Origin of the sequence: uncultured Oceanisphaera sp., assembly GCF_947495715.1 — a bacterium.
GTDB lineage: Bacteria > Pseudomonadota > Gammaproteobacteria > Enterobacterales > Aeromonadaceae > Oceanimonas > Oceanimonas sediminis.
In genome coordinates, this window is record NZ_CANLZU010000009.1 from 56,371 (window position 1) to 137,673 (window position 81,303).

Sequence of the window (81,303 nt, forward strand, 5' to 3'; positions counted from 1 at the left end):
TTAAAACATGCTTACTTTTTTACTGAAACGGCTGTTCCAGGTACTGATCGTGATGTTCGTCATCAGTCTGGTGGCGTTTTCGATTCAGGACAATCTGGGCGATCCGCTGCGTGAGCTGGTCGGCCAGTCGGTATCGGAAGAGGTGCGTCAGCAGATGCGTACCGAGATGGGGCTGAACGATCCCTTTCTGGTCAAATACGGGCGTTTTATCGGTCATGCCCTGCAGGGAGATTTTGGCACCTCCTACTTTTACAAGCAGCCGACTCTGGAGGTGATTTTCGAGAAATTGCCGGCCACGCTGGAGCTGGTGTTCTGTGCCAGCGTGCTCATTATTGCGCTCAGCATTCCGTTGGGGGTCTATTCTGCCATCAAACCCCGTGCGTTTTTGTCCCGGGCGGTGATGGGTATCAGTATTATCGGGATTTCGGTGCCGGTGTTCCTCACCGCCATTTTGCTGATGTATGTGTTTTCCATCGAGCTGGGCTGGCTGCCCGCCTATGGCCGGGGCGAGTTGACCAGTCCGTTGGGCTGGGAGTCGGGCCTGTTCAACTGGCAGGGCTTTCGCAACCTGATACTGCCGAGCATTGCACTATCGTCGATCATGCTGCCGCTGTTCATTCGGCTGGTACGTTCCGAGATGCTGGAGCAGTTGAGCGCGGAATACGTCAAGTTTGCCTGGGCCAAGGGCCTGGACAAATACCGTATCTGGTTTATCCATGCGCTGAAAAATACCCTGCTGCCGCTGATCACCGTGGGCGGGGTGCAAATCGGCACCATGGTGGCCTACACCATACTGACCGAAACCGTGTTTCAGTGGCCGGGTATCGGGCTGCTGTTTCTCGATGCCATCAACCGGGTGGATACGCCCCTGATCACCACCTACGTGATTTTTGTCGGCTTTATCTTTGTGGTGACCAACACCATCGTCGATTTGATCTACGGTCTGATCAATCCGACCGTTAACCTGGCCGCTAAGGGGTAAGCATGATGACGACAGACGTTAATCCGAGCCGCTGGGCCCGCTTCAGGCAGTCGGACTTTTTGTATCACTTTCGGCGTGACAGAGTGGCCATGTTCAGCTTTGCGGTGTTTGTGGCCCTGCTGGCTGCCGCCTTGCTGTCGCCGATTATCGCGCCGCACAATCCTTACGATCTGGCGACCATCGACATTCTGGACTCGGAGCTGCCGCCGAGCTGGCTGGACATGGGCGACGAGCGTTTTCTGCTCGGTACCGATGTGCAGGGGCGGGATATTCTGAGCACCATGCTCTATGGCTCGCGGGTGTCCTTGATCATCGGCCTGGGCGCGGTGGCGCTGCAGCTGGTGATTGGCATAGTAGTAGGCCTGTCGGCCGGTTACTTCGGAGGCCGTATCGACAATTTCCTGATGCGGATAGCCGATGTGCAGCTGTCGTTCTCGACCATGATGGTAGCCATTATCGTATCGGCGGTGTTTCAGGCCACTCTGGGCGCGGACTTTTATGCCGAGTATGCGGTGCTGATGCTGGTGGTGATTATCGGCCTGGCCGAATGGCCCCAGTATGCGCGCACCATTCGTGCCACCGTACTGGCGGAAAAGAAAAAGGAATACGTGGAGGCGGCGCAGGTGATGGGCTTCAAGTCGATGCGCATCATGTTTCGCCACATACTGCCCAACTGCCTGTCGCCGATACTGGTGATATCCACGGTGCAGGTGGCCAACGCCATCATGAGTGAGGCGGCGCTGTCGTTTCTGGGCCTGGGCATGCCGGTAGACAAACCCTCGTTGGGCTCCTTGATCAGCATGGGCTTCAGCTACATTTTCTCCGGCTCCTGGTGGATTACCGCCTTTCCCGGTATCTATCTGGTGATACTGGTGCTGGTGATCAACCTGCTCGGCGACTGGCTGCGGGATGTGTTCAACCCCAAGATTTACAAAGGGTAATACCAATTTGAATAAAGATCTGATCATTTTTAAACCCGAGCTCAGAGGCAACACAGCCGCCTCCCACGACACGCCATAAACTCATCCCTGAGGGCTCGGGAAATGCCGTCCATGGCATTTCACGGTCGTGGCAGTCGATCTCTGTTGCCTCTTCTCGAGCACCGAGTTGTCTGCAGGCGGCGCCAACAGGCAACTCCTTGGCATCAGGGAGGATAAAGGGATCTGCTCCGCCGACCCTCTGCGCCAAGGATGGCGCGGCGGAGCCTACATGGAGGTATTCACGGCGTGTCGGCGGAGCGGGCCATTTGTCCGACCTTTGCAGAGCAACCAAATAGATCAATTATTTAATCCCTTTGGTATAACTGGCAAGCGACGAGCCGACAAGACGCCATGGTGTGAACCATGGAGTTTTTGTTGACGGCTATAGGCATCCGCAGGGTGGGGGCGATATGATCGATACCTTGTCCTCATTCCAAGACGGAGCCCCCCCTTGCTCGCCACCCTGTATTCGCTTTTACCTCTGGATTCGCGCCGTCGGCTGGCGGGAATACTGATCATGACGTCAATGGCACTGGTGGCGGTGGGCCTGCTGGGCGTGCCGGTATCACCCCTCTGGGCCGGGGCTGGCTACTGGTGTGCCGCGGCGATGTTGTGGCCGGGGCTGGCACGGCGCAATCGTATTCAGGCGTTGTTGCTGCTGCTGGTGGGGGCCGGCTGTCTGGTGTTGAGTCGGCGGCTGGGCGCCGAAGTGGATATCGAGCGCATCGTGGCCGGCAACAGCGGTCTGCTGTCCATGCTGGTGGCGGTGAGCTTTCTCGGGCTGGTGAGCCGACCGGGTGGTGAAGACGAGACGGGCTGGCCCCGAGGGCGGCGGGCGGTGGCCTCGACCCTGGGCGCGGTGCATCTGTTTGGCTCCGTGATTAACCTGTCGTCGGTGTTTATCATCGGCGACCGGCTGTCGCGGTCAGGCAGTGTCAGCCGGGAGCAGGCCATAGTGCTGATTCGCGGTTTTACCGCCGCCGCCTTCTGGTCACCCTTTTTTGCCGCCATGGCGGTGGCATTGAGCGTGGCGCCCCAGGCGAAGCTGGCCTCGCTCTGGCTGGTCAGCATGCCGCTGGCATTGTCGGGGCTGGCACTGACCTGGTGGCAGTTGAGTCGTCAGCATGGCGGGGAAGAGGGTGGGGAAGAGGCGGCGGCGAGCGAGTTTACCGGCTATCCCCTGCATCTGTCCGGTTTGGTGTTGCCGGGGCTGCTGGCGGTTGCGGTGCTGCTGTTGCACCAGCTGTGGCCGGCGCTGTCTATTCTGGCGGTGATTACCCTGCTGGCACCCTTGCTCAGCCTGCTGATCCTGATGGCGGCAAGACGCTCGCCGCTGGCGGGACTGGGGCAACTGGTGAATGGCCACCTGCCGCAAATGGGCAACGAGCTGGCGCTGTTTCTCGCGGCCGGAGTGCTGGCTTACGGACTGGACAGCCTGCTGTCGAGTTGGGGCGGGCGCCTGCCGCTGAGTGGCTTTGGTGCTGCCGAGGCCAGCCTGACCTATCTGGCGATTGTGTTGTTGTCCTTGCTTGGTATTCATCCCATCATCTGTATCGCGCTGGCGGGCTCGGTGCTGGCACCGCTTGCGCCTGATCATACCCTGCTGGCGCTGGTGTTTTTGTCGTCCTGGGCGGTGGGTACCTCCACCGGCCCCTTGTCCGGCATCAACCTGGCCTTTCAGGGGCGCTACGGAATCGACTCCTTTCGTATCATGCGCTGGAACCTGAGTTATCTGGGCATGATGTCGGTGCTGGTGGTGCTGGCCATCTGGGTGCTGGCCGCCTCGCTCGGCGTGAATCAATAATGGCTCTGGTGTAACATTCAGGCATTGGAATCGATGGCGCCATCTGCCGGTGCCTGTTGCAGGAGAAACCCGTGAAATTCATCTGGCTCAAGGTGTTACTGACCGCATTGATCTTTGCCGGCCTGTTTGGCTGGGTCTACTACAAGGTCGCCAGTGGAAGCATGTAATATACATTGCATGCGACGCTGTCGCTTCAAGGGGAGCTGTGTGCACCAAGTGGCCGTAACTGCCGAGTATCGGATTAGAGGTGATACGTGTTGTCAATGAAGATTCGATTTGTGCAAAAAGTGTTCTGCTTTATTGCCGCGGCCATTTGCGCCCGACAAGGTTCTACTGCATAATACGCGCCTAAAAAACCTGATGTGCGGTGTGTCGGTACTCTTCACATGCTCCGTCTACTTCTTTAATCAACCATAAAAGTTGCATCATGTCCGAATTATCCAAATACAGAAACATCGGTATCTTCGCTCACGTTGACGCGGGCAAAACCACGACCACCGAGCGTATCCTCAAGCTGACCGGTAAAATCCACAAGTCGGGCGAGACTCACGATGGTGAATCTACTACCGACTTCATGGAGCAGGAAGCCGAGCGCGGTATTACCATCCAGTCTGCAGCCGTAAGCTGTTTCTGGAAAGACCACCGCTTCAACGTTATCGACACCCCTGGACACGTTGACTTCACCGTTGAAGTTTACCGTTCCCTGAAAGTGCTGGATGGCGGTATCGGTGTATTCTGTGGTTCAGGCGGTGTTGAGCCCCAGTCAGAAACCAACTGGCGCTATGCGAACGATTCCGAAGTTGCGCGTATCATCTTCGTTAACAAGCTGGACCGTATCGGTGCCGACTTCCTGCGCGTTGTTCAGCAGACCCGTGACGTACTGGCGGCCAACCCCATCGTGATGGTGCTGCCGATCGGTCGTGAAGACGAGTTCAAGGGCGTTGTTGACCTGCTGACCCGTAAAGCATACGTCTGGGACGAGTCTGGCCTGCCAGAAAACTTTACCGTCGAAGACGTGCCGGCCGACATGGTTGATCAGGTAGAAGAATACCGCGAAATGCTGGTAGAAAGCGCCGTTGAGCAAGACGACGACCTGATGGAATCCTACATGGAAGGTGTTGAACCTTCTATCGAAGACATCAAGCGTTGTATCCGTACTGGTACTCGTAACCTGGCCCTGTTCCCGACCTACTGTGGTTCTGCCTTCAAGAACAAGGGCATGCAGCTGGTACTGGACGCCGTTGTTGACTACCTGCCGAACCCGGTTGAAGTTGAGCCCCAGCCGCTGACCGACGAAGAAGGTAACGAAACCGGCGAGCACGCCATCGTTGATGCCGATCTGCCGCTGAAAGCACTGGCATTCAAGATCATGGATGACCGTTTCGGTGCCCTGACCTTCGTTCGTATCTATGCGGGCCGTCTGAAGAAGGGTGACACCATCCTCAACAGCGCTACCGGCAAAACCGAACGTGTTGGCCGCATGGTTGAAATGCACGCCGACGAACGTAACGAGCTGGAATCGGCACAAGCCGGTGACATCATCGCCATCATCGGCATGAAGAACGTACAGACCGGCCACACCCTGTGTGACGTCAAGCACCCCTGTACTCTGGAAGCCATGGTGTTCCCCGAGCCGGTTATCTCTATCGCCGTTGCGCCGAAAGACAAGAACGGTTCCGAGAAGATGGGCGTGGCTATCGGCAAGATGATCGCCGAAGATCCGTCTTTCCGCGTAGAAACCGATGAAGATTCCGGTGAAACCATCCTGAAAGGCATGGGCGAACTGCACCTGGACATCAAGGTCGACATTCTGAAGCGTACCTACGGTGTTGAACTGATCGTGGGTGAGCCGCAGGTTGCTTACCGCGAAACCATCACCGCCGAAGTGGAAGACAGCTACACCCACAAGAAGCAGTCTGGTGGTTCCGGTCAGTACGGTAAGATCGACTACATCATCCGTCCGGGTGAAGCCAACACCGGCTTCGTGTTCAAATCATCCGTTGTGGGTGGTAACGTACCGAAAGAATTCTGGCCTGCAGTTCAGAAAGGTTTCGGCAGCATGATGGACACCGGTACCATTGCCGGCTTCCCGGTACTGGACGTTGAATTCGAACTGATCGACGGTGCTTTCCACGCCGTTGACTCCTCGGCCATCGCGTTTGAAATCGCTGCTAAAGGCGCTTTCCGTCAGTCCATTGCCAAAGCCAAGCCGCAGCTGCTTGAGCCGATCATGAAGGTTGACGTGTTCAGCCCGGAAGACAACGTAGGTGATGTTATCGGTGACCTTAACCGTCGTCGTGGCATGATCAAGGATCAGATGGCTGGCGTTACCGGTGTTCGTATCAAGGCCGACGTACCCCTGTCCGAAATGTTCGGTTACATCGGTTCACTGCGTACCATGTCTTCCGGTCGTGGTCAGTTCTCCATGGAGTTCTCCCACTACGCGGCTTGTCCGGCCAACGTATCCGAAAAAGTTATTGCTCAGGTTAAAGAACGTAAAGCTGCTGAAGCCAAGAAGTAATTCTGCTTTAAAGACGCTGGTTCTTTGACAAAAACCGCTGCCTCGGCAGCGGTTTTTTTATGCCTGAAATAAACGGTGAGGATGGAAAGAGTATGAAACAGTTTGTTTTGGGGGGAGCACGCTCGGGCAAGAGCAGCCTGGCAGAAATACTCTGCGCCGATTGTGGTGACAAGGTGGCCTATATCGCGACCGCCAACAAAGCCTGGAATGATGCCGAAATGGAGGCGCGTATTACCCGGCATCGGCAACAAAGGTCCGGACACTGGCACACCATTGAAGCCCCGGTTGCACTGGCCGAGGCGCTGGCTGAACTGCAGGATTATGATGCGGTGATGATCGACTGCCTCACCCTATGGCTGAGCAACTGCCTGCATCAGGACTGCTGGCCACAACAGCGGCAGGATTTTTTAAACGCGCTGGAAAATTTCAACGGCGAACTGGTGATAGTAAGCAATGAAGTCGGTATGGGCATAGTACCGCTGGGGGAGCTGTCACGCCGCTTTGTTGATGAAAGCGGTTTCCTGCATCAGGCGGTAGCCGCCCGCTGCCAGCGAGTTATTTTTACCGCAGCAGGCTTGCCACTGGTCATGAAAGGCCCCGGTTTATAAACCCGGTCTATAAACAAGGCATGAAGCCCTTGCTCGTCGCTCCCGCGAAGGCGGGAGTCCATGCAGCACAAACAACACCGGTTTTGTAGTGGCAGGGTGCGGCGGCCTGTAATGATTATTCCAGATCACACCCAGCCTACCTATGGCATTCATTAGCGTAGCGTTATGGGCCAATACAATACCCTCCACTCATGTGACCTAAAGGACCCCAACTCAATGTCCACCTTCCTCTCCGGCTTTGCCCTCAGCTTTTCTCTGATCCTGGCCATTGGCTCTCAGAATGCCTTTGTGCTGAAACAGGGTATTAAACGTCACCATGTGTTTGTGGTGTGCGCGGTCTGTGCGCTGTCCGATGCGTTACTGATCTCCCTTGGGGTGGCAGGCTTTGGTGCCATTATCAAGCAGTTTCCGGCCATTGAGACCCTTGCCCGTTACGGCGGTGCTGCCTTTCTGGCAGTGTATGCCTTGCTCAGCTTTAAATCTGCGTTCGGGACCACTCATGCCATGACTGCAGCGGGGGACTCGCAGCAATCCATTCTTAAAACCGTGGCCATGTGTCTGGCCTTTACCTGGCTTAACCCCCATGTCTATCTGGATACGGTGGTACTGTTGGGCTCCATTTCCACCCAGTATCAGCCGGCGCAGGCTGTGTTTGCTCTTGGGGCCATCTGTGCCTCGCTGGTGTTTTTCTTTAGTCTGGGGTACGGCGCCCGGCTGTTGGCACCGGTGTTTCAGCGGCCTCAGGCCTGGAAGGTGCTGGAATTTGTGGTTGGGGTGATGATGGTGTCGATAGCGGTGACGTTGGTGATGAGGGCGTAATACCAATCCCAGTAATGATCTGGTCATATTAAGGTCTCAGATCAGAGGCAACACAGCCGCCTCCCTCGACACGCTATAAACCCATCCATGGGGGCTCGGAAATGCCATCTGACCGCCAGGGAGGGCGGGAATGCCGGAACGGCAGGAGCATTTTCCGGCCATGGCATTTCACGGTCGTGGGAGCCGTTCTCTGTTGCCTCTTCTGGAACACCGAGTTTCCTGTAAACGGCGCCAACAGGCGACTCAGCGGCATCAAGGAGGGCAAAGGGATCTGCTCCAGCGACCATCACATGACAAGGATGTCATGTGCTGAGCGTCACATGGATGTGCTTGCAGCGGGTCGGTGGGACAGACCCTTTGTCCGACGTTTATACAGAAATGAAATAGATCATTTCTTTAATGTAATTGGTATAAAAAAAGCGAAGTCGGCTGGCTTCGCTTTTTGGTCTGGAGTGGTATGTAACAATATTCCGGCTCAAGGCCGGAATGACGCTTAATTGAAGATTAGCGCTGCTGATATTCCCGAACGGACTTCACCATGCCGTCGGCATCCAGGCCCAGTTTGGCCAGGATCTGCTGCTGGTTGCCTTGCTCGACAAAGACATCGGGCAGGCCCAGATTCAGTACCGGTACCGGTTTCTTGTGGCGCATCAGGCACTCAACCACTGCCGAGCCGGCGCCGCCCATGATGGCGTTTTCTTCCACCGTTACCAGCATGTCGTGCTCGGCCAGCAAGGACAGCAGCAGGGCTTCGTCCAGCGGTTTCACAAAGCGCATGTCCACCAGGGTGGCATCCAGCTGCTCGGCGGCGGCTTCGGCTTCCACCAGCAGGGTACCGAAGTTCAGCAGGGCAATGCGCTTGCCTTTACGGATACGGCGGCCCTTGCCTATTTCCAGGGCGGTCATGGTGTCATCAACCTCGGCACCGCTGCCGTTGCCGCGGGGGTAACGCACCGCCGCCGGCCCCTGATGTTGGTAACCGGTGTAGAGCATCTGTCGGCATTCGTTTTCGTCCGCTGGCGTCATGATCACCATGTTTGGCACGGTGCGCATAAAGCTCAGGTCAAAGGCGCCCTGATGGGTGGGACCGTCGGCGCCGACGATGCCGGCCCGGTCGATGGCGAACAACACGTCCAGTTCCTGCAATGCCACATCGTGGATCAGCTGATCGTAGGCTCGCTGCAGAAAGGTGGAGTAGATGGCGACCACCGGTTTCTTGCCCTCGATGGCCATGCCTGCCGCCAGGGTCACCGCATGCTGCTCGGCGATGGCCACATCGAAATAGCGTTTGGGGAATTCCCGTGAAAAACGCACCAGACCGGAGCCTTCGCGCATGGCCGGGGTAATGGCCATCAACTGCGGGCAGGTTCTGGCCATGTCGCACAGCCAGTTACCGAAAATGGTGGAATAGCTGGGCCCGGAGGAGGGTGCCTTCGGCAGCACGCTGTCGCTGGGATCGAACTTGGGTACGCCGTGGTAGCCGATGGGATCCTGCTCGGCCGGCAGGTAGCCCTTGCCCTTGCGGGTCATGATATGCAGAAACTGCGGCCCCTTGAGCTTGCGCATGTTGCGCAGGGTCTCGACCAGGGTATGGATGTCGTGGCCGTCGATGGGGCCGACATAATTGAAGCCGAATTCTTCAAACAAGGTACCGGGAATCACCATGCCCTTGAGGTGTTCTTCGGTACGACGGGCCAGCTCCTTCAGCGGTGGCAGTATTTCCAGCGCCTTCTTGCCGCCTTCGCGCAGGCTGCTGTACAGCGAGCCGGACATGATCCGCGCCAGATGGTTGTTGAGCGCGCCGACGTTTTCCGAAATCGACATTTCGTTGTCGTTGAGGATCACCAGCATGTCTTTGTGAATATCGCCCGCATGGTTCAGCGCTTCAAACGCCATGCCCGCGGTAATGGCGCCGTCACCGATAATGGCGGCGACCTTGCGGCCCTGCTGCTCGTCGGCGGCCGCAATGGCCATGCCCAGCGCCGCCCCTATGCTGGTACTGGAGTGCCCGACACACAGGGTGTCGTACTCGCTCTCGTCCCGCCAGGGAAAAGGATGCAGCCCCTGATATTGACGAATGCTGTTCATGCGCTCACGCCGGCCGGTCAATATCTTGTGCGGGTATGCCTGATGGCCCACGTCCCATACCAGACGGTCGAAGGGGGTGTTATAGACGTAATGCAGCGCCACGGTCAGCTCTACCACCCCCAGGCCGGAGGCCAGGTGGCCGCTGCTGCGGCTGACCGAGTGCAGCAGGTAGGATCTCAGCTCGTCGCACAGGGCGGGCAGTCGCTCCTGGGGCAGACTGCGCAGCTCATCGGGCAGGTTGGCCAGCGCCAGGGTCGGGTAATCGGCAATATTCAGACTCATAAGCTTCTTATTGTCCTCGCCCTAGTAATCGCGTTTCACGATGTAATGAGCGAATGCTTCCAGTATTTGAGTAGGATGGGGGATATCGGCCAGCGCCGACAACGCCTGCTGCTGTAGCTCGTTCGCCAGACTGCGGGCGCCGTCGAGGCCGAGCAGGGCCGGATAGGTGCTTTTCTGCTGCACCAGATCCTTGCCCTGGGTTTTACCCAGGGTCTGGGTGTCGGCGGTGATATCCAGAATATCGTCCTGCACCTGAAACGCCAGGCCAATGGCCTCGGCATAACGGCTGAGTGCCGTCAGGTGCGCTTCGTCCATGTTCTCGGCGCACAGCGCGCCCAGGCGAACGGCGGCACGGATAAGCGCCCCGGTCTTGTGGCGGTGCAGGCTTTCCAGGGTGGCGCTGTCTATGGTTTGGCCTTCGCACTGAATATCCAGTGCCTGGCCACCACACATGCCGTTATAGCCGCTGGCCCGGGCCAGCTCCTGCACCATGCGCAACTGACGCTCGGCACCCAGGCCGCTGTGGTGTCGGCTGAGCAGCTCGAAAGCCAGTGCCTGCAGGGCGTCACCGGCCAGAATGGCGGTGGCCTCATCGAAGGCCTTGTGCACGGTAGGCTTGCCCCGGCGCAGGTCGTCGTTATCCATGGCCGGCAGATCGTCGTGGATCAAGGAATAGGCGTGAATGCATTCTACCGCCGCCGCCGCCGCATCCAGCGCCGCGGCGTTGGCCTGACCCAGCAGCTCGCCACTGGCATACACCAGCATGGGACGAACCCGTTTGCCGCCCTGCAACAGGCCATATTCCATGGCGGCTCTCAGCCCGGGGGCGAGATGATCCTGGTCGGCAATAACATCGCTCAATACCCGCGTGATGCGTTCGTGGTAGTGCTGCTGCATCTGGATAAATCCCACCTTAGCGCTCCTCCTGACCCGGAGTGAAGGCCACCAGTTGCTCTTCATCCTGCTGCAGCAGTATTTGTACCTGCTGTTCGGCCTGGGTCAGTCGCGACTGACCGGCGCGCACCAGTTGAATGCCCCGCTCGAAGGACTTGAGCGACTGCTCCAGGCTCAGATCACCCTCTTCCAGCTGATTGACCAGATTTTCCAGTTCGGCGAGGGCGCTTTCAAAATCCATATTTTCCGGTTTTTTGGTAGCCACGGGCATCCTCTGTGATTAGGCGGCAAAATGGGGGGCAATAGTAACATTGCCGTTACGCTTTTGGCGAAACATATAGACCCGTTCGACGGCCGCCTTGCTGTTGCCGGTTCAGAAAATATTGAGACGGCCGATAACACCGGCAGCGACAAGTCAGGCGGTAACGAGGTAATATTGGCCTCGTTTATGACCGCAACAGTATGCAATAACCCATGCAATAACCAATGAGGACCTTGCTTTGGATCTGGCAACGATTATCGGATTGATCGGTGGAATGGCCTTTATCGGCATGGCCATGATACTGGGGGGCAGCCTCGGTCTTTATGTGGATGTACCGTCGTTTTTCATCGTGTTTGTCGGCTCGCTCTTCGTGGTGATGATGAAGTTCAACCTGGGTCAGTTTCTGGGGGCGGCCAAGGTGGCGGCCAAGGCCTTCATGTTCAAGCTGGAAAAACCGGAAGAGCTGATCGAGCGGGTAGTGGTGCTGGCGGATTCGGCCCGCAAAGGCGGTTTTCTGGCGCTGGAAGAGGCCGACATTACCAATCCTTTCCTGCAAAAGGCGGTGGACATGCTGGTGGATGGTCACGAGCAGGGAGTGGTAAAGGCGGCGCTGGAAAAAGACATCGATCTTACCGCCGAGCGGCAAGAGCAGGGGGCAAAAATCTTTCGGGCGCTGGGCGACGTGGCGCCGGCCATGGGCATGATTGGTACCCTGATCGGCCTGGTGGCCATGCTGGCCAACATGGATGACCCCAAGGCGATAGGCCCGGCCATGGCCATCGCGTTGCTGACCACCCTCTACGGTGCCATGCTGGCCAACATGGTAGCCCTGCCCATTGCCGACAAGCTGGAGTTGCGCTCAGAAGAGGAGCGGCTTAACCGCACCCTGATCCTGGATGCGGTGCTGGGTATTCAGGATGGACAAAACCCGCGGGTGCTGCAGGGCTTGCTGGAAAATTACCTGGCCGATACCAAACGGTCGAAGGAGGAGTAGTGGCCAAGAAGTGCAAAGCCGCGCCGGCGGGCGCCCCGGCCTGGATGGCGACCTTTGCCGATCTGGCGACCATACTGATGAGTTTTTTCGTCTTGCTGCTGGCCTTTGCCGAAATGGATGTACTCAAGTTCAAGCAGGTCGCCGGCAGCATGAAATATGCCTTCGGGGTACAGAACCTGATTGAAGCCGATGGCATTCCCAAGGGAACCTCGGTCATTGCGCTGGAGTTTCGGCCTGGTCAGCCGCAACCAACGCCGATTGATGTGATCATGCAGCACACCACCGACTCGACCCAGGCCGAGCTGGACGTTGATCCGGGTGAGCAGGATCTGTCGGGCGGAGAAAGCCGTGAGAACGGTACTTTAAGCGGGGGAGAGCAGTCCGACGTGCCGCCCACCGATCCGCAAACCATGACCCTGGCACGGGAGCTGGCCGAGGCGTTGAGTGAGTCAATCGAGCAGGATGCGATCGAGGTCGAGGCGCTGGGGCAGCAGGTGATTATCCGCATCAAGGAGAATGCCTCCTTCTCGGCGGGCTCTGCCTTTTTGCAACCCCAGTTCTGGCCGGTGGTGCGCCAGGTTGGCAACTTGCTCAAGGATATTCCCGGCGAGATTCTGGTGGCCGGTCATACCGACGATATTCAGACCAGCAACGAGCTGTTTCGCTCCAACTGGGAGCTATCGTCGCAGCGGGCGCTGTCGGTGGCGGATCAGCTGATGCAGGTAGAGGGCTTTGAAGAGAAGCGCATGGTGGTGCTGGGCATGGCCGGAACCCGACCGCTGGAGCCCAACGACACCTCCGAAAACCGGAGCCGTAACCGGCGGGTGGAGATCACCATTTCTCAGGGCAAGCCCCGATTTACCCCGCCGTTGGAGCTGTTTGCGCCGCAGTAACACGCCTCACAGGTTAGCGACTGTTATTATTTGAGCAAAGGCCCGGCATTGTTGTGTATAATGCCGGGCTTTATTTTTTGTTGTTCTATTTTTTGTTGTCCTAGGCGTACCGAATTTATGAAATTTATTATCAAGTTGCATCCAGAAATTACCATCAAGAGCAAGTCGGTGCGCCAGCGCATGAGCAAGATTCTGCAGAGCAATATTCGTAATGTGCTCAAGCCTCTGGATGAAAATATCAAGATCCGGTCCGACTGGGACAAGCTGATCGTCCGCACCAATATTCTGACCGACGCTCATCGTCAGAACATGATCGAGGTGCTGTCCTGTGTTCCGGGCATTCAGTCGTTTCTGGAAGTGATAGAGCACAAGGTCGAATCGCTGGACGAGATCCTGACTCTGACCCAGGAGATGTTTGGTGACAAGCTGGCCGGCAAGACCTTCTGCGTGCGCGCCAAGCGCCGTGGTCAGCAGTCGTTCAGCTCGCTGGATGTGGAACGTTATGTGGGCGGCGGCTTGAACCAGCGCTGCGATACCGCCGGTGTGAAGCTGAAGAATCCGGACGTGCAGGTTAACCTGGAACTGGACGGCGAACGCCTCTATCTGATCAGCCAGCAGCATGCGGGCCTGGGCGGCTATCCCATCGCCACCCAGGAAAGCGTGCTCAGCCTGATGTCCGGTGGCTACGACTCCGGCGTGTCTTCCTATCAGTTCATCAAACGCGGCAGCCGGGTACACTACTGTTTCTTCAATCTCGGTGGTGCCGAGCACGAAGCGGGCGTACGCGAAGTGGTGTACTACCTGTGGAAGAAGTTCGGCTCCTCGCACCGGGTCAAGTTTATCTCGGTGCCTTTCGAAGAGGTCGTCGGCGAAATTCTGGCCAAGGTGGATAACGGCCACATGGGCGTGGTGCTGAAGCGAATGATGATGCGGGCCGGCGCCGCCGTGGCCGAAAAACTGGCAATCAACGCCCTGGTCACCGGTGAGTCCATGGGCCAGGTATCCAGCCAGACGGTCACCAACCTCAACGTGATCGACAGAGTGACCGATACCCTGATACTGCGACCGCTGATCGCCAGCGACAAACAGGACATCATCGATGTCGCCCGCCAGATCGGTACCGCCGCCTATGCCGAGAAAATGCCGGAATATTGCGGTGTTATTTCCCAGAGCCCGACCATCAAGGCCAAGCTGGGCAAGGTGGAGCACGAAGAAAGCAACTTCGACTTTGCCGTGCTCGACACCGCCATTCAGGCCGCCTTTGTGGAAGATGTGCGCAAGCTGGAGCAAAAGTGGGAGCTGCCGGAAGTGGAATTCAGCCAGGGAGAAAATATGGCCGAGGTGATCCTCGATATTCGCGCGCCGGAAGAAGAAGAAGAGGCGCCGCTGACCGTGCCCGGTCATAACGTCATTACCATGCCGTTTTTCAAGTTGTCGAGCCAGTTCTCCGAGCTGGATCCGGACACGACCTATTTGTTGTATTGCGCCCGTGGTGTCATGAGCCGTTTGCAGGCCATTCACCTCAAGGAGCAGGGCTTCGATAACGTCAAGGTGTACAAGCCTTAACTCAGAAACGCCGAGCGTAAGGGGTGAGGGGTAAGGAGTGAGGTGAACTCTCCCGCCTCACCACTTACCCCTCACCCCTCACATTCTCTTGTTTCATCCGCCTCTGCGTTTTATTTCCCGATAAAGCTGACTGCTGACCGGCACCGGCTGGGCACCCGCATGGGCCAGAATATAACCGCTAATGTAGTCGTTCTCGGTGCTGCGACCGTGGGCCAGATCCTGGTGCATGGACGAGTAGTTGACGGCGGTGAGTTCAATCACCTGCTGCAGACGGCGGCGAAAGGCATCCCGGCTTTCGGTTTCGCCAAGGTTTACCATTACCTGAAACACTTCTTCACTCAGTTGCTCCAGCACATCGGCAAAGCGAGGCTCCAGCAACTGGCCGTTACGGATGTTGTGGCAGGCGGTCAGCGGGTTGATCACCGCATTGAGAGCCAGTTTGCGATGCTGGTGCAGCTTGATGTTCTCGCTCCATTCGGCATGCCCCAGTGCCGCCGCCAGCGGCTTGACCAGGTGGGCCCAGTCGTTGGCAGCCTGATTCATCGGCCCCAGCCAGGTATCGCCCTTGCCGGTATGGCGCACCAGCCAGTCGCCTTCTTTCATGGCCCCGTGGCTGCTGACGCCGGCAATCAGCGGGTTGTGGGGAAACAGCTCCTGCACCTGCTCTGCCACGCCCAGGCCATTATGAAACAGAATGATGGGCGTGCTGGTCGGCAGCTCTTGCAGTCCTTTCAAGGCATCAAGCACCTGATAGGCCTTGGTGAATACCAGCAGACATTCCACCTGGCGGGCCTGCTCGGGAAAACGGGGCCGGCTCTGAATCAGTTCATGGCGACCACCGAGGGTGATCAGATCCAGGCTGGGGTGAAAATGGCCGCGGTGGCGTGCCGACAACATGAAGCCGACCCGCTCGCCTCGCTGGCGCAGCAGGCCTGCCATTACACAACCCAGGGCGCCCGCCCCGAGAATGGTCCATTCCGTCATCACTCTATCCCCTGAATTTTGTTATTATCTCTCTTTGTTTGAGCCTATCAACAAACCCTAATACGTTAGCCGCGAAGCGTCGTCGTTGCCAGTGTGTTTTTTTGTCGCTGCCGGTTAACAAAACCGTTTAAAGGAGTCGGTATGCCGTCTTTTGATATTGTGTCTGAAGTTGAGATGAATGAAGTGCGTAACGCGGTAGAAAACGCCAACCGGGAACTGGATACCCGGTTCGATTTTCGCGGGGTCGAAGCCAGCTTCGAGCTGAAAGACGAGAAGGTGAAGCTGGGTGCCGATGCGGAGTTTCAGCTGCAGCAGATGCGGGATATTCTGCGGGGCGCCTTGATCAAGCGGGGCATCGATACCAAGGTGCTGGATCCGGGTAGCATAGTGCGCTCGGGCAAGCGTCATATTCAGGAGCTGGGTTTCATGCAGGGAATCGACAGCGCCCTCGCCAAGAAGCTGGTCAAGCAGATCAAGGACAGCAAGATCAAGGTACAGGCGTCCATTCAGGGTGAGCAGTTGCGGGTCACCGGCAAGAAGCGTGACGATCTGCAGCAGGTGATGGCGCTGTTGCGCCAGGGCGAGCAGGAGCAACCGCTGCAGTTCAATAACTTCCGCGATTGATGGATAAATCGTGAGGGGAGAAGAGTGAGGAGTGAGGGGTAAAACCGCCTTACTCCTCACCTCTTACTCCTCACACCTTACTTGATTTACCCACTTGTCTAATCAGCCACAGCACCGGCAGGCCGATGGCGGCGGAGCCGATAAAGAAGGGCGCGTAGCCGTAGGCGTCTACCGCCAGCCCCGAAAAGCCGGCCAGAAACTTGGGCAGCAACATCATCACCGAGCTGAACAGCGCATACTGGGTGGCGGAAAACGCCACATTGGTCAGGCTGGACAGATAGGTGATAAAGGCGGCGGTGGCGATACCGGCACTGAGGTTGTCCAGCGAGATGATCAGCGTCAGCAAGCGTACATCCGGGCCCAGCTGACTCATCAGTGCAAACATCAGGTTGGTGCCTGCCGCCAGTACCGCCCCCAGCATCAGGATGCGCAGGGTGCCGTAACGACTGACCATGATGCCGCCCACCGCCGCGCCCACCAGGGTCATGATGACCCCGTACACCTTGGTGACGGTGGCGATCTGCGACTTGCTGAAGCCCATGTCTACGTAGAAGGGGTTGGCCATGACCCCCATCACCACATCCGACACCCGATAACAGGCGATCAACGCCAGAATGATCAGTGCCTGCCGGCCGAAACGGTGAAAGAACTCGGCAAAGGGCGCCACCACGGCACTGGCGAAAAACGCCACCAGACCGGCCAGCCAGCGGGGATACCCCCTGTCTATCAGTTGTTGGCGATGGTCGGCCTGCTCTTGTTGCTGCTGGTGCAAGTCGACCTCGGGCTCGTGCAGCAGCAGGCAGGTGATCACCCCCACCAGCATAAAAGCCATCATGCACAAATAGGCGGCTCGCCAGCCCGCGGGATCGTATCCCAGATCGGAGCCGGCCCAGGCGGCAATGGCCAGGGCGCCGGCACCGGCCATGATCATCGCCAGCCTATAGCCGGTCATGTAGGCGGCGGCCAGGGCCCCCTGTAGTCGTTCCGGTGCGGATTCGATGCGATAGGCGTCGATCACGATATCCTGGGTGGCGGAGGCGAAGGCCACCGCCAGGGCAAACAGCGCCAGGCTGACCATCTGGGTGGTCGGGTCGGAATAGGCCATGCCGGCCAGCGCCGCCATGATGATCAGCTGAGACAACAGCATCCAGCTGCGCCGCCGTCCCATCACGCGGGACAGCCAGGGCAGGGGCAGGCGATCGACCAGCGGCGACCACAGCCACTTCACCCCGTAAGCCAATGCCACCCAGCTGAAAAAACCGATGCTGGTGCGGCTGACACCGGCTTCGCGCAGCCAGAACGACAGGGTGCCGAACACCAGCAGCAGCGGCAGGCCGGAAGAAAAGCCCAGCGCAAACAGGGTCAGCACCCGGCGCTCGGCATAAAGCGCCAGCTGCCGGGTCCATCTTGCCTTGCTCAAGACGTTAATGCGCCGCTCCGCCGTCATCCAGTCGACGAACCTGTTGCAGTATGATGTCCTGCTCCGGTACGTCTCTCGCGCGTAGCTTGAGGTTCATGCCGGTAGGAACCTGCGCCATCTGCTGCAGCACCTGCTCGCCGCCGGTCACCTTGCCAAACACGGTGTAACCGGCTTTGCGGCCGCCATCGAGTGAATGGTTGTCGCTGAGGTTGATATAAAACTGGCGGGTGGCGCTGTCGGGATCCTGGGTGCGGGCCATAGCGATGGTGCCGGTCTGGTTCGACAGGCCATTGCCGGACTCGTTTATCACGGGGGCATACGTCGGCAAGGGCTCATGGTCGGTGCCAAAGCCACCACCCTGCACCACAAAGCCGGGGATCAGCCGGTGAAAAATACTGTTGTTATAGCTGCCGTCATCCACGTAGCGCAGAAAGTTGGCCACCGAGGCGGGGGCGGCTTGCTCATTCAGCTCGACCTGCAGCGACCCCAGGTTGGTCACCAGTTCGACTCTGGGGCCGGCCAGGGCGGAGCTGGCGGCCAGCAGTCCGGCGGCCAGCAACAAAAAACGCGTCATATCAGTTACCCCCGATAAATTGCTGTACGTCGCGGTCGGCCAGCATGTCCTGCAGCAGCAGTGACAGCTGTTGGTTCAAGGCTTCCTTTACCTTGTCCAGCTCCGGGTGCAGGCGACCGGGAAACTCGGCCTGGGCGCTGCGGCGATACTGCTTGGTGACGGTGCGGCCGTCGCGCTTCAGGGTCAGCTGTATGCGCAGCTGCTGCACCACGTCGTAGCTGATATGACCGCGGATCACCCGCGCCAGTACTTCCTGCAGCTCCAGCTCTACCTGGGTGGGGGCGCCGTTCTCGATAAAGGCGCCCTGAGTGCTCAGGCCCTGAGCCAGCGCCTGTTCCAGTTGCACCTTGAGGTTGTTGCTGGCGCCCACCACCACCGGGGCCTTGTTTTTCTGTTCTATCTGAATGATGTAGTCGTTGTTGCGGCCGTCCTTGCTGCCGAGTGCAACCGGCTGGCCCCGGTAAACACCGGCACTGGTTTGTACTGTGGGGTTGACGTCAACCGCGATGGGGTAGTAACTGGCGCAGGCCGTCAGGCTCAGTGCCAGGATGCCGGTCATTAACCATTTGATTAATTTCATGAAAAATTCCTTAAGAGAGTTTGGTGGCTCTGAGAATAACGAATTTGCGGTTGGATGCCACCAGCCGTTGATTGCCGAACAGACGCTTCAGTTTCTGATGGTAATCAAGATGACGATTGGCTACCAGCAGCAAGTGGCCGCCGTGGCGAAGTACCCGTTTGGCATCGACAAACATTTGCCAGGCAATATGGTCGGTTATGGCCTGTTGCTGGTGAAACGGGGGATTGCACAGTATCAGATCGGCACTGTCGGCGGCGACGCCATCGAGACAGTTATTGACCATGAAGCGGGCGCGGGACTCGGCCTCGGGCAGATTTTCGCTCACGTTGAGGCGGGCACTGGCCATGGCCATGTAAGACTCGTCCACGAAGGTCACCCGTGCCTGCGGGTTCTGCGCCAGGGCCATCAGTCCCAGCACCCCGTTACCGCAGCCCAGATCGATGATTCGTCCTGGCTCGTCGGCGGGCAGGTGCTCCAGCATGAAGCGGGCGCCGATATCGAGGCTGGCGCGAGAAAACACGTTGGCGTGGTTGTGAATGGTGAAGTCGGTGCCTTCCAGCGGCCATGCCAGGGGGGCAGGCAGTGGCGCCGGACGCTTGTTCGGCTCCGGCCGGCAGAAGATCAGCCGGGCCTTTTTCCTGGCCAGGCTGGTGTGGGTGGGGCCGATATAGTGTTCGAACAGTTTCAGGGTCGAGCTGTGAATGTCCCGGGCCTTGGCCCCGGCGACCAGCAGGGTGTCGGGTCCCATCACCCGGCTGAGGGCGGCCAGCTGATATTCCAGCATGGCGTTGGTCTTGGGCAGCTTCATCACCACCAGCCCGGGCGCCGGTTCGTCGGCAACTAGCCCCTCTGCCAGGCTGTTCAGCGGCTGCCAGCCCGGCTCGAGATCGTTGTCCCGGGCATTGGCGGCCAGCGCCAGCTCGGCGATGCGCGAGTCGGTAAAACTGCAGGGGCTGTGGTGATACAACGCCAGGGTGAGGGCGCCGAAACCGTCGTTGAGGATCAGCAGGGGCGCGCTCTGGTCCCACTCCTGAGTCATCAGCTCGGATATGATATATTCATCGGCCGCATCCCAGGCTTGCAGGCTGTGCTGGGCAGAGCGAGGGTAGCGTTGCAGATACAGCTCGCCCCCCTGAGGCAGGGGAAAGTGGTGATTCATGATGCGATGGCCCGACAGAAAAAAGAGCCATTTTAGCAGTTAATGGGAGAAAGCAGTATGGAGCTGTGGACCGATTCACCCGAATGGATATCCCTGCCTCAGGGGCGATTGCTGTGGTGGCCGGATGCCTTTCTGCCCGAGGCTGACATCTGGCTCGAGCAACTGCAGGCGGAGATCCCCTGGCAGCAGCACCGGCTGCACTTGTTCGGGCGCGAACACGACGAACCCAGGTTGTCGTGCTGGATGGGGGAGCTGGCCTACCGTTACTCCGGCAAGCGTCGGGAACCCGTGCCCTGGCACCCGCTGGTGAACGAAATCCGTCAGCGGCTGCAAACCATCTGCGCGCAGCCCTTCAACGGCGTCCTGCTCAACCTGTATCGTCATGGTCGGGACAGCATGGGCTGGCATGCAGACAACGAGCCGGAGCTGGGGTCAAATCCGGTCATCGCCTCGGTCAGCCTCGGGGCGACGCGCCGCTTTCTGTTGCGCCATAAAGGCGGCGAGCGCCGCCAGTTGCTGCTGAATCACGGCAGCCTGTTGGTGATGGCGGGCGAAATGCAGCATTACTGGCAACATGCCTTGCCCAGAACCGCGGCCGTCGATTCGGCCCGCATCAACCTGACCTTTCGTTATCTGGTGTAACGCCGTAACCGGGGCGCAGGTCGTGCGATTCATTCCATTACTGAAAGCAAGCCGGGTATGATTCGGTCTTGGTTCAGTGTCATTTACTCAGGAGTTCTCCTTATGTCGGTACAGAGTGTTATCGAAAGCAAGGTGCAGGCGGCACTGACGCCCGCGCATCTGGAAGTGATCAACGAAAGCTATATGCACCGGGTGGCGCCGGGCTCGGAAACCCACTTCAAGCTGGTGGTGGTGAGCGAGCAGTTTAACGGTCAGCGGTTGCTGGCCCGGCATAGGGCCCTGAATACGCTGCTGGCCGACGAACTGGCCGGCGGCGTGCATGCACTGGCGCTGCATACCCTGACCCCTGCCGAATGGCAGGCGCGCGAAGGCGTGCTCGACAGTCCCGCCTGTCGTGGTCGGGCGGGTACCTCGGCCTGAGCCGAATGTTATTCGCGATTGATATTTTTGTTATGCCGCGATGTTGGCTCAATACCTGCAATTGGCTGGCGCCTATGCGACCAAGGGATAATAAGTAGCCATATATCATGGCCTTATTCTTGCTTGTTTAAACTTTGAGCAAGTTGAATTTGCTGAAAGAGGCGGTAATTTTTGGTAATTGCCGTGGCAGCCGCCGCGCTAAAAGTGCTAGTATTATGCGCCTTTTATATCGGGCTGGATGTTACCGGACTGTAGTCATGCTGTTTCAACACGATAGAGGCAGACCGGTAGCGACTCATCAGCATGTTGTCATGTCTGACATGGCAAGTACCTGTCTTCCCCTAACAAGTAGTGCAAGTGAGTATGATTACAATTAAAAAAGGACTGGACCTCCCGATTTCCGGGACCCCAGAGCAAGTAATCTACGATGGTCCTGCCATCAAGCGCGTTGCCACGCTGGGCGAGGAGTTTGTGGGCATGCGCCCTACCATGCACGTCAAGGTAGAGGATCGTGTCAAAAAAGGTCAGGTGATCTTCGAAGACAAGAAGAATCCGGGCGTCAAGTTCACAGCTCCTGCCAGCGGTACCGTGGTTGAAATCAACCGTGGTGCCAAACGCGTACTGCAATCTGTGGTGATTGCGGTCGATGACAGCGAAGATCAGATTACTTTTTCTAAATACGCTTCTGCTGAACTTTCCAAACTGGAACCTGAAACCGTTCGCGATCAGCTGGTTGAATCCGGCCTGTGGACGGCGCTGCGCACCCGCCCTTTCAGCAAGGTGCCGGCCATCGGTTCTACTCCTCGCTCCATCTTCGTCACCGCCATGGATACCAATCCATTGAGCGCGAACGCCGAGCTGATCATCAAGGAAAATGCGCAAGCCTTTACCGATGGTCTGCAGGTGCTGAGCCGGTTGACCGAAGGTAAGGTGCATGTCTGTAAGGGCGAAGGCAGCCTGCCTCAGGCTCAGGCCGGCAACATCACCGAACAAGTGTTCAGTGGCGTGCACCCGGCCGGTCTGCCTGGTACCCACATTCACTTTATCGACCCTGTCGTGGCCGGTAAGGTGGTCTGGTATATCAATTACCAGGATGTGATTGCCTTCGGCAAACTGTTCACCACCGGTGAGCTGTTTACCGACCGCGTGGTTGCCCTGGGTGGCCCCGTGGTACAGAAGCCTCGTCTGCTGCGTACCCGCATCGGTGCCTGTGTCAACGAGCTGACCGCCGGTGAACTGCAGGACGGTGAGAACCGTGTTATTTCCGGCTCCGTGTTGTACGGCACCATTGCCAATGGTCCGCATGCCTATCTGGGTCGTTATCACCTGCAGATATCGGTCCTGGCCGAAGGTCGCGAAAAAGAACTGTTTGGCTGGCTTGCGCCGGGTGCCAATAAATTTTCGGTGACCCGCGCCTACCTGAGTCATTTGACCAAGGGTAAGCTGTTCGACCTGACCACCACCACCAACGGCTCTGCCCGTGCCATGGTACCCATCGGTAACTATGAACGTATCATGCCGCTGGATATCCTGCCGACCCTGCTGCTGCGCGATTTGTTGTCCAACGATACCGAAAGCGCCCAGACCCTGGGTTGCATGGAGCTGGATGAAGAAGATCTGGCACTGTGTACCTATGTGTGTCCGGGTAAATACGATTATGGCCAGGCTCTGCGCAAGTGTCTGACCACAATTGAGCTAGAGGGCTAAGTAATGAGCTTGAAACACACTCTGGAAAAGCTCGAACACCATTTCGAGCCGGGCGGTAAATACGAGAAGTTTTACGCCCTGTATGAAGCGGTTGCCACCGTGCTCTATACCCCGGGCATGGTTACCCGCAACGCCTCTCATGTGCGCGACAGTATCGATCTGAAGCGCATCATGATCATGGTGTGGATGGCGACCTTTCCGGCCATGTTCTTCGGTATGTACAACTCTGGCGGGCAGACCATCAATGCCCTGATGAACATGTACAGCCCGGCCGAACTGGCCTCGGTTATCGACGGCAACTGGCGTTATGGTCTGGCACAAAGCCTGGGAGCAACCCTGGGTGACGGCGCCGGCTGGGGCAGCAAGATGCTGCTGGGCGCGACCTACTTCCTGCCTATCTACCTGACGGTGTTCATCGTCGGTGGTTTCTGGGAAGTACTGTTTGCCACCGTACGCAAGCACGAAGTGAACGAAGGTTTCTTCGTCACCTCGGTACTGTTCGCGCTGATCGTGCCCGCGACCCTGCCTCTGTGGCAGGCGGCGCTGGGTATCACCTTCGGCGTGGTCATGGCCAAGGAAATCTTCGGCGGCACCGGCAAGAACTTCCTCAACCCGGCGCTGGCCGGTCGTGCCTTCCTGTTCTTCGCCTACCCGGCCGAGATTTCAGGTGACACCGTCTGGACCGCCGTTGACGGCTTCTCCGGCGCTACCGCCCTGGGCCAGTGGGCCGCAGGTGGTCAGGCGGCGTTGATGGATGCCAACACCGGTTCCATGATCGGCTGGATGGATGCCTTCATCGGTAACATTCAGGGCTCGATTGGTGAAGTCTCCACCCTGGCGATTTTGCTGGGCGGCCTGTTCATCATCTACATGGGTATTGCCTCCTGGCGTATCGTGGCAGGCGTGATGATCGGCATGATTGCCACCGCAACCCTGTTCAATATGCTCGGCTCCGACACCAACGCCATGTTCAGCATGCCCTGGTACTGGCACCTGGTATTGGGCGGCTTCGCTTTCGGCATGATGTTTATGGCAACCGACCCGGTATCCGCTTCCTTTACCAACAAGGGTAAATGGTGGTACGGCGCCCTGATCGGCATCATGGTGGTCCTGATCCGAGTGGTCAACCCGGCCTTCCCCGAAGGCATGATGCTGGCCATTCTGTTCGCCAACCTGTTCGCTCCCTTGTTCGACCACTTCGTGGTGCAGGCTAACATCAAACGGAGACTGGCTCGTGGCTAAGAAAGAATCTATCGGCAGAACCTTTGCCGTCATCGGCGTCCTGTGTCTGGTGTGTTCTGTGGTGGTATCCGGCGCAGCAGTCTTGCTGAAGCCGACCCAGCAGCGCAACCAGGCCCTGGACGTGCAGACCAATATCGTTGAAGTAGCGGGTCTGGGCCGCGACAATGTGGCTGAAACCTATGAGCGCTTCATCGAAGCGCGTCTGCTGGATCTGACCACCGACACGTTTTCGGACCAAGCGGTGCAAGGCTATAACCAGCGCAATGCCGCCAAGGAACCTTCGACCAGCATCAAGCTGAGTCCGAAAGAGGATCCGGCCGGTATTCGCCGCCGCGCCAACATGGTGCCGGTATATATGGCCAAAGATGAAGACGGCAACCTGGACAGCATCATACTGCCCATTCATGGTCAGGGCCTCTGGTCTACCATGTACGCCTTCGTCGCCGTGGCACCCGATGGCAACACCATCAAGGGGATTACCTACTACGAGCAGGGTGAAACGCCCGGCCTCGGCGGTGAGGTAGAAAACCCCAACTGGCGTGCCCAGTTTGTTGGCAAAGAGCTGTTTGACGACAACGGCAAGCCGGCCCTGAAAGTGGTGAAAGGTGGTGCGCCTGAAGGTGCTCCTTCCAGTGTAGATGGCCTGTCCGGCGCTACCCTGACCTCCAACGGTGTGCAAAAAACCTTTGAATTCTGGTTGGGCGAGCAGGGCTTCGGTCCGTTCCTGGCCAAGGTTCGTAAAGGAGAGCTGAACAATGGCTGATAAAGCTGAAATGAAAAAGGTTCTGTTCGGACCTATCATCGGCAATAACCCCATTGCGTTGCAGGTGCTGGGCATCTGTTCCGCACTGGCGGTTACCTCACAGATGCAGACCGCATTCGTGATGTCACTGGCGGTAATAGCGGTAACGGCCTTCTCTAACCTGTTTATCTCGCTGGTGCGTAATCAGATCCCCAACTCGGTACGAATTATCGCCCAGATGGCGATTATCGCCTCTCTGGTTATCGTGGTGGATCAGATCCTCAAGGCCTATGCCTACGACATCTCCAAGCAGCTGTCGGTATTCGTTGGCTTGATCATCACCAACTGTATCGTAATGGGCCGCGCCGAGGCGTATGCCATGAAGAGCCCGCCCATGATGTCTTTCCTGGACGGTATCGGTAACGGCATGGGTTATGGTCTTATCCTGCTGATCGTTGCCACTATCCGTGAGCTGTTGGGCTCCGGTACCTGGTTCGGCATTGAAATACTGCCGCTGATCAAGAACGGTGGCTGGTATCAGGCCAACGGCCTGCTGCTGTTGCCGCCAAGTGCCTTCTTCATCATCGGTGGCATTATCTGGGTACTGCGTACCATGCGTCCGGAACAGGTGGAGGCGAAGGAGTAATAGATGGAACATTATCTGAGTTTGTTTGTTCGTGCCGTCTTTATCGAAAACCTGGCGTTGGCCTTCTTCCTGGGGATGTGTACCTTCCTGGCGGTATCCAAGAAGGTCAAAACCTCATTCGGTCTGGGTGTCGCGGTGGTGGTGGTACTGACCATTTCGGTACCGGTTAACAACCTGATCTACAACTTCATCCTGAAAGACGGCGCCCTGGCCGAAGGAGTGGACCTGAGCTTTTTGAACTTCATTACCTTTATCGGGGTAATTGCGGCTCTGGTTCAGATCCTGGAGATGACGCTGGACAAGTTTTTCCCTGCGCTGTACAACGCGCTGGGTATCTTCTTGCCGCTGATCACCGTTAACTGCGCCATCTTCGGTGGTGTGTCGTTCATGGTACAGCGGGATTACAACTTCTCCGAGTCCATCGTGTACGGCTTTGGCTCCGGCATTGGCTGGATGCTGGCTATCGTTTTGCTGGCCGGTTTGCGTGAGAAGATGAAGTATTCGGATGTGCCCGATGGTCTGCGCGGTCTGGGGATTACCTTCGTCTCCGCCGGTCTGATGGCACTTGGCTTCATGTCTTTCTCTGGCATATCCCTGTAACCCGGTGATAGAAAAGGAATAATCGATGGAAATCATTCTAGGCGTGGTCATGTTCACCGTGATCGTGCTGGTCCTGGTAAGCATTATCCTGTTTGCCAAGTCCAAGCTGGTCGCGGAAGGGGATGTGACTATCAGCATCAACGACGATCCCGACAAGGCGATCACCACCGGTGCCAGCGGCAAGCTGCTGGGCGCCCTGGCGGCCAACGGCATCTTCGTCTCTTCTGCCTGTGGTGGCGGTGGTACCTGTGGACAGTGCCGAGTGCGCATTCTGGAAGGGGGCGGTGAAATCCTGCCCACCGAACAGGATCACATCTCCAAGCGCGAAGCGCGTGAGGGCGAGCGTCTGTCCTGTCAGGTCAACGTCAAGCAGGACATGAAGATCGAGCTGCCGGAAGAAGTATTCGGCATCAAGAAGTGGGATTGCGAAGTTATCTCCAACGACAGCAAGGCCACCTTCATCAAGGAACTGAAACTGCAGATTCCCAACGGCGAAAGCGTGCCTTTCCGTGCCGGTGGTTATATTCAGATTGAAGCTCCGCCTCACCACATCCAGTACAAAGACTTCGATGTGCCCGAGGAATACCGTGAAGACTGGGACAAGTTCAAGATCTTCGATCTGGAGTCCAAGGTAGACGAGGAAACCATCCGCGCCTACTCCATGGCCAACTATCCGGAAGAAGAAGGCATTATCATGCTCAACGTGCGCATCGCGACTCCGCCGCCACGTAACTGGAGCGCGCCTCCGGGCAAGATGTCTTCCTATATCTGGTCGTTGAAGCCGGGTGACAAGGCCACCATTTCCGGTCCCTTCGGTGAATTCTTCGCCAAGGACACCGACGCCGAGATGGTGTTTATCGGTGGTGGTGCCGGCATGGCGCCGATGCGTTCGCACATCTTCGACCAGCTCAAGCGCCTGAACTCCAAGCGCAAGATCAGCTTCTGGTACGGTGCCCGTTCCAAGCGCGAAATGTTCTATGTGGAAGATTTCGACGGTCTGCAGGAGCAGTGCGATAACTTCCAGTGGCATGTGGCACTGAGTGACGCGCTGCCGGAAGATAACTGGACCGGCCATACCGGCTTTATCCATAACGTGCTGTATGAAAACTATCTGCGGGATCACGACGCGCCCGAAGACTGTGAATACTACATGTGTGGTCCGCCGGTGATGAACGCCGCCGTCATCAACATGCTCAAGGATCTGGGCGTGGAAGAAGACAACATCATGCTGGATGACTTTGGTGGTTAAACACTGATGATATCTCATGTAACTAAATGGCTGGCCCCTCTGGGGCTGGCCTTTTTATTGGTCGCCTGTAAACCGGCGGCGGTCGAACATCCGCAGCGGCACCTGACCGGCAATACCATGGGCACCTACTACTCGGTCAAGGTAGTGGATGTCGATGAGACCCGGGCTCAGGCGCTGCAGGCGGAAATCGATCGCCGTCTGGAGCGGCTCAACGATCAGATGTCGACCTATCGGGAAGACTCGGAGTTGAGCCGTTTTAACCGGCATCAGGGGGCGGATCCTTTCCCGGTGTCGTCCGATACCGCCCGGGTGGTGACGGCGGCGCTGCAGTTGGGGCGCATGACCGAAGGGGCGCTGGACGTCACCGTCGGCCCGCTGGTCAACCTGTGGGGCTTTGGACCCGATGCCAGACCGAGCCGGATACCCGGTGAACCACTGCTGGCCGACACCCGGGCGCGTACCGGGCTCGAGCACCTGCGGGTGGGCATCGACAGTGAGTCGGAGTATCTGTACAAACAGTTGCCCGAGCTGTACGTGGACCTGTCGTCCATCGCCAAGGGCTTTGGGGTGGACATGGTGTCCGAGTACCTGAGTGAAGAGGGGATAACCGATCACCTGGTGGAAATCGGTGGCGAGGTGCGGCTCAGTGGTCTTAATCGTCACCGCCAGCCCTGGACCATAGCGGTGGAAAAACCGGGTTCGGGAACCGGTTCGGTACAACAGGTAGTCGCGGTCGGCAACAACAGCGTGGCCACCTCCGGCGACTATCGCAACTACTATGAACTGGACGGCGAGCGGCTGTCGCACACCATAGATCCGGCCACGGGTCACCCCATTACCCATCAGCTGGCATCGGTGACAGTGATCCATCCATCCTGTATGATCGCAGACGGTTTGGCGACCGCGCTAACGGTCATGGGGCCCGAGCGGGCACTGGCGTTTGCCGAGCAACACCGGCTGGCGGTGTACCTGCTGACCAAGACGGACGATGGCTTCAGAGTGGACATGACCAGCGCCTTCAAGAAGTATTCAAGAGGTTGATATGCTGTATTTTTTGATTACCTTTGCAGTCTTTGCCCTGGTGGTTTTCGCCATGGCCATCGGCTATATCGTGCAGCGCAAGACTATTGCCGGCTCTTGTGGCGGTCTGGGTGGTGTAGGCATAGAAAAAGCCTGTGACTGTCCGGATCCTTGCGCCAGCCGCAAGAAAAAAATGGCCAAGGAAGAAGCTCGCCGGCAGATGCTGGGAGAAAACCGCATTATCTGACGAAAGCCTTAAGCCGCAAACCATCAGCTGATCGAGAGATAGAAAGCTGCGGTTTGCGGCTTTTTCGATCCTGGCGCGCGGTGATAACTCGTTATAGCAATCGGATTAATCATGTGCTCAGGCCGTCATCCTGACGAAAGTCAGGATCTCTCTGCAGAAAGATACCGGGTCAAGCCCGGTATGACAGTGCTTAAAACACGGCATTGTTATCGGGAATTGATCACATCTTTAGTGGGATTGGTATTACCTGAACGGCCTGCATTAACCAGATGGAAGCAGGTGCAGGAGACAAGTTCTGCGTACGGTGAGCCATGGCGGAAAACGCCGAGAAAAATATTAGCTATTTCCAATATAACCTTGTGCTTGAAAAGGTCTTTCCCCCCTTCATGACTGTGCTAGTCTGTAGCTTCATTTAGACTCAATTGAATTGAAAAGGTATCGCCCTCATGACCCTCGGTAATCTTTCTGTACGTGCGAAGCTCTGGCTCATGATTCTGATTGCCGGCCTGATGCTGACAGTTCAGGCTTCTTTGTCTCTGTTAGATATGCGCGACTCTCTGCAACAGGAACGCCGCCATCAGTTGCATGCTCTGCTGGACAGTGCCGAGGGCTTGCTGACAGCGCAGCAGGCACGGGTTGATGCGGGTGAAGTAAGCCTGCAGCAGGCACAGGGCACGGCACGTCAACTGCTGGAAAGCATGCGTTATGATGGCGATGAATACTTCTTTGTGCTGGATGCCGAAACGCGCATGCTGGCCCATGGTGCCAATCCCGGCCTGAATGGCCGCATCATGCGTGGGGAACGAAGCCAGGATGGTCAAGCGGTGTTTGTGGAAATGGCGGCGCTGCTTGGTACCAAGACCGATATTGGCGAGTTCAGCTACCTCTGGCCACAGCCGGGTAATAGCGAGCCCCAGCCCAAGATCACTTTGGCCAAGCCGTTTACTCCCTGGGGGTGGGTGGTGGCAACCGGTGTCTATGTTGATGATCTGGATGACGCCTTTCGTCACGACCTGATGCACATGGGCGGACTGCTGTTGGGTGCCTTGCTGCTGCTGGTGGCGTTGGCGATTCCTATCAGCCGCACCATTACCCGCCCGCTGGATCGTATCAGCGAGGTGATGCAAGAGGCGGCCGCCGGTAATCTGCGGGTACGTACGCAACTGGACAGCAGAGACGAGCTGGGCAAGGTCGGGCGGCGTATCGACGAAACACTGGGTGTATTTCAGGATCTTATCCATCAGATCGCGGCATCTGCGGCGCAGGTTTCCTCCAGCGCCGAAAGCCTGGCCCGTCATGCGGAAGAAACCAGCACCGCGCTGGATATTCAGGCACAGGAAGCAGAGCTACTGTCGACGTCAATGAACGAGATGGCAGCCAGTGTGCACGAAGTAGCACGCAGTGCCGGTGAAACCGCCAATGCAATCGAAAGTGCGGATCATGAAGCCGAGGAAGGGAATCATGATGTTGATGATACCGTGCACCAGATTCAGGCATTGGCACAGGAGGTGGATCAAGCCGCCGACGTGATTCAGACGCTGGAGGCCGATACGGTACAGATTGGGCAGGTTCTCGAAGAGATCCAGGCCATTTCCGAACAGACCAACCTGCTGGCACTGAATGCGGCGATCGAAGCGGCGCGAGCTGGCGAGTCCGGACGCGGTTTTGCGGTGGTGGCTGACGAGGTTCGCCAGCTGGCGCAGCGGACTCAGGGGTCGACCGAAGAGATTCGCAGCATGAATGACCGTCTGCGCACCGTCGCACGCAAGGCGGTGGAAGTGATGGGACGCTCTCGCATACAGGCCGATGGCAGCGTGAAGACCGCGATGCATGCGGGCAAGGAGCTGGAGCGTATTGTCGAGCAGATGGCCCGTATCCGTGACATGGGCGTGCAGGTCGCGACCGCCGCCGAGCAGCAAAGCCAGGTGTCGGAAGAGATGAACAGCAATCTGCTGCGCATCACCCAGGCGTCGGAAAGCACTGTGGTTACCGCCAGTGCGGTTGCCGGTAGCGGCGAAGAGCTGCAGCAACTGGCATATAATCTGCGCGATCAGATTAACAAGTTCAGTACCTGATAACTAAGGGGCTACACTATGGCCCCACGTTTCAGTTTTTACGTTTTTCAATGCGCAAGATTATTCATGTCGACATGGACTGCTTCTTTGCCGCGGTAGAGATGCGCAAGCATCCCGAATGGCGGGATATTCCGCTGGCCATCGGTGGCAGCGCCAGTCGACGTGGCGTTATTTCTACCTGTAACTATCCGGCCCGCCGTTTTGGTATTCGCTCGGCCATGGCCAGCCATCAGGCGCTGCAACGGTGCCCGCAGTTGTTATTGATCCCGGGTAACATGGCCGAGTACAAGGCGGTGTCCCTGCAGATCCGGGAGATCTTTCATCGCTATACCGATCTGGTCGAGCCGTTGTCGCTGGACGAAGCCTATCTGGATGTGAGCGACAGTCCGCTGTTTGGCGGCAGTGCTACGTTGATCGCCGCAGACATTCGTCGGGCCATCAATGACGAGTTGCAGCTGACCGCTTCTGCCGGGGTGGCCCCCAGCAAGTTTCTGGCCAAAATCGCCTCGGAAGAAAACAAGCCGGACGGCCTCTTCGTGCTGCCACCGGCGGCGGTGGCCGATTATGTGCGCCGGTTGCCGTTGGTCAAGTTGCCCGGAGTGGGGCGAAAGACGGCAGAAAAGCTGGCGGCCCTGGGGCTGGAGTACTGTGGTCAGCTGAATGAGGTGGGCGAAGCGGAGCTTATTCGTCGTTTCGGCAAGTTCGGCCGGCTGTTGTGGCAGCGTGGCCAGGGTATCGATGAGCGGGAGGTACAGACCGAACGGATACGCAAGTCGGTCGGTGTCGAGACTACCCTGGTCACCGATATTCATACTCCTGCGCAGGGGCTGTCGGTATTGCAGGAGTTATGGCCGGAGCTGATACGTCGACTGGACGGGCGGGCGATAAAGGGGCTGTGCATCAAGCTCAAATTCGATGACTTTACCCAGACCACCCTGTCTCGGCGCTGCACCGGGCCGGAGTTGGCGCTGGCCGCGCAACTGTGCACCGAAGCCTGGGAGCGAGCCCGGGGGCGTGGAGTTCGGCTGGTGGGGGTGAGTGTCGAGTTATGTCACGAAGGTAACGAGCAGGCTGCTCAGGCCGAGCAACTGAGTTTTGAATGGTAAGCTTGTTTTAATTCTGATTGGTGCCAGATCAGGCTTCCTGATCGTTGTTTTTCTGCGGGGTAGCCAAGGCTGTCTCGTCCGAAGCCGCGCCAAGATAATCTGCGCTCAGAGCCAGAAACAAGGCAATGTACGATCTCTTCATATTGGGTCCTCATATAAGCTTAGATGTCTAAGTATCTTAACATATTGAAATCCAATTTAAAATATGACGGCTCTGCGCCAGGGCAGAAACCGCCGTCAGGTTACTGGTTGCTGCCGTTCAGGTGGTCTTCTTCCACGAAGGTCCAGCCCTGGTTGGCAGCGGGAGAAACCGGTTGCATACCGGTGGAAGACGGCGCCACTATCACGGTGCTCTCGCTGTCTGCAGAACCCTCCAGCGCCGGGCGATCCCGACCGTCGTTCGGTGCCGTTGCGGCAACCGGGGCGGGCGCTTCATTGCGTTTGTCGTTCTGAATGCCGGGTGCCAGCTTGCGGGTTTCGTCCAGTACCTCACGGCCAAACTCGATGATGCCACTGAAGATGTTATCGGCCATTGCCGGCGCGGCCAGCAAGGTCAGCAACAGGTAGAAAGGGGCGCTTTTCATGACATATACCTCTGTTGGGATCTGCCCGAAAGCATAAGCCAAATTATTGCCCTTGAATACCGCATAGACTGCGTGTAGGCCGGTTGCTGACGCTTTGAATTGTGAGGGGAGAGGCGTAAAGGGTGAGGGGAATACTATCACCCCTCACTCCTCACAATTCACTCCTCACTTCTTACGCTTCAGGAATCTGCTTCAGTACTCGCACCAGTAACTGCCAGAAGCGGGACACCGCTTCTATGTGTACTCGTTCGTCCGGTGAGTGGGCGCCCTGAATGGTCGGCCCGAAAGAGACCATGTCCCACTCTGGGTAGGCCGCCTTGAACAGGCCGCACTCCAGCCCGGCGTGGATCACCTTGACCTCGGGCAGCACACCAAACAGTTCCTGGTGGGTATTCAGCACCAGCTGCATCACCGCCGAGTCCGGATTTGGCTGCCAGCCGGGGTAGGCGCCGTCAAAGTCGCAGCGGGCGCCGGCCAGGCGAAACACCGCGGCGGTCATCTCGGCGATCCGGTTGCGGCCTTCATCGTTGAGTGAACGGATCAGACATTGCACATGAATATGCTCGTCCTCGGTGCCGATGACGCCCAGATTGGTGGAGCTTTGCACCACAGCCTCCATGCTGCGGCTCATTTCCATCACTCCGTGCGGGCAGGCGAGCAGGGCGGCTCCCAGTCGCTGCTGCAGGGCTGTGGTCATGACTCGCTCGGGTAGCTCGGTGGGCGCCAGTTCCAGTTGGATGAAGTCGTCGACGCCGTTAAATTCATGGCGGTATTGCTGCCGGCGCCTGTCGACCAGGTTTGCCAGCGTGTCGAGCAGGTCTGCGGGCAGGGTCAGCAGGGCCGAGGCTTCCCGGGCGATGGCATTGCGCAGGGTGCCGCCGTTCAGCTCGCTCAGGCGGATCGCGGTATGCTGATTGATATCGGTCAGCAGCTCGGCCAGCAGCTTGTTGGCGCTGGCCCGGCCCTGATGAATGTTGATGCCGGAATGACCGCCACGCAGCCCGGTGATGATCAGGCGGCGAGCCTGATGGCCGGCCGGTACCGGCTCCGGCTCATAGGGCAGGGTGATATTGGCATCCACGCCGCCGGCACAGCCCATGTACACATCACCGTCCTGCTCCGAGTCGGTATTGAGCAGTATCTCGCCCTGCAACAGCCCGGGCGTCAGGCCAAAGGCGCCGGTCATGCCGCTTTCTTCGTCGATGGTCAGCAGCACTTCCAGCGGGCCGTGCTGTACCTTGTCATCGGCCAGCACCGCCAGACAGGCGGCCAGGCCGATGCCGTTATCCGCGCCCAGGGTAGTGCCACGGGCCCGCACCCAGTCGCCGTCTATATAGGGCTGAATCGGGTCCGTGGTGAAGTCGTGATGGGTGTCGGCGTTGGCCTGGGGCACCATGTCCATGTGGGCCTGCAGTATGACGCCCTTGCGTTTTTCCATACCGGCGGTAGCCGCCTTGCGAATGATCAGGTTACCGATGGCGTCCTGCATCACCGCCAGGTTTTTCTCGGCCGCCCAGTCGGTTATCCACTGGCGCAGGGCCGCTTCGTGACCGGACGGGTGAGGAATGCTGCACTGGGTGTCGAAGAACTGCCACAACAGGCGAGGAGAAAGCTGACGAATGGAAGACATGGCATACCTTGTTCAAAGAGCGGCGAAGGAAAGCGATAGCTTAACGCGCTTCTCCTCTGCTTATCCATTCATTAAGCATCGGCAAGCAATAATCCCGGCTGCCATCACAGCCGGGCAGGCGTCAGGCCCTGAACACGTTAACTTCTTCCGCCAGACGACGGCCGAGGCCGGACAGCGTTTCACCGGCGCTGTCGGTCTCCTGGGTCTTGAGCCGTACTTCTTCCGCCAGCTCGCTCAGGCGGGTCAGGTTATGATTCATTTCTTCGGTGGTTTGCCGCTGCTGGGCCGCGGCGGTGGCAATATGGCTGTTCATGTCGTTGATCAGCGCCATGCTCTGGTTGATGGCTTCCAGTGTTTCGCCGGCCTGATCGGCGGTGCCCTGAGTATCTTTTGCCCGTTGCATCAGGCCGCTCATGCGGTTGACGGTTTCGTCCGCCTCCTGTTGCAGACCCTGAATGATCTCCTGAATTTCATCGGTCGAGCTCTGGGTTCGCGTGGCCAGATTACGCACTTCATCGGCCACCACCGCAAAGCCGCGGCCCTGCTCTCCGGCCCGGGCCGCCTCGATGGCGGCATTGAGCGCCAGCAGATTGGTCTGCTCGGCGATGGCCCGAATCACTTCCAGTACCTTGCCGATTTCCTGGCTTCGCTCGGCGAGCGAGCCGAGGCGGTGTTGGGTTTCGGCCAGCTCGGATACCAGGCTGGCGGCCACCTCCCGGGTATGGGTGACTTTGTTGTTGCCCTCTTGTGCGGCTTTGGCCGACTCGTGGCTGGCCTGAGCCGCCTGCTCGGCGGCATGGGCGACTTCCTGGCTGGAAGCCAGCATCTCGTTCATGGCGGTGGCCACCTGTTCGGTTTCCCGGGACTGTTGTTCCGATACGCCGCGATTGTGGTGCACTATACCTGCCAGTCGCTCGGCGGCGGCGTTGACCTCCAGGCTGATGGGGGACAGCTTGCGCACCGTATCGGCCAGGCGCGAACAGAACTGGTTGAAGCTCTTGCTGAGCTGGGTGACTTCATCCCTGCCGTGCTCGTCCAGCCGCTGGCGCAGATCGGCGTCGCCGTGAGAGATATCCCGCATTGCCCGCACGGTATCGCCCATCGGTTGCAGTATGCTGCGGATGAGGGCGATGGCGACCAATACCGCGATGGCCCCCAGACCGAGTACCACCATCAGTATCTTGAGCGCCGTGGCCGTCAGCTGGGTCTGCACATCGTCGATGTAGATGCCGGTACCGATAATCCAGCCCCAGGGCGCAAATGGCTGCACATAGGATATTTTATCCACCGGCTGCTCGAAACCGGGCTTGGGCCAGAGGTAGTGCACAAAACCCTTACCCTGGCTGCGCACCACCGTCGCCATTTCGACAAACAGCGCCTTGCCGTCCGGATCCTTGAAACTAGTCAAATCTTCGCCGTTGAGGTCGGGATTCATGGGGTGCAGGATCATGCGGGGCTGGGCATCATTGACCCAGAAATAATTGTTGTTGCCATAGCGTAATCCGGCAATGGCGTTGAGTGCCTGCCGGCGGGCCTCTTGGTCCGACAGCAGACCCTGCTGCTGTTGTTGATGATAATAATCGGTAAGGCTGATGACCGACTCCACCTGGCGCATGGCCTGAATTCGCTTTTCTTCTATCAGACCCTGATAGAACAGCCACAACATCATGAGGGTGATGACAACGATGCCCGCAGACAGCAGCAGCAGGTTCAGATAGAGTCGTTTGGCGATGGAAAGTGAGCGCAGCACGATAACATCCTTGTTTCTTTGTCGAGAGCATCAGCTCGGTTCATACCGAGATTCATACTAGATGAAAGGGCAATACAGGTCGGTGGGTGTTGTGCAAAAATGCGATCTTCTCGTCTTAGCTTTTAGTCTTATACGCCGGTATATGAACAACGGAGGGGCAATAAAAAGCTGTAACTCTGGTCAAGAATGGGCGGGATCTCTATAATGCGGCCATTGTTTGCTCGTTGTTAGACTGAGGCCGGCTCAATATTTCAATATTGGCGTGGTCTGAAAGATGGCAGTGAGCAGCGGTGACCATCTTGTCTTGAAAGCTAACACCCAAAGGTTCTTTTTATGTCCAACAAATTCGTCGTCACCTGGGACTCCTTTCAGCGCGAAACGCGCAAGCTGGCCGAACGTCAGTTGCCTGCCAGCCAGTGGAAAGGGATTATTGCCGTCAGTCGTGGTGGTCTGGTTCCGGCTGCCATCATGGCGCGGGAACTGGGAATTCGTCATGTAGATACCCTGTGTATCTCCAGCTACGACCACAATCAGCAGCGCTCTGATCTACAAGTGCTCAAACAGGCCGAAGGCGATGGAGAAGGCTTTCTGATCATCGACGATCTGGTGGACACCGGTAATACCGCCAAAGTTATCCGCGAGATGTACCCCAAAGCCAAATTCGTGACCGTGTTTGCCAAACCAAAGGGCGAGCCACTGGTCGATGACTTTGAAGTGCGGGTAGGGCAAGATACCTGGATAGAGCAACCCTGGGATATGGGGGTGGTTTTTGCTCCGCCGCTGTGCGAGCAGGACAAAGCGTAAAAAAAGGCTCCTCGGGAGCCTTTTTTATCGCCTGCTGTCGAGTAATATGTTGCCTTCCTGCGCCGCCGATGGCGTTTTTTAGGGCAAGGGCGGCGGGTGACCTTTACCCCCGGCCAAAAAAGCGTTACATATAGGCTAGTTAACAGGGAGGTATTCATGACCATAGACAAGGTTACTCATCGTAAACTGGTGCGCAAATTCACCGCCATCGGTCCTTATTTACGGGAGCTGAAGTCGAGCGAGTCGCAATATTTCTTCGACTGTTTATCCGTGTGTGTCAGTGCCAAGGCGGAACCGGAGGCGCGTGAGTTCTGGGGCTGGTGGCTGACGCTGAGCACCGAAGACGGCATCAATTTCGAGTTTCATTATCAGCTCGGCTTTTTCAATGCGAGTGGCGAGTGGCAACCGAAAGCCTTGCCCAAAAAGCACGAAGCGGAGGTGGCTCGCACGCTGCGTGATTTTTACGACAAGCTGGGCGTGTGCCTGGATGAACTGTCGCTCAGTGCTCGTCCTTCTCCCGCGTTGGGAAACAATCATCTGTTGAGCGTAGCCTGAGCCGACCATCACTTGCGACAATAGTCGTTACTATCCGTGGCCCGGATGCGCCTCATTTTATTATCTTGCCGGCTTTGCCGGCATTGCTGTTAGTAAGGAGCCGCAGGGCGTTCCATGAAAGGCAAAACCATTGTTGTAAAACTGGGCACCAGCGTGCTTACCGGCGGTACCCGCCATCTGGATCGGGCCCACATGGTAGAGCTGGTGCGTCAGTGTGCCAGCCTGCATCGGGCCGGCCATCAGATTATTGTGGTGACCTCGGCGGCCATTGCCGCCGGGCGTGAGCACCTGGGCTTTCCCGATCTGGCCGGCACCATGGCCAACAAGCAGATGCTGGCCGCCGTGGGCCAGACCCAGCTGATCCAGAGCTGGCAATCCCTGTTCAATCTGTATGGATTGCATGTGGGCCAGATACTGCTGACCCGGGCCGATCTGGAAGACCGCGAACGCTATCTTAATGCCCGCGATACCCTGCGGGCCCTGCTTGATAACCGCATTATTCCGGTAATCAACGAAAACGACGCCGTCGCCACCAACGAGATCAAGGTCGGCGATAACGATAATTTATCGGCCCGGGCCGCCATTCTGGCCGAGGCCGATTTGTTGATCCTGCTGACCGATCAGAAGGGACTCTTTACTGCCGATCCGCGTAACGATCCCAAGGCGCAGCTGATTGAAGAAGTACAAACCATCGACGACACCCTGCGCAAACTGGCCGGTGGCAGCATCGGCGGACTGGGCACCGGTGGCATGGCCACCAAGCTGCAGGCGGCGGATGTGGCCCGCCGCGCCGGTATCGATGTGGTGATCGCCACCGGTCAGGTGCCGGAGGTGATTGGCCGCCTGGCGGAAGGGGAGCGCATCGGCACTCGTTTTCCGGCGCTGGCCACCCCGCTCGAAAGCCGCAAACGCTGGATCCTGGCCGGCCCGCCTCCGCACGGCGAAATTCATATCGATGCCGGGGCGGTGAAGGCGGTGCGGGAAAAAGGCTCCAGCCTGCTGCCCAAGGGCATAGTACGCATAGAAGGCCGTTTTCGCCGGGGGGAGGCGGTACGCATCGTCAATCCCGAAGGGCGGGAGCTGGCGCGAGGCATCTGTCGTTACGATGCACTCGACCTGACTCGAATCAAAGGACAACACTCTGAGCAGATTGAATCGGTGCTCGGCTATGGCTACGGCAACGTGGCCATTCACCGTGACGATCTGGTGCTCTTGTAGGAGATAGTATGAATCTGGAACAGATGGGGCAGGCCGCACGCGCTGCCGCCTATACCCTGGCTGAAACCTCGACCCGGGCCAAGAATCAGGCCCTGCTGGTGATGGCCGATGCCCTCGAGGCGGCCGCCGCCGACATTCTGGCCGCCAACGGCAAGGATCTGGACGCGGCCCGAGAAAGCGGTACCGGCGAGTCGATGCTGGATCGACTGATGCTGAACCCGGCGCGGATCAAGGCCATTGCCGACGACGTGCGCAACGTGGTGTCACTGCCGGATCCGGTGGGCAGCGAGCTGGACTCGCGGGTGCTGGAAAACGGCATGCGCTTGTCGCGTCGCCGGGTACCGCTCGGCGTGGTGGGGGTGATTTATGAAGCCCGCCCCAATGTCACCATCGACATCGCCGCCCTCTGTCTGAAAACCGGTAACGCCAGCATTCTGCGCGGCGGTCGGGAAACCTTTCATACCAATCAGGAATTGGTCAAGGTGATCCGGCAGGCGCTGGCGGCAAGCCAGCTGCCGCCAGGCTGTGTGCAGTACATCAGCGAGCCGGGCCGGGAATGGGTCAGCGGCCTGCTCAAACTCGACCAGTATGTAGACATGATCATTCCTCGCGGTGGTCCCGGCCTGCACCAGTTGTGTAAAGAGCAGGCCACCATACCGGTGATCATCGGTGGCTTCGGCATCGGTCATGTTTTTGTCGATGACAGCGCCGATCTGGTACGCGCCGTCGAGGTGGTCGATAACGCCAAGACCCACAGACCCAGCGTCTGCAATGCCATCGATACCCTGCTGGTACACGATGCGGCAGCTGCCGAATTCCTGCCGCTACTGAGTGCGCGCATGGCGGAAAAAGGCGTCGAGCTGGTGGCCGAAACCGAAGCATTGAAACTGCTTAACGCAGGACCGGCCAGGGTGCGCGCCGCCGTTGAGGGTGACTTCGACACCGAGTGGCTGGGGCTGACCCTGGGGGTGAAAATCGTGACCGGTGTCGATGAGGCCCTGGCGCATTTGCGCGAGCATAACGCCAGCCATTCCGATGCCATTCTCACCAGCAGCCTGAGCAGTGCCGAGCGCTTTATCAACGGCGCCCCCTCGGCGGCGGTCTATGTCAACGCCTCTACCCGCTTTACCGATGGCGCCCAGTTTGGCCTGGGGGCCGAGGTGGCGGTCTCGACCCAGAAGCTGCATGCCCGTGGCCCCATGGGGCTGGAAGAGCTGACCAGCTACAAGTGGATAGGCCAGGCGGATTATCTGATCCGCGACTAGTGGCAAACGGTTGAATCGATAACCCGGCGGCTCTGGTCGCCGGGGCATGATGAAGAGGGGATATTATGCCATCCAAGCTGTTGGACGCCTTGTTGCTGGCAATGCCGTTATCCCCGACGCTGGAGTCGTGGCGGCTGCATCTCAAGAGCGAACTTCCTTATCCGGTGCAGGGAGCACAAACGCTGTTTATCGGGGATCCCGCCCTGGTGATAGTGGCATTTCAGCACGACAAGGCCGAGGTGCTGCTGCCGGCCATGCAGTGGCGGCATCACGACATTCATACCGTCAAACCCCGCTCCCAGGGCGTGGTAGCGTCGCGCGATGGCAGTCTGGAACAATTGCTGGCGCTGGTGGAAGACACCATAGCACTGCGGTTGAAGTCGTTTCACGAATGCAGCAGTTGCGGCAAACGCTGCGCGCCCGAAGTACTGGGCTCGCTACAGGGCGAACCCGCGTGCCGGGACTGCATCAAGGGACGACGAGTGCTGTTTTAAGGCCGGGATTGGTGAATAGGGATCAGGGAGTGGCCGGTGTTTGCAGGCCCGCTTTTATAACGGTTTATGGTGCTGAATGATGCATGATTTGTCCGAATAAATTCGAGCCCACAGAATACCATTCCCCATTCCCTGGTCCCTGGTCCCTGGTCCCTGGTCCCTAATCCCTAATCCCTAATCCCTAATCCCCATTCCCTAGTCCCCGAGGCGGGCCAGCAACAATCGTAGGTACATGCCCGGCAGTGTGGTAATGCCGGCGGTGGCGAAGCGCAGCTTGCCCTGGCTGGCCACCATCAGGGTGGGCGTGACGCCGACGGCCAGAATTTGCGCCAGCCGGTGATCCTCATCGTTCACCACCGTAAAGTCATATCCCTTTTCACGCACATAGCCGGCAACCCTGGCATTCGGACCCGAGGCGATGGCGATGCTGACTACGCGAGCATGGGGGGCGTCGATCAGGTTCACCATCGGGGACACGATGCGGCACACGCCGCACCAGCTGGCCCACACATACACCAGCACCGGCTGTTGCCGGCTCATGGCATCGAGACTGATGGTCTCGCCGCCTAATGTGGTCATGGCGCCCAGAGCCGCCACCTCGGTGGGCAGATCCCGGCTGCGCCAGAGATCGACGGCCGTGACCACAACTCCGATCAGCAACAGGTAGGCAAGGCCGGAGGTGAATCGCCTGCGCCAGGATCGCTTCATGACTTATTCCTGCTTTCATTCAGGGCCTCGATCACCTTGTCGGTGGTCAGCAATACCTCCAGTGCCTTGCCTTGGGGCAGGCCGGGGCCGAATACCTGATTGAAGGGAATGCCGGCGCGTTGGTTGGCGCGCAGGTAGTCGGTAATGGCCGCGTCGGGGCGAGTCCAGTCGCCGCGCATCAACACCATGTCCTCTTCCTGCAGCGCCGAGTAGACCGGATCCCGTAACACCACGCCTATCTTGTTGGCCTGACAGGTAATGCACCAGTCGGCGGTGATGTCGATAAACACCCGCTTGCCGGCAGCCACTTCGCGCTCGATACGAGCCGGATCCAGCGGCTGCCAGTCAAGCTCGTCGGTGACCGGGCTGACCCAGCGAGACTGGGTCACCAGGGCGCCCACGCCCCCCGCAGCACCAAGCAGCATGATGCCGGCCAGGCCGAAGAGCAGGCCCCGGCTGCCGTAATGGCGCAGCAAAGACCACAGTGGCAGCACTATCAATATGGCGGCCAGCACCAGGGTGGCAGTATTACCTAGGGTCGATTGCAGCAACGACAGCAGCCACAGGCTGGTGGCCAGCAGCATCAGCCCGAACAGCCACTTCACCCGGATCATCCAGGGGCCGGGCCTGGGCAGGGCGCCGATAACACCGGGAAACAATGCCAGCACCAGCCAGGGCAGCGCCATGCCCAGCCCCAGACCGGTGAAGATGGCAATCAGCACCAGCGGTGAAGACGCCAGCGCCACCGCCACGGCGGTGCCGAGGAAGGGCGCCGAGCAGGGCGTGGCGAGCAGGGTAGCGAACATGCCTTGCAGCAGATGGCCGCCGTTGCCGTGGCCGGGGCGGGTGGCCAGCCAGGTGCTCATGGCGGTGGGCAGACGGAGCTCGAACAGGCCGAACAGGTTAAGCGAGAACAGCGCGGTGACCAGCAGCATAAAGCCGATAAAGCCCGGCTGCTGAAACTGGATGCCCCAGCCAAGCTGGGCGCCGGACCAGGTGAGGATCAGCATAAAGCCCGCCAGCGCCCAGAACGACAGCATGATGCCGAGGGCAGACCACAGCAGGGGGCGCCGCACATCGGCCCGGCTGCGGTGACCCAGCAGCAGACTGTTGAGCTTGAGCCCCAGCACCGGCAATACACAGGGCATGATGTTGAGGATCAGGCCGCCGAGCAGGGCATAGAGCAGTACCAGCCCCAAAGGAGGGGCGGTTGCAGCCACCGGGGGCAGGGTGCCACGGGTGATGGCGCCGGCCAGCTCTTCGGCCAGCCCCTCGTCGGTGGCGGTAATCACCACCACCTGCCCGTCCAGATTCAACTCCGGATCCCAGCTGCCGACCTTGAAGCGGGCCTGCAGCCGGGTGTCGTTCACCGTCAGCTGTGGCTGACTGAAGATGCTGCTGTCGAGCTCGTCGACGTATACCGCCGGTTGCTGCCAGCCGCGGGGGTTGGTCAGGCTGATATCGAGTTGTTTGGCGACCGGATCCCAGACCAGCTGCTCGGCCTGTATCAGGCTTGCCGCTCTGGGCACCCGCGACACCGCCTGCTGATACTGATGATTCAGCGTCTCGTCGGTTGCCATCTGCGGATCCAGCGGCAATGTCAGCGAATACTCGGTGAGCACACAGATGGTGGTGCAGCTGGGCAGGGTCAGCAGGCCTTCAAAGGTGGCCGGCTTTCCGGCGTCGGCCGGGGTCAGTTGCAGCGGAAAGTCGACCTCGTGGCGATAGCCCTGGGTTTCGACTCCCAGCAGGGTAAAGCGCTCGGGCAGCGGCCACTGCCAGTTGACCGACAGCGGGTTCTTGGACGACGGCCACTCCAGCCGGGGCGCGATGCCGCCTTCGCCCGGGGAGCGCCAGTAGGTTTTCCAGTCGTCTTGCAGACGAACCTGCAACAGCGCCGGATAATAATTGTTGACCGCATCATAGGGGCCGGTCTGCACCAGTCGCACCTGCACCGGGGGGTGTTCGGGTGCCTGCAGCCAGCCGGTGTCGGCGGCCTGCAGCGGCAAGGTGGTTGCCAGCAACAGGATAAAAAAGCTAAAAATTCTGATCACGAATAGAGTCTCCGATGGATTAACGCAAGCTTACAAGATGGCGGCGTTAATCTCATTCCCGGAATACACACAGCACCAGGTGTCGCCGTCGGCCGGCATAAGGTTGTGGCGAGGGTAACAGGCGGCAGTACCAGCCGACACGAGGTGCCAGCAGCCAGAGAGACAACAATAGCAGCAAGGCGGTGAGCATCGGCTCGAGCTGACTCCAGACCTTGCTCAGCAGTTGCTCCGACAGGCTGCACTGGCCGTTGTTGTCTGCGCTCGATGACTCGGCGGCAGCCCCCTGGTCAGAGAGTATGCCGTGGGCAAACGATGAGATGCTTTCTGGCTGCTGGGCCGAGTAGGCACAGGCGGTCATCACCCCCATTCGTTGGCTCAGGCAGAGACCGATGACGATCAGCACCAGCAGCAACGCCAGCCAGCCAGGCTGGCGTTGCATCAGGCCATGGCCGGCCGCTGTTGTCCGACTGTCAACCACAGTTACCCGACGGCCAGCCACAGGGCTACTCCCAGCATCAGACTGCCGGCGATACGGTTCATCAGTTTGACCTTGCCTTTTTGCTGCAGTACCCGGCTCAGGGTGCGACCGCCGGTGGCGTAGAGCAGCATACAGATGAACTCCAGCGACAGGATGATCGACACCAGCATCAGTAGCTGACCGGTCAGCGGCGCCTTGTTGTCGATAAAGGGAGGCAACAGGGCGATGAAAAAAGCCCAGCCCTTGGGGTTGGCGATGGCGGTAATGAAGCCCTGGCTGATGAGGGTGCGGGCCGGTATATGACGCGGGCCGGCATCCACCGGGCTCAGGGCCAGTTTGCCCCGGGAGCGCCACAGCTGAATGCCGAGCCAGGCCAGGTAGAGGCCGCCGCCGTACTTGAGCACTTGAAACAGTTGCGGATATTGCAGCATGATGGCCGCCACACCGACCACGGCCAGGCAAGCCACCAGGCCCACGCCGACCAGCTCGCCGACCATCATCCACAGGGTGCGACGCACCCCGACCGTCATCCCTAGCGACAGCGCCAGCGTCATGCACATGCCCGGCGTGACCGAGACGAAGAAAAAGGTGGGGATAAACACCATCAAGACTGCAGAGCTAATAGCACACCTACCTGTTTATCTGGCTTGATTTGTAGAGGTTATCCGCCATTGTAGGCCAAATGCCGGACAACAGGCTACGGCTATTTAGGGAGAACCGAGAGGCAGGGCGTGCGTGAGAATAGAACGGAGTGGGGAAGAGCACACCCTTCCATCACTCCGTATCCGGTTAGCTATTATGCCGTCGGTAATCAGTCGCCGAAGCGGGGGCTGAATACCAGGCGGCCGGGGGCGATGTCCATGGCCACCGGCGCCTTGCTCAGCCAGCTGTAGCGGCTGTCGTCGAGCCGGTAGACCGGCTGGTTTTCCAGTACCGAACGCAGCAGTTGCATCATGCCGGCAGAAGCGGCGGTCATGTCACCCTGGTAGCCGAAGGCGTCAACCTTGCTTTGCAGCAGCTTGATATCACGTAAAAAAATCGCATTTTGCCGGCGGTCGTAGACCGGGCGCCCCTCGATGGCCAGATCCAGCTGGGCCGGAAAGCGGGCGATCAGGGCATTGATGGCGGTTTCGCCCTGCAGATTGAGGCGCACCACGTCACGGCTCTCGGGACCTATCTGCAGATCCAGGTTGTCGATGCGGGTTTCTACCAGCCCCTGAGTAAAGCGTGGTGCCTGCTGCTCCAGCAGGGTGTAGAGCGATTTTTCTACTTCGTTTTCTGAGACGCTGTACTGGCTGAGTCCGGCACAGGCGCTCAGCAGCAGGGTACTCAACAGGATAATAACGGACTTGAACATGGTATACCTCGATTTAAAGGACAGGTGAGGAGTGAGGAGTGAGGAGTGAGGAGTGAGGGCTCAGAGCAAAACACAAACGTGTCTTTCCCCCTCACTCCTCACGACTTCCTCCTCACGTTTCACCCATCCCCCCTCACCGTTTCAACGCAGCAGTTGATCCAGCTGATTGGCGAAGGTCTGACGGTCGGCGGGGCTCAGGGTGGGCGGCCCGCCTGTGTGTACGCCGCTGGAACGCAGGGTATCCATAAAGTCGCGCATGGTCAGCTTGGCCCTGATGGTGCCCTTGTCATACCGTTCGCCGCGCGGGCTCAGCACCCGGGCGTCTTTTGCCAGTGCCTCGGCGGCCAGCGGAATATCGGCGGTGATCAGAATTTCTCCGGGCTGGATGCGGGCCACGATTTCATCGTCGGCCACATCGAAGCCCTTTGGTACCTGCAACTGCTTGATCAGGGGGGAGCCCGGCAGTGGCAACGGATGATTGGCGACCATGGTCAGCGGCGTCCGGGTACGCTCGGCGGCGCGAAACAGAATATCGCGGATCACCTTGGGGCAGGCATCCGCATCTACCCAAATGTGCATCAATTATACCGGCTCGGTTTTTTCTTGCGATCGATGGCGTCCTGTACTTCACGGGGTTCGACTACCACACCGGTGGCGTCGGGGGTGGGGAACACCGCCACCATCAGTTCATCATCTTCCATACCGGGTACCCAGCGGCTTTGCCAGACCTTGAGGCTGATGGCCTCTGGCTTGCACTGGCTCCAGTCGTCCACGGCCCATTCCTTGGCATAGTCGGCGTGGGGCCACACCGGAATGCAGTCTTCGTCGTCATCCGAGGTCAGCATCATGCAACCGTGCTCGTCGGTAAGGATCCAGAGCTCGTCGTGCTCGCACACCCGTGATACGAAATGGTTGAAACGTTCGTCATCGCGCATGGTCTGGGCGGCGGCTTTGTCTGCGTCGGTCAGGATATAGCTCATGGTTTTTCTCATACAGGGAATCTGCCTGCATGTTCACATCGCAGGCCCTGTGTTGTCCAGCTTAAGCACCCGTTGCGTTGAATTTGTTCCAGGCTTTTTCATGAAAGAAATAGGCGACGGTATTGACCATGGGCTCGACCAGCGCGATCAATCCGCCGACCAGTAAATCGCCGGACAGCAGGTAAGCGACGCTGAAGGCCACGGTAAAATGCACGAGGGCAAAGGTGACGGTTTTAAGCATGGTGAGCCATCTATTGAGTGTGTCGGGGTTGTAGTTAAATGATAATGGTTTTCATTTTGTTGTCCATGAGTTGTTTGTTGCCATATTAATTGGCACTTCCTATCAAACAAATGCGGCCATGGGGTAATTGAGCGTTTACAGTCGTCGCTGGGCGGGATAGATTGAAAACCAGTCTTTTCCGATAAAAGCGAGCCAGGGGCTCGGTAATGTAAGCAGGGTTGCTCATGCACTTTCAAACCGACGATATCCGCATTAACGAAATCAAAGAACTACTTCCACCGATAGCGGTGCTGGAAAAATATCCGGCCACCGATACCGCCTCGTCGACCGTATTCGAATCACGTCAGGCCATTCACCGACTGCTGGCTGACGAAGATGATCGTCTGCTGGTGGTGATCGGTCCCTGCTCTATTCACGACACCGAGGCGGCCATCGAATATGGCAAGCGGCTCAAGGTGTTGCGCGATCACTATGCGGACAGGCTGGAAATCGTGATGCGGGTCTATTTTGAAAAGCCGCGCACCACCGTCGGCTGGAAGGGGCTGATCAACGACCCTTATCTGGACAACAGTTTTCAGATCAACGATGGCCTGCGCACCGGTCGCAAGCTGCTGCTGGATCTCAACGATCTGGGTCTGCCCACCGCCAGCGAATTTCTCGACATGATCACGCCGCAGTATCTGGCAGATCTGATGAGCTGGGGCGCCATCGGTGCCCGCACCACCGAGTCTCAGGTACACCGTGAGCTGGCGTCCGGTCTGTCCTGCCCGGTCGGGTTCAAGAATGGTACCGACGGCACCATCAAGGTGGCGGCCGATGCCATTGGTGCCGCCAGTGCCTCGCACCACTTTCTGTCGGTAACCAAGCTGGGCCATTCCGCCATTGTCGCCACCGCCGGCAACCCGGACTGCCATATCATTCTGCGCGGCGGCAAGGAGCCGAATTACAGCGCCGATCACGTAGCCACGGTCTGCGCCGGGCTGGAAAAAGCCGGACTGCCGCAGAAGCTGATGATCGATTTCAGCCATGCCAACAGCAGCAAGCAGTACCAGCGCCAGATGGTGGTCTGTGACGATGTCTGCACCCAGCTGGCCGCCGGTGAGCAGGCGATCATGGGCGTGATGGTGGAAAGCCATCTGGTCGAAGGCCGTCAGGATCTGGAAGAGGGGTGCGAGCTTACCTATGGTCAGAGCATCACCGACGCCTGCATCGGCTGGGACGATACCGAAGTCCTGCTGGCGCGACTGGCCGACGCCGTGACCGCTCGTCGTCAGGCTTGAGTCGTCCGATAATCCGTTAAAAAAGGAGCCGCAAGGCTCCTTTTTGTTTCTCGCTCCCAAAATGCCGAGAGGCGGTTGTTTGAGTCAGGAAAGAGGACGAAGGGCCAGCTCCGCCGACTCGCCGTACATACATCCTTGTAGGCTCAGCCGCGCCATCCGTGGCGCGGATGGTCGGCTGAGCAGATCCCTCCGTCCTCTTTGATACATCGGCGTTGCCGGTTGGCACCTCCTGCGGGCGACTCCCAAGCCGAAAGGAGGGCAAAGGGGATCACAGAGCCGACCGTGACATGCCATGGATGGCATGTCCGAGCTCACATGGATGTGCTTGTAGCGTGTCGGCGTCGTGACCCCTTTGGTCGACTTGTGCGGTGTTGATTGCTGCACTTTCAGCGAGTCTGGAGTGAACAACAAAAAAGGAGCCTTTCGGCTCCTTTTTAATGCAGGGTAGGGCGATTACTTCACTTCCACACCCTGGGCCTGCAGATCCGCGTGGTAAGACGAGCGGACGAAGGGGCCGCAGGCGGCGTGGGTGAAACCGATGCTGTCGGCAATCACTTTCAGCTCGTCGAACTCTGCCGGCGGCACGTAGCGCTTCACCGGCAGGTGATGACGGCTCGGCTGCAGGTACTGGCCCAGCGTCAGCATGGTGACGTTGTGAGCACGCAGATCCTTGAGTACCTCTGCGATTTCTTCGTTGGTTTCGCCAAGGCCCATCATCAGGCCGGACTTGGTGGCTACCTGCGGGTGCATTTCCTTGAACCGGCGCAGCAGCTCCAGCGACCACTTGTAATCGGCGCCGGGACGGGCGACGCGATACAGGCGCGGGGCGGTTTCCAGGTTGTGGTTGAACACGTCCGGCGGAGTATCCTTGAAGATTTCCAGCGCGGTGTCCATGCGGCCACGGAAGTCCGGGGTCAGAATTTCAATCCTGGTGTTCGGGCTCTGCTCGCGAATGGCGCGAATACAGTCGACGAAGTGCTGGGCACCGCCGTCACGCAGATCGTCCCGGTCTACCGAGGTGATCACCACGTACTTGAGGCCCAGTTCCTTTATGGTCTTGGCCAGCTTGGCCGGCTCTTCCGGATCCACCGCCAGCGGGCGGCCGTGGGCCACATCGCAGAACGGGCAGCGGCGGGTACAGATGGCGCCGAGGATCATGAAGGTGGCGGTGCCGTGGTTGAAGCACTCGGGCAGGTTGGGGCAGGACGCCTCTTCGCAGACCGAATGCAGCTTGTTCTCGCGCATGATGCTCTTCAGGTTCTGTATGCGCTGGTTGCTGGGAGGAAGCTTGATCTTCATCCACTCCGGCTTGCGCAACACTTCCTCGTCTGCCTCCGGCATGTACTTGACCGGGATCAGGGCCATCTTGTCGGCATCACGCAATTTTACGCCGGGCTCTACGCGTACAGGTTTATTCATAATTTCAGTTTCTCTGTGGTGTAGTAGAGATGTTGATAACCAAGCTGATCTGCCAGCAAGGGTACCAGTCGGGACTGAGCTTCTTCAAGGGTCTGGGGTCCGCCCAGGGCACAACACTGGGTCATGGCCATGCCGGCGTACCCGCAGGGGTTGATCCGCAGAAAGGGAGTCAAATCCATATTGACGTTCAGCGCCAGTCCATGAAAAGAGCAGCCGCGGCGTACCCGTAGCCCCAGAGAGGCAATCTTGCTGTCTCCCACATAAACGCCGGGAGCATCGGGCTTGGCATAGGCTGCAATCTGATAATCGGCCAGCAGGTTGACGATGGCGCTTTCCATGCCGGTGACCAGGGGTCGAACGCCGAGTTTCTTGCGGCGTACATCGACCAGCAGATACAGCACCAGCTGACCGGGTCCATGATAGGTAACCTGGCCGCCGCGGTCTGTCTGTACCAGTGGAATGTCGCCGACATTGATAATATGCTCGGCCTTGCCGGCCTGACCCTGGGTGAACACCGGCAGATGCTCGACCAGCCAGAATTCATCCTGGGTGTCTTCGCCCCGCTGATCGGTAAACGTCTGCATGGTATGCCAGACGTGTTCATAGGAGGCCTGTCCCCAGTGCCTGACGGTAAGCTTATCCTGCGGCATCACTATGTCCTAGAGTACGTACTTGACCAGTTCCAGTTCACCCAGTTGCTGGTACAGCAATTCGACCTGTTCCTTGCTGTGTACCGTGACCTGCACGGTCACCGCATGGTAGGTACCCTTGCTGCTGGGGCGAACCTGGGGACTGTAATCACCGGGCACATGCTGTTGCAGCACTTCCACCACCATATCGGGCAGACGCTCGTCGGCCAAGCCCAGGATCTTGAAGGGAAAGCGGCAGGGAAAATCGAGCAACTCATCAAATTTGGTATTCATGGCAACCTTTACAACGTGCGGTATTCGGGGGTAATGGAGACTGTTCCATAACCAATGTCACATTTTTATCATAAAATCGCCGGTTTCGAAACCGGCAAGTCATCGAGCCAGAGAAGAGTCGTGATAAAAAAAGCCGGAAGCGCATTCCTTCCGGCTTGTGGTTTATCCGACTCGGCGATGCTTAGTTGAACAGATCCTGAACCAGCAACTTGATGTAGTCGATCAGACGGCTGAAGATGCCACCCTGCTCGACTTCTTCCAGCGCCACCAGCGGCATGGTTATCACGTCTTTGCCGTCGAGTTTCAGGTGCAGGGTGCCGACCTGCTCGCCTTTGGCCAGCGGGGCTTTCAATGCCTTGTCGAGGGTAAAGTCGGCTTCCAGGCTCTGAGCCTGGCCACGGGGAATGGTCACCGCGACCGTCTTGTCGACGCCGAGGGCGACGGTGTCCTTGTCACCCATCCAGATGCGCTGATCCATCAGCTTGCTGCCCGCCTGATACGGGGTCAGCGTCTGATAGAAGCGAAAGCCATAGGTCAGCAGTTTCTTGCTTTCGGAGGCGCGCATCCGTTCGTTCGATGCTCCCATCACCACGGCGATCAGGCGCATATCTTCCTTGGTGGCGGATGACACTAGGTTATAACCCACGGCCTCGACATGACCGGTCTTGATGCCGTCGACATTCAGCGACTGATCCCACAGCAGGGTATTGCGGTTGTGCTGGGTTATACCATTGAAGGTAAAGGATTTTTCAGCATATATTTTATATTCTTCCGGCACATCGCGGATCAGCGCCTGCCCCAGCCGCGCCATGTCGTAAGCGGTGGTATACATGTCGTCGCTGTGCAGGCCGTGCGGGGTGACGAAGTGACTGTCGTTCATGCCCAGGCGCGCCGCCCAGCCATTCATCAGATCGGCAAAGGAATTGACGCTGCCGGCCAGATGTTCGGCCACGGCCACGGTGGCATCGTTACCGGACTGGATGATGATGCCCCGGTTCAGCTGATCGATGCTGACCTGCTTGCCCACTTCCAGAAACATCACCGACGAGCCGGGAAAGTTCTGTGCCCAGGCCGCTTCACTGATGGTGACCAGATCGTCCCGCTTGACCTTACCTTCCTGCAGCGCCTGACCCAGAATGTAGGAGGTCATCATCTTGGTCAGGCTGGCCGGCGGCAGTTTTTCGTCGGCCTGGTGCGACACCAGTACCTGGCCGCTGGAATAGTCCATCAGTACATAGGATTTGGCAGCGATGGCCGGCGGCTCCGGAATCATGGGGCCCTGAGTCTGTGCCTGAGTGGTAAAGGACACAAAAGCGGCGAGGAATAAGGAGGGGAGAGTGTTAACCATACGCATAACGTCTGCTGGGTCCCTGTGTAAAGAGGCAGTGGCTGCCGGTATAAGATGAATTAAAACAGGCTGTTCAGTTCAGAAAATAGGCCTGTGCATACCCTTCGGCAATCAGCCGGGTCAGGGTTTTTTCTGTTTTATTGGCCGGAATAGGCCCCATCTGCAGGCGATACCATTCAGACTGGCGCTCGACTCGGGCGGGGAAACCATACTCTTTGCTCAGGCGGGCAGCAAGTTCCTTGGCTTTATCGGCAGAGCGGGTGGCCAGTAACTGAATATGTTTACCTTCGGTGACCTTTGCCAGGCGGGTTTCCTGGCCGTCGGGTGCCACCTTGATCAGCTCGATTTTCACCGGCGCGGTGCCGGTATTGAGCATGCCCAGCTTGTAGGCGGCGGCATAGGACACATCGAGTACCCGGTCGTCGTGGAAGGGACCGCGATCATTGACCCGCACCACCACCTGTTTGCCGTTTTCCTTGTTGGTGACCCGCACGAAGGAAGGCAACGGCAGATTCTTGTGGGCGGCAGTCATGGTATACATGTCATATACCTCGCCGTTGGAGGTGTGATAGCCGTGGAACTTGGCGCCATACCAGGAGGCCATGCCTTCATCCTGGTAGTTCTCGACTTCCTGCCATACCTCGTAATCCTGCCCCCAGACGTTGTAGTTCTTGTTGCCCTGGCGGGTATAGGGTTCATAGCGCGGCACCGCGTCCTTGACGTGGTCCAGGTTGGGCGCCACACCCGGTGGCTTGTCCTGGCGCAGGGCATACCGGCCGCCGGCGGTTTCCCGATCGTAGGCATCATCCTGGGTCTGGCCCTGTTCGGGATCAGGCTGGGAACTGCAGGCGGCAAGCATCAGTGCCGCCAACGGCAAAAGGGATTTAGAGAGACTGTTCATAGGCCTGCTTAAGCTGCTCACTGAGTTGATAGACTGCCATGGCGTACAAGGGGCTGCGATTATAGCGGGTAATCACGTAAAAGTTATGTCTTACCACCCAATATTCCGGCCCGTCGACGCCGTCCAGACGGATCAGCTTGACCGGCGTATCGGCGGCCAGCTCCTGATCGACGACCACACCGGCGGCGGCCAGTTCGGCCCAGCTGTGGCTCATTTCCAGTGCCGGACTCAGCAGGGCGTCGGCCGCCTCGGTATCGGTCACTTTAGCCGGGTAGGCGACATCGTCACCCGGCTGCCATTTATGCTCGTGAAAGTAGTTGGCGACGCTGCCGATGGCATCGACCGGCTGAAACAGATTGCGCACGCCGTCGGCGTCGAAGTCGACCGCATAATGACGGTAGCTGGAGGAAATAAACTGGCCCATGCCCATGGCGCCGGCGTAGGAGCCTTTCTGCTCATCCAGCGTCCAGTCCTGCTCTTTGGCCAGTTGCAGGTAATGGGCGAACTCGGAGCGGAAGAATTCGCCCCGGGGCGGGTAGTTGAAGCCCAGGGTATAGAGCGCATCCAGTACCTTGTGGCTGCCCATGTGGGCGCCATAAAAGGTTTCCACCCCTATGATGGCGGTAATGACTTGTGCCGGCACCTGCAGTTCCTGCTCGGCCCGGGCCAGCAGTTCGGCATGTTGCTGCCAGAATTCGACGCCCTGCTGCAGACGTTTGTCGGTCAGAAAGATGGGTCTGTACTGGTGCCAGGGCTTGGCTTCTGCCGGGCGGGTCATGGCATCGATGATCGATTGCTGATAAGTAGCCTGGGTGATGGCGTCGTTCAACTCGGTGACGGGCAACTCGAACTTGCCGGCCAGCTCGTCGAGCCAGCGCTGCTGTTCCGGATTCATCTCTGCGGCCGTTACCGAGGTGGTGAACAGCAAGGCGGCAGAAACAAGGGCAAGACGCATTCGATAATCCTTTTATTTGGCCAACAGGCGCTTATGAGTATGCACGGACATCAGGATGCCAAATCCGGCCATCAGTGTCACCATGGAGGTACCGCCGTAACTGATCAGGGGCAAGGGCACTCCCACCACCGGCAGCAGGCCGCTGACCATGCCGATATTGACGAACACGTACACGAAAAAAGTCAGGGTCAGGGCGCCACCGAGCAGACGGGGAAACGCCCCCTGGGCCTGCATCGAGATATAGAGGCCGCGCCAGATGATGAACAGATAGAGCAGCATCAGCAGGCAGACGCCAACCAGGCCGAACTCTTCACTCAATACCGCAAAGATAAAGTCGGTATGGCGTTCGGGCAGAAACTCCAGCTGCGACTGGGTGCCCTGCAGCCAGCCCTTGCCCCAGAGTCCGCCCGAGCCGATGGCAATCTTGGACTGGATGATATGATAACCGGCGCCCAGTGGGTCACTTTCCGGATTGAGCAGAGTCAGAACCCGTCGTTTCTGATAGTCGTGCATCAGAAAAAACCACAGGGCCGGCAGAAAGGCGGCAATGGCAGCCACGGCGGCCATAATCAGTCGCCAGGACATGCCGGCCAGAAAAATGACGAAAAAACCGGAGGCCGCCACCAGCAGAGACGTGCCCAGATCCGGTTGCTTGGCGATCAGCAGGGTGGGGAGCAGCACCAGCCCCAGTGCCAGAAAGACATGCAACAGGCTGGGTGGCAGCGGATAGCGGCTGATATAGGCGGCGATGGTCATCGGCATCACCAGCTTCATGATTTCCGAGGGTTGGAAGCGAAAAGAGCCCAATTCCAGCCAGCGTTGTGCCCCCTTGCCGATATCGCCGACCAGCAGCACCAGCACCAGCAGTATGACCCCCAGCATAAACACCGGTGGCGCCCAGCGGGCGTAGAAGCCGGGCGGTAATTGCGCCAGCACCATCATTACCACCAGTGACAGGCCGATACGCAGACCCTGACGAGTAAGCGAGTCCAGGCTTTCACCGGAGGCGGAATAAAGAATGGCCAGGCTGGCGCCGAGCAGGGTCAGCAGCGCCAGCAGCAGCGGCCAGTCCAGGTGCAATATCTCCGACAGGGAGCGGCGGCGCTGTCGTTTATTCATGTGTCTGTTCCTCGCCTTCGGGGTCCTGCAATAGCTCGGGAATCATGTAGAGATCGAGCAGAGCCCGGGCCACGGGAGCGGCGTGTGAGCTGCCGCCACCGGCGTTTTCCAATACCACAGATACGACGACTTCCGGATTTTCAAAGGGTGCGTAGGCCACAAACAGGGCGTTGTCGCGCAGATGTTCCTTGGTACTGGCGTGGTCGTACTGCTGGTTTTCGGCCAGGCCGAATACCTGAGCGGTACCGGACTTGCCGCCCGCCTTGTAGGGGGTATCGGCAAAGGCCCGCCGGGCGGTGCCCTCTCTGCCGTTGATTACCCGGTACATGCCGGAAAGACCCACATCCCAGAAGCTGTCTTGCTTCAGTTGAATGGGATTACCTTTACTGACCGGCATCGAGATCATGCCCTCGGGTCCCTTGATGCCATGCAACAGCCGGGGATGAACCGTTTCGCCGTGGTCCACCATGATGGCGACGGCCCGGGCAAGTTGCAGCGGGGTCGCGGTCCAGTAGCCCTGACCGATACCGATCGAGATGGTGTCGCCCTGATACCAGGGTTGCTTGTGGCGTGCCTGCTTCCAGTCGCGGGACGGCATGGTACCGCTGGTTTCTTCGTGCAGATCGACCCCGGAATACTGGCCGAAGCCGAAGCGGCTCATGTAATCGTTGATCTTGTCTATGCCCACCCGGTAGGCCAGATCGTAGAAGAAGGTATCGGCCGAGATTTCGATGGCCCGGTACACATCCATCCAGCCGTGGCCCCAGCGCCGCCAGTCGCGGAATTTACGCTTGGTATTGGGGATCTGGAAATAGGGTCCGCCAAAGAAACGGGTGCTGGGGGTGATGGCGCCTTCGTTCAGCCCCATGACCGACATCATCGGCTTGACGGTAGAGGCGGGGGCGTAGATGCCCTGGCTGGCTCGGTTGATCAGCGGGCGGTCCGGGTTGTTAAGTAGCTCCCGGTATTGTGGGCTGCTGATGCCGTGCACGAACAGATTGGGGTCGTAGCTGGGGCTGGAAATCAGCGCCAGTATCTTGCCGTCTTTCGGGCTCATGATGACGGCGGCACCCCGGCGCTCGGCCATCAGTTTCTGCGCTTTCTGCTGCAGCGCCACATCCACGTTGAGATAGATATCGCTGCCCGGTATCGGCGGTTGGTACTTGAGGGTGCGGATCACCCGGCCGCGGTTGTTGACCTCGACTTCCTGATAGCCGGCCTGGCCGTGCAGCAGATCCTCGTAGTAACGCTCTACCCCCAGCTTGCCGATATCGCGGGTGGCGGCGTAGTTGGCCAGCTTGTTGTCTTCCTGCAGGCGCACCACGTCCTTGTCGTTGATACGCGCCACATAGCCGATCACGTGGGTGAAGGTATCCCGGTAGGGATAAAAGCGCTTGAGATAGGCCTCGATGTTCGCGCCCGGGTATTTATGCTGATTGATGCTGAACAGGGCCACCTGCTCTTCGCTCAGGCGATTGACCAGCACCACCGGGTTGAAACGGCGCTGGCGGCGCACGTCGGCCAGAAAGCGGGCCTTGACCTCGGGATCCAGGTCGAGCAGCGCAATCAACTCGTCGACGGTGGTGTCCAGATCGGGGGATTGTTCGGGAATGATTTCCAGGCTGTAGATGGGCCGGTTTTCCGCCAGCAGCACGCCGTTGCGATCGAAGATCAGGCCGCGGGTGGGGGCGATGGGCAGCACCTTGATGCGGTTATCGTTGGAGCGGGTCTGATAACTCTGGTGTTCGTTGATCTGCAGATGGTAAAGATTGGCAAGCAATACCCCCAGCAATATCACTATGCCCATAAACGCTATCACCGCCCGGCGCCAGTACAGGGATGATTCGGCGCCATGATCGCGCATCTTTACCCGGCCTTTTGCCATCATTATTCCCGGTGATAGGGGTGGTTGTTATTGATGCTCCAGGCGCGATACAGGCTTTCTGCCGCCACTACCCGCACCAGCGGATGAGGCAGCGTCAGTGGCGATAGCGACCAGGATTGTTCTGCGGCGGCCTTGCAGGCCGGCGACAGCCCTTCGGGACCGCCGATCAGAATGGCGACATCCCGGCCGTCAAGCTGCCAGCGGGTCAGCTCGCCGGATACTTGCTCCGTGGTCCAGGGGCGGCCCGGAATATCGAGGGTGACGATGCGCGCCGACTTGGCCACCGCCGCCAGCATCTGCTCGCCTTCCTTGTGCAGAATGCGCTCGATATCGGCATTCTTGCCGCGTTTACCGGCCGCGATCTCGACCAGCTCAAGCGGCAGATCCCGAGGGAAACGCCGCTGATATTCCTGAAAACCGGCGGTTACCCAGGCCGGCATTTTGGTGCCGACCGCCACCAGTTGCAATTTCATCAGGCTACGGCTCCGACGCTATTGCCACCCCAGAGTTTTTCGAGCTGGTAAAAGTCGCGGGTTTCTTCCTGCATTACGTGCACGATGACATCGCCCAGATCGACCAGTACCCATTCTCCGGCGTCCATACCGTCTACACACATCAGGTGCAGGCCGGCATGCTTGGCTTCGGTGGCCAGGTGCTCGGCGATGGAATTGACATGACGGCTGGAATTACCGGAGCAGATGATCATGCAGTCGGTGATGGTGGACTTGCCGCTAACATCCAGAACCTGAATATCGCGGGCTTTCAGATCGTCGAGCTTGTCGACGATAAAGGTATGCAGTTCTTGACCTTGCAAGGGGGCGTTCTCCTCAATTCAAAATGACAGCGAATTATAACACGGGCCTGTTATAGAGTCCCTTATCTCGAATATAGTCCGCGACCGGGTCAGGCAATAAATATTGCGGATTGTTCCCGGCCCGAATGCATTCACGAATCCGGGTGGAGGAAATATCCAGTTGCGGGTTATCGATAAGGTAAATACAGCCGGCCGGTTTGCGATGCAACTGCTCGCTGTCCCGGGTGCCGTGGGCCTGATACAGCGCTTCTATGGTCGGATTGAACTCGGGCATCCAGCCGGGCCTGTGGCTGACTACCAGGTGGGCATGATCGAGCAGCTCCTGCCAGCGATGCCAGCGATCCAGGCTGCACAGGGAGTCCATGCCCATCAGAAAGCACAAGGGAACCCGGGGAAATTCCCGACGCAGCTCGATCAGCGTCTCTACGGTGTAGGAGGGGCGGTCGCGCCTCAGTTCCCGGTCGTCGACGGTCAGGCCCGGAGTCTGAGCTGCCGCCAGTTTTACCATGGCCAGCCGATGTTCCGGCGCGCTGTCGGGCGAGGCCCTGTGGGGCGGAATATAGTTGGGCAACAGCCGCACCTCGGCCAGTTCCAGTCGCTCCAGCACATGAATGGCCGGGCGCAGATGGCCGATATGAATGGGGTCGAAGGTGCCGCCCAGCAGGCCGATGGCTTTTTTCATCAATAGCTCCGTGAGGAGTGAGGGGGGAAAGCGGTGAGGGGTAAGAGGGAACAGACAGGCAAGGATCGTTTGCCGAGTGCGAAGGCCGTCGGCAATTTGGCCCCAAGTGTGTTGAACTGTCTCCTCACGTCTTACACCTCACTCCTGTGTCGTAAAGGGTGAGGCGTGAGAGGTAAGGGGGAACAGACAGACAAGGATCGATTGCCGGCCGTGAAAGCCATCGACAATTTTTCCCCTGAGTGTTTTGAACTGTCTCCTCACGCCTTACTCCTGACTCCTCACGGGGTGATTGTTAGCGGTTGCGCATCGAGAAAGCCGACACACAGGCTGTACAGCCAGCGCCAGGCCTCGTCGTCATCGAATACGGCCACGGCCCGGTCGGCGGCGGCGAGCATGGACTGCAACTGCTGCAGCTTGGGCAGCGGCAGTCGGCCGAGGGCCGCCTGCATCATCGGTTGGCGACTGGACCAGACATGCAGGGTGCCGGCCAGCTGATGAAACGACTGCCCGCCCTGCAACCCCAGCTGCAGTTGCTGCAGGGTGCTCAGCTCCCGGGCCAGCAAATGGCACAGCATGCCGGCTTCTATTCCTTCCTGGCGCAGTTGCAGCAGGATGCGACAGGCCCGTTTGACCTTGCCCTGCAGCAGGGGGTCGAACAGCTGAAAGGGGTTGAACTGATGATGGGGCTGTACCTGCTGCTGCAACAGCGCCAGTGTCAGCGGTTGCGGCAGATTTTGCAGGGCCAGTTTTTCGATTTCTCCGGCTACCGCCAGCAGGTTGCCCTCGAAGGCATAGGCCAGCCAGCGCAGGGCCTCGGGTTCGGCGCTCATGCCATGCTGGTGCAGGCGTTGGCTCAGCCAGCGGGGAAAATGCCGGGCATCCGGGGTAATAACCGGCACCTGGGGGCCCGCCGTCGTCAGCGCCTTGAACCAGGCGCTCTTCTGTTGTTGCTGATTGAGCCGGGGGCCGGTAACGAGCAGCAATAAATCCGGGTGACATTGTTTGAGCAGTTCGCGCAACCGATCCGAGCCGGTCTTGTCGAGCTTGTCCGGCAGGTGCAGCTCGATGATCTGGCGCTGACTGAACAGGCTCATCGACTGACTGGCATCGAAAATGTCGTCCCAGTCCAGGCCCTCGTCGGCATCGAAGCGGTGACGCTCGTCAAACCCCAGAGCACGGGCGGCCTGGCGCAGGGTGTCCAGCGCTTCCTGCTTCAGCAGCGGCTCGTCACCGTAAATGAAATAGCAGGGGGCCAGCCCGGCCTGCAGATGTTGCGGCAGCTGTTCCGGGTAAAGACGCATCAGAACGACAGGCGATTGAGCTGGCGCACGATTTGCGCGGCCGCCTCGAATTCCATCTGCTCGCGCAGTTGCTGCTGCTCCCGGCCGGAGGCCAGCGCCTGCTCGGATTTATCGAGGAAGCTGCGGTTGAAGGTGACATTGAACACCTGGCGCGGCTCGTCGGGCATATCCAGAGTAAAGCGGGTGTTGAAGCGGGTGGCGTATTCGAGCGCATCGGCCCGCGAGTTGACCGAGGCCACGCTGTTGCCCTGCCCCAGGCCCGAAATAGTCAGCACCGGCGTCAGTGCGTCGGGCTCGACCAGTTGCGCACCGGCGCGTTGCAGCCGGGCCGCCACCAGTCGATAAAACTGGGTCTTGTCGTCGCCGACCAGCGCCAGCCGCTGCAGCTCGGGCGCCAGGTTGTCGCCGCCCCTGAGCTGAAAGCCGCAACCGGTCAGCAGCAGCGTCAGCAGTATCAGTAGCCCTGCCTTGATTCGAGTGAGCATGAAAACTCCTTAAAATTAACCGAGAGGGGTAAAGCGTGAGGGGTGAGGGGGACTCCTCACTCCTTATCCCTTACTCTTCGCGTTTCTTGGTAGGGTCGAATTCATTCGACCGCGTCAGACCGCGAGTCACGGTCATTGGTCGATTGAAGTCGACCCTACGACAGATGGTGAGGGGCGAAGTGTGAGGCGCGAGGTATAACCCCCTCACGCCTGACTCCTCACCCCTCACATTTCTCAGTTCGCGACGATGTTCAGCAGCTTGCCGGGCACGTAGATCACCTTGCGTACCGTCTTGCCGTCCAGGTGACGAGCCACGTTGTCGTCGGCCTGGCCGGCGGCTTCTACCGCTTCCCGGCTGGCATCGGCGGCCACGGTAATCTTGCCACGGACCTTGCCGTTGACCTGCACCACCACCAGTTTCTCGTCTTCTACCAGGGCATCGGCATCGGCCACCGGCCACTGGGCGTGATCGATATCGCTCTGGCCCAGGGCCTGCCACAGTTCGAAACAGGTGTGCGGCACTATGGGGTGCAGCATGATGGTGACCGCTTCCAGTGCTTCCTGCAGCAGGGCGCGGTTCTGGGCGTCGGTCATATCGACCTTGGCCAGCTTGTTCATCAGCTCCATGATGGCGGCGATGGCGGTGTTGAAGGTCTGGCGGCGACCCACGTCGTCGCTCACCTTGGCGATGGTCTTGTGCACGTCACGGCGCAGGGCCTTCTGCTCGTTGCTCAATGCGGCCACATCCAGCGCGGCAACCTCACCCAGAGCCTGGTGTTCAAACACCAGTTTCCACAGGCGCTTGAGGAAGCGGAGGGCACCCTCGACGCCGGAGTCGGACCATTCCAGGGTCATGTCGGCCGGGGAGGCGAACATCATGAACAGGCGCACGGTATCGGCGCCGTACTTGTCGACCATCACCTGCGGATCGATGCCGTTGTTCTTGGACTTGGACATCTTGGTCATGCCGGTGTGCACCAGCTCGCGACCGTCTTTATCCAGCGCGCGCTTGATCCGGCCCTTTTCGTCCCGCTCCATGGTGACATCCAGCGGGCTGACCCAGGTGCGGGCGCCTTTTTCATCGGTATGGTAGAAGGCGTCGGCCAGTACCATGCCCTGACACAGCAGGCGCTTGAACGGTTCATCGGACTCGACCAGGCCGGTGTCGCGCAGCAGCTTGTGGAAGAAGCGGGCGTACAGCAGGTGCATACAGGCGTGCTCTATGCCGCCGATGTACTGATCCACCGGCAGCCAGTAGTTGGCCTTTTCCACATCCAGCATGCCCTGATCGTACTCCGGGCTGCAGTAGCGGGCGTAATACCAGGACGACTCCATGAAGGTGTCGAAGGTATCGGTTTCGCGCCGTGCCGGCTGGCCGTTATAGCTGGTCTTGGCCCATTCGGGGTCGGCCTTGATCGGGCTCTGAATGCCGTCCATCACTACGTCTTCCGGCAGTATCACCGGCAAGTCCGCTTCCGGTACGCCGACGACCGAGCCGTCTTCCAGGTTCAGCATCGGAATGGGCGCGCCCCAGTAACGCTGGCGGCTCACGCCCCAGTCACGCAGACGGAAGTTGACGGTGCGACGGCCCAGATTTTTGGCAATCAGGGTATCGGCGATGGCATTGAAGGCCTGATCGAAGTCGAGACCGTCAAACTCGCCGGAGTTGAACAGCACGCCTTTGTCGATATAGGCGGCCTCACCGAGGTCCGGCTCGTCGCCGTCGGCGGGCTTGATCACCGGGGTGATATCCAGGCCGTACTGGGTGGCAAACTCGAAGTCACGTTGATCGTGGGCGGGCACCGCCATCACGGCACCGGAGCCGTAATCCATCAGCACGAAGTTGGCGACCCAGATCGGCACCTGCTTGCCGGTCAGCGGGTGAACCGCGTACAAACCGGTGGCCATGCCCTTCTTCTCCATGGTGGCCATTTCGGCCTCGGCCACCTTGTGGTGTTTGCATTCTTCGATGAAGGCGGCCAGGGCCGGATTGTTCTCTGCAGCCTGGGTGGCCAGCGCATGACCGGCGGCAATGCCGACATAGGTCACGCCAAACAGGGTGTCGGGGCGAGTGGTATAGACCTCGAAGGACTGGTCCTGCTCGGCAACCGCAAAGCTCAGGGTGACGCCTTCGCTGCGGCCAATCCAGTTGCGCTGCATGGTCTTGACCTGCTCGGGCCACTCGTCCAGGTTGTCGATGTCCTTGAGCAATTCGTCGGCGTATTCGGTGATCTTGATGAACCACTGGGGAATTTCTTTCTGCTCCACCGGGGTGTCACAACGCCAGCAGCAGCCGTCGTTGACCTGCTCGTTGGCCAGCACGGTTTCATCGTGCGGGCACCAGTTGACGGACGAGGTCTTCTTGTAGACCAGGCCTTTTTCATACAGCTTGGTGAAGAACCACTGTTCCCAGCGGTAATATTCGGGAGTGCAGGTGGCCAGTTCCCGATCCCAGTCGTAACCGAAGCCCAGCCGCTTGAGCTGGTTCTTCATGTAGTCGATGTTTTCGTAGGTCCAGGGCGCCGGTGCCGTCTTGTTGTTGATGGCGGCGTTCTCGGCGGGCAGGCCAAAGGCATCCCAGCCGATGGGCTGTAGCACGTTTTTGCCTTGCAGCCGTTGGTAGCGAGAGATAACGTCACCTATGGTGTAGTTACGTACATGCCCCATGTGCAGTCGACCGGAAGGATAGGGAAACATGGATAGGCAGTAGAACTTGTCTTTGCCCGGCTGTTCGGTGGCCTTGAAGGTCTGCTGCTCGGCCCACAAGCGTTGCACTGCGGGCTCAATGTTCTGGGGAATGTATTGCTCTTGCATTAGTGACATCCGGATCTGTGAAATGGGTGATAAACCACGGCGATAAATCGCCATAGAATACCCCAGGGGGGGGAGGGCAACAATAGCCGCTCCTCCTGGTACCGCGCATCCAAGGGGGGAACATGGATAATAAAGAGCAAAAACACAAGAAAGGCTACGACGCCTTCGTCGAGGAGCTGCATCGTCAGTGGCAGCAGTCCGAAAACACCAGCATCAGGGACATGGTAGAAACCACCCAGGCTTACATGGAAGCCGCCGGCGATCTGACCAAGGACGAGCTGGCGCTGATTGCCCAGTATGTGAAGCGGGATCTGGCGGAAATGGAAGACAGCGGGGACGAATTTCGTGACAGCCTTTTCTATCGCCGCATCAAGGAAACCGTGTGGGGCTGGCTGGCCGATGTGACCGACAAGAGCCAGCTGGAGTGGCGGGAGCTGGCCTCTGAGCTGGAGCATCACGGCGAATACCGGGCCGGTGAGGTGGTAGGGCCGGGTCTCTACGATTGCACCCTGTGCGCCCACACCCACGAAGTGACCCACCCGGAGGTACTGACCAGCTGTCTGGAGTGCAACCACGAGACCTTTATACGCCGGCCGCTCATGCCGTAGTATGCGATTATATTGATGTATCCAATACGGCCTCTTTTGGGGCCGTTCGGCGCCGATTCATGATACTTTAATGACGTTGACTGAAAATCAAAGGTTTTCATTTGATACTCTTACCTAACGCTGCTAGCATCCGAAATTATTTTACACATAAATTATCTGCGGTTATTCATGGACGATAAAGCGGGTTTTACTTGTGATCCATACTACAGCCTTACAGGGATGGGCTACCCTGCCCGGTCGATATCGAATAGATCACTCCTGCCTCATCCTCCTGATTCCTTTTAAATTCATCCTGTATTTACTATCTCCGGTTAACGTCACTGTTCAGTGAACATAGCCAAACGGATACTGGCTCCCTCAGAAAGTTAAGAGATTAATATATGTTCAAGAAGACCTTGCTTGCCTCATCAATGGTGTTGGCCATCACTGGCTGTGCCGTCACTCCAGAAGCGATTTCTCCCGATAACGTCAGCGCAACGGTGCAGGCAGACATGACGCTGCTCGCACAGGAGCAAGATCAGGTGCTGGATAGTATCGGGCTGGAAGATGCCATTGCCCGCGCGGTGCGCAACAACCGGGATAAAAAACTGAAGGCGCTGGAATCGGCGATGGAGCAGGGCCAGATCGATCTGGTTCAGCATGAAATGCTGCCCAGTCTCGCCGCCTCGGCCGGTTATTCCGAGCGCAGCAACTTTGCCGCCTCCGCCAGCGTTGGTTTTCAGGACGGACACCCCGAGCCCCTTGGACCCAATCCTTCTTATTCCATTTCCCAGGATAAACAGCGTTCCACCTACGATCTGGCCCTGAGCTGGAATGTGCTCGATTTTGGCCTGTCTTACGTGCGAGCCAAGCAGCATGCGGATCGTTATCTGATTGCCAGGGAGCGGGAGCGCAAGGTCACCCATAACATCACCCAGGATGTGCGCGGTGCCTACTGGCGGGCGGTGTCGGCCGAGCGTTTGCTGCAAAAAATCGGTCCCTTGATTGAGCAGGCCTCCGCCGCGCTTGACGACTCGCGTCAGGTTGAATTGCTGCAACTGCGCTCACCGATGGAAGCGCTGTATTATCAGCGTGAACTGCTCGATGTGCTGCGTTCGCTGCAGTCGTTGAAGCAGGATTTGTCCAATGCCAGAACCGAGCTGGCCGGGCTGATGGGGCTGAAGCCCGGCACGGTATTCGAACTGGCGGATGTAAACGAGCCCGACTTCAGTGTCCCCGAGCTGACGGTAGAGCTGGCGACCATGGAAGAGCTGGCACTGAACCAGCGGCCCGAGCTGGTGGAAACCTATTACCAGCAGCGTATTTCAGCCGCCGACACCCGCGCCGCCATTCTGAAAATGCTGCCGGGTATCAGCCTCAATGCGGGCGTTTACCAGGACGACAGTGATTATCTGCTCAATCAGAACTGGACCACCCTGGGTGCCCAGGTCAGCTGGAACCTGTTCGACGTGTTCAAGGTGGGCGCTGAGCGCCGCCTGGCCAAGACCCGTGAGGCGCTTGCCGAAGAGCAGCGCCTGGCGTCATCCATGGCGGTGCTGACCCAGGTGCATCTGTCCAGAATCCGCTATAACGAGTCACGTAAGTCGTTTGATCTGGCTGATCGTTATCTGAACGTGGCCAGCCGCATCAATGAGCAAACCGTTAATGCTGCCCGCATGAAACGGACCTCTGAACTGGACTTGATCCGTGAGTCGCTCAATACCCTGCTGGCCGAGCTGCGGCGCGACGTGGCCTATGCGGATCTGCAAAACAGCTACGGCCGGGTCTTTGTGACCATGGGCATGGATTTGTTGCCGGAAGATTATGCCGCCAGCAGCGTGGATGCACTGGCGGACACCATCGGCGAGCGTTTTGCACGGTGGCAGCGTGGTGAGTTTAGCGACGCGGCGGCGATGGTGCCGTCTGCGAATGCCGACAATGAGCCGGTACCGACCAACAGCGCAGCGTCTGAAAGCACGGGTGACATGAGTTGATGACACCATTCTCGAACAAGGGCCTGCTGCTGGCGGCCCTGCTTTTTTCGGCCTCGCCTATTCAGGCCGAGGAGCACAAGGCCCGGGCGGTGATCAGCGCCTGGGACAGGGCGGTGCTGTCCGGCGAGCTGGCGGCCCGGATCACCAGCCTGCCGAAACGGCCGGGAGAAAGCTTCAACAAGGGGGAACTGCTGGTCGGGCTCGACTGTGCCCTGTATGAAGCGCAGGCCGGCAAGGTAGCGGCAGAGCATACCGCCGCCAGGGTCAAGCTGGATAACGCCCGACAGTTGAACGAGCTGCGCTCGATCGGCAGCCTGGACGTGGCGCTGGCCCAGTCGGAATACGCCCAGACCCAGGCCGAATTGCGTATCGCCCGCATCAACACCCGGCGCTGCCGAATCAAGGCTCCCTACAACGGCAAGGTGGTGACGGTGCTGGTCAACCAGCATGAAAACATTCGCCAGCAACAGGAGCTGATCGAAATTGTCGCCGACCAGCGGCTTGAGGCCGAAGTGGTGGTGCCTGCCACTTGGCTGAGCTGGTTGCAGCCAGCCATGCCGTTGACGCTGCAGATAGATGAAACCGGCGCCAGAGTGGAGGCGACCATTGCCGCCATCAGTCCGGCCATCGACCCGGTTAGCCAGACCCTGCTGTTGCGTGCAGAGCTGGCACCGTCTGCCGCCTTGATGCCGGGAATGAGCGCCACCGCCTACTTCACTACCGATAGCACCCAGTAACCTCATTATATTTTTGCCGGGTGTCTTGTATGGCGCCCTGAGCCGACCAGGGACAGATGCCATGAACAAGCAAGATACCCCCAAAACATTACCCAAATTTCGTCGCAAGCCGCTGATCACCGCCCTCGAATCCCGCATTCTGCTGGATGGTGCCGCCGTGGCGACCGCCGTCGACATGACCACCGATGTAGCTTTTCAGCAGGACCCTGTGCATCAGCCCGCCCCGGATCAGGCCGTGCATTTCAGCGATGGCGACCTGGCGCTGGCGCCGACGGCAGCATCAGAGTCTCCGGCTCCCCGGCGTGAAGTCGCCGTTGTCGATACTCAGGTAGCCGACTATCAGACGCTGATTGATGGCCTGGCACCCGGTGTAGAGATCATGTTGATTGATGGTGGGCAAAGCGGCCTGGATCAGTTGGCAGCCTTTATGGCAGAACAAACGGAAATTGATACCTTACATATCTTCTCTCATGGACGACTTGGTGAGCTGATCTTGGGTACCGATACGTTCAATAGTGGGAACATCAATGACTTTGCTCCTCAATTTGAGTCCATAGGTAACTCCCTTGCTGCCGACGCCGATATCCTTCTTTACGGTTGCGATGTGGGCAGTGAAACTGCGGGACAATCCTTTCTGAATGAACTCTCCCGACTGACAGGCGCCGACATTGCAGCATCGGATGACGATACGGGTCATGCCAACCAGGGAGCTGACTGGGAGCTGGAGGTCGAAGTTGGACAGATAGAAAGTACGGTTGCCATCGGGCAAGAAGCTCAGGCGGCATTTGATGAGCGTTTGTCAACGACCAATCTCATCAACGGTCTTGGTGGGGATGCTGGCTTTGGCGAAAACGCTCACTCTCGAAATGACGACGCAGCAACCAGTGCCATCGATATTACCGGCGTATTTGGCAGTCAAGGTGTTCGTTTTGGTGATAACTACTACACGAATATCTATATCAATAACAATGGAGTATTGAACTTCGGCAGTTCTACAACCAGCTTTACTCCTGGCGGTCTTATCAACGGTGTGGATGGAAAGCCAGCCATTGCGCTTTACTGGACAGACCTTGATACTCGTTATGCCTCTATGGGCGCCAGTGCCGATGGCGGCACCTCTACAGGCAGCAACCTGGTTTATTGGGATATAGATACCGTTAACCAGCGTATTATCATCACCTGGGATGATGTAGGGGAATATGGGTATGGCAGTAGTTCCAAGATTGCCGGCCAGATAGTACTGGAAGCGGCAGGAGCCGCTGGCAGTGGAGATATGGACTTTTCACTTCGTTACGAACATGCCGCCACATTGGATGGCCATAATGTGCAGGCCGGCTGGAATACTGGTACAAGTGATGGTACTGCGGGCGTTGATTATTACGAAATCCCACTGAACGGTTCGGGTTTTTCGGCGCTGGCGGATCTCGATACCCGTGCTGGTAATACCGGCACCGTAGGCTTGTGGGAGTTCTCGCTGAGGAATGGTGGTGTGTCAGATGCCGGTGCTGTATCAGTTGAGGCGGTCGAAGATCAGGCTTTTACCTTTGCGGAAGATACCTTTCAGGTGTCCGGCCAGACCGCAGACAAAATCCAGATAACAACTTTACCTACCAATGGTGTATTGAAATTCAATGGTGTGGACGTTGTTATTAACTCGGAGGTTAGTGCCGCTGATTACGCCAACCTGACCTATATCGCTGATGATAATTACCATGGCACCGACAGTTTTGACTGGAAAGGATGGGATGGAAGTTCGTGGTCCAGTACCGCCGAAGCTCAGATAAATATTGCCCCTGCCAACGACGCGCCGAACGCAGGAGATGACGCCGAGACAGCCACGGAGTCTGGCGGCGTAGCCAACGGCAGCGTCGGCAGTAATGCGACCGGCAATGTACTGACCAACGATAGCGATGTAGACAGCGGTGACAGCAAAGTTGTTAGTGCTATTCGTACGGGCACCGAAGCCGGCACCGGTAGTGCGGGCGTCGTTGGCCAGTCTCTGGCTGGAAGCTACGGCAGCCTGACGCTGAATGAAGACGGCAGCTACAGCTATGTCATCGATGAGAATAATGCGGCGGTGCAGGCCCTGCGTCTCAGCGGTCAGACCCTGAGCGAGAGCTTCAGCTATACCGTGACCGATGCGGCCGGCGCCACCGACACCGCGACGCTGACCATCACCATTGAGGGCCGCAACGACGCCCCGGTGGCGACCAATGACACCGCCACGGCGGTGGAAGCGGGTGGCGTGGCCAACGGCAGCACCGGCACCGATGCGACCGGCAATGTGCTGAGCAACGACAGCGACGTGGACAGCGTGGCCAATGGTGAAACCAAGGCGGTGACTACTGTTGAGTTCGGTGACACCAGCGGCACGGTGGGTAGCGTACTGAATGGCCAGTACGGCAGCCTGACGCTGAATGAAGACGGCAGCTACAGCTATGTCATCGATGAGAATAATGCGGCGGTGCAGGCCCTGCGTCTCAGCGGTCAGACCCTGAGCGAGAGCTTCAGCTATACCGTGACCGATGCGGCCGGCGCCACCGACACCGCGACGCTGACCATCACCATTGAGGGCAGCAACGATGCCCCGGTGGCGAGCAACGACACGGCGATTGCGGTGGAAGCGGGTGGCGTGACCAATGGCACCGCGGGCAGTAATGCCAGCGGCAATGTGCTGAGCAATGACAGCGACGTAGACAGTGTGGCCAATGGCGAAACCAAGGCGGTGACTACTGTTGAGTTCGGTGACACCAGCGGCACGGTGGGTAGCGTACTGAATGGCCAGTACGGCAGCCTGACGCTGAATGAAGACGGCAGCTACAGCTACGTCATCGACGAGAATAATGCGGCGGTACAGGCCCTGCGTCTCAGCGGTCAGACCCTGAGCGAGACCTTCAGCTATACCGTGACCGATGCGGCCGGCGCTACCGACACCGCGACCCTGACCATCACCATTGAGGGCAGCAACGATGCCCCGGTGGCGAGCAACGACACGGCGATTGCGGTGGAAGCGGGTGGCGTGACCAATGGCACCGCGGGCAGTAATGCCAGCGGCAATGTGCTGAGCAATGACAGCGACGTAGACAGTGTGGCCAATGGCGAAACCAAGGCGGTGACTACTGTTGAGTTCGGTGACACCAGCGGCACGGTGGGTAGCGTACTGAATGGCCAGTACGGCAGCCTGACGCTGAATGAAGACGGCAGCTACAGCTACGTCATCGACGAGAACAATGCGGCGGTACAGGCCCTGCGTCTCAGCGGTCAGCCCCTGAGCGAGACCTTCAGCTATACCGTCACCGATGCGGCCGGCGCTACCGACAGCGCCACGCTGACCATCACCATCGAGGGCAGTAATGATGCCCCGGTGGCGAGCAATGACACCGCCACGGCGGTAGAAGCGGGTGGCGTGGCCAACGGTAGCGTGGGCAGTGATGCGACCGGCAATGTGCTGAGCAACGACAGCGACGTGGACAGCGTGGCCAATGGTGAAACCAAGGCGGTGACTACTGTTGAGTTCGGTGACACCAGCGGCACGGTGGGTAGCGTACTGAATGGCCAGTACGGCAGCCTGACGCTGAATGAAGACGGCAGCTACAGCTACGTCATCGACGAGAATAATGCGGCGGTACAGGCCCTGCGTCTCAGCGGTCAGACCCTGAACGAGAGCTTCAGCTATACCGTGACCGATGCGGCCGGCGCTACCGACACCGCGACCCTGACCATCACCATTGAGGGCAGCAACGATGCCCCGGTGGCGACCAACGACACGGCGATTGCGGTGGAAGCGGGTGGCGTGACCAATGGCACCGCGGGCAGTAATGCCAGCGGCAATGTGCTGAGCAATGACAGCGACGTAGACAGTGTGGCCAATGGCGAAACCAAGGCGGTGACTACTGTTGAGTTCGGTGACACCAGCGGCACGGTGGGTAGCGTACTGAATGGCCAGTACGGCAGCCTGACGCTGAATGAAGACGGCAGCTACAGCTACGTCATCGACGAGAATAATGCGGCGGTACAGGCCCTGCGTCTCAGCGGTCAGACCCTGAGCGAGACCTTCAGCTATACCGTGACCGATGCGGCCGGCGCTACCGACACCGCGACCCTGACCATCACCATTGAGGGCAGCAACGATGCCCCGGTGGCGCTGACCACCAACATCGATGAGCAATGGAACTTTGGTAAAGACTACCAGCGTGATATTTCAGTGCTCTTTACCGATATGGACAGTGCAGCGAACGGCGAGGATCTTGATTTTGTTATCAAGGGTTTGCCCAAGGGGCTGAGTTATAACCCGGAGACCGGGCTCATTACCGGCAAGCCGACCGAAGCCGGAAAGTTTGCGGTGACACTGACAGCGGTAGATCAGGCCGGCGCTCAAGTGTCCCGTGAATACCTGCTGGAGGTGCTGGCGCCGCCCAAAGACACGCCGGTCGTCAAGCCGGTAAGCAATAACGATGTGCCGCCTTTCCAGAGGGATAATACGTCGGTGACCAACGAGTTGTCGTCTCTGCCGCAGGGGCTGGTCAACAAGGATGGGAGCCAGGACAATAGTGCCGGCGTCGGCTTTGTCACGCCCAAAACACCAACAGACACCGTCTTGTTATCGGAAACCGGTGTCCTGGTGGTGCAGACGATCGGCACAGATGGTAATACCACGGTCAGGGCATCGGTTGATGTCAGTGTGAATGATAATGGCGAGGTGGTCTTCAGCGAGGTACAGCGGCAGGCCTTTGATACCATCGCCATGAGCGTGTCCAGCATTGTCCCCACATCAAGGGATCAGTTGTCCATTTCTATTGCCGACAGTAAAGCCGAGCAGGGCCAGAGCTACAGTGGCTCCCTGGCCGACGGCTCGGTTCTGCCTAACTGGGTCACGATTGATCCGAACACCGGCAATGTCACCGTGAATTCACCCGGACAGGTAAAAGATCTGACACTCAGGATCCAGGCGGTGGGTAGCGATGGTCAGGTGCGTATTCTGGAGATCAAGCTGGACATTGAAGCCTTGCTGCGTGATAAAGCGGCGGGCGAGTCGGAGCAAACATCGACAGCGTTACCGAATACCGGTTTTGTGCCGTTGTCCGAGCAGCTGGCCACCGAAGTGGATACGATGGAAGCTTATGGCAACCGGCTGTTGAATATGCTGACCACGGTTTAAGGAGTTGATGTGAACCAACAGGTTGCAGCTTTATTGGGGCTGGAACAACAATTGCGCAAGGCGAGCAGCCTTGCGCAGCTGTTTTATACCATCGTCAATCAAACCCATCATTGTGTGCCCTATACCCAGAGCGTGCTGATTCTGGGAGAAGATTTGCGCCAGCTGCAGGTGATGGCGGCGTCGGACATTCCGACGGTGGACTACACCTCACCGTTTGTTGCCTGGACTGAACGTCTTGCCGGGCATCTGTCGCAACGCCAGGACGCCCGGCAGTTGTCGGCGTTTGATGTCGGCCTGGTACCGGATGTGTTGCGCCATGACTGGCAGGACATGGCTCCGGAGCAGCTGCTGTGGGTACCGCTGCCAGCGGTGGTCGAAGAGGGACACATACTCGGTGTCTTGCTGCTGTTTCGTTCCGAACCCTGGACCGAACAGGAGCGAGGCGTCATGGAGCATCTGTCCGATACCATGGGGCATGCCTTGTTTGCGCTGCAGCGTCGGCTGCCGTTCAAAAACGTTCTGCAGCGTATGCGCCAGCGAAAAACCTGGCTGGTGCCGGCGATGCTGCTGCTGGCCGTAATGTGGGCGCCGGTACGGCTCAGTACCCTGGCTCCGGTTGAAGTGGTTGCCCGGGATCCGCTGGTGATCAGCGCCCCGCTCAATGGCGCCGTCAAACAACTGGAGATCATGCCTAATCAGGGTGTCCGGCAGGGTGAACCTTTGGTGCAGTTTGAAGATACCGAACTGGCCAATGAGTACGAGATAGCCCAGCAGGCGTTGCTGGTGGCCCGGGCCGAGCTGAAAACCGTGCAGCAAAGCGGTTTTATGGACCCCTCCCAGAAAGCACGCCTGGCCGAGCTTGAATCGCGGGTAAGATTGCGCCAGGCCGAGCTGCATTATGCCGACTCCCGGTTGGCCAAAACCACGCTGACCGCGCCAGGGGCCGGCATTGCGGTACTGGGTGACCCCAACGAATGGAAAGGTCGGCCGGTGAACATCGGCGAGCGCATCATGCTGCTGGCCGATCCCAAGGCGGTAGAGCTTGAAATCATGCTGGCGGTAAAGGACTCGATTGCCTTGCAGCAGGGGGCCGAGGTCAGAGTGTTCTTTGATAATGATCCTCTGTCTGCCTGGTCGGCACATCTCCAGCACGCAAGCTACGAGCCGCAACGCACCCCCGATGATCTGATGGCGTATCGCCTGATTGCCCGGCTCGACGGACAGAAGTCCGACACCCGGCTGCCGAGAATAGGCACCCGCGGTACGGCCAAAGTCTACGGTAACCGGGTGAGTCTGTTCTTTTATCTGTTCCGCCGGCCGATAACCAGTGCCCGTCAATGGCTGGGTTGGTAGTACCATGACAACCGGTGTTGTATTACCGCCCTTGCGCCAGAACCTGCGGCTGTTACCCGGCGCCCCCGATGAAGACGGTGCCCCGCGCTGGCTGTTGTTTGATGCGGTGCGTAACAAGTATTTTGCCTTGTCGGCCGAGGCGCTTTATCTGATCCGCCACTGGCAGGCGGGCGCCTCGGCGGAAGGATTCCTGCTGGAGCTGAAAACCCGTGGCCATGATTATGGCCCCGAAGAATTGGCGGCCTTTATCGACTTTGTGGTGTCGAATAATCTTAACGAGGCTCGCTCGGCCGAGGCCTCGGCCCGGGTTCATCAGCAGTATTCCGATCAGCTGCTGGGATTCTGGCGTTGGCTGATCCATCACTATCTGTTTATCCGTATCCCGCTGTTTCGCCCGGATCCCTGGCTGAACCGCTGGACGCCCCGCCTGAACTGGTTGTTTGCACCGGTCACCCATTATCTGCTGCTGTCACTCGGTGGGCTTGGATTGGTGCTGGTGGTGCGCCAGTGGGACCATTTCTGGTCTACCTTTCTGCATTTTTTCAGTCTGGAGGGGCTGGTTTTCTATGGGCTGACCCTGGTGGTGGTGAAAAGCGCCCACGAGTTGGGTCATGCCTTTGCCGCCAAGCGGCAGGGCTGTCGGGTTGCGTCCATGGGAGTGGCGCTGCTGGTGATGTTTCCGGTGCTCTATACCGATACCACCGATGCCTGGCGGCTCAGATCCCGAGCCGCCCGGTTGCGCATTGTGACCGCCGGGGTGCGCACCGAACTGTATCTGGCCCTGCTGGCGACCTTTTTGTGGAATCTGTTACCCGATGGCCCCTTGCGCAGTGCCGCCTTCTTTGTGGCCACCACCAGCTGGGTCACCTCGGTACTGGTGAATATCAGTCCTTTTTTGCGCTTCGATGGCTACTACGCCTTTTCCGACTGGCTGGGGATAGAAAACCTGCAGCAGCGGGCCTTCGCCTTCGGCCGCTGGCGGCTGCGCTATTTGCTGCTGGGATTGAAGGATCCTCTACCGGAGCCGCAACCCCGGGGCAGAGCCCGGTTGATGGTGGCCTATGCCTGGGCTACCTGGCTGTATCGCTTCTTTCTGTTTCTGGGCATCGCCCTGCTGGTCTATCACCTGTTCTTCAAGGTGCTGGGGATACTGTTGTTTGCGGTAGAAATATGCTGGTTCATTGTGTTGCCAATCTGGAGGGAGGTGAACGTGTGGTGGAAGCGCCGAAGTGAATGCAGCATGGGCACCGGCCGTCTGCTGTTCTGGATACTGGCGACGGGGTTGCTGATGCTGAGCGTCTTGCCCCTGCATGTGGGAGTGTCGGTACCGGCGGTACTGAAGGCCAAGTCCGAACAGAGCCTGTTTGTATCCGAGCCGGCCGTCATCATGGAGGTGGCGGTAAAACAGGGTGATGCGGTTGAAGCCGGTCAGTTGCTGGTGCGGCTGGAGTCGGAGCCGTTGAACTTCGAGCTGCAACAGGTGGAAGAAGAGCTGCAGCTGGCTCGATTGTTGCTGGATCGCAGCGGCAGCTCGGTACAGGAAAAGGCCGTTCGCGCCATTACCGAGCAGCAATATCGGCGCCTATTGGAACGAAAAGCCGGGCTGCTGGTTCGGCAAGAGCGGCTGCAACTGCGTGCTCCTTTTACCGGCAGGATTACGCAAGTTGAATCATTGCACCCCGGCGTATGGGTGGGTACCGAGATGCCGTTGTTGTCGGTGGTTGAGCCGACCCGGTTCGATGTAGAAGGATATATCGGGGAGCAATATCTCGACCTGATCGGGCCGGGGAGCCTGGGCGTCTTTATTGCCGACCGGCCGGGGATGGCCGCTTTGCCGGTGCAGGTTAGTGATGTGGATATTGGTGCCGTCTTTGCTCTGCCTTATGGTGAGTTGAGCTCGGAATATGGCGGCCCCATTGCGGTGCGACGCGTCACCGATGATCGCCTGGTGCCGGAAGAGGGACACTATCGGGTATCGATGATACTGGATGATATCAGCTCGCTCGGCGACACCGATGCCCGCTTGCCCGGTGTGGTCAGGGTCGAGGGTGAGTCGCGCAGCTGGTTGTGGTATCAGTTACGCAGGGTGCTGGCGATTCTGATCCGCGAAAGTGGTTTCTAATACTCATCGCATTAAACATTAGATCTTTTTGATGGTCATACCAATCCCGGACAAAGGGCCCGCTCCGCCGACCCGCTCGAGCACATCCTTGTGACGCTCAGCACATCACATCCTTGTCATGTGATGGTCGGTGGAGCAGATCCCTTCGTCCTCCTTGATGCTACAGAGTCGCCTGTTGGCGCCGTCTGCAGACCACTCGGTGTTCAAGGAGAGGCAGCAGAGATCGGCTCCCACGACCGTGAAATGCCAAGGCCGGAAAATGCTCCTGCCGTTCCGGCATTCCCGCCATCCCTGGCGGTCAGACGGCATTCCCGAGCCCCCAGGGGGCGAGCTTGCCTCGCCGTGACGAACGGTTGCAGCCTGACCGAACATCCAGTGGATGTTCGCAGTAGGCTGCAACTGTGAGTGTCATTTGCCAGTGGCGTGTCGTGGGAGATGACTCTGTTGCCTCTCGTTCCGGGCTTTAAAATTGATCATATTTTTATTTAGATTGGTATGACCAGAATAAAAAAAGAGGGGAAAGCCGAATCATCGCCTTTCCCCTCTCTCGTTCATCTGCTTCAGCTTCTCGCCTTCACCCGCAGGTTTTCTTTCGCAGCTTGTTTTTGCTGGCGCCAGCGGTATTGCCGCCGGCTCAGGGTTGTCGCCAGTGTCGCGCTGACTAACAGCCAGACCACCAAGGGGGTGCTGCCGAAGCGGGCATAGGGCGTGAGCCCGGCCATGCCGGTCACCTCGGTACGCAGCACACCGGCTTCAAACTGGGGCAGGCTGTCGGTAATGCGGCCTTTTTCATCGGTCACCAGGGTCACGCCGTTGTTGGTGGCGCGGATCAGCGGTCGGCCCAGCTCCAGGGCGCGCATGCGGGCAATCTGCTGATGCTGCCAGGGGCCGATGGACTGACCGAACCAGGTGTCGTTGGACAGGGTCAGCAGGTAATCGGTGTCGGGCTTCATGTTGTTCCGTACCAATCCGGGAAAGGCCACTTCATAACAGATGGCCACACTGAGGTGACGGTCACCGGCGTTGAGATCCGGCTGGCCGGCCTCACCGCGAGAAAACGACGACATCGGCAGGTTGAAGAAGGGGGCCAGTGGCCGCAGCAGGCTGCCGAAAGGCACGAATTCGCCGATTGGCACCAACTGCTGCTTGTAATAGCGATTACTGTGCTCGGGCTGGTAGGGAATGGCGTTGCGGCCCAGGGTGATAACGGCGTTATACACCTCGTCGGTATCGGGGCGGGACACGGTGCCGGTGATCAGGCTTTGACCGCGTTCGCGCATCAGCTGATCCACCTGCGCAAGCCAGGGCGCCAGCCGTTGTTCCGATGCGGGCAGCGCCGACTCGGGCCAGATCACTACCTCCGCATTCCGCTCGGGCAGGGTCAGGCCGATATAACGCTCCAGACTCAGCTCCAGCTGCCCCGGAATCCACTTCAGTGACTGTTCTATATTACCCTGCACCAGGGCGAAGCGACTGCTCTGGGTCGGGGTCACCCACTGCACGAAGCCGGCGCCGAAGGCGATGCCCCACAACAGCAAGGCGGTGAGACCCGGCCACCAGGTGGGACGATGGCGCAGCAGCAACCACAAGGCCGCCGCCGAAAAGCTCAGCAACCAGCTGATGCCCTGCACGCCCATGACGGGGGCGAGGCCGGCCAGCGGGCCTTCCAGCTGGCTGTAACCGAACCACAGCCAGGGAAAACCGGTCAGCACCCAGCCGCGCAGCCAGTCGGCCAGCACCAGCAGCGCCGGCAGTACCAGCAGGGCACGCCAGCGGGGCGAAGGCACCAGCCGTTGTGCCAGCCAGACGGCGGCGGCGGTATAGAGGCTGAGATAGGCGGCCAGCAGGGCGACCAGCACAAAGGCGACCGGCAGGGGAATGCCGCCGAAAAGGGTCATGCTGTTATGAATCCACCACAGACCGGGCAGATACAGACCCATGGCCCAGATAAAACCGCGTTTGGCGGCGGTCACGGGGCCCAGGTTCTGGGTAACGGCATAAAGACCGCACAGCGACACCAGCGCCAGAGGCCAGTAGTCGAAGGGGCTGAAGGCTAAAACGCCGAGGGCCCCGCTAAGCAGGGCCCCGAGAGCAGGTAGATAATGGCGCACGTTTATATGGCTTCCGATGTGGAGGTTTCCTGATTGCTCGGTATCTTAACCTGTAACTGCAGCAAACGTCGACGGTCGGCGTGGGCCACCTTGAACACGAAGCCGTTGAGCTCGAGCTGTTCGCCCTTGGCGGGCAGATGACCGAAAGCGTGCATCACCATGCCACCGACGGTGTCGGCTTCTTCGTCGCTGAAGTCGGTATGGAAGAACTCGTTGAAATCTTCGATATCGGTCAGCGCCGCCACCGCATAGACCCGCGACGTGATCTGACGAATTTCGGCGCTTTCTTCGGCATCGTATTCGTCTTCGATGTCGCCGACGATCAGCTCAAGAATGTCTTCGATGGTGACCAGGCCGGAAACGCCGCCGAACTCGTCGACCACAATGGCCATGTGGTAGCGTTGCTGGCGAAACTCCTTGAGCAGCTTGTCGAGGCGTTTGCTTTCGGGGACCACCACGGCGGGGCGCAGCACCTTGTCGATGGAGAATGCTTCGTCGGTGAGGGCAAAGCCGTACTGCAGCAGATCCTTGGCCAGCAGTATGCCCTCTATGTGATCCTTGTCTTCGTTGACCACCGGAAAACGGGAGTGGGTAGACTCGATGATCATCGGCAGGAAAGAAGAAACGGGCTGGGACTTTTCTACCGTCACCATCTGCGAGCGGGGGATCATGATGTCCCGTACCCGCAGCTCGCTGACCTCCAGTACCCCTTCAATCATGTCCTTGGTGTCCTGGTCGATCAGCTCGCGCTGCGTCGCTTCCATGATCACTTCAACCAGTTCTTCACGATTCTTCGGTTCGCCCTGAAAAAGCTGGCCCAGCTTCTCAAACCAGTTTTTCTTGGTGGACGAACCGTTTTCTGAGTTCGAATTATCGTCGCTCATTGACCTTGTTTAACCTTCATCGTCTTGATAGGGGTTGGCAATACCGAATTCTGCCAGCATGGTTATTTCTCTGGCTTCCATGATTTCGGCTTCATCATCCTTAATATGGTCGAAACCAAGCAAATGCAAGCAGCCGTGTATCACCATGTGTGCCCAATGATCCTGCAACGGCTTGTGCTGCTCGGCCGCTTCCCGCTCCACCACCTGGCGGCAGATCACCAAATCGCCCAGCAGCGGCAGTTCGATGCCGGGAGGCGCTTCAAACGGAAAGGACAGCACATTGGTGGACTTGTCCTTGCCGCGGTAATCCCGGTTAAGCTCCTGACTCTCGGCTTCGTCGACCAGCCGCACCGTGATTTCGGTTTCTTCGCGCTCTCCGGCCAGTGCGGCGGTGAGCCAGCGTTCCAGTTGCTGCTCATTCGGCAGCCCCGGTGCTTCATCACAGGCGATTTGCAGATCCAGATACAGGCTCATGATGTTTGCTCGTCCGGGTGCTGTTCACGCTTGTGCTGATCCTCGAAGGCTTCATAGGCACGCACGATACGAGCGACGACCGGATGGCGCACCACGTCTTCGGCGCGAAAGAAGTCAAATGAAAGACCATCGACGCCGGTCAGCACTTCAATCGCATGGCGCAGGCCGGATTTGGCGTTGCGCGGCAGATCGATCTGGGTGATGTCGCCGGTGATCACCGCCCGGGAGTTGAAACCGATACGGGTCAGGAACATCTTCATCTGCTCGACCGTGGTGTTCTGGCTTTCATCGAGAATGATAAAGGCGTCGTTCAGGGTACGGCCGCGCATATAGGCCAGCGGTGCCACTTCGATCACGTTGCGCTCGATCAGCTTTTCTACGCGCTCAAAACCCAGCATTTCGAACAGGGCATCGTACAGCGGGCGCAGATAGGGATCGACTTTCTGGCTCAGATCGCCGGGCAGAAAACCGAGCTTCTCGCCCGCTTCCACTGCCGGACGGGTCAGCAGAATACGGCGCACTTCCTGACGCTCCAGCGCATCCACCGCTGCCGCTACCGCCAGATAGGTCTTGCCGGTACCGGCCGGGCCTATGCCGAAGGTGATGTCGTGGCTGAGAATATGCGCCACGTAATGGGCCTGGTTGGGGGTGCGAGGCTTGATCAGGCCCCGCTTGGTCTTGATCACCACTTCCTTGCCGTACTGGTAGCCTTCATCTGGCTCGGCATTTTGCTCGAGTACCCGGCTTCCCTTGATGGCCAGATGTACCTGGTCGGGGGTGATATCGGGTACCGCCTGGCCGCGCACCGACTGGGTATCGACATACAGTTGCGTGAGCAGCTCACCGCCGACCTTGACCAGATTGGCCGGCCCCACCAGCGTAAAGTGCTGGTTGTGGTAGTTGATTTCCACTCCCAGGCGGCGTTCCAGCTGTTTGATGTTGTCGTCGAAGGGCCCGCACAGGCTGGCCAGACGCGGAGCATCGGCCGGCTGCAGTTCAAGTTCCAGGGTGGTGACTTTTGCTGTCAAGGTAACTCCTAAATATCGGGGATTGGGGATCCGGGAGTAGGGATAAGGGTATCGAGTCCCTATTCCCCAATCCCGAGTCCCTGCTTTTTAGGGTGTAAAGGTGGCTACACCGACGTCGTCGGCCACGCCATCCGGGCGGCGCGCCAGAATGCTCTTGGGCGATACCTGTACTCGCAGCCCCATTTCATTCTCGCCACGCAGGAAGGTGCCGCGCAGGCTGTGGGGCATCACCTCGGTGATTTCCACGTCGGCGAAGCCGCCGATCAGGGTATGGGGGCCGGTGAAGTTGACCACGCGGTTGTTCTCGGTACGGCCGCGCAGCTCCATCGGATCCAGCTTGGACGGGCCTTCGACCAGAATACGCTGGGTTGAGCCCAGCATCTGCCGGCTGATCAACTGAGCCTGATTGTTGATGACCGTTTGCAGGCGATAGAGTCGCGCTTTTTTCTCGTCCAGCGGCACATCGTCCGGCAGATCGGCGGCCGGGGTACCGGGGCGCGCGCTGAAGATAAAGCTGAAGCTCATGTCGAAGCCGATATCTTCAATCAGCTTCATGGTCTTTTCGAAATCGTCGGCGTCTTCACCGGGGAAACCGATGATGAAGTCGGAGCTGATGGTGATGTCGGGACGCGCCAGCCGCAGCTTGCGGATCTTGGACTTGTATTCCAGTGCGGTATGCGGGCGCTTCATCAGGGTCAGGATGCGGTCGGAGCCGCTCTGTACCGGCAGATGCAGGAAGCTGACCAGCTCGGGCGTATCCTTGTACACTTCGATGATATCGTCGGTGAACTCGATGGGATGGCTGGTGGTGTAGCGCACGCGGTCGATGCCGTCGATGGCGGCCACCAGGCGCAGCAGCTCGGCAAAGCTGCAGATATCGCCGTCATGGGTCTCGCCCCGGTAGGCATTGACGTTCTGGCCCAGCAGGTTGACCTCGCGCACGCCCTGATCGGCAAGCTGGGCGATTTCATAGAGCACATCGTCCATCGGCCGGCTGACTTCTTCACCGCGGGTGTAGGGCACCACGCAGAAAGAACAGTATTTGGAGCAGCCTTCCATGATGGACACGAAGGCGGTAGCGCCCTCGGCGCGAGGCTCGGGCATGCTGTCGAATTTTTCGATTTCCGGAAAGGCCACGTCTACCTGGGCGCCGTTGCCTTCGAGCACGGATTTGATCATCGCCGGCAGCCGGTGCAGGGTCTGGGGGCCGAACACGATGTCGACAAAGGGAGCCCGGGCGCGAATGGCGTCACCTTCCTGGGAGGCGACGCAACCACCGACACCGATCACCAGCTTGGGATTGGCGACTTTCAGCGGGCGCCAGCGTCCCAGCTGATGAAACACCTTTTCCTGCGCCTTTTCGCGAATGGAGCAGGTGTTGAGCAGCAGTACATCGGCTTGCTCGGCGTCGTCGGTGAGCTCGTAGCCGTGAGTGGCGTCCAGCAGATCGGCCATCTTGGATGAATCGTATTCGTTCATCTGACAGCCCCAGGTTTTGATATGAAGTTTTTTACTCATGGCTCTCTTTGGATTGCGGCAAGGGTCATGTTTCAGGACCGGGGATTCTACTCTTTTCTGCCGGCAGTGACCAGATAATATCCAGCCGCTGCCTGGTGGCAATATGGATAGATTCTCGCCGAAACACCGTACTTTTTGCGGTAGAATGGTTGAAAAATCGCGAGGTTAGCACGAGGTTAACATATGGAACATTGTGATATCGCCATCATCGGCGGCGGCATGGTCGGGGCATTGGCTGCGGCCCTGCTGGCACCGACCGGGCTGAGCATTCGAGTGATCGAAGCCAGAACGCCGGACGCCTTTTCTCCCGAGCAAGCGCCGGATTTGCGAGTGTCCGCCATCAGTGCCACCTCGGTGCGACTGCTGCAGCAGGCCGGTGCCTGGGAAACTATCGTCGCCATGCGTGCCTGGCCGTATCAGCGGCTGGAAGCCTGTGAATGGCAGGGGTTCAGCACCCGTTTCGAGGCGCACGAGCTGGACTGTGAATACCTGGGGTACATGGTCGAAAACCGGATTATTCAGCTTGGCCTGTGGCAGGCGCTGGCCCAGTGGCACAAGGTGGTGCTCGACTGCCCGAACGGGCTGATTGGCCTGACACAGAACGAGAATGGTGCCGAGCTGAGCCTGGAAGGAGGGCAACAACTGCAGGCGCGCCTGGTGCTGGCCTGCGACGGCGCCGAGTCTCGTACTCGTCAGCTGGCCGGTATTGGCGTCACCGCCTGGGATTACGCCCAGCACTGCATGCTGATCGGCATCGAAGGTGACGGGCTGGAGCCGGACACCACCTGGCAGCAGTTTTTCCCCAGTGGCCCGCGGGCTTTTCTGCCGATGGGCCTGCGGCAGGGCTCTCTGGTGTGGTATGACCAAAAGGCGCGCATCAAGGAGCTGGCGGCACTGGATAACGAGGCGCTGGCAAAACAGATTGCCGCTCACTTTCCGGCCCGGCTGGGCAATTTCACCGTGCTGAACAAGGGCAGTTTCCCGCTGCGCCGTCGCCATGCCAATGACTATGTGAAAGGTGCGGTGGTGTTGCTGGGCGATGCGGCCCACACCATCAACCCGCTGGCGGGGCAGGGGGTCAACCTGGGCTTCAAGGATGTGGCGGCGCTGAGCGAGCTGATTCATCAGGGCGTGGAGGCAGGTCTGGACATCGCCGCCGCCGAGCGCTTGCAGCGTTATCAGCGTCGGCGCCGGCCCGACAACCTGCTGATGCAGTCGGCGATGGATCTGTGTTATCACACCTTCAGCAACGATCTGTTTCCGCTCAAGCTGCTGCGTAACCTGGGGTTGAAAGCTGCCGAGCACAGCGGCCCGCTGAAAACCCGGGTGATGAAGTACGCCATGGGGCTTTAAAGGCAGGTGAGGGGTGAGGGGGAAATGGTGAGGCAGTTTGTCTGTCTCTTCCCCTCACTCCTCACACTTTACCCCTCACCATTTTTCCCAATTCCGGAAAGCAAAAAACCAGCTCGAGGCTGGTTTTTTGCTATTTAAAATGGCTGGGGTACCAGGATTCGAACCTGGGAATGGCGAGATCAAAACCCGCTGCCTTACCGCTTGGCGATA

73 protein-coding genes are annotated in these 81,303 nt (G+C 58.6%); 35 read left to right on the plus strand and 38 right to left on the minus strand.

The features are described from left to right. Positions 1 to 7 precede the first annotated feature (7 nt). The 6 genes from Q0753_RS07205 to Q0753_RS07230 all read left to right on the plus strand — a co-directional run bounded on the left by Q0753_RS07205 (position 8) and on the right by Q0753_RS07230 (position 7,714). Complete coding sequence (locus Q0753_RS07205; protein WP_298718973.1) at positions 8 to 982, plus strand: ABC transporter permease; 975 nt, start codon at positions 8 to 10, stop codon at positions 980 to 982. A 5-nt stretch (positions 983 to 987) separates the two neighbouring features. After that, positions 988 to 1,923: an ABC transporter permease gene (locus tag Q0753_RS07210; RefSeq protein ID WP_298719113.1), complete on the plus strand. Its 936-nt coding sequence runs from the start codon at positions 988 to 990 to the stop codon at positions 1,921 to 1,923. A 556-nt stretch (positions 1,924 to 2,479) separates the two neighbouring features. Continuing rightward, the gene (locus Q0753_RS07215; RefSeq protein ID WP_298718975.1) at positions 2,480 to 3,766 is read left to right on the plus strand and encodes a hypothetical protein; all 1,287 of its coding nucleotides are present in this window, start codon (positions 2,480 to 2,482) and stop codon (positions 3,764 to 3,766) included. Between the two features lie 427 nt (positions 3,767 to 4,193). Continuing rightward, the gene (gene fusA, locus Q0753_RS07220; RefSeq protein WP_298718976.1) at positions 4,194 to 6,287 is read left to right on the plus strand and encodes an elongation factor G; all 2,094 of its coding nucleotides are present in this window, start codon (positions 4,194 to 4,196) and stop codon (positions 6,285 to 6,287) included. A 92-nt stretch (positions 6,288 to 6,379) separates the two neighbouring features. Beyond that, positions 6,380 to 6,895, plus strand: a complete 516-nt coding sequence (cobU, locus tag Q0753_RS07225) for a bifunctional adenosylcobinamide kinase/adenosylcobinamide-phosphate guanylyltransferase (protein WP_298718978.1) — start codon at positions 6,380 to 6,382, stop codon at positions 6,893 to 6,895. A gap of 216 nt (positions 6,896 to 7,111) precedes the next feature. Beyond that, positions 7,112 to 7,714 (plus strand): LysE/ArgO family amino acid transporter, encoded by a 603-nt coding sequence (locus Q0753_RS07230; RefSeq protein ID WP_298718980.1) that lies wholly within the window; start codon positions 7,112 to 7,114, stop codon positions 7,712 to 7,714. Positions 7,715 to 8,218: 504 nt separating this feature from the next. Here Q0753_RS07230 and dxs read toward each other — a convergent pair. The 3 genes from dxs to xseB are packed head-to-tail and all read right to left on the minus strand — an operon-like array spanning position 8,219 to position 11,249. Continuing rightward, positions 8,219 to 10,084 carry a 1-deoxy-D-xylulose-5-phosphate synthase gene (dxs, locus tag Q0753_RS07235; protein WP_298718982.1) on the minus strand — a complete coding sequence of 622 codons (1,866 nt, stop codon included), beginning with the start codon at positions 10,082 to 10,084 and terminating at the stop codon, positions 8,219 to 8,221. A gap of 21 nt (positions 10,085 to 10,105) precedes the next feature. Next, positions 10,106 to 10,996 carry a (2E,6E)-farnesyl diphosphate synthase gene (gene ispA, locus Q0753_RS07240; protein WP_298718984.1) on the minus strand — a complete coding sequence of 297 codons (891 nt, stop codon included), beginning with the start codon at positions 10,994 to 10,996 and terminating at the stop codon, positions 10,106 to 10,108. Position 10,997: 1 nt separating this feature from the next. Continuing rightward, positions 10,998 to 11,249: an exodeoxyribonuclease VII small subunit gene (xseB, locus tag Q0753_RS07245; RefSeq protein WP_298718986.1), complete on the minus strand. Its 252-nt coding sequence runs from the start codon at positions 11,247 to 11,249 to the stop codon at positions 10,998 to 11,000. 229 nt (positions 11,250 to 11,478) lie between these two features. On the opposite strand from xseB, the gene pomA reads away from it, so the two are divergent. The 3 genes from pomA (at position 11,479) to thiI (ending at position 14,693) form a co-directional block, all read left to right on the plus strand. Further along, positions 11,479 to 12,234, plus strand: coding sequence for a flagellar motor protein PomA (gene pomA, locus Q0753_RS07250; RefSeq protein WP_298718988.1), 756 nt, complete (start codon positions 11,479 to 11,481; stop codon positions 12,232 to 12,234). Then, positions 12,234 to 13,127 carry a flagellar motor protein MotB gene (locus Q0753_RS07255; RefSeq protein WP_298718990.1) on the plus strand — a complete coding sequence of 298 codons (894 nt, stop codon included), beginning with the start codon at positions 12,234 to 12,236 and terminating at the stop codon, positions 13,125 to 13,127. The genes pomA and Q0753_RS07255 overlap by 1 nt, the downstream gene beginning before the upstream one ends. 117 nt (positions 13,128 to 13,244) lie before the next feature. Beyond that, the gene (gene thiI, locus Q0753_RS07260) at positions 13,245 to 14,693 is read left to right on the plus strand and encodes a tRNA uracil 4-sulfurtransferase ThiI (protein ID WP_298718992.1); all 1,449 of its coding nucleotides are present in this window, start codon (positions 13,245 to 13,247) and stop codon (positions 14,691 to 14,693) included. A 93-nt stretch (positions 14,694 to 14,786) separates the two neighbouring features. Here thiI and Q0753_RS07265 read toward each other — a convergent pair whose 3' ends face one another. Continuing rightward, complete coding sequence (locus Q0753_RS07265) at positions 14,787 to 15,677, minus strand: 2-dehydropantoate 2-reductase (RefSeq protein WP_298718994.1); 891 nt, start codon at positions 15,675 to 15,677, stop codon at positions 14,787 to 14,789. Between the two features lie 141 nt (positions 15,678 to 15,818). Here Q0753_RS07265 and Q0753_RS07270 point away from each other — a divergent pair, with 141 nt between their 5' ends. Continuing rightward, a complete protein-coding gene (locus tag Q0753_RS07270) occupies positions 15,819 to 16,301 on the plus strand; it encodes a YajQ family cyclic di-GMP-binding protein (RefSeq protein ID WP_298718995.1) in 483 nt (160 codons plus the stop codon). A 70-nt stretch (positions 16,302 to 16,371) separates the two neighbouring features. Here the strand turns inward: Q0753_RS07270 and Q0753_RS07275 are convergent, their stop codons facing one another. The 4 genes from Q0753_RS07275 to Q0753_RS07290 are packed head-to-tail and all read right to left on the minus strand — an operon-like array spanning position 16,372 to position 20,034. After that, complete coding sequence (locus Q0753_RS07275) at positions 16,372 to 17,748, minus strand: AmpG family muropeptide MFS transporter (protein ID WP_298718997.1); 1,377 nt, start codon at positions 17,746 to 17,748, stop codon at positions 16,372 to 16,374. Next, a complete protein-coding gene (locus tag Q0753_RS07280; protein WP_298718999.1) occupies positions 17,726 to 18,295 on the minus strand; it encodes a peptidylprolyl isomerase in 570 nt (189 codons plus the stop codon). Before Q0753_RS07280 ends, Q0753_RS07275 begins: the two co-directional genes overlap by 23 nt. A 1-nt stretch (position 18,296) precedes the next feature. Continuing rightward, complete coding sequence (locus Q0753_RS07285; RefSeq protein ID WP_298719001.1) at positions 18,297 to 18,875, minus strand: YajG family lipoprotein; 579 nt, start codon at positions 18,873 to 18,875, stop codon at positions 18,297 to 18,299. Between the two features lie 10 nt (positions 18,876 to 18,885). Next, positions 18,886 to 20,034, minus strand: coding sequence for a methyltransferase (locus Q0753_RS07290; RefSeq protein ID WP_298719003.1), 1,149 nt, complete (start codon positions 20,032 to 20,034; stop codon positions 18,886 to 18,888). Positions 20,035 to 20,091: 57 nt separating this feature from the next. On the opposite strand from Q0753_RS07290, the gene Q0753_RS07295 reads away from it, so the two are divergent. The 12 genes from Q0753_RS07295 to dinB all read left to right on the plus strand — a co-directional run bounded on the left by Q0753_RS07295 (position 20,092) and on the right by dinB (position 31,730). Further along, entirely contained in the window at positions 20,092 to 20,676 is a 585-nt protein-coding gene (locus tag Q0753_RS07295; RefSeq protein WP_298719005.1) for an alpha-ketoglutarate-dependent dioxygenase AlkB, read from the plus strand. A gap of 102 nt (positions 20,677 to 20,778) precedes the next feature. Next, positions 20,779 to 21,096, plus strand: coding sequence for a BolA/IbaG family iron-sulfur metabolism protein (locus Q0753_RS07300; RefSeq protein WP_298719007.1), 318 nt, complete (start codon positions 20,779 to 20,781; stop codon positions 21,094 to 21,096). A gap of 363 nt (positions 21,097 to 21,459) precedes the next feature. After that, a complete protein-coding gene (locus Q0753_RS07305) occupies positions 21,460 to 22,803 on the plus strand; it encodes a Na(+)-translocating NADH-quinone reductase subunit A (RefSeq protein WP_298719008.1) in 1,344 nt (447 codons plus the stop codon). 3 nt (positions 22,804 to 22,806) lie between these two features. Then, positions 22,807 to 24,045 (plus strand): NADH:ubiquinone reductase (Na(+)-transporting) subunit B, encoded by a 1,239-nt coding sequence (locus Q0753_RS07310; protein WP_298719010.1) that lies wholly within the window; start codon positions 22,807 to 22,809, stop codon positions 24,043 to 24,045. Continuing rightward, entirely contained in the window at positions 24,038 to 24,808 is a 771-nt protein-coding gene (locus tag Q0753_RS07315) for a Na(+)-translocating NADH-quinone reductase subunit C (RefSeq protein WP_298719012.1), read from the plus strand. The genes Q0753_RS07310 and Q0753_RS07315 overlap by 8 nt, the downstream gene beginning before the upstream one ends. Next, the gene (locus Q0753_RS07320) at positions 24,801 to 25,433 is read left to right on the plus strand and encodes an NADH:ubiquinone reductase (Na(+)-transporting) subunit D (RefSeq protein WP_298719014.1); all 633 of its coding nucleotides are present in this window, start codon (positions 24,801 to 24,803) and stop codon (positions 25,431 to 25,433) included. Before Q0753_RS07315 ends, Q0753_RS07320 begins: the two co-directional genes overlap by 8 nt. 3 nt (positions 25,434 to 25,436) lie before the next feature. Continuing rightward, positions 25,437 to 26,033, plus strand: coding sequence for an NADH:ubiquinone reductase (Na(+)-transporting) subunit E (gene nqrE / locus Q0753_RS07325; protein ID WP_204794986.1), 597 nt, complete (start codon positions 25,437 to 25,439; stop codon positions 26,031 to 26,033). 25 nt (positions 26,034 to 26,058) lie between these two features. Then, a complete protein-coding gene (gene nqrF / locus Q0753_RS07330) occupies positions 26,059 to 27,282 on the plus strand; it encodes an NADH:ubiquinone reductase (Na(+)-transporting) subunit F (protein ID WP_298719017.1) in 1,224 nt (407 codons plus the stop codon). Between the two features lie 6 nt (positions 27,283 to 27,288). Continuing rightward, a complete protein-coding gene (locus Q0753_RS07335; protein WP_298719019.1) occupies positions 27,289 to 28,323 on the plus strand; it encodes an FAD:protein FMN transferase in 1,035 nt (344 codons plus the stop codon). A 1-nt stretch (position 28,324) separates the two neighbouring features. Next, positions 28,325 to 28,549: a (Na+)-NQR maturation NqrM gene (nqrM, locus tag Q0753_RS07340; RefSeq protein ID WP_298719021.1), complete on the plus strand. Its 225-nt coding sequence runs from the start codon at positions 28,325 to 28,327 to the stop codon at positions 28,547 to 28,549. A 488-nt stretch (positions 28,550 to 29,037) separates the two neighbouring features. After that, positions 29,038 to 30,624 carry a methyl-accepting chemotaxis protein gene (locus Q0753_RS07345; RefSeq protein ID WP_298719023.1) on the plus strand — a complete coding sequence of 529 codons (1,587 nt, stop codon included), beginning with the start codon at positions 29,038 to 29,040 and terminating at the stop codon, positions 30,622 to 30,624. Between the two features lie 50 nt (positions 30,625 to 30,674). Continuing rightward, complete coding sequence (gene dinB / locus Q0753_RS07350) at positions 30,675 to 31,730, plus strand: DNA polymerase IV (RefSeq protein WP_298719025.1); 1,056 nt, start codon at positions 30,675 to 30,677, stop codon at positions 31,728 to 31,730. Positions 31,731 to 31,972: 242 nt separating this feature from the next. Here the strand turns inward: dinB and Q0753_RS07355 are convergent, their stop codons facing one another. The 3 genes from Q0753_RS07355 to Q0753_RS07365 all read right to left on the minus strand — a co-directional run bounded on the left by Q0753_RS07355 (position 31,973) and on the right by Q0753_RS07365 (position 35,694). After that, on the minus strand, positions 31,973 to 32,314 hold the full coding sequence (locus Q0753_RS07355; protein ID WP_298719027.1) for a hypothetical protein: 342 nt from the start codon (positions 32,312 to 32,314) through the stop codon (positions 31,973 to 31,975). 172 nt (positions 32,315 to 32,486) lie between these two features. Beyond that, positions 32,487 to 33,944: an aminoacyl-histidine dipeptidase gene (locus Q0753_RS07360; RefSeq protein ID WP_298719029.1), complete on the minus strand. Its 1,458-nt coding sequence runs from the start codon at positions 33,942 to 33,944 to the stop codon at positions 32,487 to 32,489. A 121-nt stretch (positions 33,945 to 34,065) separates the two neighbouring features. Then, positions 34,066 to 35,694: a methyl-accepting chemotaxis protein gene (locus tag Q0753_RS07365; RefSeq protein ID WP_298719031.1), complete on the minus strand. Its 1,629-nt coding sequence runs from the start codon at positions 35,692 to 35,694 to the stop codon at positions 34,066 to 34,068. Positions 35,695 to 36,027: 333 nt separating this feature from the next. Here Q0753_RS07365 and gpt point away from each other — a divergent pair, with 333 nt between their 5' ends. The 5 genes from gpt (at position 36,028) to Q0753_RS07390 (ending at position 40,030) form a co-directional block, all read left to right on the plus strand. Further along, complete coding sequence (gpt, locus tag Q0753_RS07370; protein WP_298719033.1) at positions 36,028 to 36,498, plus strand: xanthine phosphoribosyltransferase; 471 nt, start codon at positions 36,028 to 36,030, stop codon at positions 36,496 to 36,498. Positions 36,499 to 36,654: 156 nt separating this feature from the next. After that, entirely contained in the window at positions 36,655 to 37,053 is a 399-nt protein-coding gene (crl, locus tag Q0753_RS07375; protein ID WP_298719035.1) for a sigma factor-binding protein Crl, read from the plus strand. A gap of 114 nt (positions 37,054 to 37,167) precedes the next feature. Then, positions 37,168 to 38,271: a glutamate 5-kinase gene (gene proB, locus Q0753_RS07380; protein WP_298719037.1), complete on the plus strand. Its 1,104-nt coding sequence runs from the start codon at positions 37,168 to 37,170 to the stop codon at positions 38,269 to 38,271. A gap of 8 nt (positions 38,272 to 38,279) precedes the next feature. Then, positions 38,280 to 39,536, plus strand: a complete 1,257-nt coding sequence (locus Q0753_RS07385) for a glutamate-5-semialdehyde dehydrogenase (RefSeq protein WP_298719039.1) — start codon at positions 38,280 to 38,282, stop codon at positions 39,534 to 39,536. A 65-nt stretch (positions 39,537 to 39,601) separates the two neighbouring features. Continuing rightward, positions 39,602 to 40,030 carry a hypothetical protein gene (locus Q0753_RS07390; protein ID WP_298719041.1) on the plus strand — a complete coding sequence of 143 codons (429 nt, stop codon included), beginning with the start codon at positions 39,602 to 39,604 and terminating at the stop codon, positions 40,028 to 40,030. A 195-nt stretch (positions 40,031 to 40,225) separates the two neighbouring features. Here Q0753_RS07390 and Q0753_RS07395 read toward each other — a convergent pair whose 3' ends face one another. From Q0753_RS07395 to Q0753_RS07430, 8 genes are all read right to left on the minus strand, one after another. Continuing rightward, positions 40,226 to 40,738: a protein disulfide oxidoreductase gene (locus Q0753_RS07395; RefSeq protein WP_298719043.1), complete on the minus strand. Its 513-nt coding sequence runs from the start codon at positions 40,736 to 40,738 to the stop codon at positions 40,226 to 40,228. After that, positions 40,735 to 42,792 carry a protein-disulfide reductase DsbD gene (locus tag Q0753_RS07400; RefSeq protein ID WP_298719045.1) on the minus strand — a complete coding sequence of 686 codons (2,058 nt, stop codon included), beginning with the start codon at positions 42,790 to 42,792 and terminating at the stop codon, positions 40,735 to 40,737. Before Q0753_RS07400 ends, Q0753_RS07395 begins: the two co-directional genes overlap by 4 nt. A gap of 52 nt (positions 42,793 to 42,844) precedes the next feature. Further along, positions 42,845 to 43,231: a hypothetical protein gene (locus Q0753_RS07405; RefSeq protein WP_298719047.1), complete on the minus strand. Its 387-nt coding sequence runs from the start codon at positions 43,229 to 43,231 to the stop codon at positions 42,845 to 42,847. A 41-nt stretch (positions 43,232 to 43,272) separates the two neighbouring features. Continuing rightward, positions 43,273 to 43,875 (minus strand): LysE family translocator, encoded by a 603-nt coding sequence (locus Q0753_RS07410; protein WP_298719049.1) that lies wholly within the window; start codon positions 43,873 to 43,875, stop codon positions 43,273 to 43,275. 206 nt (positions 43,876 to 44,081) lie between these two features. After that, positions 44,082 to 44,627 (minus strand): DUF1439 domain-containing protein, encoded by a 546-nt coding sequence (locus Q0753_RS07415; protein WP_298719051.1) that lies wholly within the window; start codon positions 44,625 to 44,627, stop codon positions 44,082 to 44,084. 141 nt (positions 44,628 to 44,768) lie between these two features. Further along, positions 44,769 to 45,206: a YaiI/YqxD family protein gene (locus Q0753_RS07420; RefSeq protein WP_298719053.1), complete on the minus strand. Its 438-nt coding sequence runs from the start codon at positions 45,204 to 45,206 to the stop codon at positions 44,769 to 44,771. Continuing rightward, a complete protein-coding gene (locus Q0753_RS07425) occupies positions 45,206 to 45,607 on the minus strand; it encodes a DUF2750 domain-containing protein (RefSeq protein ID WP_298719054.1) in 402 nt (133 codons plus the stop codon). Before Q0753_RS07425 ends, Q0753_RS07420 begins: the two co-directional genes overlap by 1 nt. A 61-nt stretch (positions 45,608 to 45,668) precedes the next feature. Continuing rightward, positions 45,669 to 45,848 carry a DUF2061 domain-containing protein gene (locus Q0753_RS07430; protein WP_298719056.1) on the minus strand — a complete coding sequence of 60 codons (180 nt, stop codon included), beginning with the start codon at positions 45,846 to 45,848 and terminating at the stop codon, positions 45,669 to 45,671. A 224-nt stretch (positions 45,849 to 46,072) separates the two neighbouring features. Here Q0753_RS07430 and aroG point away from each other — a divergent pair, with 224 nt between their 5' ends. After that, the gene (gene aroG, locus Q0753_RS07435) at positions 46,073 to 47,128 is read left to right on the plus strand and encodes a 3-deoxy-7-phosphoheptulonate synthase AroG (RefSeq protein WP_298719058.1); all 1,056 of its coding nucleotides are present in this window, start codon (positions 46,073 to 46,075) and stop codon (positions 47,126 to 47,128) included. Positions 47,129 to 47,581: 453 nt separating this feature from the next. Here the strand turns inward: aroG and lipA are convergent, their stop codons facing one another. The 14 genes from lipA to leuS all read right to left on the minus strand — a co-directional run bounded on the left by lipA (position 47,582) and on the right by leuS (position 61,774). Then, positions 47,582 to 48,547, minus strand: a complete 966-nt coding sequence (lipA, locus tag Q0753_RS07440; RefSeq protein WP_298719060.1) for a lipoyl synthase — start codon at positions 48,545 to 48,547, stop codon at positions 47,582 to 47,584. After that, positions 48,544 to 49,197: a lipoyl(octanoyl) transferase LipB gene (gene lipB / locus Q0753_RS07445; protein WP_298719062.1), complete on the minus strand. Its 654-nt coding sequence runs from the start codon at positions 49,195 to 49,197 to the stop codon at positions 48,544 to 48,546. The genes lipA and lipB overlap by 4 nt, the downstream gene beginning before the upstream one ends. Positions 49,198 to 49,206: 9 nt before the next feature. Beyond that, complete coding sequence (gene ybeD / locus Q0753_RS07450) at positions 49,207 to 49,470, minus strand: DUF493 family protein YbeD (protein WP_298719064.1); 264 nt, start codon at positions 49,468 to 49,470, stop codon at positions 49,207 to 49,209. Between the two features lie 181 nt (positions 49,471 to 49,651). Further along, positions 49,652 to 50,824 carry a serine hydrolase gene (locus Q0753_RS07455; RefSeq protein WP_298719066.1) on the minus strand — a complete coding sequence of 391 codons (1,173 nt, stop codon included), beginning with the start codon at positions 50,822 to 50,824 and terminating at the stop codon, positions 49,652 to 49,654. A gap of 67 nt (positions 50,825 to 50,891) precedes the next feature. Continuing rightward, complete coding sequence (locus Q0753_RS07460; protein ID WP_298719068.1) at positions 50,892 to 51,719, minus strand: septal ring lytic transglycosylase RlpA family protein; 828 nt, start codon at positions 51,717 to 51,719, stop codon at positions 50,892 to 50,894. Then, positions 51,703 to 52,674 (minus strand): lytic murein transglycosylase B, encoded by a 972-nt coding sequence (gene mltB / locus Q0753_RS07465; protein WP_298719070.1) that lies wholly within the window; start codon positions 52,672 to 52,674, stop codon positions 51,703 to 51,705. Before mltB ends, Q0753_RS07460 begins: the two co-directional genes overlap by 17 nt. Before the next feature lie 12 nt (positions 52,675 to 52,686). Next, positions 52,687 to 53,793: a rod shape-determining protein RodA gene (rodA, locus tag Q0753_RS07470; protein ID WP_298719072.1), complete on the minus strand. Its 1,107-nt coding sequence runs from the start codon at positions 53,791 to 53,793 to the stop codon at positions 52,687 to 52,689. After that, positions 53,786 to 55,678 (minus strand): penicillin-binding protein 2, encoded by a 1,893-nt coding sequence (gene mrdA, locus Q0753_RS07475; protein ID WP_298719074.1) that lies wholly within the window; start codon positions 55,676 to 55,678, stop codon positions 53,786 to 53,788. The genes rodA and mrdA overlap by 8 nt, the downstream gene beginning before the upstream one ends. 2 nt (positions 55,679 to 55,680) lie before the next feature. Then, positions 55,681 to 56,151: a 23S rRNA (pseudouridine(1915)-N(3))-methyltransferase RlmH gene (gene rlmH, locus Q0753_RS07480; protein ID WP_298719075.1), complete on the minus strand. Its 471-nt coding sequence runs from the start codon at positions 56,149 to 56,151 to the stop codon at positions 55,681 to 55,683. Next, positions 56,151 to 56,492, minus strand: coding sequence for a ribosome silencing factor (rsfS, locus tag Q0753_RS07485; RefSeq protein ID WP_298719077.1), 342 nt, complete (start codon positions 56,490 to 56,492; stop codon positions 56,151 to 56,153). Before rsfS ends, rlmH begins: the two co-directional genes overlap by 1 nt. 34 nt (positions 56,493 to 56,526) lie before the next feature. Beyond that, positions 56,527 to 57,177, minus strand: coding sequence for a nicotinate-nucleotide adenylyltransferase (gene nadD, locus Q0753_RS07490; protein WP_298719079.1), 651 nt, complete (start codon positions 57,175 to 57,177; stop codon positions 56,527 to 56,529). A gap of 275 nt (positions 57,178 to 57,452) precedes the next feature. Further along, positions 57,453 to 58,475 carry a DNA polymerase III subunit delta gene (gene holA / locus Q0753_RS07495; protein WP_298719081.1) on the minus strand — a complete coding sequence of 341 codons (1,023 nt, stop codon included), beginning with the start codon at positions 58,473 to 58,475 and terminating at the stop codon, positions 57,453 to 57,455. Further along, positions 58,475 to 58,960 (minus strand): LPS assembly lipoprotein LptE, encoded by a 486-nt coding sequence (gene lptE / locus Q0753_RS07500; RefSeq protein WP_298719083.1) that lies wholly within the window; start codon positions 58,958 to 58,960, stop codon positions 58,475 to 58,477. Before lptE ends, holA begins: the two co-directional genes overlap by 1 nt. A 234-nt stretch (positions 58,961 to 59,194) precedes the next feature. Next, positions 59,195 to 61,774: a leucine--tRNA ligase gene (leuS, locus tag Q0753_RS07505; RefSeq protein WP_298719085.1), complete on the minus strand. Its 2,580-nt coding sequence runs from the start codon at positions 61,772 to 61,774 to the stop codon at positions 59,195 to 59,197. A 122-nt stretch (positions 61,775 to 61,896) separates the two neighbouring features. On the opposite strand from leuS, the gene Q0753_RS07510 reads away from it, so the two are divergent. The 6 genes from Q0753_RS07510 to Q0753_RS07535 all read left to right on the plus strand — a co-directional run bounded on the left by Q0753_RS07510 (position 61,897) and on the right by Q0753_RS07535 (position 73,725). Next, on the plus strand, positions 61,897 to 62,382 hold the full coding sequence (locus Q0753_RS07510; protein WP_298719087.1) for a hypothetical protein: 486 nt from the start codon (positions 61,897 to 61,899) through the stop codon (positions 62,380 to 62,382). Positions 62,383 to 62,762: 380 nt separating this feature from the next. Then, on the plus strand, positions 62,763 to 64,355 hold the full coding sequence (locus Q0753_RS07515; protein WP_298719089.1) for a TolC family protein: 1,593 nt from the start codon (positions 62,763 to 62,765) through the stop codon (positions 64,353 to 64,355). Beyond that, on the plus strand, positions 64,355 to 65,092 hold the full coding sequence (locus tag Q0753_RS07520; RefSeq protein WP_298719091.1) for an efflux RND transporter periplasmic adaptor subunit: 738 nt from the start codon (positions 64,355 to 64,357) through the stop codon (positions 65,090 to 65,092). Before Q0753_RS07515 ends, Q0753_RS07520 begins: the two co-directional genes overlap by 1 nt. A gap of 61 nt (positions 65,093 to 65,153) precedes the next feature. Continuing rightward, a complete protein-coding gene (locus Q0753_RS07525; RefSeq protein WP_298719094.1) occupies positions 65,154 to 70,250 on the plus strand; it encodes a VCBS domain-containing protein in 5,097 nt (1,698 codons plus the stop codon). 9 nt (positions 70,251 to 70,259) lie between these two features. Next, positions 70,260 to 71,603, plus strand: a complete 1,344-nt coding sequence (locus tag Q0753_RS07530) for an efflux RND transporter periplasmic adaptor subunit (RefSeq protein ID WP_298719096.1) — start codon at positions 70,260 to 70,262, stop codon at positions 71,601 to 71,603. 4 nt (positions 71,604 to 71,607) lie between these two features. Beyond that, entirely contained in the window at positions 71,608 to 73,725 is a 2,118-nt protein-coding gene (locus Q0753_RS07535; protein ID WP_298719098.1) for a biotin/lipoyl-binding protein, read from the plus strand. Positions 73,726 to 74,285: 560 nt separating this feature from the next. Here the strand turns inward: Q0753_RS07535 and lnt are convergent. The 5 genes from lnt to miaB form a co-directional block, all read right to left on the minus strand. Then, on the minus strand, positions 74,286 to 75,836 hold the full coding sequence (lnt, locus tag Q0753_RS07540; RefSeq protein WP_298719100.1) for an apolipoprotein N-acyltransferase: 1,551 nt from the start codon (positions 75,834 to 75,836) through the stop codon (positions 74,286 to 74,288). Between the two features lie 2 nt (positions 75,837 to 75,838). Beyond that, on the minus strand, positions 75,839 to 76,720 hold the full coding sequence (corC, locus tag Q0753_RS07545) for a CNNM family magnesium/cobalt transport protein CorC (RefSeq protein ID WP_298719102.1): 882 nt from the start codon (positions 76,718 to 76,720) through the stop codon (positions 75,839 to 75,841). Between the two features lie 9 nt (positions 76,721 to 76,729). Beyond that, positions 76,730 to 77,194, minus strand: a complete 465-nt coding sequence (ybeY, locus tag Q0753_RS07550; RefSeq protein ID WP_298719104.1) for an rRNA maturation RNase YbeY — start codon at positions 77,192 to 77,194, stop codon at positions 76,730 to 76,732. After that, positions 77,191 to 78,222: a PhoH family protein gene (locus Q0753_RS07555; protein WP_298719105.1), complete on the minus strand. Its 1,032-nt coding sequence runs from the start codon at positions 78,220 to 78,222 to the stop codon at positions 77,191 to 77,193. The genes ybeY and Q0753_RS07555 overlap by 4 nt, the downstream gene beginning before the upstream one ends. An 87-nt stretch (positions 78,223 to 78,309) precedes the next feature. Beyond that, on the minus strand, positions 78,310 to 79,740 hold the full coding sequence (gene miaB, locus Q0753_RS07560) for a tRNA (N6-isopentenyl adenosine(37)-C2)-methylthiotransferase MiaB (RefSeq protein WP_298719107.1): 1,431 nt from the start codon (positions 79,738 to 79,740) through the stop codon (positions 78,310 to 78,312). Positions 79,741 to 79,923: 183 nt separating this feature from the next. On the opposite strand from miaB, the gene Q0753_RS07565 reads away from it, so the two are divergent. Then, the gene (locus Q0753_RS07565) at positions 79,924 to 81,093 is read left to right on the plus strand and encodes an FAD-dependent monooxygenase (RefSeq protein WP_298719109.1); all 1,170 of its coding nucleotides are present in this window, start codon (positions 79,924 to 79,926) and stop codon (positions 81,091 to 81,093) included. Positions 81,094 to 81,303 lie beyond the last annotated feature (210 nt).

Bases quoted from the DNA above. Each gene is read 5' to 3' on its own strand.
- Q0753_RS07360 (WP_298719029.1), bottom strand. From the start codon at position 33,944: ATGTCTTCCATTCGTCAGCTTTCTCCTCGCCTGTTGTGGCAGTTCTTC.
- Q0753_RS07430 (WP_298719056.1), bottom strand. From the start codon at position 45,848: ATGCTTAAAACCGTCACCTTTGCCCTCGTGCATTTTACCGTGGCCTTC.
- thiI (WP_298718992.1), top strand. From the start codon at position 13,245: ATGAAATTTATTATCAAGTTGCATCCAGAAATTACCATCAAGAGCAAG.
- Q0753_RS07295 (WP_298719005.1), top strand. From the start codon at position 20,092: ATGGAGCTGTGGACCGATTCACCCGAATGGATATCCCTGCCTCAGGGG.
- Q0753_RS07270 (WP_298718995.1), top strand. From the start codon at position 15,819: ATGCCGTCTTTTGATATTGTGTCTGAAGTTGAGATGAATGAAGTGCGT.
- Q0753_RS07300 (WP_298719007.1), top strand. From the start codon at position 20,779: ATGTCGGTACAGAGTGTTATCGAAAGCAAGGTGCAGGCGGCACTGACG.
- Q0753_RS07345 (WP_298719023.1), top strand. From the start codon at position 29,038: ATGATTCTGATTGCCGGCCTGATGCTGACAGTTCAGGCTTCTTTGTCT.
- Q0753_RS07205 (WP_298718973.1), top strand. From the start codon at position 8: ATGCTTACTTTTTTACTGAAACGGCTGTTCCAGGTACTGATCGTGATG.
- xseB (WP_298718986.1), bottom strand. From the start codon at position 11,249: ATGCCCGTGGCTACCAAAAAACCGGAAAATATGGATTTTGAAAGCGCC.
- Q0753_RS07425 (WP_298719054.1), bottom strand. From the start codon at position 45,607: ATGAGCTATATCCTGACCGACGCAGACAAAGCCGCCGCCCAGACCATG.
- Q0753_RS07535 (WP_298719098.1), top strand. From the start codon at position 71,608: ATGACAACCGGTGTTGTATTACCGCCCTTGCGCCAGAACCTGCGGCTG.
- nqrF (WP_298719017.1), top strand. From the start codon at position 26,059: ATGGAAATCATTCTAGGCGTGGTCATGTTCACCGTGATCGTGCTGGTC.
- Q0753_RS07320 (WP_298719014.1), top strand. From the start codon at position 24,801: ATGGCTGATAAAGCTGAAATGAAAAAGGTTCTGTTCGGACCTATCATC.
- fusA (WP_298718976.1), top strand. From the start codon at position 4,194: ATGTCCGAATTATCCAAATACAGAAACATCGGTATCTTCGCTCACGTT.
- Q0753_RS07395 (WP_298719043.1), bottom strand. From the start codon at position 40,738: ATGAAGCGATCCTGGCGCAGGCGATTCACCTCCGGCCTTGCCTACCTG.
- nqrE (WP_204794986.1), top strand. From the start codon at position 25,437: ATGGAACATTATCTGAGTTTGTTTGTTCGTGCCGTCTTTATCGAAAAC.
- Q0753_RS07265 (WP_298718994.1), bottom strand. From the start codon at position 15,677: ATGACGGAATGGACCATTCTCGGGGCGGGCGCCCTGGGTTGTGTAATG.
- Q0753_RS07525 (WP_298719094.1), top strand. From the start codon at position 65,154: ATGAACAAGCAAGATACCCCCAAAACATTACCCAAATTTCGTCGCAAG.
- lptE (WP_298719083.1), bottom strand. From the start codon at position 58,960: ATGCTCACTCGAATCAAGGCAGGGCTACTGATACTGCTGACGCTGCTG.
- Q0753_RS07460 (WP_298719068.1), bottom strand. From the start codon at position 51,719: ATGAACAGTCTCTCTAAATCCCTTTTGCCGTTGGCGGCACTGATGCTT.
- holA (WP_298719081.1), bottom strand. From the start codon at position 58,475: ATGCGTCTTTACCCGGAACAGCTGCCGCAACATCTGCAGGCCGGGCTG.
- Q0753_RS07230 (WP_298718980.1), top strand. From the start codon at position 7,112: ATGTCCACCTTCCTCTCCGGCTTTGCCCTCAGCTTTTCTCTGATCCTG.
- Q0753_RS07515 (WP_298719089.1), top strand. From the start codon at position 62,763: ATGTTCAAGAAGACCTTGCTTGCCTCATCAATGGTGTTGGCCATCACT.
- Q0753_RS07415 (WP_298719051.1), bottom strand. From the start codon at position 44,627: ATGTTCAAGTCCGTTATTATCCTGTTGAGTACCCTGCTGCTGAGCGCC.
- Q0753_RS07275 (WP_298718997.1), bottom strand. From the start codon at position 17,748: ATGACGGCGGAGCGGCGCATTAACGTCTTGAGCAAGGCAAGATGGACC.
- crl (WP_298719035.1), top strand. From the start codon at position 36,655: ATGACCATAGACAAGGTTACTCATCGTAAACTGGTGCGCAAATTCACC.
- Q0753_RS07335 (WP_298719019.1), top strand. From the start codon at position 27,289: ATGATATCTCATGTAACTAAATGGCTGGCCCCTCTGGGGCTGGCCTTT.
- miaB (WP_298719107.1), bottom strand. From the start codon at position 79,740: ATGAGTAAAAAACTTCATATCAAAACCTGGGGCTGTCAGATGAACGAA.
- lipB (WP_298719062.1), bottom strand. From the start codon at position 49,197: ATGCCGCAGGATAAGCTTACCGTCAGGCACTGGGGACAGGCCTCCTAT.
- Q0753_RS07410 (WP_298719049.1), bottom strand. From the start codon at position 43,875: ATGGTGTTTATCCCCACCTTTTTCTTCGTCTCGGTCACGCCGGGCATG.
- dinB (WP_298719025.1), top strand. From the start codon at position 30,675: ATGCGCAAGATTATTCATGTCGACATGGACTGCTTCTTTGCCGCGGTA.
- gpt (WP_298719033.1), top strand. From the start codon at position 36,028: ATGTCCAACAAATTCGTCGTCACCTGGGACTCCTTTCAGCGCGAAACG.
- Q0753_RS07520 (WP_298719091.1), top strand. From the start codon at position 64,355: ATGACACCATTCTCGAACAAGGGCCTGCTGCTGGCGGCCCTGCTTTTT.
- Q0753_RS07355 (WP_298719027.1), bottom strand. From the start codon at position 32,314: ATGAAAAGCGCCCCTTTCTACCTGTTGCTGACCTTGCTGGCCGCGCCG.
- Q0753_RS07510 (WP_298719087.1), top strand. From the start codon at position 61,897: ATGGATAATAAAGAGCAAAAACACAAGAAAGGCTACGACGCCTTCGTC.
- Q0753_RS07385 (WP_298719039.1), top strand. From the start codon at position 38,280: ATGAATCTGGAACAGATGGGGCAGGCCGCACGCGCTGCCGCCTATACC.
- dxs (WP_298718982.1), bottom strand. From the start codon at position 10,084: ATGAGTCTGAATATTGCCGATTACCCGACCCTGGCGCTGGCCAACCTG.
- lipA (WP_298719060.1), bottom strand. From the start codon at position 48,547: ATGAATAAACCTGTACGCGTAGAGCCCGGCGTAAAATTGCGTGATGCC.
- Q0753_RS07305 (WP_298719008.1), top strand. From the start codon at position 21,460: ATGATTACAATTAAAAAAGGACTGGACCTCCCGATTTCCGGGACCCCA.
- Q0753_RS07210 (WP_298719113.1), top strand. From the start codon at position 988: ATGACGACAGACGTTAATCCGAGCCGCTGGGCCCGCTTCAGGCAGTCG.
- cobU (WP_298718978.1), top strand. From the start codon at position 6,380: ATGAAACAGTTTGTTTTGGGGGGAGCACGCTCGGGCAAGAGCAGCCTG.
- Q0753_RS07565 (WP_298719109.1), top strand. From the start codon at position 79,924: ATGGAACATTGTGATATCGCCATCATCGGCGGCGGCATGGTCGGGGCA.
- Q0753_RS07280 (WP_298718999.1), bottom strand. From the start codon at position 18,295: ATGACGCGTTTTTTGTTGCTGGCCGCCGGACTGCTGGCCGCCAGCTCC.
- ybeD (WP_298719064.1), bottom strand. From the start codon at position 49,470: ATGAATACCAAATTTGATGAGTTGCTCGATTTTCCCTGCCGCTTTCCC.
- Q0753_RS07455 (WP_298719066.1), bottom strand. From the start codon at position 50,824: ATGCGTATGGTTAACACTCTCCCCTCCTTATTCCTCGCCGCTTTTGTG.
- rlmH (WP_298719075.1), bottom strand. From the start codon at position 56,151: ATGAAATTGCAACTGGTGGCGGTCGGCACCAAAATGCCGGCCTGGGTA.
- aroG (WP_298719058.1), top strand. From the start codon at position 46,073: ATGCACTTTCAAACCGACGATATCCGCATTAACGAAATCAAAGAACTA.
- leuS (WP_298719085.1), bottom strand. From the start codon at position 61,774: ATGCAAGAGCAATACATTCCCCAGAACATTGAGCCCGCAGTGCAACGC.
- Q0753_RS07420 (WP_298719053.1), bottom strand. From the start codon at position 45,206: ATGCACATTTGGGTAGATGCGGATGCCTGCCCCAAGGTGATCCGCGAT.
- corC (WP_298719102.1), bottom strand. From the start codon at position 76,720: ATGAGCGACGATAATTCGAACTCAGAAAACGGTTCGTCCACCAAGAAA.
- Q0753_RS07285 (WP_298719001.1), bottom strand. From the start codon at position 18,875: ATGAAATTAATCAAATGGTTAATGACCGGCATCCTGGCACTGAGCCTG.
- Q0753_RS07390 (WP_298719041.1), top strand. From the start codon at position 39,602: ATGCCATCCAAGCTGTTGGACGCCTTGTTGCTGGCAATGCCGTTATCC.
- Q0753_RS07405 (WP_298719047.1), bottom strand. From the start codon at position 43,231: ATGCAACGCCAGCCTGGCTGGCTGGCGTTGCTGCTGGTGCTGATCGTC.
- Q0753_RS07215 (WP_298718975.1), top strand. From the start codon at position 2,480: ATGACGTCAATGGCACTGGTGGCGGTGGGCCTGCTGGGCGTGCCGGTA.
- Q0753_RS07290 (WP_298719003.1), bottom strand. From the start codon at position 20,034: ATGAATCACCACTTTCCCCTGCCTCAGGGGGGCGAGCTGTATCTGCAA.
- proB (WP_298719037.1), top strand. From the start codon at position 37,168: ATGAAAGGCAAAACCATTGTTGTAAAACTGGGCACCAGCGTGCTTACC.
- rodA (WP_298719072.1), bottom strand. From the start codon at position 53,793: ATGAATAAACGACAGCGCCGCCGCTCCCTGTCGGAGATATTGCACCTG.
- mltB (WP_298719070.1), bottom strand. From the start codon at position 52,674: ATGCGTCTTGCCCTTGTTTCTGCCGCCTTGCTGTTCACCACCTCGGTA.
- ybeY (WP_298719104.1), bottom strand. From the start codon at position 77,194: ATGAGCCTGTATCTGGATCTGCAAATCGCCTGTGATGAAGCACCGGGG.
- mrdA (WP_298719074.1), bottom strand. From the start codon at position 55,678: ATGGCAAAAGGCCGGGTAAAGATGCGCGATCATGGCGCCGAATCATCC.
- Q0753_RS07310 (WP_298719010.1), top strand. From the start codon at position 22,807: ATGAGCTTGAAACACACTCTGGAAAAGCTCGAACACCATTTCGAGCCG.
- nqrM (WP_298719021.1), top strand. From the start codon at position 28,325: ATGCTGTATTTTTTGATTACCTTTGCAGTCTTTGCCCTGGTGGTTTTC.